The sequence below is a fragment of the Nocardia sp. NPDC050717 genome (assembly GCF_040654275.1).
Taxonomy (GTDB): Bacteria; Actinomycetota; Actinomycetes; order Mycobacteriales; family Mycobacteriaceae; genus Nocardia.
Genome location: NZ_JBFAHR010000008.1, coordinates 57672 through 171978 on the forward strand (window position 1 = coordinate 57672; position 114307 = coordinate 171978).

Below are 114307 nucleotides of genomic sequence, written 5' to 3' on the forward strand. Positions count from 1 at the left end.
CGATCTTGCCGAGCCCGCCGACGCCCTGGTCGACGAAGTCGGCCGACAGCTCCGACCACATCGACCGCACCCGCCCGCGCCCGTCGACCAGTTCGTCGTAGTAGCCCTGGGTCGGCCTGCCGCACTCGTCGAACCGCGCCACCGCCTTGCTCTCGGACCGGTACCGCGCGAACTGCTCGGCGGCGGCCGCCGCGGCGCGCCCGCCGCCGGTCTCGCGGCCCACTGTGTCCCGTCGGTCAGGCACCGTTGCTTGCTCCTACGCGGCGAGTGGTCGGGCGGTGGACATTGCTACCAGCTGTCGGGCACGCCCCACACCGTGCGCGCGCGACGTAGATCCAGGATGCCCGGTGCGCCGACATCGGTCGACTGTGCCGCGATCTTCGCACGGAGTTCGGCCGGGTCGAGCGGATTCACCGTATGCCCCGCGGCTTCGAAGCGGCGATTGCGACGCGACTGCGCCGCGACGGCGTTGACCGGGGCGTCGTCGAAGGCGCGGCCGCCGGGATGCACGACGTGATAGGTGCAGCCGCCGCGCGACAGGCCGGTGGCCGGGTCGATCAGGTCGAACACCAGCGGCGCGTCGACGGTGATCGACGGATGCAGCGAATTCGGCGGCTGCCAGGCCCGATACCGCACCCCGGCGACCTGGACGTCGGCCTTGTCGGTGGCCAGCAGCGGTACCGGCATGCCGTTGCAGGTGAGCACGTAGCGGTCGCGGTCGGCGCCGACCACCCGCACCTGCAGCCGTTCCACCGAGGAGTCGACATAGCGGGCGGTGCCCTGTCCGGTGGTCTGCTCGCCGAGGGTCAGCCACGGTTCGATCGCGCCGCGCAGTTCCACTTCCACATCGCCGATCACGGCGGTGCCGATGCGCGGGAACCGGAACTCGGTGAACGGATCGAGCCAGCTGGTGTCGAAGTCGATGCCGTGCGCGCGCAGGTCGGCGGCGACCTCGGCGATATCGCTCGTCAGGAAGTGCGGCAGCAGGTAGCGGCCGTGCAGGTTGTCACCGTGGCGCAGCAGCGGGGCGCGATAGGGCCGCTCCCAGAACATCGCGACCAGCCCGCGCACCAGCAGCGACTGCACCATCGCCATCTGGAAGTGCGGCGGCATCTCGAAGCCGCGCAGTTCCAGCAGCCCGAGCCTGCCGCGCGCGGAATCGGGGCTGTAGAGCTTGTCGATGCAGAATTCCGCGCGGTGGGTGTTGCCGGTGAGATCGGTGAGCAGGTGCCGCAGGGCACGGTCGATATGCCAAGGCGCCGACTGGATCTCGGCCGGTGTGCCGTCGGCGCTCGATGCGGCGGTGAGCCGCGCGATCTCGGCGAAGGCGATCTCGAGTTCGTAGAGCGCGCCCTCGCGGCCCTCGTCGGCGCGCGGCGCCTGCGAGGTCGGGCCGACGAAACGCCCGGCGAACAGGTACGACAGCGCCGGGTGCCGCTGCCAGTAGGTGAGCATCGAGACGAGCAGATCGGGACGGCGCAGCAGCGGTGACCGCGCCGGGCTGACGCCGCCCAGCGTGATGTGGTTGCCGCCGCCGGTGCCGCTGTGCGTGCCGTCCACGTCGAAGGATTCGGTGCTCAACCGGGCCAGCCTGGCCTGCTCGTACAGGGTCCCGAGCACCTCGGACTGCTCGGCGAACGAGCCGGTGGGCATGATGTTGACCTCGATGACGCCGGGATCGGGCGTCACCGAGAAGGTGTGCAGCCGTGCGTCGTTCGGCGGCGCGTAACCCTCCAGCACCACCGGCTGATCCAGCGCGACCGCCGCGGCCTCGACCCTGGCGACGAGGTCGAGGAAGTCGTCGAGCTCGGCCACCGGCGGCAGGAACACGTGCAGGCGGCCCGCCCGCACCTCGGCGACCAACGCGGTCGTCGGCGTGAAGTCCGCCGATTCGAGGACCGCCGACGGCTCCTCGCGCGGCAACCGCAGCGGTCCCTGGAAGAGCGGATCGGCGTCGGGGACCGGTGGCGGGGTGTGCCAGGACACCGAGTTCAGCGGAAGTCGAAGGCCCGCGGGCGAATCCCCGTCGGCGAGCACGATCCGGCCCGGCCCGTCGCCCTCGTGTCCACGCCGCAGCCGCCAATCCGCGCTGGCCCACCCTGCGCCGTCGGCACGGCGATGGATCGGCAGCACGTAGGCGGTCGGCACGGTGACGGCTTCGTCGAGCCGGCCGAGCAGCGTCCGGCGTGCCAGCGGCGAATCGTCGGCCGGATCGAGATCGGCCTCCGGCGGCTCCCCGTAGGGCGCCGTCACCGTCGCCACCAGCCGCGCCAGCGGATCCTCGAAGGCAGGCCGCACCTGCCCCTCGGGCAGCCCGAGCGATTCCGCGACCCGCGCGATCAGCTCACGCGCCGCATCGACATCAGCGGCCGCCACCCGAGCCCGAACCACCCCCGCGGTGTTCTGCTGCTGCACACGCGCGGGCTGCACCGCCGCCCCCGCAGCAGCCTTCCGCCCCAGCCCAACCATGGCCCACAGCCGCGACGACACAGTCTCGAACCACGTCGCCTTCGCAGCAGAATCGGCAGCCGGACTTTCCTGCGCCACGGCAGGTTCCGCAGCGCCTTCGTCAGCGAGCAGGGCGGACGACACTCCGCCGACCGGACCGACCCCCTCGGACACGATCGTTCCGGGGCGATCCGTGACCTCGGCACGCTGAGCGTCGGCAGGTTGGACATCGACAAGCTGCGCGGCAGCGGGTTGCGTATCGCCGGACGAGGGGTCGACAGGCGGAACGGCGGCTGGTTGTGCAGCGACAGACTGCGCGTCGGCGGATGCGGCGTCAACAGGCTGGGCATCGGTAGGCGGGGCCGCAGCGGGTTTCGCAGTGACGGACTGCGCGGCGGCAGGCGAACCGTCGGCAAACTGTGCGGCACAGGGTTGCGCAGCGACAGACGACGCGGATGCAGGCAGCGTGGCGGGTTGCGCAAGGTGGGCGGGTTCCGCAGCGGCGGGTGGGGCGGCGGGCTCGGCGAGTTCGGCATCCGCGGTAGGCGCGTCGCCGGTCGGGGCGGCAGCGGGCTCGCCGAGTTCAGCGGCCGAAGTAGGCGGATCGGCCGGCGGGGTGACAGCGGGGGCGTCGAGTTCGGTGCTCGGGGCAGGGCTGCTGCGATCTCGGCCGTCGACCTGGGGTGGGTGCGAGACCGGGGTCCAGGGGTCGGTGAGCAGGTCCTGTCTGGTCCAGACCGGTTCACCGTCGGCGCGCCAGGCGATGGCGATCTCCCAGCGGGGCAACGGCTCTCCGGGGTACCACTTGCCCTGGCGGTACTGCACGATGCCGGTGGGGGCGTAGATCGCGCGCAGCCGGTCGGCCAGGTCGACGGCGCGTTCGCGTTTGTGTGGGCCGTCGGCGTCGGTGGTCCACTGGGCGCTCATCTGGTCGTCGACGGAGACGAAGGTGGGTTCGCCGCCCATGGTGAGGCCGACATCGGCGGCGGCCATCCGCTTGTCGATGGCGGCGCCGGAGGCCGTGATCCGTTCCCACTGGGACTCGGTGTAGGGCAGGGTGACTCGCGGGTCCTCGTGCACCCGGCGCACCACATTGCTGAATTCGAGCGTCGCCTCGGTGATCCCGGTGGCGCCGGTGATGGGGGCGGCCGCGCCGGGATGCGGGGTCGCGGCCAGCGGAATGTGCCCCTCCCCCGCGAACAGTCCCGAGGTGGGGTCCATGCCGATCCAGCCGGCACCGGGGATGTACACCTCGGTCCAGGCGTGCAGGTCGGTGAAGTCGGCGCTCGGCCCGGACGGTCCGTCCAGCGACGGCGTGTCCGAGGTGAGCTGCACCAGATAGCCCGAGACGAACCGCGCGGCCAATCCGAGTTCACGCAGGACGCCGACGAGCAGCCAGGCCGAATCACGGCAGGACCCGAGCTTGGTCCGCAGCGTGTGGTCGGGCGTCTGCACCCCCGGCTCCATCCGCACCGTGTAGTCCACGGTGTTCCGCAGCGCGTAGTTGAGTTCGACCAGGTAGTCGATGACCCGAATCCGCCCCTTCGGACCGTGCACCCGCACCCAGTCCCGCAGCAACTCCCCCGGCCCCGAGCCGGGTTCGCCCTCGTCGACCGGTCGCAGATACGGCTCGAGATCGGTGGCCAGCGCCTCGGGATAGGCGAACGGGAAGTACTCGGCGTAGTCCTCGACGAAGAAGTCGAACGGATTGACCACCTCGAGGTCGGCGATCAACCCCACCGTGATCGACAGTTCCTCGGTCGGCTCCGGGAACACCAGGCGCGCAACGAAATTGCCGAACGCGTCCTGCTGCCAGTTCACAAAATGCGCGGCCGGGGTGACCTGGAGCGAGTAGGCCTCGATCGGGGTCCGCGAGTGCGGGGCAGGCCGCAGCCGTACCTCGTGCGGATGCACCTCGACGAGACGATCGAAGGAGTACGCGGTCCGGTGTTCGAGCGACACCTTGATGCCCATGCGACAAGTTGACCACAGCCCACCCGCCCCGGGCGTGCCGATGGAGCGGGCGTTTCCCGACGGGCATCATGTCGAAACCCGCAGGCAACACACCGTACGCTGGATCGGGTGAGCTACGACCACATCCTCTTGCCGTCCTGCGTCGCCAACTCCGTCAACGAGGTCGACGAGTACCTGGCGAGCCAGGAAGGTCTGCCCGCGTCGCCGGAGATCGAAGAGATCGCGGCGGCCCTCAACGCCCGCAACGCCGAACTGCCCGTCGACGACACGTTTCTCAGCGTCGAATCCGTCGGCGGCGCGAACGGGACCACCCTCTACGTCCCCTCGCCGTACGACGCGGTCGGGTTCGTCCGCAACCTGCTCTTCGAGCTCGCCACCCCGCGCGAGTACGCGCTCTACGATCCGCAGCTCACCTGGCTGATCGACCCGTGGAAGCACATCCCGGTCCGCGTCACCCATGGCGGCGCGGGCGAATTCCCCTATCTCACCCGGGAATTGGCGTACCGCTGGGTCGCCGGACTGGCCGAACCGAATCCGTACCTGATCGTCGAACGCGGCGAGCAGCGCTACATCCAGACCTATCGCGACCCCGACGGCGGCTACATCCTCGAGTATCGCGACGGGTCGCCCGAGCAGCACTTCGGCACCAGCAGCGACGATCCGCAGCAGGTCGCCCAGGTCATCTGGGACTGGGCGAGCGAGCGGCCCGACGCGGGCGCCGAGCTCACCTGGGACAGGGTCAAGCTCTAGAGCGCGCGGCGGCCGGACAGCGCGCGGCCGAGGGTCAGCTCGTCGGCGAACTCCAGGTCACCGCCCATCGGCAGGCCGGAGGCCAGCCGGGTGACGGTGAGCCCGGGGAAATCGCGCAGCATGCGCACCAGGTAGGTGGCCGTCGCCTCGCCCTCGGTGTTCGGGTCGGTCGCGATGATCACCTCGCTCACGTCGACGCCGTCGTCCTGGTTGCCGATGCGGGTCAGCAGTTCCCTGATCCGCAGCTGGTCGGGACCGACGCCGCTGAGCGGATCGAGCGCACCGCCGAGCACGTGGTAGCGACCACGGAACTCGCGGGTGCGCTCGATCGCCTGCACGTCCTTGGGTTCCTCGACCACACAGATCATGGTGCGGTCGCGGCGCGGGTCGGCACAGATCCGGCACAGTTCGCCGTCGGCGACGGTGCCGCACGAGACGCAGAACTGCACGCCGTCGCGCACCTTCTGCAGGGCCGCCTGCAACCGGTCGATCTCCGGCGGCTCCACCTGCAGCAGGTGGAAGGCGATGCGCTGCGCGCTCTTCGGACCGACACCGGGCAGCTTGCCCAGCTCGTCGATCAGATCCTGAACCGGCCCCTCATACATCAGAAATCGGGCAGACCGGGCATCGAGCCGCCGCCGAGGCCCTGCGAGAGCGGGCCGAGCCGCTCGGCGGCCAGCTTCTGCGCGTTGGCCATGGCGTCGTTGATCGCGCCGATCACCAGGTCCTGCAGCCCGTCGACATCGGACGGGTCGACGACCTTGGGATCGATGGTCAGCGACTGGACCTCGCCGCTCACCTTGATGGTGGCCTGGACCAGGCCGCCACCGGCCTGACCCTGCACTTCGGACTCGGCGAGCTCGGCCTGCGCCTGCATCACCGCTTGCTGCATCTGCTGAGCCTGGGCCAGCAGGGCCTGCATATCGAACTGACCGCCATCGGGTTGCACCAGCACGTCCTCTCAGAAGTTTCGTCCGCGTCAAGCGTAGTCCTCACGCGCCGCCGGGATACTCCCACACCCGGGTCGCCCGCGACGCGTACCGACCGGGCCGTTATCCATGATCTGCCTGGTAACAGCTTGATTGCTGACTCTCCGGCGCGGATCGCGCCGCGCGGGACACACCTAGGATCGGACGGGGTCGAACTGGGTACAGCAATCGTAGGGAGAACAGATGAAGGCCTTCCGCACTTCGCTCGCCGCTGCCTCGATAGTCGCGTCAGCCCTGGTTGTCCTGGCACCGGTGGCATCGGCCGAGCCCGTCACCGACTACGGCGGCGGCTGCGTGGTCGATCCGGGCAATTCGGCGGCGACCCTTGATTCGCTGCGGTTTCGCTGTGATGTCGCCCAGCAGGATCAGATCTATCGCGACGCGCAGGCGGGGGCGGTGCCGTCGGGGACCACGAACGGCTGGGTGACCCGGCCGCCGCAGTTCGCGCCGACGGCCTCGGCCCTGTGGATCGGCAAGGTGTTCCGCACCGGCGCCGACGGGGGCAGCCTGACCAACCGCGTCACGGGGGCGGGCATCGAGGCGTTCCCCGCCGACGTGTACCGCGCGCCCTCGATCCTCGACGGCGGGCCCGCCTGGGCGCTGAACTACGCGCCGTCGCCGACACCGCAGGTCTACGACGAGATCCGCGAGATCGCACCGGGCGTCTGGTTCGGCTACTCGTGGTGGCGCGAGAACGACTGGCCGCTGCTCGCGGCGTTCGTGCTGGCCCCGGCCTGAGTCAGAGCATCCCGATCACGCCGTCGAAGGCCGCCTCGGCGGCGCCGAGCAGCTTCGAGTCCGCGCCGAGGCGTGACTTCTCGATCCGCACGCCGCCGATCGCCCTGCTCACCATGCTGCGCCTGCGGACCTCGCCACCGACCGCTGCCACGGCGGCGTCGGGCAGCGCGGTGAACAGGTCACCGAGGACCAGCAGTTCCGGTCCGAGGATGTTGACGACATTGACCAGGCCGAGCGTCAGCCAGTCCAGGTATTCGGCGAGCGCCGGCCCGCCGTCGCCGGGCAGGGAACGCAACTCCGCGACGATGGCGCCGCGCGGTCCGTGCTCGGACCGGCCGAGCGCCCGGCACAGCGCGGCCTCGCCGACCTCGGTCTCCCAGCAGCCGGCGTTACCGCAGTGACAGGGCCTGCCGTCGGGTCGCACCGTCATGTGCCCGATCTCGCCGAGGTATCCGGCGGCGCCGCGCAGCAGCGTGCCCTGGGAGATGAGGCCGCCGCCGACGCCGACGTCGGCGGAGACGAAGACGGTGTCGCCTGCCCCGCGTCCGGCGCCGCGCGCGTATTCGGCGAGCGCGCCCAGCTCGGCGTCGTTGCCGACCACCACCGGGATGCCGAGCACGCCGGTCAGCCGTACGCCGAGCGCCACGTCGGTCCAGTCGAGGTTCGCGGCGTCGTGCACCAAACCGTCGGCACGGCGCACGACACCGGGTACCGACACCCCGGCGGCCACCGGACGCACGCCGAGGTCCGCGGCCAGCAGGGTGGCCGACTCGGCGATGTGGGTGATGACTTCGGCCGGTTGCCGTTGTCGCCCATGCAGATTCCAGCTGTTGCGGCCGAGGATCTGCCCGCCGAAGCCGACCAGCGCGATGCCCGCGTGCTCGACCTGCACGTCGACCGCCAGCACCACCGCGGCCTGCGGTTGCGGCAGGACGAGCAGCGACGGGCGGCCCGCCCCGCGCGCCAGCCGGGGCACCCGCTCCTCCACCAGTCCGCTCTCGGCCAGCGCGTCGACGAGCATCTTGATGGTGGAGCGGTTGAGCCCGAGTTCGGTGGCCAGTGCCGCGCGGGTGGCGGGGCCGCCGAGGTGCAGCAGGCGCAGGAGGCTCGACCGGTTGAAGCGGCGCACCTCGTCCGGTCGGGCGACGGTCATGGCCTCTTGAATACCACTGCGGCGCTCACCGTTGCGCCACCGCCGCGCGCCGCCGCGACAACGCGTCGACCGAGGCGGCCAGCAACAGCACCAGCCCGGTGACGATGGAGACCACCGCCGCCGGCTGTTCCAGCAGGCCCAGACCGTTGGAGACCACCGCGAGCACCGCGCCGCCGATCACCGCGTCGGCCACCCGGCCGCGGCCGCCGAACAGCGAGGTGCCGCCGATCACCGCCGCGCCCACCGCGAACAGCAGGGTGTTGAGCCCGCCCGCCTGCGGATCGACCGAGCCGACCTTCGACGAGTAGACGATCGCCCCGACGGCCGCGCACGCCGAGCAGATGACGAACACGCTCGCCCGCAGCTGGGTCACGTTGATCCCGGCCCGCCTGGCCGCCTCCGCGTTGCCGCCGACCGCGTAGATGTGGCGGCCGTAGGTCGTCCGGTTGAGGACGTAGGTGCCGACCACCAGCAACGCCAGCACGATCGGAACCACGTACGGCACCCCGGAGATCTCGACGAGGTCGTTCGGCGAGCGGTTCACCGTGAGCGCGGCCGTCACCACCGCGGCGAAGACGGTGAGCGCCACCACCTTCGCCAGCACCAGCGGCGTCGGCCCGGTGACCAGCCCGCGCCGCCGCCGCAGGAAGTGCCCGCCCAGGGTGACCGCCGCGTAGCCACCGGCGGCCACCACGAACAGCACCCAGCTGCCCACCGTCGACAGGTTGCCGTTGGCGACCTGGTCCAGCACCGGCGAGGAGCTGATGCCGAGCACCCCGCCCTCGCCGATGAGCTGCAGGATCACGCCCTGCCAGGCCAGGAACAACGCCAGCGTCACCACGAACGAGGGCATCCCGATCTTCGCGATGAGGAAGCCGGTGATGCAGCCGATGGCCGCGCCGACGCACACCGCGAGCAGCATCTCCACCCACGGATTCGCCTCGAACCCGATGACCGTGATCGCCACCCCGAGCAGCGACATGGCCACGCCGGGCCAGATCCGCAGCAGCGCCGCGAGTACCGCGCCGAGCACGAGCAGCGCGTTGAAGATGACGAAGACCGTGGATCCCATGCCCGCCATGAGGTTTCCGTCTTCGACGTAGTGCATGGCCAGCACCGCGCCCGCCACCCCCGACGCCGTGCCCGCCGACAGATCGATCTCGCCGATCAGCAGCACGTAGACGATGCCGATCGCGATGATCGTCTGCCCGGCGCCCTGCGCGAGCAGGTTGGCGATGTTGTTCAGCGAGAAGAACACGTCCGACAGCACCGAGAACAGCACGATCAGCGCGACCAGCCCCAGCAGCGCAGGCAGCGAACCGATCTCGCCCGCGCGCAGCCGCGCCACGTAGTCGCCGAGCGCCTCCCTGGTCGAGCGGGTCGTGGTGTCGATCCCGAAATCGGTGACGGCCGTTTCCCGCTTCTCCACCACCTCGCTCACAGAACCACCGCCTCGGGTCGCGCCAGCCCGAGATCACCCGAGCGACCGGCCGTGATCAGCTCGACGACCTGCCCGTGCGTCACGTCGGCGGTGCGCACCTGGGCGGCCATCCGGCCCAGGTACAGCACCGCGATCCGATCCGCGGCTTCGAACACGTCGGCCAGGTTGTGGCTGATCAGCACGACGCCGAGGCCCTGCTCGGCCAGGCGCCGGACCAGGTCGAGCACCTGCCTGGTCTGGGCGACGCCCAGCGCCGCGGTCGGCTCGTCGAGCAGCACCAGATTGCTGTTCCACAGCACCGCCTTGGCGATGGCGACGGTCTGCCGCTGCCCGCCCGAGAGCGCGGACACCGGGGTGCGCACCGACTTCACGGTCCGCACGCCCAGCGAGGCCAGGGTGCGCCGCGCCGCCTCCTCCATGCTCGCCTCGTCCAGCAACCACGGCTTGCCGCGTTCTCGGCCGAGGAACATGTTGCCGACGATGTCGAGATTGTCGGCCAGCGCCAGATCCTGGTAGACCACCTCGATGCCGAGTTCGGCGGCGTCCTTGGGTCCGCGCAGGTGCACCGGCTCGCCGCGGAAGCGCACCTCCCCGGAGTCCGAACCATGGATCCCGGCAACACATTTCACCAGCGTGCTCTTGCCCGCGCCGTTGTCGCCGACCAGCGCGGTGACCTCACCGGCGGGCACGGTGAGATCGACGTCGTGCAGCACGTGGACCGGCCCGAAGCTCTTGTTCAGCCCGGTGATCCGGAGTAGCGGCTCGCTCATGTCCTCGGCCCTCAGCTGATCCCGAGCTCGGTGCAGGCCGCCGCCAGGTCGCCGCCGCAGATGTCGGCGGCCTTGACGAATCCGGCGTCCACGACGACCTTGACGTCGGCGCGGGTCACGGTCTGCGGTTGCAGCAGTACCGATTTCACCTCGCGCTTGCCCTTGGGATCCTGGCTCACGTCCACCGCCAGCGCGTCCGCGGCCGCCTTGTCGCCCTTGGCCAGCGCGGCGGCGAGTTTCGCGGCGGTCTGCGCCTCGCCGAGGATGGGCTTGAACACGGTCATGTACTGGTCGCCGCGCAGCACGGCCTTGAGGCCCTCGGCGGTGGCGTCCTGGCCGGTGACCGGGACCTTGCCGTTGAGCCCGTTCTTCTTCAGCACGGTGATCACCGCGCCCGCCAGCCCGTCGTTGGCCGCGACCACGCCGTCGACCTTGCCGCCGTTGCCGGTGAGGATCTGCTCGAAGGTGGTGCCGCCCTTCTGGTTGTCCCAGCCGTCGATGGCCTGGGAGCGCACCAGTTTCAGCGTGCCGTTGTCGTAGAGCGGCTTCAGCACGTTCTGCTGGCCCTGGTGGAACAGGGTGGCGTTGTTGTCGGTGGGCGCGCCCTCGATCTCGACGACCTCGGCGCCCGGCTTGGTCTTCAGCGCGTCCGCGAGGGCCCGCCCCTGCAGCTCGCCGACCTTCACGTTGTCGAAGGACACGTAGTAGTCGGAGGATCCGCCCAGGTTGAGGCGGTCGTAGTCGATGGTCGGGATACCGGCCTTCTTCGCCTTGGCCGCGACCGCGCCGCCGACCTCGCTGTTGATCGCGGCGATGATGAGGACCTTCACGCCCTTGGCGATCATGCCGTCGGCGAGGGTGGTGAACTTCTGCACATCGCCCTGGGCGTTCTGCACGTCGGCGTCGAAGCCCTCGGCGCGCAGGGCCTGCTGCAGCATGGGCTTGTCGAAGGATTCCCAGCGGGCCGAGGTGGCGGTCTCGGGCAGGATCACGCCCACCGTCGGACCGCCGCTGCCACCCGAGGCCGGGTCGGCTTCGTCGCCGCCGCTGCTGTTCGATCCGCAGGCGGTGAGCGTCAGTGCGCCGGACAGTGCCAGCGCCACGGCGGCGTGCCCAAGGCGGAACTTCCGGTTGTTCGTCCTCATCACGGTGACCTTCCCGAACCGCGGTCCTGCCACTCAGAGCACTGTGACGTGGACCACTCTCGATATGTTGTGGTCAACAACATATGCGAATCGGCCCAGTAGAACGACGAAATCGGACAAACCGTTCGCCCCGACCTGCGCCGAGTGCCGTCCGGTCTCCTTGACAGCATCGCGGTGTTGACCCTCCCGCCACTGGAGGGTGTTGTCTTGTGCACATGACAGCGACCGTGGCGATCGGCGAGTTCGCCCGCCTCACCCATCTGAGCGTCAAGACCCTGCGCTACTACCACGAGATCGAGCTCCTGGAGCCGGTCGCGGTGGACGCGGGCACCGGCTACCGGCGCTACTCCACCGACCAGGTGGATCGGGCCCACCTGATCCGCCGCCTGCGCGACCTCGACATGCCGCTCCCCGACATCCGCACGGTCCTCGCCGCCGCCGACCCGGCCGACCGCGACGCCGCCCTGCGCGCGCATCTGACCAGGATGGAAGCGGAATTGCAGCGCACCCGCGACGTGGTCGCCTCGCTGCGCGCCCTGCTCACCACACCGGCGCCACCGCTGCGGGTCGACTATCGCGTCGAGCCCGCGTTCACCGCGCTCACGGTCACCGAGCGGGTGGACCACAGCGCGATCTCCGCCTGGTGCGGCCAGGCGTTCGAGCGCCTCTACACCGGCCTGCTCGCAGCCGGGGTGACACCGGGAGGCGTTGCGGGCGCGACCTATTCGACCGAATTCTTCACCGAGGACAGGGGCGAGGTCACGGCCTACGTGCCGCTGCCCCCCGGCGCGACGCTCACCCCGCCCGCCGGCCTCGCGATCACCGAATTCACCGCCCAGCGCTTCGCCATCGCGGTGCACACCGGCGCGTTCGAGGACTTCGACCGCACCTACGGCGCCCTGGGCAGCCATGTCGCCGAGCACGACACCGTCGCGCCCGGCCGACCGGTCCGCGAGCGCTATCTCGTCGGACCCGACATCACCAGCGATCCCACCCAGTACCGCACCGAAGTGTGCTGGCCACTCACCGAAGGAGAAAACCCATGAGTCTCACCATCGACAACATCACCTACGACTGCGCGAACGCGGGCGCGCTCGCGCAGTTCTACGCCCAGCTGCTGGAACGCACCGTCGACCCGGAGGCGTCGGAATTCTTCGCCACCGTCGGCCAGACCGAGGGCGCGGCGCCGGTGCTGATGTTCATCCAGGTCCCGGACAAGACGCCGGGCAAGAACGTCGTCCACCTCGACCTGCACGCGGCCGACTGGCGCGAGCACGTCGACCGCGCGATCGGCCTCGGCGCCAAGCACATCGGCGACTTCGACGAATACGGCCAGCAGTGGGCCACCCTCGCCGATCCCGAAGGAAACCTCTTCGACATCGGCAAGGAGTGAGGTCAGGCGAGCTCGCTCGCCAGGTTGCCCAGCACCTCGGCCTGGATCTTCTTCAGGCCGAGCGGGGCGAAGATGCCCTCGAAGATCCCGGAGATCCCACCCGCACCGGTCCAGGTGGTGCGCAGGGTGACCTGCGAACCGGCGCCGTCCGGGGTGACGGTCCAGGTGTTGACCATCGAGGAGTTCGTGTCGCGCTCGGTGAGGATCGAGTCCGACACGGTGACGTTCGCGCGCACGTTGCGCGAGCGCTTCTCGGTGGCCTGCAGGGTCCACTCCACGACGGTGCCCGCACCCTTGCCACCCTCGACGACCTTGTAGTCGCGGTAGTGCGAGGAGAGGATGCGCGGGCGGACCGTCTCGTAGTCACCGATCGCCTCGAGCGTGCGCTGCGGATCCGCGGCGACGGTGATCGAACTGCTTGCGCTGACCTGTCCCACTGTTGACTCCTTGTCGGGGGTGCGAAATCGACCGGGTTACATCCTGCCCTGCCCGGCTACGAGTCGCCCGACCAGGTTCGACGAGTGGGAAACAGCTGAGTGACATTTCCTCGCCGCGCGGACATATCCGGTGGCCGGACAGGCACGGTCGTACTAGCGTCGAACGTGTGGCACTGAGTCTTTTGGGTAGGGCTGGTCACGAACCGGCCGCACGCGAGTCCGGATATGCCGCGCACCGAGCGGGTGTGGAGCGATTGCTTGCCAGCTATCGCGCCATTCCACCCGGCGCCGTCGTCCGGCTGGCGAAGAAGACATCGAACCTGTTCCGGGCCAGGGCGGCGACCACCGCGCCCGGCCTCGACGTGTCCGGGCTCGGCCAGGTGATCGCCGTCGACCCGAAGGCGCGTACCGCCGACGTGGCAGGCATGACCACCTACGAGGACCTGGTCGCGGCGACCCTGCCCTACGGGCTGGCGCCACTCGTGGTGCCCCAGCTCAAGACCATCACCCTGGGCGGCGCGGTCACCGGCCTCGGCATCGAGTCGACCTCGTTCCGCAACGGCCTGCCGCACGAATCGGTGCTGGAGATGGACGTGCTGACCGGTTCCGGCGAGATCGTCACCGTCCGCCCGGACGACGACACCGCCGACCTGTTCCGCGGCTTCCCCAACTCCTACGGCACGCTCGGCTACACCGTCCGCCTGAAGATCGAGCTCGAGCCCGTCCAGCCCTACGTCGCGCTGCGGCACGTGCGCTTCCACGACCTGCGCGAACTGGAAGCCGAGCTGGAGCGCATCGTCACCGAGCGCAGCTACCAGGGCGAGCGGGTCGACTACCTCGACGGCGTGGTCTTCACCGCCACCGAGAGCTATCTCACCCTCGGTCGGCAGACCGACGAGCCGGGCCCCGTCAGCGACTACACCGGGATGGACATCTACTACCGGTCCATCCAGCACGCCGAGGGCGTCACGCGCGACCGGCTGACCATCCACGACTACCTGTGGCGGTGGGACACCGACTGGTTCTGGTGCTCACGGGCCTTCGGCACCCAGAACCCGAAGATCCGCCGCTTCTGGCCGAAGGCCTACCGGCGCAGCAGTTTCTACTGGAAGCTGGTCGCCCTCGATCGCAAGTACCACATCGGTGACCGGCTGGAAGCCCGCAAGGGCAACCCACCGCAGGAGCGCGTGGTCCAGGACATCGAGGTGCCGGTGCACCGCACCGCCGACTTCGTCGAGTGGTTCCTGCGGGAAATACCGATCGAGCCGATCTGGTTGTGCCCGTTGCGGTTGCGCGACACCGCGGACACTCCCGCGGGCGACCGCCCGTGGCCGCTGTACCCGCTCGAGCCGCGGCGCACCTACGTCAACGTCGGATTCTGGTCCGCCGTGCCCACCACGCCGGGTGAACCGGAGGGGGCGGCCAACCGCGCGATCGAGAAGATCGTGTCCGAATTCGACGGGCACAAGTCGCTGTACTCGGACTCGTACTACGCCGAGGACGAATTCGCCGTGCTCTACGGCGGCGAGACCTACACCGAACTGAAGAAACGTTACGACCCGGACCAACGACTGCTGAATCTGTATTCGAAGGCGGTGCAACGCAAGTGACGACATTCAAGGACCGATCCGAGGTCTTCGCCGAGCTGGGAACCCGGCTCAGCATTGCCGAGGTGTTCGAGACGCTCATCGACGGTGAGATCCCGATCCGCTTGCGGGCCTACGACGGCAGCGCGACCGGGCCGGAGAACTCGCCCTACACCCTCGACATCAAGAACCCGCGCGGGATCAACTATCTGGCCTCGGCGCCGGGCGATCTCGGCATGGCCCGCGCCTACATCGCCGGCGACATGGCGGCCGAGGGGGTGCACCCCGGCGACCCGTACGACATCTTGAAGGCCATGCAGGCCATGAAGTTCCATCGGCCCTCGGCGCTGTCGCTGGTCACCATCGCGCGCTCGCTCGGGTGGGAACGCCTCAAGCCGATCGCGCCGCCGCCGCAGGAGACACTGCCGCGCTGGCGCCGGATCGCGCTGGAAGGCCTGCGCCACTCCAAGACTCGCGACGCCGAGGCCATCCACCACCACTACGACGTCTCCAACACGTTCTACGAGTACGTGCTCGGCCCGTCGATGACCTACACCTGCGCGGTCTACGGCGACCCCGACTGGACCCTGGAACAGGCGCAGGAGAACAAGTACCGGCTGATCTTCGACAAGCTACGGCTGAAGGAGGGCGACCGGCTGCTCGACATCGGCTGTGGCTGGGGCGGCATGGTGCGCTACGCGGCCCGGCGCGGGGTCAAGGTGATCGGCGCGACGCTGTCGGCCGAGCAGGCCGCCTGGGCCCAGCAGAAGATCGCCGAGGAGGGGCTCGGCGAGCTCGCCGAAGTCAGGCACAGCGACTACCGCGACATCGTCGAGGGCGAATTCGACGCGGTGTCCTCGATCGGGCTCACCGAGCACATCGGTGTGCACAACTACCCGTTCTACTTCGGCTTCATCAAGGACAAGCTGCGCGACGGCGGCCTGTTCCTCAACCACTGCATCACCCGGCCGGACAACACCCGCACCACGAAGGCGGGCGATTTCATCGACCGCTACGTCTTCCCCGACGGCGAGCTGATCGGTTCGGGCCGCATCATCTCCGAGATCCAGAACATCGGGCTCGAGGTGCTGCACGAGGAGAACCTGCGCGAGCACTACGCGCTGACCCTGCACGAATGGTGCAAGAACCTCGTGGCGAACTGGGACGCGTGCGTCGAAGAGGTCGGCGAGGGCACCGCCAAGGTGTGGGGCCTGTACATGGCAGGCTGTCGACTCGGCTTCCAGCGCAACGTGGTTCAGCTGCACCACGTGCTCGGCGTGAAGCTGGGCGCCGACGGTGCCTGGCAGGTGCCGCTGCGCCCCTGGTGGCAGCCGTAGGCCGCGGCTGAGCTCGGGTCGGCCCGAGCTCAGCCGAGCAGTTCGTCGAGAAAGTGGGCGGGCACCTCGTTCAGGATGGGATGGGGTTGCCCGTCGTGGGCTTGCGTGCGCAGCACGTGCAGCAGGCCGACGACACCGGGCCCGGCGTCGAGCAGCGGCCTGGTCCAGCCGAGGTCGGCGCAGGTGCGCAGCACCGGCAGGACGAGCCCGGTCGCCTCGCCGACCCAGCCCGCCGCGGCCAGGCACTCGGCGAGCAGCAGGGTCGCGTCCATTTCCGCGCGGGGGCGTGACTGTTCGAGCAGCCGCGAGTACAGCACCCTGGCGTACCGGGCGGCCCGGTCGTCGGCGCGCAGGCGCTGTTCGGCGAGCAGTGCCCTGATCTGGGCGAACTCGCGAGCCTCCGCGATGAGCGCCGCAGCGCCGGAGCGATGACGTTTGCCGTTGCCGGACACCTCGGTGACGACGCGCTCGGCGCCGTCGCCATTGCTCAGGCCGAGCCGGGATCGTTCGGCGCGTACGTGCGCGTCGAGCCTGGCCAAGCCGTTCTCCGTCGCCACCCGGGCGCCCTCGTCGAGGCGCGCGGCCGCGGTGTACTGGTCGCCGAGCGCCGCCTTCACCCGCGCGCCGATCACGAAGGTCGCGATCTGGAAATCGACCGGCCCGACCCTGGTGAGCAGTTCGTGACTCTCGTCGAGGAGCCGGTCGGCCTCCGCGAGATCGCCACGCCGATAGGCCAGTTCGCCCAGCAGGGCGGCGGCCACGCGCACCGCGTCAGAACGCGGGCCGGAGCGCGCCCGCGCCGTTTCGTAGGCCAGCTCGAAACATTCGGTGGCGGTGGCGATGTCGAGCTGTTCATAGGCGGCGTCACCGCGCGCACACAGCCCGAAGACCGGACCGAGCGGGTCCTTGGAGCGCACGTGGTAGTCGGCGGCCCAGTCCTGCATCTCGGTCACGCCGTCGAAGTCGAAATCGCAGAGCCGGACGAACGACACCAGGTTGGCCGCGGTGGAGACGATCCAGGCGGGCAGCTCGTCGGGCGCGTCGAGGCAGGGGGTGAGGCGTTCGACGACCTCGGCGGTGTCGTCGTGGGCCACCCGGTCGGCCGCGTCGAGAACCGTCGCGGCGCAGCGCTGTTCGGCCAGTTCCGGCTCGCCGCCGCCGCGGGCGAGCAGGTTCGACAGCCTGCCCAGCGCGGTGCGCGCGGTGCCCGTCTGCTGCAGATTCATGTTCGCCCTGGCCACCGCCATCAACAGCTTCGAGCGCGAGGTCACCTGCTGCACCGGCAGTTTCGACACGCTGCCGAGCAGGGTGGCGAGCCGGGAACCGTCGATCAGGTCCATGCCGCCGCTCTCCAGCAGGTCGGCGGCGAGCTTGAGGTCGGTGGCGGCCAGCGCGTGATCGACCGACTTGCGCAGCAGTTGATGCTCGGCGTACCAGCGGGAGGCCTTGCGGTGCAGCACCTTCGATCGCCCCGGATGCACGCGCTCCAGCCGGGCACGCAGGTGCTCGGCGAACAGCGGCTGCATCCGGTACCACTCCGGGTCGTGCTCGATCCGGTGCAGGAACAGTTCGCGCTGCTCGGCCTGCTCCAGCAGGCCCGCGCCGTCGGGCACGTCGGCGAGGACCGCCGCGAGCGAGCCGCTCACCCGCTCGACGACCGAGATCGCCATCAGGAATTCGAGCAGGTCCGGTTCGATGCTGTCGAGCACGTTCTCGGCCAGGTACTCCCGCATGCCGTGCCCGCCCTCGGCGAGCTGACCGAGCAGCGCGGCCGGATCGGCCTTGCCCCGCAACGTCAGGCCGACGAGCTGGATGGCGGCGGGCCAGCCCTCCGTCGCCAGATGGATCTGCTCGACCTGCTCGTCGGTGAGTGCGAAACCGTTGCGCTCCACCAGGATCTGGCGCGTCTCGGCCTCGGTGAGGCGCAGCTCCGCCGCGCCGAGCTCCACCAGTTCGTCGCGCACCCGCAGCCTGCTGATCGGCAGCCCGGACTGGTCGCGGCTGGTCACCACGAAACGCACGTGGTGGCAGCCGTTGTCGAGCAACGTCGCCATGGCGCGGTGCACGCCGGAATCACGCACCCGATGCCAGTCGTCGACGATCACCACCACGCTGCGGTCGCTGGCGTGGATCTCGTCGATCAGGGTGGCGATCACGAAGGCGACGGCGTCGGCGGGACGTTCCTCGAGCACCTGCTCCAGGCCGTTGCCCACGTCGGGCCGCACCCGCCGGATGGCCTGGATGAGGTGGGCGAGGAACCAGATCTCGCTGTCGTCGTCCTGATCGACGCCGAGCCAGGCGACCGGGATCCGGCGCGCGACCAGATCCGCGCGCCACTGCGCCGCGATCGTGCTCTTGCCGAAGCCCGCGGGGGCGTGGATGAGCGCGAGCCTGCGGTTGCCGCCCGCGCGCAGTACGTCGAGCAGGCGCTGCCGGGGGAACGGCTCGCGAGCCGGGGTCGGCGGCCGGAACTTGGTGGCCGCGGTGGGCGGCAGGGTGCAGGAATTGCCGCCGCCACGCGGGCCGGAGGTCTCGGCGGGACGCAGCGTCAGCGGCCAGCTGTGCCGGGCGGTCACCGCTTTCAGCGACTCGGGGGCGTCGGCCTGGTCGAGCTCGGTGTCGAGCAGGGCCATCTCGTCGGGCATCTGGCCGTGCGCGCGCTGTACCGCGCGCAGGAGCTCGCCGAACTCGTAGGCCGAGGCGGGGCGTTCGGCCGGATCGGGCGACATCGCCTTCTCGATCGCGGCGGCCAGATCGGCGGGGATGTCCTGGGCGCGCAGGTCGGGCACCGGCTGGGTGGTGATGCGCAGGAACTGGGCGACCACCTTCTCCCCCGCCTGCCGCTCGAACGCGGCATGGCCCGTGAGCAGGGCGAACAGGGTGGCGCCGAGCCCATAGATATCGGACCGAACAGTCGGTTCGTGGCCTTTGAGCACCTCGGGCGCGGTGAACGCGGGCGAGCCGGTGATCATGCTGCTCGAGGTCTGGAATCCGCCGGGGATGCGGGCGATGCCGAAATCGGTGAGTTGCGGTTCGCCGTACCCGCTGATCAGCACGTTCGCCGGTTTCACGTCCCGGTGCAGAATGCCGGCCCGGTGCGCGGATTCGATCGCCGCGGCCAGTTTCACCCCGGCGCGCAAGGTGTCGGCCCAGGTCAGCGGGCCGCGGTCGTGGATGAGCCGCTCGAGCGAGCCGCGCGAGCAGTACGGCATGACGATCAGTGGCAGACCGGTCGCGGTGACGTCGACCTGCAGGATGTCGACGATGTTCGGGTGCCCGGACAGCCTGCCCATCGCCTGTTCCTCGCGCAGGAACCGCTCCCGGCTCTCCTGATCGATCTCCGAGGACAGCACCTTCACCGCCACCACCCGGTCCAGCGCGGGCTGCAGGCACCGGTACACCACACCGAAGCCGCCGCGCCCGATCTCCTTGGCCGCCGTGAGACCCATCGCGTCGAGTTCGGCGATCACCGCTTCGTCGACCTCGCCGGGCGCCAGCGCGCGCTGCGTGTGCGTACCTGCCGGTGACGACTCGCCCGGCCCGCGTTGCATGCGGGTCTCTTCCGGATCCATGTGACCACCCCTCGAAGCGAATCGGCGTCACCGGCGCAGGTGTACAACTCCAAGCTAGCGCGATCCGGCATCCATCGGGTGGAGATTCGGCGCTGTGGCGGCCTCGCGCGCCGACGTCGCTGGTCAGCGCAGGGCGAGGGCGATGAGCTGGGTGCGCTGTTCGGCGGCGAAGTTGTTGTCGGCGACCAGTACCAGCGTCTTCTCGCCGGTGCTCAGGCGCGGCCCCCAGGTCATGCCCTCGATGTTGTCGACGGCCTCGACACCGAGGTCGGTCAGGTCGGCGAGCAGTCGCTTGGTGACCGGACGGGCCCCGGCCAACGGCGCGTCGAGCACATTGCTCGCCCGGGTCACCTCGACCTCGAACAGCCGCACCCGATTGCCGACGCCCTTGGCGAAAGCCCGTTCCAGGACCAGGAATCGGGTGGGGTCGAACGGATCGGCGGCGAGAATCGCGGTGACGCCGTTGCTCGACTGGCCGGGCTCGGGCAGCGACTCGGCGAAGACCGGTTCCAGCGGGTACGCGTACTGCGCGAGCAGCGGGCCGAACCGGGTCTGCACCGTGATCCGGGTGGTGGCACCGGCGCTCGGGGTGGCCGTCGGTCCGTCGGTGAGCAACGGGCCTTCCAGCGCCGTGACGACCAGGGTGCCGCCCGCGGCGAAAGTCGCGGCCTCCAGCGCCTGATTCTGGCGAGGGCCCGAATCCGCCCGCATCCGTTCGTTTTCCGGGATCGGCAGCTCGGCGCCGAACGCGCCGTCGGGGCGCGCGATCCGGACCGACGGATCGGCGAGGACCGCGCCCGCCCGCTCGCCCTCCTGGGTCCAGAGGTAGTCGCCGGTCAGCGGGTCGAGCCGGATGTCCTCTGGGTCAACGGACTTCGGCGGATATGTCGAACCGTCCTGGCGGCGCAGCGGCATCGTGCCGGTGAACTCCACCGCGCCGATCCCGGCATCGCCCACCGGAATGCGGGCGGTGTAGAAGCGGGCCGGATTCTTCTCGGACCTGTCGTCGCTGAGCAGGACGAATTCGCCGGTGGCAGGCAGATAATCGATGCCGGACAGGCCACCGACGACAGTGCCGCCGAAGTCCAGGTCGTGGGGCACGACCTGCTCCCCCAGCACCCGCACCGCGCCCGGCTCCGCCACCCCGGCCGGCGCGCACACCCCGGCGAGAACCGCACCGAGAACCACCGCAGTCATCCGACGTCCCATGACCGGTCACGCTAACCATCCCGCTGTGCCCACGGGTGAACAGCATTCGAACACCGCAGTAAGGTCGATGGCACGAACTCGGGGGAGGTCAGAGTCCCCCGCGCCGACAGGGGGGCTTCACGATGACCTATCCGTCCGGAAACCAGGATCCACAGCAGTGGGGCCAGCCGATGGGCTATGGCCAGCCGCAGGAGATCCCACCCCTTGGTCAGCCGCCGAAGTCCAACGCGGGCTGGATCGTGTTGGCATCGATGCTGGTCCTCGCCCTGCTCGGCGGCGCGGGTTTGCTGGTGGTCGGCGCGAAGGACACGGTCGCCGGATCGGCGGTGGCGGCATCGGGCGCAACGCCGGTCTCCGACACCGTGCGCACGTCCACCGCGAAACCCACCACCACCAGCAAGAAGCCGCCGAAGGCGGACGCGAAGCTGAGCTACACCGAATACGAAGGCCCGTGGGACTTCAAGATGGGCGATGTGACGCTGCGCGCCGACTGGATCGAGGGCCGCGACCACGACACCTGCGCCCCGATCGAGAAGGACGGCAAACTCACCACCCTCGGCTGCCAGTACGCCGCCGAACTGGTCCTGTCCGCCGAGGCGGGCGCCCTGCGTTTCGCCCAGTTCATCCTGGTCATGCCCGACGCCGCGACCGCCAAGACCGCCGCCGCCGAGATCGATCAGAAGGCACTGAAACCCCGCGCGGGCACCACCATCGCCGACTTCGCCACCGGCAAGTGGAAGGCAGGCGCCCAGGACCAATTCGTCGTCGTCACCCTCGCCACCGCCACCTCAGCCGTCGACGAGCCCACCGTCCAGAAATACCTCGGCTACCGCCACGCCGACATCCTCGCCGCCCTCCTCTTCCGCTGAAACCGAGCAGACAGCCCCGGTTCGGAAACCGGGGCTGTCCTGGTTCGATCAGCGTGTTGCCGGGGTGCGGCGGAGGTTGAGGGCGTACATGAGGAGGGCGCCGAGGGTGGCGCCCACCGGCCAGGAGAGGGCGGTGATGTTGCCGGAGTCGGGGGCGAGGGCGACGATCACCGCGATCGGGCCCGCGATGGCCAGGGCGATCAGGGCCTTGGGGTTGAAGCCGCGGGTGTACCAGTAGCTACCGGTGGGGTCGTCGGTGTAGAGGTCGGCCAGGACGGTGCGCTGCTTGCGCACCAGGTAGTAGTCGACGACGAGGATGCCGAAGACCGGGCCCATCAGGGCGCCGACGCCGCCGAGGAAGTAGATGATGAAGTTCTGGTTCTCCCACAGCTTCCACGGCAGGACCACGATCGAGAGCAGCGCGGTGATCACGCCGCCGGTGCGGAACGAGATGTACTTCGGTGCCGCGTTGGAGATGTCGTAGGCGGGCGAGACGAAGTTCAGCACCACGTTGATGCCCACGGTGGCGGTGGCGAACAGCACCGCGGCGATCACCACGATCACGTCGCTGTCGATGTCGGCGACCAGGGCCACCGGATCGGCGAGCACCTTGCCGTACACCTTCAGCGTGGCCAGCGCGATGATGATCGAGAGCACCACGAACGCGGTCTCGTTGAACGGGATGCCCCAGGCGTTGCCGCGCAGCACCGCCTTACGGCTCGGCGAGAAGCGCGCGAAGTCGGCGTAGTTCACCAGCGGACCCGCCATGAACGCCACCATCAGGAACGCCACGCCGACGAAGGTCGCGACCGTCGCGCCACCGCTGAGCGGTTCCCCCGCACGGGCGTTGAAATCGATGCTCCAGTCGGCCTTGCCGAGAATCCAGATCGCCAGCGCGATCATCCCGATCCAGACCGCGGGCCCGGCGAAGTCGGAGGCCTTGCGCACCACCTCCATGCCGTAGTTGATGATCGCCAGCTGCACCGTCCACAACACCAGGAACGCGATCCAGCCCAGCGTGGACAGGCCGAGCACGTCGTTGCCGGTCAGCGATTCGAGGCCGGGCGCCACCCGCAACAGCAGGATCAACAGCGCGGTGGAGGCCAGGTAGGTCTGGATGCCGTACCAGAAGATAGCGACCAGGGCCCGCAGCAGCGCGGGGATGTTGGCGCCGAACACCCCGAACGCGCCGCGGGCGAAGACCGGGAACGGCACCCCGACCTTCTGCCCCGCGACGCCGATCAGATTGCTGCCCAGCCACAGCAGCAGCACACCGGCGAACAGCGCGAGCATCGTCTGCCAGCCGGTCATGCCGAGCGCGAGCATGCCGACGGCGAAGCCGTAGCTGGCGATGCTGTGCGCCGAGGTCATCCAGAGGCAGAAGATGTCCCAGGTACGCCAGGTCGCCGTCTCCTTGGTAGTGGGTGCCAAGTCGTCGTTGACCAGCGTGGAACTGCTCGGCGCGTCATCGGACGGCCGTACCCGAGTTTCTGTCATCGGATGTCCTTAGTGCTTCGATCGTGCTAACTGTTCCGCGGAAAACCGAGGTCGATGCCGCCGTGGCTCGGGTCGAGCCAGCGGGAGGTGATCGCCTTCTCCTGGGTGAAGAAGGCGAAACCGTTGGGGCCGTATGCTTTCGCGTCGCCGAACAGCGACGCCTTCCAGCCGCCGAAACTGTGGTAGGCCACCGGGACCGGGATCGGCACGTTCACGCCGATCATGCCCACGTTCACCTGCCGCTGGAAGCGCCGCGCGGCGCCGCCGTCGTTGGTGAAGATGGCGGTGCCATTGCCGTAGGGCGAGGCGTTGATCAGCTCGACGGCCTGTTCGAACCCCTCGACCCGCACCACCGACAGCACCGGTCCGAAGATCTCGTCGCGGTAGACCGCCGAGCTCACCGGCACCTTGTCGATCAGGGTCGGGCCGAGCCAGAAGCCGTTCGGGTCGCCGTCGAAGGTGGAATCACGCCCGTCGACCACCAGTTCCGCGGCATCGCTGACGGCGGTGTCGAGGTAGCCGGCCACCTTGTCGCGGTGCTCGCGGGTGATCAGCGGGCCCATGTCGCAGCCGCGGCGGCCGTCGCCGATGCGCAGGTCCTTCATCCGCTCGGCGATGCGCGTGACCAGTTCGTCGGCCACCGCCTCGGTGGCCAGCACCACGCTCACCGCCATGCACCGCTCGCCCGCCGAGCCGAAACCGGCGTTGACGGCGGCGTCGGCGGCCAGGTCGAGGTCGGCGTCGGGCAGCACCAGCATGTGGTTCTTCGCCCCGCCGAGCGCCTGCACGCGCTTGCCGTTGGCGCTCGCGGTCCGGTACACGTACTCGGCGATCGGGGTGGAGCCGACGAACGAGATGGCCCCGACCTCGGGATGGGTGAGCAGGGCGTCGACGGCTTCCTTGTCGCCGTGCACCACATTGAGCACCCCGGGCGGCAGGCCGGCCTCGGCAGCCACCTCCGCGAGCCAGTTCGCCGCCGAGGGGTCCTTCTCGCTCGGCTTGAGCACCACCGTGTTGCCCGCCGCGATGGCGATCGGGAAGAACCACAGCGGCACCATCGCCGGGAAATTGAACGGGCTGATGATGCCGACCACGCCCACCGGCTCGCGCACCGAGTACACGTCGACCCCGGTGGAGGCGTTCTGGCTGAACTCGCCCTTGAGCAGGTGCGGCATCGCGAGCGTGAACTCCACGACCTCGAGCCCGCGCGCGATCTCGCCCGCCGCGTCCGAGAGCACCTTGCCGTGTTCGGCGGTGAGGATCTCGGCCAGCGCGTCCTTGCGGGCGTTGAGCAGTTCGCGGAAGTTCAGCAGGAAGCGGTGTCTGGTCGCGATCGAGGAATCCCGCCACGCGGGCAACGCGGCCGCCGCGGCCTTGACGGCGGCGTCGACGTCGGTGGCCGTGGCCATCCGGACCGTGCGGCGCGGCACGCCGAGGGCGGGGTCGAACACCGGTGCGGTGCGGGTGGATTCACCGGTCCACGGCTTGCCGTCGACCCAGTGCTCGAGTGTGTCGGTGGGATGCGTCATCGGATCTCCAAAGTGTCGGCCAATACATCACTGAGCGCGGCGACGGCCTCGGCGACCTCGGCCTCGGTGACCACGCAGGGTGGAACGAAATGAATCCGGTTGTCGGCGCCGAACACCAGCACGCCCCTGGCGGCCAGGCCTGCCTTGACGCGCGCGATGGTCGCGGCGTCGACGGGTTCGCGGGTGACCCGATCGGCGACGAGTTCGATCGCCCAGAACACGCCCTCGCCGCGGACCTCGCCGACGATCGGATGCTCGGCGGCGAGCTTGTCCAGCGCGGGGCCGATCACCGTGCGCCCGATGCGCTCGGCGTTGTCGACGATGCCCTCCTCGGCCATCACGTCCAGCGCCGCCACGATGGAGGCCGCGGCCAGCGGATGGCCGCTGTAGGTCAGGCCACCGGGGAAGACGCGGTCGTCGAAGGTCGCGGCGATCTCGTCCGAGATCACGATGCCGCCCACCGGCACGTAGCCGGAGTTCACGCCCTTGGCGAAGGTGATCAGGTCGGGGGTCACGTCGTAGCCGTCGAAGGCGAACCACCGTCCGGTGCGGCCGAATCCGCACATCACCTCGTCGAGGATCAGCACGATGCCGTAGCGGTCGGCGATGGCGCGCACCCCGGCCAGATAGCCCGGCGGCGGCACCAGGATGCCCGCGGTGCCCGGCACGCTCTCCACCAGAATCGCCGCGATGGTCTGCGGCCCCTCCGCCTGCACCACCCGCTCCAGGTGCCGCAGCGCGCGCTCGCTCTCCTGTTCCGGCGTCTCCGCCCAGAATTCACTGCGATACAGGTACGGCCCGAAATAGTGGACGTGGCCGCGCGCGTACTCGTTCGGCATCCGGCGCCAGTCGCCGGTCGCGACCACCGCCGCGCCGGTGTTGCCGTGATAGGACCGGTAGGCCGAGAGCACCTTGTCGCGCCCGGTGTGCAGGCGCGCCATCCGCATCGCGTTCTCGTTGGCGTCGGCGCCGCCGTTGGTGAAGAACACCTTGTTCATGCCCTCGGGCGCGTGCGCGGTGATCCGCGCCGCCGCCTCGCCGCGCTGCAGATTCGCGACGGCCGGACCGATGGTGGTCAGCCGCGCTGCCTGCTCGGCGATCGCGGCGGTGACCACCGGATGCTGGTGCCCGATATTGACATTCACCATCTGACTGGCGAAGTCGAGGTACTCGCGGCCCGCGTGGTCCCACACCCTGCAGCCGCGGCCACCGGAGAGCACCATCGGATCCAGGCTGCCCTGCGCCGACCACGAGTGGAACACGTGGGCGCGGTCGAGTTCGTAGGCGCGCGCGTCCAGGTCGACGCCGACCGTCGCCCCGGTCATGCCGACGCCTTCGTCGCGGTGACGGCTTGGCGCAGCCGCGGGATCACCGTTTCGCCGTAGACACGCAAGGTCTCCTCCTTGTTGTCGTGTTGCAGATAGCCCGCGAACTGGTCGACGCCGAGATCGGCGAGCGCCCGCAGCTTCGCGATGTGTTCCTCCGGGGTGCCGAGCAGGCAGAACCGCTCCACGATCTCGTCGGAGACGAAGTCGGCGTGGGTGTTTCCGGCGCGGCCGTGCTGGTTGTAGTCGTAGCCCTTGCGGCCCTCGATGTAGTCGGTGAGTGCCTGCGGCACGCCGCCGCCGGTGCCGTAGCGCTCGACGATGTCGGCCACGTGGTTGCCGACCATGCCGCCGAACCAGCGGCACTGGTCGCGCATGTGCGCGCGATCGGTGCCGATGTACATGGGCGCGGCCACGCAGATCTTGATCGAGTCCGGGTCGCGGCCCGCCGCTGCCGCCGCCGCGCGCACGGTGCCGATCATCCACTCGGCGATGTCGAGATCGGCCAGCTGCAGGATGTATCCGTCGGCCACCTCGCCGGTCAGGGCCAGTGCCTTCGGCCCGTAGGCTGCCACCCAGACGTCGAGCGTCGAGCCGGCGCTCCACGGGAATTGCAAAGTGCTGCCGTTGTATTCGACCGGCCGCGAGTTCGCCAGCTCGCGGATCACATGGATCGATTCGCGCAGCGTCGCCAACGTGGTCGGTTTCCCGCCGCCCACCCGCACGGCCGAATCACCGCGCCCGATTCCGCAGATGGTGCGGTTGCCGTACATCTCGTTGAGCGTGGCGTACAGCGAGGCCGTGACCGTCCAGTCGCGGGTGGCCGGGTTGGTCACCATCGGCCCGACCGTGATCCGCTTGGTCTCGTGCAGGATCTGGCTGTAGAGCACATACGGCTCCTGCCACAGCAGGTGCGAATCGAAGGTCCACAGGTGGCTGAAGCCGTGCGCCTCGGCCAGTTTCGCCAGCTGCACGGTGCGCGCGGCGGGCGGGTCGCACTGAAGTACCGCTCCGAATTCCATGGCGTCTCCTCAGATCAGGTACTGGCACTGGTCGCGGCGCACGAACTTCCCGTCGCCCTTGCGCCCCCGGTACTCGCCGTCGGCGACCACGACCTTGCCGCGCGAGAGCACCACGTCGACGTGCCCGTCGATCTCGTAGCCCTCCCAGGCGGAGTGGTCCATGTTCATGTGGTGGGTCTTGCCCAGGCCGATGGAGGTGTGGCCGTTCGGGTCGTAGACCACGATGTCGGCGTCGGCGCCCGGCGCGAGCACGCCCTTGCGGCCGTAGAGGCCGAACATCCTGGCCGGGGTGGTCGAGGTGATCTCGACCCAGCGTTCCAGGGTGATCCGGCCGTCCACCACGCCCTGATACATCAGGTCCATCCGGTGCTCGACCGAGCCGATTCCGTTGGGAATCTTGGAGAAATCGCCGAGCCCCATGTCCTTCTGCCCCTTCATGCAGAACGGGCAGTGATCGGTGGACACCATCTGCAGATCGTTGGTGCGCAACGCCTGCCACACCTGGTTCTGGTGCTCTTCCTCCCGCGAGCGCAGCGGTGTCGAGCACACCCACTTCGCGCCCTCGAAGCCCGGCGCGCCCAGGTTGTCCTCGAGCGAGAGGTACAGATACTGCGGACAGGTCTCACCGAACACATTGCGGCCACGATCGCGGGCCGCGGCCAGCTGCGCCACCGCCTGTTTGGCCGACACGTGCACCACGTACAGCGGCGCGCCGGTGAGATCGGCGAGCATGATCGCGCGGTGGGTGGCCTCCTCCTCGAGCTGCCAGGCCCTGGCGACGCCGTGGTAGTACGGGTCGGTCTTGCCCTGGGCGAGCAGCTGTTCGACGAGCACGTCGATGGCCGGGCCGTTCTCGGCGTGCATCATCGTGAGCAGGCCCGTGTCGGCGCCGGTCTGCATGGCGCGCAGGATCTGCGCGTCGTCGCTGTAGAACACGCCGGGGTAGGCCATGAACAGCTTGTAGCTGGTGATGCCCTCGTCGGGCAGCCTGCGCAGCTCGGCCAGCGACTCCTTGTTCACCTCGCCGATGATCTGGTGGAACGAGTAGTCGACGGCGCACTGCCCGGCGGCCATGTCGTGCCAGGTCTGCAGGCTCTCCGGCACCCGCTCACCGAACTTCTGCACCGCGAAGTCGATGATCATGGTGGTGCCGCCCCAGGCGGCGGCCCTGGTGCCGGTCTCGAAATCGTCGGCGGCGGTGGTGCCGCCGAACGGCATCGACATGTGCGTGTGCGCGTCGATACCGCCGGGGATGACGTACTTGCCGCTCGCGTCGATGACGGTGTCGACGGTCTCGGCGAGGTTCGCGCCGAGCACCGTGCTGCCCGGCTCGAGCAGCGCGACGATGCGTTCACCGTCGACCAGCACGTCGGCCGCGCCGCGCCCCGTCGCCGAGACGACGGTGCCGCCGGTGATCAAAGTGGTTGCCATACAGGTCCTCCCGCGCTCAGGGCGCCACGATGGCGTCGTAGGAGTCCGGGCGGCGGTCGCGATAGAACTGCCAGTCGCTACGCACCTCGCGCACCAGATCCAGATCGATCTCGCGGATCACCAGTTCGTCGGTGTCGGTGGAGGCGACATCGCCGACGTAGTTGCCGCGCGGATCGACGAAATACGAACTGCCGTAGAAGGTCACCGCGTCGTCGCCGAATTCGGCCGTCTCCGTGCCGATCCGGTTGTTCGCGGCGATGAAGTACTGATTCGCCGCGGCGGCCGCGGGCTGCTCGAGTTCCCAGAGCCGGTTGGACAGACCGGGTTTGGTGGCCGAGGGGTTGAACACCAGCTCGGCGCCGCCGAGGCCGTAGGCGCGCCAGCCCTCCGGGAAGTGCCGGTCGTAGCAGATGTACACGCCGATCTTGCCGACCGCGGTGTCGAACACCGGATAGCCGAGATTGCCGGGGCGGAAGTAGAACTTCTCCCAGAAGCTCGGCAGGTGCGGGATGTGGTGCTTGCGGTATTTGCCCAGGTAGGTGCCGTCGGCGTCGATCACCGCTGCGGTGTTGTACAGCACGCCGGGCTGATCTTCCTCATACACCGGGAGCACGATCACCATCTGGTGCGCCCGCGCCAGTTCGGCGAAACGCTCGGTGGTCGGGCCGGGGACCGATTCGGCGTACTCGTAGTACTTCTTGTCCTGCACATTGCCGAAATACGGCCCGTAGAACAGTTCCTGGAAGCAGATGACCTGCACTCCAGCGGCCGCGGCTTCCTCGACGAATCCCTCGTGCTTGGTGAGCATCGATTTCTTGTCGCCGGTCCACGTTGCCTGGGTGATGGCTGCCTTGATTGTCGTCACCTGTCGATCTCCTACCGAAGTTGGTTATGTTATCTTCGACGGTAAACATTTCCTGAATATTTCAGTCAATGCCGGAAGTGTAAATCTCGCACCGCGATCGAGAAGTGGAAATGAACGACCGGATTCAGATCGATGACCCGACACCCGCCGGGATCGCCGGGGCCATCGCCCGCCTGATCACCAGCGGAGAGCTACGTCCGGGCGATCGGCTGCCGACCGTGCGGGAACTGTCAAGCCGCCTGGGCGTGAGCCCGGCGACCGTCAGCCACGGCTGGCGCGCGCTGGCCCAGGCCGGCCTGGTCGTCTCACGGGGACGCAGCGGGACCTTCGTCGCCGAGGGCGGCACCCGCCCCCGGCCCGCCTCCCGCACCGACGGCATGACCAAGGGCGCCACCTCGGCGCGGCTCGACCTCTCGCTGGGCACCCCCGACCCACTGCTGCTACCCGAGGTCGGCGCGATCCTGTCGCGGCTGGCCTTGGGCACCGAGACCACCGACTACCACCAGGCGCCGGTGGTGCCCGAACTCGGTCGCCTGCTGCAAGCCGACTGGCCGACGAAGTCGGGTGCGCTCACCGTGGTCGACGGTGCCATGGACGCCGTCGCCCGCAGCCTGCAGGCGGTCGTCCGCTTCGGCGACCGGGTGATCGTGGAAGACCCCACCTTCCCCTACATCCTCGACTACCTCGACTCCATCGGTGCCGAGACCGTCCCGGTCGGCATGGACGAAGAAGGCGTGCTGCCGAGCGAATTCGCGCGCGCCCTGGCCACCGGCGCCACCGCCGCCGTGCTGCAACCCCGCGCGCAGAACCCCACCGGGGCGTCGATGAGCGCCGAGCGGGCCGCCGAGCTGGCCGAGATCCTGCGTCGCGGCGACCACCGGTGCGTGGTCATCGAGGACGACCACTCCGGCCCGGTGGTGCCCGCCCCCGACGTGAGCCTCGGGCGCAGGCTGCCCGACCAGGTGCTGCACGTGCGCAGCTACTCCAAATCACACGGACCCGACCTGCGGATCGCGGCCCTGTCGGGCCCGGAGGAGGTCATCGACCGGATCGTGGCCACCCGGGTACTCGGCCCCGGCTGGACACCGCGCATCCTGCAGCGGCTGCTGTACGAGATGCTGCGCGACGAGACCGTCACCCGCACTGTCGAATTCGCGCGCGACCAATACCAGGCCCGCCGCCGGGCCCTGGTCGCCGCGCTCGGCGCGCGCGGGGTGCGGATCGCCGACGGGCAGGGCCTCAACGCGTGGCTGCCCGTCGCCGACGAGCGCAGCGCCCTGGTTCACCTGGCGGCCAACGGCATTCGGGTCGCGCCCGGCGGCCCGTTCTTCGCCGCCGACCGCGGACATCCCGAGGCGGTGCGCGTCACCATCGCACCGCTCACCGACGGCGTCGACGAGGTGGCGGCCGTGCTCGCCATGGCCGCGCGCCCCCGCCAGGCCGAATACTTCTCCCTCGGCGACGCGACCCCGAACGACGGAAGCCCGCCACCGAAACGGTGACGGGCTTCCGGACCGGCCGCGGCCGGGTACCGCTTACTTGCGCAGGGAGGCCGGAACCTCGAAGCGCGGGCCGAACTTCTTCGCCAGCTCGTCGGCGCGGGCCACGAAGGCCTCCTGGCCGCCCGGGTAGCCGACGATGAACTGGTGCGAGCCGCCCGTCCAGGCCGGGAAGCCGATGCCGAAGATCGAGCCGATGTTCGCGTCGGCGGTGCTGGTGAGCACGCCTTCGTCGAAGCACTTCTGGGTCTCGATGGCCTCGGCGAACATCATCCGGTCCTTGAGGTCCTGGAAGGTGACGCCCTCCGGGAGCTCACGGCTGGAGTTGTAGAGCGAGCGCAGCTCGTCCCACAGGCCGGTGGCCTTGCCGTCGACGTAGTCGTAGAAGCCGGCGCCGCCCGCCTTGCCCTTGCGGTCGTACTTGCCGACCAGGGTGTCGAGCACCTCGGCGGTCTTCGCGGAGGCGGCGTTGAGCTCGCCACCGGCCGCGACGATGGCCTCGGCGGTCTCCTTGTAGATCTTCTGCATGGTGGTGAAGTTCAGCTCGTCGCTGAGCTTCAGCGGCGCGGCCGGGTAGCCCGCCTGCAGACCGGCCTGCTCGACGGTGGCCGGGTCGACACCCTCGGCGACCATGGAGATGGCCTCGTTGATGAAGGTGCCGATCACGCGCGAGGTGAAGAAGCCACGGCTGTCGTTGACGACGATCGGGGTCTTCTTGATGGCGAGGGTGTAGTCGTACACCCGGGCCAGCGCCTCGTCGGAGGTCTTCTCGCCCTTGATGATCTCCACCAGCGGCATCTTGTCCACGGGGGAGAAGAAGTGGATACCGATGAAGTCCTCAGAGCGCTTCACACCGTTGGCCAGCAGGGTGATCGGCAGGGTCGAGGTGTTCGAGCCGAGCAGCGCGTCGGGGTCGACGATGTCCTCGATCTCCTGGAAGACCTTGTTCTTGAGCTCGGGGTTCTCGAACACGGCCTCGATCACGAAGTCGACACCGGCGAAGTCGGCCGCGTCGGCGGTCGGCTTGATGCGGGCCAGCAGCGCGTCGGACTTCTCCTGGGTGGTCTTGCCACGGGAGAGGGCCTTGGCCTCGATGGCCTCCGAGTACGCCTTGCCCTTCTCGGCGTTGGCGAGCTCGACGTCCTTGAGGACGACCTCGTAGCCGGCCTTGGCCGAGACGTAGGCGATGCCCGCGCCCATCATGCCCGCGCCGACGACGCCGATCTTCTTGATCTCGCGCTTGGGCACGTCCTTCGGACGCGAACCGCCGTTGTTGATGCTGTTCAGGTCGAAGAAGAACGCCTGGATCATGTTCTTGGCGACCGGGCCGGTCAGCAGATTGACGAAGTAGCGCGACTCGATCAGCGACGCGTTGTCGATGTCGACCTGCGCGCCCTCGACCGCGGCGGCCATGATCGCGCGCGGCGCGGGCATGTTGGCGCCCTTGATCTGTTTACGCAGGTTGGCCGGGAACGCGGGCAGGTTCGCCGCGAGCGCCGGGGTGGCCGGGGTGCCGCCGGGGATCTTGAAGCCCTTCTTGTCCCACGGCTGGGCCGCCTCCGGGTTGGCCGCGATCCACGCCTTGGCGGCGGGCAGCAGCTCCTCGACCGAGGAGACGACCTCGTCGATCAGGCCGATTTCCTTGGCCTTGGTGACCCGGTGGCGCTGGCCCTGCAGCAGCACCTGCATCAGCGCGCCCTGCAGGCCGAGCATGCGCACGGTGCGGGTGACGCCGCCGCCGGCGGGCAGCAGGCCGAGGCTCACCTCGGGCAGGCCGATGGCCGAGCCCTTGACGTCGGCGGCGACCCGGTAGTGGGTGGCCAGCGCGATCTCGAGGCCACCGCCGAGGGCGGCGCCGTTGATGGCGGCGACGACCGGCTTGCCGAGCTGCTCGAGGCGGCGCAGCGGGCCCTTGACGTCGTTGAGCATCTTCATGACCTCGGGCGCGTTGTCCGGGCCCACCTGCATCATGTTCTTCAGATCGCCGCCGGCGAAGAAGGTCTTCTTGCCGGAGGTGAGCACGACACCGGTGATGTCGTCCTTCTCGGCCTCCAGGCGGTCCACGGTCGCGGCCATCGAGGAGATGTACGCGTCGTTCATGGTGTTGGCACCCTGGCTGGGGTCGTCGATCGTGAGGACGACCACGCCGTCGGCGTCCTTCTCCCAGCCGATGATGTTGTCAGTCATAGTTTTTCGTTCTCTCCTATGAGAAGTGTCGGCCGGGGATCAGACGCGCTCGATGATGGTGGCGACACCCATGCCGCCGCCGATGCACAGGGTGACCAGGCCGTAGCGCGCGTTGCGGCGCTCCAGCTCGTCGACCACGGTGCCGGTGATCATCGCGCCGGTGGCGCCCAGCGGGTGGCCCATGGCGATCGCGCCGCCGTTGACGTTCAGCTTCTCGTCCGGGACGTTCAGGTCCTTCTGGAACTTCAGCACCACGGAGGCGAACGCCTCGTTGATCTCGACGAGGTCCATGTCCTCGATCGTCAGACCGGCGCGGTCCAGCGCCTTCTTCGCGGCCGGGGTCGGGCCGGTCAGCATGATGGTGGAGTCGGCGCCGGAGGTCGCGGTGGCGACGATGCGGGCCTTCGGGGTCAGACCCGAGTTCTTGCCCGCCTCCTCGGAGCCGATCAGCACCAGGGCGGCGCCGTCGACGATGCCCGAGCTGTTGCCACCGTGGTGGACGTGGTTGATCTTCTCGATGTAGGTGTACTTCTGCAGCGCGACGGCGTCGAAGCCACCCATCTCACCGATGCCGGCGAAGGAGGGGTTCAGCTTGCTCAGGTCGGCGGCGGTGGTGCCGGGACGCATGTGCTCGTCGTTGTCGAGCACGACGAGGCCGTTCTGGTCCTTGACCGGCACGATCGACTTGGCGAAGTAGCCGCCGGTGGTGGCCTTGGCGGCCAGCTCCTGCGAACGCACCGCGTAGGCGTCGACGTCATCGCGGGAGAAGCCCTCGATGGTGGCGATCAGGTCGGCCGAGATGCCCTGCGGCACGAAGTAGCCGTCGTAATTGGTGGCCGGGTCGAGCGCCCAGGCGCCGCCGTCGGAGCCCATCGGCACGCGCGACATGGACTCGACGCCACCGGCGATGACGAGGTCGTCGAAGCCGGAGCGCACCTTCTGCGCGGCCAGGTTCACGGCCTCGAGGCCGGAGGCACAGAAGCGGTTGAGCTGGAAGCCACCGACGGTGTCGGGCAGGCCGGCGATGGTGACCGCGGTGCGGGCGATGTCCATGCCCTGGTCACCGACCGGGGTGACGACGCCGAGGATCAGGTCCGAGATCTGGTCCTCGTCGAGGTTGGGGAAGCGGCCACGCAGCTCCTGGATCAGACCAACAGTCAGATCGATCGGCTTGACCGAGTGCAGCGAGCCGTTCTTCTTGCCGCGGCCGCGCGGAGTGCGGATGGCCTCGTAGATGTAGGCCTCTGTGGTCATATCGGAGTGTTTCCTTCCTTGGGGTGCGGTGGCCGCACGAACGCCACGACCTATCGTCTTCGACGCCGTACAAATCCGGCAGCACCAGCGGAGCATAGAGCCATGCCCCATCCGGCGATTCCGGCCACCCGTTCATACTACCGTGGTGTGCGAACTCCGGTTAACTTAACGTGGTCCGGCGGGTGGCTGTCAACCATCCAGACTCTTCGCTCCGAGCTCCGCGCGCAGCAACGCCAGAGCGACCTCATCAGGGTCCTGCCGGTCACCGGGAGCCACCGGCTCCGCGGCGGCGGCCAGCATCTCTTGCTCCTCCTCCGGCGTCGGCGGTGCCAAGGCGGCGTCACCACGCGCGGATTCCCCACCCGACCGGCCCGGATCGGACGGGTACCCCTCCTCGGGGCCGGGATCGTCCGGTAGGTCGGGGAAATCGGGCGGCGGGATGTCGTCGTCACCGACCTGCCTGGCCTGGCCCGCCGGATTGCCCTTCGCCTGGCTCGGGCGCGAGAACTTCGGCCGTCCCGCGGGCTTGGCCTCCCCCGGCCCCGCCCCGCGCGCCGCACCGCCCGCCGCCTTCGCGGCCGGAGCCGGCCTCGGCGCGGGCGTCCCCGTCTCCCAGCGCACATCCAGTTCCCGCCCGAGCACCGCCCGCACGGCCGAACGCACCGCGTCGATATTGCGCGGATCCGACAACCGCTGCGCCAACGGCGGACTCTGATGCGCGAAAACAATGGTGCTGCCCTCGGCCCGCGACACCGCCGCCCCCGACAACAACGCCTGCAGCGTAGGCCCGAACTCCCGCACCTTCCCCTTGATCTCCGCCCAGGCCCCCTCGACCACGGCGACGAGATCCTCGACGGGCTGCTGCCCGGGAGAAGGCCGCTGAGCTGCGGTTTCGTCGCCGGAGGCCACCGCACGACCTGACGATTCCCGCGGCGCGGATGCCGCCTGAGGTGCGGCACTCTGCTGCGCAGCCGCCCGAGGCCCGGCACCCTGCTGCGGTGCAGGTGGCTGAGCGGCGGCATCCTGCTGCGCAGCCGCCCGAGGTCCGGCACCCTGCTGCGGTGCAGGTGCCTGAGCGGCGGCACCCTGCTGCCAGGAACCCGCCCGAGGTCCGGCGGCCTCCTGCGGTGCAGGCGCCTGAGCGGCGCCCCCCTGCTGCGGGGAACCCGCCTGCGCTCCGGCGGCCTGTCGTGCTGCAGCCGCCTGAGATTCGGCGGGCTGCTGCGGGGCGGCATCCTGCTGCGAACCGGGTGCCGCGGCCTCGACCTCTTGTTCGCGCCCGACCGCGGGCTGTGAAGCGTCCTCCGCGGCGGCCCGCCGTGCGGCGTCCACCTGCTGCTGGGCGGCGGGATCCCGGTGCGAGGTGGCCTCGATCCGTGCGGCTTGCGCCTGCGGTTCATGGGGCGGCTGATGCGGGCCGGCCGCTTGGCGACCTGCGTCCTGGTGCGGCACGGGCGGCTGCGGGGTCGAATTGTTTTGCCGCGCAGGCGCTTCCGGTTCACGCGGGGTCGGGTCGCCTTGGGCGGGCTCAGCGGTCGCGCCACCTGCGAGAGCCGCAGGTGCGACACCTCGACCGGGCACGTCACCCGAAGAAGGTCGAGCGGGAACGCTTTCCGCTACAGATTCCGCACCGGTCAGACCACCGTCGTAGGCCTGACCGGCAGCATCGCCCCGGCCACCCGATCGCGGGTCCGCCTGCGCGCCATGCGCATTCCGGCCGTCGTCCTGCGGGCTACGCGAACCCGCCAGACCTTCCGGGCCGTGCGAAGTCGGCGGTGCGCTCGACGCGCCGACCTGCTGGTTCGGCTGAGCACCTGATGCGCTCGGCCCGTCAGACATTGCGCTCGCGGCGTCGGCCTGCTTATTCCGCTGAGCGGCCTGCCCGCCCGGCCCAGCGGTAGGCCCGCCGAGCTCCGGCTCGACAGACGGTGCGGTTGCAGCGCCAACCTGCGGGTTCGGCTGGGCGGCCTGCCCGTCCGCACCGGCGGCAGGCGCGCTCGGCGCGCGGAGTTGCCGGCTCGGCTCGGCAGGTGGGGCGCCCGCGGCGCCTGCCTGCCGGTTCGACTGGGACGTTGCCGGGTTCGCGGCTGCGGCCGACCCCGCGGGCGCCGCAGATCCGCTTGCGGCGGCTTCCTTTTCGGCGCGGGCGGCGGCCAGGAGTTCCGCGCCGCGGCGGCGGTTTCCGGAGCCGGCCGGCGGGGCGGCGGGGCGTTCGGCGGGCGGGGCTGCGTCGTCGGCCTGGGCGGGCGCGCGGTCGGCCGGGGGCGCGGCGGCGGGGCGGGCGCCTGAGGCCAAGCCGCGTTCCAGGCGTTCGAGGCGTTGCAGGGTCGCGGACTCGGTGTCGGAGACCGAGGGCAGGAGCATGCGGGCGCAGATGACCTCGAGGAGCAGGCGGGGGGCGGTGGCGCCGCGCATCTCGCCCAGGCCCTCGTGCAGGAGTTCGGCGTAGCGGGTGAGGGTGGCCGGGCCGATGCGTTCGGCCTGGTCGCGCATGCGTTCCAGGACGTCGCCGGGACCGGAGACCAGGCCGCGGTCGGCGGCGTCGGGGACCGCGCGCAGCAGGATCAGGTCGCGCAGGCGCTCGAGCAGGTCGACGGCGAAACGGCGCGGATCGTGGCCCGCCTCCATCACGCTGTCGATCGTGCCGAACAGGGCGGCGCCGTCGTCGGCGGCCAACGCGTCGATGGCGTCGTCGATCAGCGCCACATCCGTGACGCCGAGCAGCGAGACCGCGCGCTGGTAGGTGACGCCGTCGGGCCCCGCGCCGGCCAGCAGCTGGTCGAGCACGCTCAGGCTGTCACGCGGCGAACCGCCACCGGCCCGGATGACCAGCGGATACACCGCCTCCTCCACCGGCACGTGCTCCTGCTCGCAGATCTTGCCGAGCAGGCCGCGCATGGTGGCCGGGGGCAGCAGCCGGAACGGATAGTGGTGCGTGCGCGAGCGGATCGTCGGCAGCACCTTGTCCGGCTCGGTGGTGGCGAAGATGAAGATCAGGTGGGCAGGCGGTTCCTCGACGATCTTGAGCAGCGCGTTGAAGCCCGCCGTGGTGACCATGTGCGCCTCGTCGACGATGAACACGCGATAGCGCGACTCGGCGGGCGCGTAGAACGCGCGGTCGCGCAGTTCGCGGGTGTCGTCGACACCACCGTGGCTGGCGGCGTCGAGCTCGATGACGTCCAGATTCCCCGCGCCGCCCGGCCCGAGCGCCACGCAGGAGGGACAGACACCGCACGGCGTCGAAGTCGGGCCCTCCACGCAGTTGAGCGAGCGCGCGAGAATGCGTGCCGAGGAGGTCTTTCCGCAGCCGCGCGGCCCGGAGAACAGATACGCATGGCTGATCCGCCCGGTGTCCAGCGCCGTACTCAGCGGGTCGGTGACATGCTCCTGACCCACTACCTCAGCGAATGTCGCCGGTCGATACTTCCGGTACAGAGCCACGGCCCACAGGCTACCGGCGAGGTGTGACAGGCGGGTGTGCGGCTGACGCATCGCGGCCCGTCCCGAAGACCGCTCCACAAACGTGACATGAATCACAACTCTGGTCGAGGTCGGAACAATCCCGACAAAGCTAGGTGACCAGGTGCAACGGCCGAGCTATCAACTACTCCACACGCGGCGAATCCTGCCGTGAAAAGCCATCGATCCTGGTTGCTTCGAGAATGCGTACTCACTGCCTGATATGGCCCGACATTCTGGAAGTAACGAAACCATCAACCGTGGTGACAGCGTCGCAAGCCCCTGGCTACCGTGGATCTCGGCAACTTCGGTGGCCAAACCTTCATCAGGTTGGTGACCCCGGCCGGTCCCTCATCCCGACCGGGGCACAACCTTCGCGCACCGTATCGCTCCCCCACCGCCGACCGGAGGAACGTTTCACCGTGCTGTCGTGTGATGACATCGCAGCCGCTTGGCTCGCCCACACCGATTTCGCCGGCGACCACGCCGCGGTCGGCCTGCTGAGCCGGGCGATCAGCCCCCAGGACTTCGACATCAAACGCGATTCGCTGCCCGTCGCCGCGGCGGCGGACCCGGCGACCGCGGCCGCCATCCTGCAACTGCTCGAACGTGGGCAGGTGCCGACCATGGCCGCGATCCGCACCCTCACCGCGCAGAACGAGATGCGCCGCGAGGCCGAGCGGATCGAACGCCTCGGCAGGCGCGCGCAGCGCAGCATCGACGAGTTCGGCCGCATCCTGGCCAGGCTCGCCGCCGCGCACTGGACCGAACACGGCATCGGCCCCACCCGGCGCGACATCCTCGCCGACGCCGAGATCACCGAACTCATCGCCGAGCGGGTCGGCGAGATCGCGCCGTCGGCCGTGAAGCATCTGTGGCTGATCGAGCGCGCGCAGCGGGCGGGCTGGATCGCCTCGAACGCGAACCCGGGTTCGCTGTGTCCGGCCCGCCGCTGGCACACCACGAAATACGGCAATCGGGTGTCGCAGAAGCCGGTCAACATGGTCGGCAAGCTCGTCGCCGGATTCGTCGTCGACCACATCGCCGAGCGCGGCAGGCCACCGAGCTGGGCGGCACTGGCCCGCGACGTGCGCGACGACCGCGGCCGCCGCGTCTTCTTCGACGTCGCCGACGCGCACGCCCAGCGCCGCTGGCTGGTCACCGCCGAGTGGCTCGCCGACAGCGACGACGACCTCCCCGCACCGGGCAAGCGCGGCCGACGGGCGCTGGCGAAGGAAACCCGCAGCTAGTACCCGCCGCCACGACGCAACCAGGGCGGTCGTCGGGTAATTTCCTTCCACGCACTCACGCGTCGAAGAAGGAGTTTCCGTGCCCGCAACGATCGATCCTGCGGCCACCGCCTGGCTGTTAGCGGCTACCGCCATGGTGCTGTTGATGACGCCCGCGCTGGCCGTCTTCTACGGCGGGATGGTGCGCTCGACCGGCGTGCTGAACATGCTGATGATGAGCTTCATCGCGATCCCGCTGGTCACCGTGGTCTGGCTGGTCGCCGGCTACAGCCTCGCCTTCGGCGACGACGCGGGCGGCGGCCTCATCGGCAACCTGGACAAGGCGGGGCTGGCCGGGATCAATCCCGACTCGGTGCGCGGGACGATCCCGGAACTGCTGTTCGTCACCTTCCAGCTGACCTTCGCGATCCTCACCGCGGCGCTGGTCTCCGGCGCGATCGCCGACCGCGCGAAGTTCACCGGCTGGATGGCCTTCGTCCCGCTGTGGACGCTCGCGGTGTACGCGCCGATCGCGCACTGGGTGTGGGGTCCCGACGGCTGGCTGCTCGGTTTCGGCGCGCTCGACTACGCGGGCGGCCTGGTCGTCGAGATCGCTTCCGGCGCTTCGGCACTGGCCCTGGCGCTGGTGCTCGGCCCGCGCATCGGCTTCAACATCGACGCGATGCGACCCCACAATCTGCCGTTCGTGCTGCTCGGCGCCGGGCTGCTGTGGTTCGGCTGGTTCGGTTTCAACGCCGGATCGGCCCTGGGCGCGAGCGGTACCGCGGCGGCGGTCTTCCTCAACACGCTGGTGGCAGGCAGCCTCGGCATGCTCGGCTGGCTGCTCGTCGAGCAGGTCCGCGACGGGAGGCCGACGACCTTCGGCGCGGCCTCGGGCGCGGTGGCAGGTCTGGTCGCGATCACCCCGTCCTGCGGCGTGATCAACACCCTCGGTGCGGTGATCGTCGGCCTGGCCGCGGGCGTCGTGTGTTCGTTCGCCGTCGGCTGGAAGCACCGGGCGGGCTACGACGATTCGCTCGACGTGGTGGGCGTGCACTTCGTCGGCGGCATCGTCGGCACGATCCTGATCGGCCTGCTCGCCACCGAGGTGATGACGGGTGGGGTGAACGGTCTGTTCTACGGCGGCGGTTTCGCGCAGCTCGGCAAGCAGCTGGTGGCGGTGCTCGTGGTGGCCGCGTACGCGTTCGCGGTGTCGTTCGTCCTCGGCAAGGGCATCGACAAGATCATCGGCTTCCGCGTGAGCAAGGAGGACGAGACCGCGGGCATCGACTTCGCCCTGCACGCCGAGACCGCGTATGCCGAAGGCGTGCACGGCAGTTCGCCGCGCCGCTTCGGCGAAGGGCACTACGGCGGGCACTGACCGCTAGCTGACCTCGTCGGCCGGGGCCAGCCAGGTGTTGCACTCGAAGTTGCGGTTCTTGGTATAGCCGTGGTTGTACCAGTTGCCGTTGTGTTCGGGAGTACCGTGATCGCGGTGGCGGCCGTCGCCGTCACCGCGGTTGTAGTTGTGCTTCACCGCGGCGTAGCCCTCCTGCGAGGTCCACGAGCCGCCCGCCTCCGAGGAACCGATGTACATGCCGCCGAAGCAGCTGGCCTGCAACTCCATTCGGCGTGAGGTCTCCAGGCCGCCCGCCGACATGGTGCCCTGTTCCCGGCGCTGATTCGACGAGGCCTGCAGCAGGCCGGTGAGTCCCTGCACGTGGTGACCGTATTCGTGGGCGTACACCGACAGCGCCTCCATCGGCGGGTACGGGGTGTTGTGCAGCACCAGACCCGCCGTGGACATGTAGATCGTGCTCGACGCACTGCAATAGAAGGCATCGCTGCTCGCCCCACCGCAGGGCGAGGACAATTCCGACGGATTCACCGCGACGACCAGGCCCGGACTGCGGAACGGCAGGTTCGCCGCCGCGAGATTGGCCTTCCACATCTGGTCGAGGCAGACCTGCGCCGCGGCGAAGAACGCCTTGGCGACGGCGGCGTCGGTCGACCAGCGGGGCAGGTCGCAATCGAGATTGCCGAGGCCGGCATCGCCGTCACGAAACAGCGGATGCTGACCGAGCGCGATCACCGGTTGCGGCCCAGCGGGTTTCGTCGTGGTCGGCGCGGTGGTGCGGGCCGAGGTGCGCACGGTGGTCGCGCTGGTCGGCGCCGAACTCGTCGTCGGCACCGGCGAATTCGAGCTGTAGGTGTGGCTCGGCGGGGTCGTGGTCGCGGCCTGATTCGCCGAGGTCTGCTCCGACATCGCGACGGCTGCCACCACCAGCGCACCCACGATCCCGCACACGGTCAACACGGTGAGCAGGGAGCCGAACCAGCCGCTCTTGCGCGGCGGCGGTCGCCGATACCCGTGCGGCGCATAGCCGTACGGCGGCGGCAGCGGGCGGCCGTACGGTGGCGGCATGGGCTGCCCATACGGCTGCTGATACCCGTACGGCTGCTGGTGGTAGCCGTAGGGCTGCGGCGGCTGCCCGTACATCGGTCCGGGACGCGGCGGCATGCTCACAACGACAACTCCACACTCGACATCGAACGGCCCCCTCCGCGAACGTCGCGAGCTAGCTCACTTCGCTGGCGGACGCCGTGAAAGTGTTGCACTGAGCGGTGAGGTTGCGCTCGAGGCCCGCCTCGAACCACTGGCCACCGTGCTCGGAGGTGCCGTGGTCACGCATGTCACCGGGACCGTCGCCGCGGCCGTAGGAGTCCTTGGTGGCGAGGGTGACCTGGTTCGACGACAGCGAGCCGCCGCCCTTCGACGAGGCGATGAACATGCCGTCGAAGCAGTTGGCCTGCAACTCGACTCGGCGCGAGAGCTCGAGACCCTTGTCCGAGCGCACACCCGCGTCAACCCGTTCGCTGTTGGCCTTGCGCAGGATGCCGGACTGGGCCTGCACGTGGTGACCGTATTCATGCGCGAACACCGACAAGTAGATGACCCAGTTGTCGCGGAACTGCTCGGTCTGCAGCTGGCTGATCGGCATGTAGATGGTCTTGTTGGCCGCGCAGTAGAAGGCGGCGAAATTGCTCGTCGACCCGGTGCACGGGGTGGTGATGCCCGCCGTGGTCGCGGTGACGCTCAGCGTCGGCGATTCGAACGGCAGGTCGTTCGCGGCCATCACCGGCTTCCACGCCGCCTCGAGGCAGGTCGCGGCGGATTCGAAGAACGCGCGCGCCTTCTCCACCTGGGTGCCCCACGGCGCGTAGTCGCAGGCGGCGGGGACCAGGGTGCCGTCGGCGTCGGTGAGCAGCGGATTGTCGGCGGTCGCCGCGACCGCGGTGCCGGATTCGGGCTCGTAGGTGGTGCTCGGCTTCGGGCCGATCGCGCCGATCCCGACGTCGATTCCGGTGTTGACGGCGAACTTCACCAGGCCGCCGACGACCAGGAAGACGACCACGAGCAGCAGCGAGGTCAGCCCGCCGCGGCCCTTGCGCGGCGGCGGCGTCGGCCTGCCCGGCGGCCCGTAGGGCATCGGCGGCGGCCGGTAACCGGACGGCGGGCCGTAGCCCTGGCGCGGCGCGTAGCCCTGTGGATAACCCTGCGGCTGTGGATAACCCTGCGGACCGTAGCCCGGCTGCGGACGATATCCCGGTGGCGGCCCATACCCAGGGGGCGGCGGAACCGGTCGTCCACCTGGACCGACCGGGCCATAACCGTACGGTGGTTGGGTCACGTCCCCCGTACCCCCTCGTCTCGTGAGTCGCCGACAGCCGCTGACGCAGAATAGCAAGCTGTCTAGAGTAAGCAGCCATGCTGACTTTTCGGGGGGGCGCCGCAGGCGCGCTGCTGCTCGCTTCGGCGGGTCTGCTCGCGGCCGCGCCGGTAGCCCACACGGAGCCCGCGCCGACCGGTGTCACGATCACCGCCGACCTCACGCTGACCGAAGCCGGTGTGCTCGAGGTCACCGAGACGGTCGGTGTGCCCGCCGACGGCAACTTCACGATGTCACTGCCGTTGCGCCTGAAGGTCGGTGACGATGTCGAGCGCCGGTTCAAGGTCACCGATGTCAGCGCGACCGGCGCGGGCACCGCGACGACCGTCAACGATCAGTTCGTCGTCGAGGCGAAGCCCGGCGAATCCAAGTTCACCTATTCGGTGCACAACACGGTCTCGGATTCGCCTGGCACACAGGTGTTCCACTGGCTCGGCGTGGTGAGCGCCGACATCGCCGCGCTGGACGTGTCGGTGATCAGCCCGAGCTTCCAGATGGGCGTGGTGGACTGCAAACTCGGCCCGGCGGGCAACACCAAGCCCTGCGCCGACGTGCACGTCGAACCCGACGGCGTGCTGTATCTGAGCCAGCGCGACCTGCGCAAGGGCGACGCGATCGACCTCACCATGCAGATGCCGCCAGGCACCGTCGAGGCGAATGCCGATGTGCGCGGCGGTGATGCGAGCCCGTTCGCCCTGACCACGCCCGTGTTCGCCGCGTTCGGCACACTGCTGCTGGCGCTGGCCGGGATGCTCGCCTACGTCCTGCTCGCGCGCAAACGCGCGGCGGCGGCGATCGCGAGCAGCGACGCCTTCGATCCGCTCGTCCAGCGCAACGGCCGGGTGGAGTTCACCTCCCCCGACGGCGTGCTGCCGGGTGAGGCGGGGCTGCTGCTCGATGAGCACGCCGATCCGGTCGACATCGCCGCGACCGTCGTCGATCTCGCCGTCCGGCGCTACCTGTGGATCACGCCGGTGAACGCGCGCGGCGAGGACGACTGGCGGATCAGCCGGGTCAACGCCGCCGACGACCAGCTGCGCGACTACGAGCGCGTGGTCTACGACATGCTGCTCCCCGACGGCACCGACACCGTGGCCGTCCGCGAACTCCGCGCGCCCGGCCGGGTCGAGCTGGAGCCGATCCGCGCGGCCATGCGCGACGACGCGGTCGCCACCGGCGCATTCGCCGACCCGAAGCAGCGCGCGCTCCCCCGCTGGATCGGCATCGCGCTGATCGTCCTCGGCGCCGGTGCCACGGTCGCGCTGGCGCTCACCGCGGGCCACGCCCTGGTCGGCGTCGCGATCGCGCTGGCCGGTGTGGCCGCCGTGCTGCTGCCCACCTACCTGCCGACCCGCACCACCCTCGGCGACACGGTCGTCGGGCGGATCAGAGCGATGCAGCGCGGCCTCGACACCGTGACCCGCCAGCAGATTCCGCCGATCGATCAGGAGACGGTCTTCTCGCGCGCCCTGCCGTACACGGTGATCAGCGGTCGCGCCGACAACTGGGTCCGCGCCTTCCGCGACATGGACCCCTCGGCCGATTCCCAGCCCGGCCTGTACTGGTTCGCCGGCTACGACCGCGACCGCGACCTGCATCGCTTCGCCGCCCAATTCCCGTTCTTCATCACGGCATTGGAGGGCGCGTTCAACCCGCGGTAGCCGACCTCAGGGCCGCCGGGCGGGCAGTCCGCTCGGGTAGGCCCAGGCCAGCCTGGTCAACACCAGCGCGGCCGCCATCAAGCCGAAGTCGCGCAGCGCCACATCGCCGTACCCGCCGACGATCAGCAGGTTGACGATGATCCCGCCCAGCCACGCCGCGACGAGCGGCGCGCCGAGGCGCGGGAGCACGAGAACCGCGATCCCCGCGGCGATTTCGATCACGCCGACGATGGTCATGGCAGCCTGCGCGTCGCCGGGGATCAGGTCGTCGACGAACGGCGCGAGGTAGCGGGTCCAGTCATCGGTCGCGACGTTGACGAACTTGTCGAGGCCGAACATCACGGACAGGACGCCGAATCCGAGCCGCAGGGCCCAGAATGCCTGGTAGCCGGGGTCGGTGGTGATCGACGGGGTTCGATCGATGTGCGTAGTCATCTGTTTCTCCTCGGTGCTGGTCTGACCTGAACCGGTCACTCTGTTGGTGAGCGCGGCGGTGCGGGGTCTTACCGGCCGAGGCGCGCCGATTACGACGACCGGTCGGGATACAGCTCGAGCAGCTCGCGCAGGGTGCGCTCCTCCTCGGCGCAGGCGCCGCATCCGGCTAGGTGGACGCGCATGGCCGGGTCGTCGTAGCCGGGGTCGGCGACGCGCCGTTCGACGTATTCGTCGATCCGCGCGAAGCAATCGTCACAGGAGAGATAGGGACTGGTGTCGGCCAGCAGTCCGGCGATGATCTCGGCGCCGCGCGCCGGGTTCGATTCGGTCATGAGGCGCTCCGGTCGGGGCCTGCGTCGAGATGCCCGCGGGCGATCAGCGCGGCGCGCAACCGCTTGCGGGCATCGTGCAGCGTCTTGTAGAGGGCGTTGCGGGTGCTGCCCAACCGGTCGGCCAGCACGTCGATCGGCACCTGGTCGACCACCAGCGCCACCAGGATGCGGCGCTGGTGCGGCGTCAGATCACGGTCGATCGCGGCATCGATCGCGCGGGCGAGCTCGGCGGCGCCGACCACGACTTCCGGGCCCGGCGCCCGATCGGCGAGCGTGGCGCCGGTGTCCGGCAGCAGGATCTCGCGGTGCCGCCACGCCTGTTTGCGGACGGCGACGCCCGCGTGATGCACGCCGAACTTGAAGACCCAGGTGGTGAACCTGCTGCGTCCCTCGAAGGTCGACAGCCTGCCGAGCACGGAGAGCACCGCGTCGTCGGCGCACTGCTGGGCCAGGTCCTCGAGCTCGCCGGCGCCGGCACCCGGCAGGAGTCCGCGCAGCCGCCACACCTGATGGCGGGTGGCCCGCAGCAACACCTCGCGCAGGCGCCCCACGGCCTGTTGACCGGCGCGACCAGAATCGACCAGGTCGGCCAGCCACTGCTCGTCGGCGGGTGGACGCGCGACGCCGGAGGTCGCGGGATGCACGGTACTCACCGTAGCGCGTCCTCCGCCCGCGTCGGCGCCAGAATGCGCACGGCCAGCTCCGGCGCGCATCCGCGATCCACCAGCTGCAACAGTGCGTGCAAGTCGAAAGCGGGCTCGGCGACCACGGCCTCGGCCAGCGCCGCCGGGAAGCCCGACATCTCGAGCCATCGCCGCCGCCAAGCGCGGACGTCGTCGGCGGGCGGCGGGCCGGGCCGCCGGGTCGATGCAACGATCACGCGTTGTTGGTGTCGCCCGGCGGCGAGTTCTTACCCGCCGATGCGCCGGACCGCCGCGAGTGGGTCGGCGTAGAGGGCGCTGAGCGAGGTGACGACCGCGGCGAACTCCTGGACCTTGCCGCCGAACCCGCTGATCCGGATGTCGGTGGGCGGCAGCTGGGTGCTCTGCTGGAACGCCCTGGCCACGTGCGGCAGAGCGGGCCGGTAGCCGGTGAAGGCCTGGCCGCCGAGGACGACGCGGTCGGGGTTGAGCATGTCGCGGACCAGGGCGACGGTCTGGCCGAGCATGGTCGCCCGCTCGGCGAGCAGTTCCCGCGCGCCCGCCGAGCCGGATTCGGCGGCCCGGTACAGGTCGGCGATGGTGGTGCCGCCGGTGCCGTTGTGGGCCGGGATGATCCCGCGACCCACCGCGCGGGCCTGCAGGGCCCTGTCGCCGACGGTCACTTCCAGGCACCCGCGCCTGCCGCAGCCGCACTGCACGTCCGAGCCGGTGGGCAGGTGCGCGATGGAACCGGGACCGTTGCTCGGCGTGTGCACGCGACCGTCCAGGGTCACGGCGATGCCCGCGGTCTCGCGGACGTAGAAGTAGAGGCTGCTGCCGGGCTGGTCGCTCGGCAGATCCGCGGCGGGTTCGGGCCTGCGCGCGTCGAAGGTCGGCAGCAGCAGCTCCGAGGCGGCCATGGCCTCGACGTGCGGCGCGACCGACACCGGCAGCTCGAGCACATCGCCGAGCACCTGGCCGATCGGCGCGCCCTGCCATTCCAGCTTGGGATGGTCGACGACGCCCGTGTGCGGGTCGACCCGCCCGCCGATGGCGACGCCCGCCCACAGCGGGGTGCGCCGATGCCAGCGCTGCAGGAACGCCTTGGCGCTGCGGGCGACGGTGGTGACCGCGAATTCCTGGCCGGTCTGCGGAGTCGCGATGGCGAGCCCGCCGAGGATGCGGCCGCGCAGATCGGCCGCGACGATCTTGGTCGCGGCGGCGCCGACGTGGATGCCCAGCGTCAGATAGGCCTCGTGATCGATCTCGAACGGCACCCGCGGCCTGCCGACCGCGCCGGCGGCGGTCAGGTCGGGCCGCTCGCGCAGCAGACCCGCCGAAAGCAGCGCGGCCACTTGGCGATTCACGGTGGCGATGCTCAATCCCGTTGCCCTGGCTGCGTTGTCGCGCGACACGGGTCCGGTGACGGCGGTGCGCAGGACGGCGGCGGCGGGGTTGTCGCTGCGCCGCAGTTCAGGGGCGACGACCGGACGGGAAACCCGCGGACGCCCGGTAGCCGTCCGCGTGCCGGGACGTTCGATGATGGGAGTAGACATGTGAAGTTCCTTGCTGAAATCCCGTTGTCCCAACGAGATTGCCGACACGTGTAGCGTGGCAGCTCCGCGAGCCACACGGGCTCAGCTGCGGCATCAGGAACGACACAGTTCGCGCGTCAACGGCAAGCGCAGGCCCAGGGCAGCGGTCACGTAGGTGACTCGCTTCGCGCTGAGATGGTTGCCGGACATAACAATCAAGTTAACACCGAATCCGCTCCCCCAACAAGCCGAACCGGCGGATTGTGCCGTGCGGCACATCATTACCGCAGGTCAGCACAGTTGTCCAGGGGGCGCGAAAGCGCCCCACCCGGGGTACCGGGGTGGGGCGCTCGCGATCCCGCGGTGTTACTTGGCGGGCGGGGTGAACGGCTGGTTGATCGTGGTGAAGTACTGGATCGCGGCACCGATCGCGACCGGAGCGGTCACGAAGATCTGGCCGAGCAGCACGCCGAGTGCGCCGATCGTGGTGGCACCGACGACGCAACCCGCGATCGGGCCCGCACCGAACAGGGCCAGCAGGACACCGGTCGCGACCAGACCCGCGGCGGCACCCGCGATGCAGCCGATGGTGGCGCCGGCCAGACCGCCGGTCAGGGTGCCGATGGTGGCGCCCATGGAGATGGTGGAGGTCAGACGCGACCAGGCGGCCTGCTCACGCTCGTACTCGGTCTTCCAGGGGGCCTTGTCCTCATACGGCAGGGCGACGGGCTTGTAGACGGCCTTGGCCGGGTCCAGCTGCGGGGTCAGCACGGCGGTGTTGCCGGAGATCTCCGCGGCGATCGGGAGCTCGTAGTCGTCGAGGCGGAACGACAGCGGGGTGCCCGCGACGGTGGCGCCGTTGGCGGCCTTGATCTTGAACACGCCGTCTTCGACGACCAGCGAGCCGGCGTCGGTGGTGATGACGGACTTGGCGCCGTCGACGACCTCGGCCTTGTAGTTGATCGGGGCGGCCTCTTCGGGCGCCTGGGCGTGCACGGTACCGGCAGTCACGCCGGTAGCCACGGTCAACAGCGCCGCGACCACGGCGAACTTTCGCATCTTCATAAAACTGCCAATCCCTCATCTCGGTGAAGCTGATCCGAGACGAAAGCTTCGGGCAGATCGGCGCCGATGACGAGAGAAAAAAGCAGCCAGATCGTAACTAGGAATTCATCCGGCGGCCTTCGCCGCGGCCTTCGCCTGTTTCTTGAATTCCCTTACTTCGGACAGCGTTTCCGCGTCGACGACATCGGCGACCGAACGCCGTGACCCTTCGTCGCCGTAGGAACCGGCCGCCTTGCGCCACCCGTCTGGCTGCACGCCGCGCTGTTTTCCGAGCAGCGCGAGGAAGATCTTCGCCTTCTGCGCGCCGAATCCGGGCAGGTCCTGCAGCCTGCGCAGCACCTCTTTCCCGTCGGGATCGCCCCTCGTCCAGATCTCGGCAGGGACGCCGTCGTAGTGCTCGATGACGTATTGCGCCAGCGCCTGCGCCCGCCGCGCCATCGACCGCCCGTACCGATGGATGGCCGGTGGCGTGGCGGCGAGTTCTTCGAATTCGGCCGGGTCGGCCTCGGCGATCCGGCGCAGCTCGAAACCGCCCATGCGCTCGGCGAGTTTGCGCGGTCCGCGAAACGCGTGCTCCATCGGATACTGCTGATCGAGCAGCATGCCGAGCAGCAACGCGAAATCATCGGTGCTGAGGAGTTCGTCGGCCTCGGCGTCCTGTGCCAGACACAGCGTACGAGTCATACATTCATCGTGACACATTTCACCACTAGCCTCTGATTTCATGCCAAGCACAGAGGCCCCCACGATGGCGGTAAGTATGACCGACTACACCCCTCGCCCTGACCGCTTCGATCAAGCGGGCAAGGACCAACTGATCGACGCCCACGACCTGGAGGTCACTCAACCGGGAATGCGCAGGCTACGGGCCTGGAGCCACGACGCGCTCGGGCTGCGGCCCGGTGAGCGCGCGCTCGATGTGGGCTCGGGGACCGGATCGGAGGTGTTCGTCTTCGCCGACGCCGTCGGTCCGACCGGCACCGCCGTCGGCGTCGAACCCGACATGAACCTGCTCGCCTCGGCGCAGCGTAGGGCGCAGGAGCGCGGCTCGACCGCGACCTTCGCCACCGGTGACGCCTACGGCCTGCCCTTCGGCGCCGATTCCTTCGACGCGGTGCTGTGCGAACGCGTGTTCCAGCACCTGACCGCGCCCGCGCGCGCCGCGGCCGAGATCGCCAGGGTGTTGCGCCCGGGCGGCCGCGTGGTCGTCGTCGACAGCGACTGGGCGACCGCGATCGTGCACCCGGGCGATCCCCGGGTGGCAGGCGCCGTCGTCGACACGCTGATCTCCTCGACCACCAATCCGCTGGCGGGCCGCAAACTGGCCGGTCAGCTCAGTGCCGCCGGGCTCGTCGTCGACGAGATCGGCTCGCACGCGCTGGTGCAGGACCGCCGGGTGGGTGCCGGGGCGCTGGTCAGCCGGATCGCCGAGCTGGCCGTGCTGCGCGGGGTGATCACCGCGGGCGACCGCGATCAGCTCCTCGCGGACCTGCAGACGGGCGCCGACCGCGGTGACGTCCACATCTCCGTCACGATGTTCGGCGTCCTCGCGCACAAGCCGGAGTGATGCCGATAGACCCGACCACAACGCCCGACCCCTAGGGAGGGCAGGCCGACGCAGTCGGCCGTCGGCGGCCGTCCCGCCGGTCAGGTGCCGTGGCGTAGGCGACGAAGGAGCAAGCCACGGTGCCTGACCGGCGGGACACAAGGGGCCGCCGACTCGAGCACGCCAGCGCTCCGAGGACTACTGCTCGAGCAGCTTCTCGGTGGCGGCCAGCAGGACGCAGGTGGCCAGGCCGTCCATCGCCTTCTCCAGCTCCGGCAGCTGCGGGAAGGAGGGGGCGATGCGGATGTTCTTGTCCTCGGGGTCCTTGCTGTACGGGAAGGCCGAGCCCGCCGCGGTGAGCGCGATGCCCGCGTCCTTGGCCAGCGCGATCACCCGGGCCGCCGTGCCCTCGAGCACGTCGAGGCTGATGAAGTAGCCGCCCTTGGGCTCGGTCCACGACGCCACCTTCGAGGCGCCGAGGCGGTCCTCCAGGATCCGGCGCACCAGCGCGAACTTCGGCTCGAGCAGCCTGCGGTGCTTCTGCATGTGCTCGCGCACGCCCTCGGCGTCGGTGAAGAAGCGCAGGTGCCGCAGCTGGTTGAGCTTGTCGGGGCCGATCGACTTCTTCGACGCGTGCGAGAGGTACCAGTCCAGGTTCGCCGTCGACGCGCCGAAGAAGCTCACGCCCGCGCCGGCGAAGGTGATCTTGGAGGTGGAGGCGAAGACCAGCGGCCGGTTCGGGTTGCCCGCCGCGGCGGCCATGCCGAGCACGTCCAGCACCGGCGCCGCGGTGTCGGTGAGCGGGTGCACCGCGTAGGCGTTGTCCCAGAACAGGCGGAAGTCGGGCGCGGCGGCCGGCATCGAAACCAGCTCGCGGACAACCTCTTCGGAGAAGACAGCGCCGGTCGGGTTGGCGTAGTTGGGCACCGCCCACAGACCCTTGATCTGCGGATCGTTCGCCAGCAGCGCCGCGATGGCCCTGGTGTCGGGCCCGTCGTTGTTCATCGGGATGGTGATCATCTCGATGCCGAGCGCCTCGGTGATCGCGAAGTGCCGGTCGTAGCCGGGAGCCGGACACAGCCACTTGATCGTGTCCTCCGCCGCCCAGCGGCGCGGGGAATCCGGGGTGCCGTAGAGCATCGCGAACACGATGTTGTCGTGCATGAGCTCGAGGCTGGCGTTGTTGCCCGCAATCAGGTTCTCGACCGGGATGCCGAGCAGCTCACCGAAGATCGCGCGCAGCTCGGGCAGGCCGTTGAGGCCGCCGTAGTTGCGGCAGTCGGTGCCCGATCCGTCGCGGAAGTCGCCGTCACCGGGTAAGGACAGCAGGGCCGCGGACAGGTCGAGTTGTTCCGGCGAGGGCTTACCTCGGGTCAGATCCAGCGTGAGCTTCTCGGTCTTGAGCGTCGCGTAATTCGCGGTCTGGGACTCGTGCTCGGACACGAGTTCCGCGTGGCTCATCAAACCGATCTGCGTTTGCCGGGGCATCCTGGGCAGCCTTTCGAAGCAGCTAGGTGGGGGGTGCACGCTGCGCGTGCCGACACACGCCACGTTACCCGGCGGTTGCTCGGTATCGGTGGGGTATCCGGGGCCGGATGCGGCTCGCACACTGCGAAGGTGCGTAGGCGGATCGATCCGGCGGGGGTCCCAGAGAATTAAGGGGACCCCGCGCACCCGGCAGAGCCCGTTGACCCTTGCTGCCTTCCGGCCCTGGGGGAGTTCACAGGATGCGCGCCGCGCGGGATCCGTCGGCCAGTGTAGCGGCTACCGCGGCGACTGGCGATCGGGGGGCGCGAACAGCAGGTCGGCGGCCTTGGTGAGCACCTCGAGGCGGGTGCGGCCCTCGTGATCGGCGGCGAGGAAGTGCCCGCCGATCACCGCGCAGAACGCGAGCAGGCTGCGGGCCTCGACCTCGTCGGGGTCATCGCAGAATTCGCCGATCGTCTCGCGCAGCAACGCCATTCGGCGATTGTCGACGCGCCGCAGCCGCTCGGCGACCGCCTCGTCGCGGCGGGCCCAGGCCCGGATGGCGAGGTCGATGGGCAGCAGCCGGTTGCTGGAGAAGGTGAGCAGACCGGCCAGCCTGGCCTTGGTCTTGGGGTCCTGATCGAAGTGCTCGACCTGCGCGAGCACCTGATCGACGGCTTCGCTCTCCCAGGTGTCGAGCAGGGCGAGCAACAGCGCGTCACGATCGGCGAAATATCCGTAGAACCCGCCCTTGGTGACGCCGATCCGCTTGGCCAGCACCTCCACCCGCACGGCGTCGACACCGTCGGCGGCCAGCACCTGCAGGCCTTCCTCGATCCATCTCGCCCTGGGAGTCCGCGCGGCGCCCACCGTGTGTTCCACCCACTCTCGCTCGGCTGAGAACCCGACCGGCGGCCGGGGATCCAGTGTAGGCAGCGGGGCGGTCGGTGCCCGGGATCGCGGCGGGCTGGCTACGATCGGTGCAACAAAGACGCCAGGGGGAATCCCCACGACTCGGAAGTAGGGGTTTCCGCGCGTGACCGGTCCGAATACGCAGCCGCCCGGCGATGGTGTCCCGCCGTCCGATCCCACGGTGCAGTGGTGGGAACGCCCGAGTGCCGATGCCGCCCAGGCCCAGGCCGATCCGACCGTCCTGCGCGGCGACATCGGCGGCGGCTACACCGCGCCGCCCGGGCCGTATCCCTCTGACCCGTATCAGCAGGTCAACCCCTACGCCCAGACCGGTGGCACGCCGCCGCCGAACTACTACGCGCCGCCGCAACCACAGCCCCAGCCCTACGCGGCGATGCCGCCCCAGCAGCAGTGGGGTGCGCCGCCCCGGCCGCCGTCCTCGGGCAACAAGGTGGTGTGGTGGATCGTCGGCGGCTCGATCGCCGTGGTCGCGGTGCTGATCCTCGGTCTGGTCGCCCTGGTCAACAGCACCGACGACGAGTCCAACCCGTTCGGCCCCGATTCGTCGGAGTGGGCGGGCGACTACGCGTTCAAGGACGGCATCAACGCCTGCGACCTGGTGGACCTGACCGTCCTCAACCAGTGGTCGACCACCCGCGAGACCACCACGCACACCGAGCGTGGCCCGTCGGAGTACATCGGCGGCGGCTCCTACGACTGCGACGCCAAGAACAAGGAATCGGGCCGCTCCGGCAACGAGGCGAGCCTGTCGCTCGAGGTCGAGTTCAAGTCCAGCGGCACCGGCGAGTCCGACTACGCCCGCTGGAAGGGCTACGACACCAAGACCACCGGCAAGGGCTACGAGAACGGCGCGGTGACCGGCCTCGGCTCGGAGGCCTACTACGCGATCCAGCAGCAGACCTACAGCTCGCTGCCGAACGACTACTCCTACATCGTGGCCGCCCACGACAGCAACATCTCGGTGAAGGTGGAACTCGACGTCTCCAAGATGGGCAGCTTCGAGCGCGCCGCCATGCAGACCGTCTGCGAGAACCAGGTCCGCAAGGTCCTGGCCGCGCTGAAGAAGTAGCTGGTAGGGCGCTTGTCCAGGGGCCGGTTTGGCATCGGCCCCCTGCCACCCGCTATGCTGCTCCACGGAGGATTCGCCTAGTGGCCTATGGCGCTCGCCTGGAACGCGGGTTGGGTTAACGCCCTCAGGGGTTCAAATCCCCTATCCTCCGCCACAGCAGGGCCCTGATCGGTTCGCCGGTCGGGGCCCTGTTCTTGTGATCGGTGGATCTGTCGGTGGGCGTCCGTAGAGTGACCCACGACAGTGCGGGAGACCCCCACCGCTTCCACTCACCTGATGTCGCCGCTCGAGTGTGCGTGCCGACACAGTCGAGTGGGTACCCAGACCCAGTGCCCGTTCGTAAACGGACGGCGTGCGCCGGTCGATGTCTCGTCGACCGCGCCCCCAGAATTCAGAAAGAACACCGACAACGTGACTACATCACCTGACACGAGCATCGGTCGCGACGCGGCCGGCCCGATCCGGCTGATGCTGCGTGACCGCACGGCCACCACCGGCCCGATCGACGGCGCCTGGTGGCCGCGCACCGACCAGCCGATGACCGAACTGCACCAGCTCGTGCAAGCCGTCGCGCCGCGGATCGGCAAGCTCGCCCGGCTCGGATTCGATTGGAACGCCCTCGAATCCGGCGCGACCGGCCCCGCCTCGCAGATCATGCACCTGGTCGGCAGCAACGACGCCGCCCTCGCGCTGCTGGTGATCCCCGCGGCGACCGAGGCGGCCGCCGCCCGCAGCCAGATGCGCTGGGCCGCGGGCAAACCACGCATCCAGGACCCCGCGCCCGCCGACACCGCCGCCGACGGGCCACGCACCCTCGTCCAGACCTAGTTCACCGGTCGCTGGTGTAGGTCGGGTCGAAGTCGCGGGGAGTACCGCGACGGGCGATCAGACGGTCGAACCATTCACCGAGGACGACACCGGCGGCGAGCGCGCAACCCACACCGAAGGCACCGAGGATCTGCCCGAAGCCGAGCAGCGTCTCGTCCTCGAGCAGCGCGTACAGACCGCGGTACACCTTCAGACCGGGCAGCAGCGGCGTGATGCCCGCGACCGCGACGACCAGCGGTGGCGTGAGCGCGCGGCGTGCCATCAGACCACCGGCGAGGCCGACCAGCGTCGCCGCCATGCCGGAGGCGACGACCGGTCCGAACCCGATGTCCTGGGCGACGAGGAAGGCCACGGTGCCCGCGGCGCCGCTGAGACCGGCGGCGAACAGCGCCCTGCGCTCGGCGTAACACGCCATCGCGAAGGCGATCGCGGCCACGGCACCCGCGGCCACCTTGATCGCCAGATACTCGGTGTCGCGTCCGGCGCTGGCCGCGATCTCGGGCACCTTGATCCCGAGCATCGTCGAAACCCGCAGGGCCAGGCCGATACCCGCGACGATGCCGCCGGTCATCATCACCACTTCGAGCATGCGGGCCGCGGCGGTGATCGGCGCGCCGGTGATGGCGTCCTGGACCGAACCGACCAGCTGCTGCCCACTGAGCAACACGGTGATCCCGGCCGCGACGATCAGGGCGGCGTCGGCCTGCCAGTGTTCGTCGAACGCCGACAGCGCGATCGCGGGCGCGGCGGCGATCACCCCGCCGACCATGTGCTGGAAGAAGATCGGCAGACCGAGCTGGTGCAGGGCCCGGTTGACCACGTCGATCAGCGCCGTCGTGGCGAAGCTGATGATCGCCAGGACCGCACCGCCGCCGAGCAGCACCGCGATCGCCGCCGCCAGCAGCGACCAGCCCGCCGTCGACACCCAGCGCGGATACGGGTGGCGGGTGGAGACGATCTCGTCGAGGGCCGCGTGCGCCTGATCGACCGGGACGACGAAGGCGCGGATCAGGCGGGTGAGCCGGTCGACGGCGGCCAGCCGGGTGAAGTCGAGCGAGCGGTACTTCACGATCCGCATGTCGCTGGCGGGCGGCAGCAGCGTGCCGCGGTCGGCCGTGATACGGATCGCGTCGAAGGTGACGTCGATATCGCACTTGTCCAGGCCGTAGGTGGAGGCGATGAAGCGCACCTGCGCCTCGGTGTCGGTGACACCGGTGCCCGCGGCCAGCACGACCTCGCCGACTCGCACGGCCAGGTCGAGCACCTGCGATACCTCGGCGTCGTCGCTGAGGTCGATCGGCCGCAGCGGGGCCGGTGCCGCGGTGATGTTGTCGGCCGTGGCGCGCTGAGCGGGCAGAATGAAGAAGGGTCGGCGCAATCGCAACCGGTGCCACAGGCTGGGGCGCTCCTCGCCGTCCACCATCGCGTCCGTACTCATATGTCGACCGTAACGGCGTGCGGTGCGGATCATCCTTCTGCAACATGTTCGTCAACGTGTCGTCGTGTTGCGGCGCGTCGACACGTCAGATGTCTTCGATCAAACCGGTGCTGTAGGCCGTGGCGGCGAGGTGCTGCAGACAGCGCGGACCGCACCCGTCGTGCGCAGTCAGCACGAAACGGGCCTGCTGGAGCGAAGAGATGGGAGAATCGGCGACGCAGTCGGCATGTGCGCGGCGCCAGCACTCTTCGCGAGCCAGGATCGCGGCGCGCGATGACGGCGGGTCCGGGGTTGACGTGTCGAACAGGGTGTGACGGTAGGGGCCGGCGATGGAGGCGATAGCTGTATGAACACCGGGACGGGGAAGGTGATCCAGGAGCGGCGGCGGTTGCTCGGGCTGTCGCAGCCCGCGCTGGCCACCGCGATCGGGGTCAGTTCGCGCCAGATCACCAGGTACGAGTCGGAGGAACAGTCGCCGACGCTGCCGGTGGCGATCCGGTTGGCCGAGGCGCTGCAGATCTCGCTCGCCGAGCTGGCGGGCATCGTCGACAACCGCATCGACCTGGCGGGCCGGTGGTGGGCAGCCTGGCAGAAAGCGGCGCAGCACGGTGAGCAGGTCGAGGTGACGCCGGTGACGATCCGGCACGAGGGCGACCACCTGCTCATCGACGCCGACGCCGAACCCACTGCCGCGCACGACGATCCGGCCGCGAAGATGCGAGGCGAGATGCGGGTGTGGGACGGCGACGCGCTCACCGGGTGGGTCCGCGGCATGGACGTCTCCTGGCCGATCGGCAGCATCTACTACTCGCTGCACCCCCAGGGCGCTCATGCGGTCGGCTCGTGGACGACGAAATCCGGCGAGGACGGCGTCGTGCGCGGTTGGAGCGCGCTGGCACGCGAGCGCTCCGACGCCGAGGACCTGCTCTCCGAGCTGGTCCGCACCGACGGCGCGGTCGAGTCCTGGCCGCGCAGCCCGCGTTCGGCCTGAAGCCGCCGGTAGATCTCGCCCACCGTGGGACGGTCGTCGTCGGTGGGCGGGAGGAGTAGCAGGAAGCGGATCAACGCGCCGAATACGAACAGTCCCACACCAATCCACAGGTAGATGTCCATCTGTTCCCCTCCGAACCAGTCGATGCCTGCACGGGTGGCGCGTATGGTGGTGTCGAAGCCGCCGGAGAAAAGTATGGTCGCCGTCAAGACCTTTTGGACAGCAAAAAGCGTCTACAAACGTCTACAGTTCTCTACGATGGGTCCATGTCCAGTCGGGGCGAGCAGGGGAACGGCGCGACGACCGTCGTCGGTGCGCGATTGCGGCGACTGCGCGAAGAGGCCGGACTATCACTGACCGCGCTGGCCACCCGCGTCCCGTACAGCAGGGCGGCGCTCGGGCACTACGAAACCGGCACGCGCGCAGCACCTTCCGAGGTGATCGCCTGGTATGAGCGGATCCATGCGCAGACCGTGCCGGTGCTGCCAGCCACCCGGCGCCGCGATCCGCGCGCGGCCGACTCCGCGCTGGTGGAGGCGATCGCGAGCGGCCTCGGCGCCACCCGGCCGCTCATCGAGATCGGCCGCCCCCATCGCGGCGACACCGGCTACTTCTGCCCGTTCCGCATCGACGGCGTCGTGGAAGGCGAAGCGGCGGGCACCGATCCGGCGACGGCGCTGCATTCGGCGCTGCGCGCCATCGGCCGCGAGCTCGGCCGGGCCCGCGACTAGTGCGCCGCGACGACGTCGTCCAGCGCGGCGGCGAGCAGGGCCAGGTAGCGGTCCGGATCGGTCAGCACGGCCGCGTCGAAATGCACTGACAGCGTGATGGTCTCGCCGATGCCGTGCAGACCGTGGGTCAGGTGCATGACCGTGCCGAGGGCGGGGAAGCCACCGGTGAACAGCACGGGCGCGCCCGCGAGGGCGAGGTCGGCGGGGCCACGGTAGACGCTGGAGAGCACGGTGTTGCCGTCGATGGCCGCAGGCACCGCGTCCAGCTCGGCACGCGCGACATCGCGCGCGGTCAGCAGCGCCGGGACCGCTTCGGTGACCCAGCCCTGCACGGCCAGCAGCGGATTCAGCGCACGCGTGCGGCGGGTGGCGAGGTCGTCGGCAATCAGGGCGGCGCGGCGGACGAGGTCTGGTTCGTCGACGTGCAGGTCGATCGAGAGGCTGCGGTAGCTGTTCCGGGCCGCACCGTCGGCGGGCACGGCCATCGGCAGCGCGGCCCCGAGACGTGCCGGCGGCTCGCCGCGCTCGGCCAGATACGTGGCCATCGCTCGCGAGACAGCCGTCAGGGCAACGACAGTCACGGTGTGTCCGGGCACGCGCAACGCCGACCGGTCGAGGACGAGCAGGCGCACCCGGTGGGCGAGCACGCCGACCGGAGCCGAGGGGTTCAGCGGCGTGGGCGCGAAGCCCGGCGTCGGCGCGGGAATCTCGCCCGCCGCAGTGCGTTCGGCCAGTTCCCGCTGAGCCAGATAGGCGGCCCGGCCGCGTCGTGCCGTCGTCAGCACCTGCCAGGGAAGGCGAAGCACCCCAAGCAATCCACAGATCTGTCCCCAGTAATCCACAGGCCGCAGGCGAGTTTTCACAGGTCCGACCGGGCGATCTGCCGAGTTGTCCACAGGCATACCGGGAAGGCTGTGGACAACTTCGGCGTCGGCCGCGAACAATGACCGCGCGATGGCGGCGGCACGTGTGCCGTCGGCGAGGGCGTGGGAGAGCTGGAGCACCACGACGAGCGCGGGCCCGGCGGCGGTCGGCACGTCGCGCACCCCACGGAAAACATGGATACGCCAGGGAGATTCGGTGGCGTCGACGCCGGTGCCCAGAAGTTCGCCCACCCGGTTGAGCAAGGTGGGCCACCGCGCGTCGTCGGGGCGATGGACGACGAATTGCTGGGGCGTGAATTCGGCACGTTCCCACCGCGGGTAGCCGAGGTTGCCGGGAATCTCGCGCAGCCGGATCCGCAGATCCGGAATGGTCGCCGCCCGCGCGGCCACGAAGGCGCGGAGTTCGGCTGTGGTCGAGCCGGTTTCGGCGAAGCAGTAAAGCAGGAACATGTCGTTGGCGGTGCGGCGGGACAGCCAGAACATGGTCGCGTCGCGCGGCGCCATCGAGGTCATCCGGCCACGATAGGTCACCACAGAGAAGGCCCCGAGTCCTACCGACCCGGGGCCCGTGCTGCCTTCATGAGGCGCATCGTGCGGTTCAGCCGCGCGCGAACTCTCCCGCGGCAACATCCGCTAAGAAGGCCCGCCACTCCCCCGAACCGAAGGCGAGGATGGGGCCGCGGCCGCGGTCCTTGGTGTCGCGGACCGCGACATCGCCACCGGCGAGAAAGGCGACTTCGACGCAGTTCCCGTCGGGTCCGCTGTAGCTGCTCTTCCGCCACACAGCGTCCGTCACATCAACCTCCACGGCACTTACTCCTTTGCATGATCGAGAACGGGATTACTCCAGGAATCGTTGCCACATTCCGAAATCCGGCGCGATCGACGAGTTACTTCGTGACAGACACAGCACTGTCACACGGTGCGCGCAACCGACCGGCACGAACCAGCGCATCGAGGCTTTCCGCCTCCGGGGGCTGCCCCCGCGGAAGAAACACTAGCAGGTCTTCCGCAAGTTTGCGGATGAGAATTTGCTTTCTCATACAGGTTTGCCAAGCTTGCGAAGCTTCACGTTTGCGGAGACATTGCCGGAGCTCTATACCCATTCCATATCCGACTGACACATCAACAATTACTTCCATGTGATTAGTCCGTGATACGTCAATCTCTCACGCGTCCCAAGTGCACCGTGCGCACCACGGGCACGGCGTGTGGATCATGGAGGAATGATCTCCCGTGACCGCGATGCCGCAGGTCGTGCCCGCAACGACCGCCCCAGGGACCGACTCGGCAGGCCGCTGCCGCCCGGCAGTGCCGGAGTCGCCCGAATTCCGGACGATCTCGAGCTCGGCCCCCAGCAAACTCTCACCTTCGCTCAGCAACTGCTGGACGACGGATTGGCATTCAACGCCCATGAGGTATTGGAGGCGGCATGGAAGAACGGGCCGGTAGCCGAGCGGATGCTCTGGCAAGGGCTCGCGCAGTACGCGGTGGGCATCACGCACATCCAGCGGGGCAACACCAAGGGCGCGGGCACACTTCTGCGCCGCGCCTGCGAGCGACTCGGCGCCTATCCGGCGAATGCGCAGCAGCACGATGTCGACCGTGACGGCCTGATCGCCCACGCGCGGGACCTGCTCGCCGCGCTGGACGCGGGAGCTCCCATCCCCGACGACCAGCTGCGGCCCCGGCTGCGCCGGGAGCCCACCTAGGATGGTCCGGTGCCAACCAGCCCATCCACCGGCGCGGGCCGGTACGCCCCGAGCCCCTCGGGTGACCTGCACATCGGCAATCTGCGCACCGCGATCCTGGCCTGGCTCTTCGCCCGCACCACCGGGCGCGCGTTCGTGCTCCGCGTCGACGACCTCGACCGCGTCCGCCCCGGCGCCGCCGAACGCCAGCTCGACGACCTCGCCGCCATCGGCATCGATTGGGACGGCCCCGTGGTGTACCAGTCCACCCGGCTGCCGAGCTACGACGCCGCCGTCGCCCGGCTCACGGCCGCGGGGCGCACCTACGAGTGTTTCTGCACCAGGCGTGAGATCCAGCAGGCCGCCACGGCGCCGCACGCCCCGATGGGCGCCTACCCCGGAACCTGCCGCGACCTGACCGAGGCAGCGCGCGCCGAAAAGCGCGCGCAGGGTCGCCCCGCCGCGATCCGGCTGCGCGCCGACGTCGACGAGTACTCGATCACCGACCTGCTGCACGGCGAATATCGCGGAGCCGTCGACGATCTGGTGCTGCGCCGCGGTGACGGCGTGCCCGCCTACAACCTGACCGTCGTCGTCGACGACGCGGCACAGGGCGTCGACCAGGTGGTCCGCGGCGACGACCTGCTCGCCTCCACGCCCCGCCAGGCCTATCTCGCCGCCCTGCTCGGCCTGCCGACGCCCGTGTACGCGCACGTGCCGCTCGTACTCAACCGCGAGGGCAAGCGCCTGGCCAAGCGCGACGGCGCGGTGAGCCTCGCCGACCAGCGTGCCCTGGGCAACACGCCCGGGGATGTGGTTGCGGCGATCGCGAATTCGCTCGGCTACACCGCGCGCACAACAGCCGAGCTCCGCGAAGTGTTCGAGCCCGAGCACATCCCGGCGAAACCGTGGATACTCGAGCCCATCGGGTTGTTCCGACCAGAGGGATGTCCGTAACGTACGCAGCGACCGATCTACTGATCACGACGAGGACGAATTATGACCAGCGGTGGTTACGACCCCAATCAGTACCCGCAGGGCGGTCAGCCCGGCGGCTACGGCCAGGACCCCTACGGCCAGCAGCCCGGCTACGGGCAGCAGCCGGGTTACGGCCAGCAGCCGGGGTACGGGCAGCAGCAGCCGTACGGCCAGCCCCAGCCCGGCTACAACCAGGATCCCTACGGCCAGCAGCAGCAGCCGGTGTACGGGCAGGACCAGTACGGCCAGCCCTCCTACCCGCAGGATCCCTACGGCCAGCAGGGCTACAACGGCGTGCAGCCCGCCGATCTCGGCATCCGGATCGGCGCGCGCATCATCGACAACCTGATCGTCGGTATCCCGGTGGCGATCGTGGTCTACCTGATCTTCACCGGCACCACCGCGCAGATCGTCCAGGGCCTCGTCGGCTCGCTGGCGCTCTACGGCTACTTCATCGCGATGGAAGTCACCCAGGGCACGTCGCTGGGCAAGAAGATCCTCGGGCTGCGCGTCGTCGCTCCCGGCGGTGCGCCGAACCTGACCCCCGAGCAGTCGGCCAAGCGCAACCTGTTCCAGATCGTCGGCCTGATCCCGTGCGTCGGCAGCCTGGTGAGCCTCGGCCTGGCCATCTACATCATGGTGACCATCTCTCAGGACCCGAACAAGCAGGGCTGGCACGACAAGTTCGCCGGCGGCACGCAGGTCGTCAAGGGCTGATCGTCAGCTGACGAAAACGTCAGGGGCGCTTCCGGATTCGGAAGCGCCCCTGATTTCGTGTGTCGCGGTCAGTATGTCGAGGTGGACGAATCCAATCCGCCCGCTACGCCGAGCACGATGACGAACACCACATAGAGCAGGCCGAGGACGAGCGTGATCGCGCCGATCCAGATGCCGGCCAGCGCCATGCCGCGGCCCTCACCGCCGCGCTCCTTGATCTGGTTGAGCGCCATCACGCCGAGCACGATGCCCACGATCGAGCCGATGCAGGTGCACAGCCCCACCAGCGAGGACACCAGCGCGCCGATCGCCAGCCCGTTGGTCCCCTGCGGCTGCGGGTACGCGCCGTAGGGCTGGTAGCCCGGCGCCGGGGTGGCGCCGTAGACCGGCGGCTGCTGCGGGTACTGCGGCGCGGACGGCTGCTGGTAGTTCGGGTACTGCGGCTGCGACGGCGGCGGAGCAGGCTGCTGCGGGTACTGGGGGGCTGAGGGCTGCGACGGCTGTTGCTGCGGGTACTGCGGCACCGAACCCGGCGCGCCGGACTCCGGCGACACGCCGGAGCCGCCGTACTGCTTCCACCACTCGTCGGAATCGCCGGGATTCGTCATTCGTACAGCCTATTCCACAACCGCCGCCCGTGAGGTACCGCGACCTTGGTTGGATAGAGGCCGTGACTGACGCAAACTCGCTCGACAAACCCGCCGGATCTGGACACCCCGCGCCCGAACACGCGGCATTCGCCCAGGTCGCGCGGGGGTTCTATCCGGTTATCGTCGCCATTTTCACCGCGACACTGATCATCTCGAACATCTGCGCCACCAAGGGCGTCGAGTTCTTCGCCGATTCCTCGGTGATGCTCGGCCCGCTGCAGATCCTGCCGATCGCCACCGACGGCGCCTTCTTTCTCTTCCCGCTCGCCTACATCCTCGGTGACGTGCTCAGCGAGGTGTACGGCTTCCGCGCCACCCGCCACGCCATCTACACCGGCTTCGCCGCGCTGCTGCTGACCGTCGGCGCGTTCGCGATCGCCATCCGCCTGCCCGCCGCCGGTTTCTACGAGAACCAGGAGGCGTTCCGCACGGTCCTCGGGACCACGCCGCAGCTGGTACTCGCCGGGCTCGCCGGGTATTTCGTCGGACAGCTGCTGAACTCGGCCACGCTGGTGCTGATCAAGGAGCGCACCAAGGAGAAGCATCTGTGGGCCAGGCTGCTCGGCTCCACCGTCGTCGGCGAGTTCGCCGACACCCTGATCTTCTGCTCGATCGCGGCGACCGCCATCGGCATCGACAGCTGGCAGTCGTTCATCAACTACGTGATCGTCGGCTTCCTGTGGAAGACACTGGTCGAGATCATCGTCATGCCGGTCACCTACTGGGTGATCGCGTTCCTCAAGAAGACCGAACCGACCTACGCTCCGGCACCCGCCGACGCGCTGCACGACTGAATCCACGGTGCGGCGGGCCGGATTCCGGTCCGCCGCTTCGGGTCGCTAGGCGCCGGGCGCCTTGATCCGGCCCTGCCACTGACCGAGGAACTCGGTCTTGAACTCGTCGAAGTAGCCGCCATCGATGCTCGCCCTGATCCGGTCGACCAGGCGCACGGTGAACCGCTCGTTGTGGATGGTGCAGAGCGTGGCCGAGAGCATCTCCTTGGCCTTGAACAGATGGTGCAGGTAGGCGCGAGTGTAGTGCGCGCAGGTGTAGCAGTCGCAGTTCTCGTCGATCGGGGTGAAGTCGCGCCGGAAGCGGCTGGTGTTGATGTTGAAGCGGCCCTCGTCGACATAGATCGCCGCGTTGCGCGCGACCCGTGAGGGATTCACGCAGTCGAAGGTGTCTGCGCCGTTCTCGACGGCGACGAACATGTCCTCCGGCTCGCTGATGCCGAGCATGTGGCGCGGCTTGTGCTCGGGCAGTTCGTCACAGCACCAGCCGACGATGGTGCCGAGGTTGTGCTTCTCCAGCGCGCCGCCGATGCCGTAGCCGTCGAATTCCGTTCCGCCGGAACCGCGGATCGTCTCGAGATCGCGACAGGCCTTGCGGCGCAGGTCTTCGTACTGCGCCCCTTGAATCACCGCGAACAGCGCCTGGTAGGGGCGGTGACCGCGCTCTCCGGTGAGCTTCTCGTGCTCGTCGATGCAGCGCTGCGCCCACTCGTGCGTGCGCTGCAGCGACTTCTCCTGGTAGCCACGGGTGTTCAGCAGGGTGGTCAGCTCGTCGAAGGCGAACATGATGTCGGCGCCGAGCTGATGCTGGATGCCCATCGACACCTCGGGGGTGAAGCGGTGCTTGGACCCGTCGAGGTGGGAGCGGAAGGTGACGCCGTCGTCGTCGACGGTGGCGAGCCGTTCCTTGCCCTCGGCGATCACCTCGTCGGAGCGGATGTCGACGGCTTCCATGGCCAGCACCTTCTTGAACCCGACACCCAGCGACATCACCTGGAAGCCGCCGCTGTCGGTGAAGGTGGGCCCGTCCCAGTTCATGAACCGGCCCAGACCGCCTGCCTCGTCGACGATGTCGGCGCCCGGCTGCAGGTACAGGTGGTAGGCGTTGGCCAGCAGGGCCTGGGCGCCGAGGTCCTTCATGGTCTCGGGCAGCACCGCCTTCACCGAGGCCTTGGTGCCGACCGGGATGAAGGCGGGCGTGGCGATCTCGCCGTGCGGGGTACCGATGACGCCGGTACGGCCGTGCCGCCCGCCGTCGAGACGGGTGCCTACGGTGAAGGAGAACTCGCTGGGATCGGCCACCAGCCCATCGTGCCAGGGCCGGTGACCGCGGTATCCGGGGGCTCCGCGGTATCCGGGGCTACAGTTCCGCCGCCGCGAATTGGGCGTTGTAGAGCCGGTAGTACGCCCCGCGCTCCTCGAGCAGCCGCTCGTGGTCGCCGTGCTCGACGATGCGGCCCTTCTCCATCACCACGATCAGGTCGGCGTCGCGGATGGTGGAGAGGCGATGCGCGATCACGAAGCTGGTGCGGTCGCGGCGCAGGGCCGCGGTGGCCTGCTGGACCAGCAGTTCGGTGCGGGTGTCGACCGAGCTGGTCGCCTCGTCCAGGATCAGAATCGACGGCTTGGCCAGGAACGCGCGGGCGATCGTGATCAGCTGCTTCTCGCCCGCGCTGACTCCACCGCCCTCCTCGTCGATCACCGTGTCGTAGCCGTTGGGCAGCGAGTGCACGAACCGGTCGACGTAGGCGGCGCGGGCCGCGGCCTGGATGTCGTGCTCGGAGGCGTTCGGATTGCCGTAGGCGATGTTCTCCCGGATCGTGCCCTTGAACAGCCAGGTGTCCTGCAACACCATGCCGATCCGGGAGCGCAAGTGGTCGCGGGAGATGGTGGTGATGTCGACGTCGTCGATGCTGATGGTGCCCGCGTCGAGCTCGTAGAACCGCATCAGCAGATTGACCAGGGTCGTCTTGCCCGCACCGGTCGGGCCGACGATGGCGATCACGTGCCCCGGCTCGGCGACCAGCGAGAGCCGCTCGATGATCGGCACGTCCGGCTCGTAGCCGAACGAGACCGCCTCGAACTCCACCCGGCCGCGATCGACCGGCCGCGGGTTCTCCACCAGCGGGTCCGGGCTCTGCTCCTCGGCGTCGAGGATCTCGAAGATCCGCTCCGCCGAGGCGACGCCGGACTGCAGCAGGTTGGCCATCGCGCCGATCTGGGTGAGCGGCTGGCTGAACTGGCGCGAGTACTGGATGAAGGCCTGCACCTCGCCGAGCGAGAGATTGCCCGTGGCCACCCGCAGCCCGCCGACCAGCGCGATGAACACGAAGTTCACGTTCCCGAGGAACATGATCGCGGGCATGATCAGGCCGGAGATGAACTGCGCCTTGAAGCTCGCGTCGTAGAGCTTCTGATTGCGCTCGTCGAATTCCTTGCCCACTTCGCGGCTGCGGCCGAAGGCGGTGATGATCTCGTGGCCGGTGTAGGCCTCCTCGACCGAGGCGTTCACCGCGCCCGTGTACTTCCACTGGTCGACGAAGTGCGGCTTGGACCGCTTGGCGATCTGGGCCGTGACCACGATCGCGGCGGGCACGGTGAGCAGCGCGATCAGCGCCAGCAGCGGCGAGATCCAGAACATCATGATCAGGATGCCGATCACGGTGAACAGCGAGACCAGCAGCTGGCTCATCGTCTGCTGCAGGCTCTGCGAGACATTGTCGACGTCGTTGGTGACGCGGCTGAGCACGTCCCCGCGCGGGGAGGTGTCGAAGTAGCGCAGCGGCAGCCGGTGCAGCTTGTCCTCGACCTCGTCGCGCAGCCGCTTCACGGTCCGGTTGATGACGACGTTGAGCAGATAGCCCTGCAGCCAGCCGAACACCGAGGCCGCGACGTAGAGCGCGAGCACCAGCAGCAGCACCCTGGCCACCGCGTCGAAGTCGATGCCGGTGCCGGGCACGACGTCCATCGCCGAGAGCATGTCGGCGCGGGTGTTCTCGCCCCGGTCACGCAGCAGCGCGATGGTCTGTTCCTTGTCGAGGCGCGGATCGAGCTGCTTGCCGACGAACCCGTCGAAGACCAGGTTGGTCGCCTTGCCGAGCAGGTAGGGCCCGAGGGTGTTGAGCACCACCGAGACGATCACCAGCGCGATGATCACGCCGACGGTGAACCGCTCCGGCACGAGCCTGCCGAGCAGACGCTTGAGCGAGGGTCCGAACGATTTGGCCTTCGTACCCGGGGCGCCGGGGCCGGGAGCGCCTGGCCTCACCGAGCCTCCTCCACACTGAGCTGGGACTCGACGATCTCGCGGTACTCGGGGCACCGTTGCATCAACTGGTCGTGGGTGCCGATGCCTGCCATCGCGCCGTCCTCGAGGACGACGATCTGGTCGGCGTCGCGGATGGTCGCGATGCGCTGGGCGACGATGATCACCGACGCGTCGGCCGTCTCCGGCTTCAGCGCGGCCCGCAGCCTGGCGTCGGTGGCGACGTCGAGCGCGGAGAAGGAATCGTCGAACAGGTAGACGCGCGGCTTGCGCACCAGGGCGCGGGCGATGCACAGGCGCTGGCGCTGGCCGCCGGAGACGGTGGTGCCGCCCTGCGCGACCGGCGTCTCCAGCCCCTGCGGCATCTCGCGCACGAAATCGGCCGCCTGGGCGACCTCGAGCGCGCGCCACAGTTCCTCGTCGGTGGCGTCGGGCTTGCCGTAGCGCAGGTTGCTCGCCACGGTGCCGGAGAACAGGTACGCCTTCTGCGGGACGAGTCCGATGCCGCCGCGCAGGCTTTCGAGATCGAGGTGGCGCACGTCGGTGCCGCCGACGTACACGGCGCCGTCGGTGACGTCGATCAGCCGCGGGATCAGGTTGATCAGTGTGGTCTTGCCCGAACCGGTGGAGCCGACGATCGCGGTGGTGGTGCCCGGCGCGACCTGGAAGCGGATACCGCGCAGCACCGGTTTCTCGGCGCCGGGGAAGGCGAATTCGGCGAACTGCATGTCGACCAGGGCCGGGTCGGCCGCGAACGGCTGCGTCAGCCGCGGCGGGCGGACCGACGACTCGGTGTCGAGCACCCCGCCGATCCGGTCGGCCGAGACCGCGGCGCGCGGCGCCATCATGGCCAGAAACGAGGCCATCATCACGGCCATCAGGATCTGCATGATGTAGGACAGCATCGCGGTGAGCGAGCCGATCTGCATGCTCCCGTTGTCGACGTGGTGGCCGCCGAACCAGATCACCGCGACGGCGGTGACGTTGCTGATCAGCATGACCGTCGGGAACATCAGCGCCATCAGCCTGCCGACGGCGAGCGCGGTGTCGGTGAGCGCGGTGTTGGCCATTCCGAAACGCCAGATCTCCTGGCGTTCCCGGACGAAGGCCCGCACCACGCGGATGCCGGTGATCTGTTCGCGCAGGACCCGGTTCACGTCGTCGATGCGCGCCTGCATCTCGCGGAACCTCGGCACCATGCGGGCCACGATCGTGCCCATCGCCAGCGCGAGCGCCGGGACCGCGATGAGCAGCAGCCAGGACAGCCCGAAGTCTTCGCGCACCGCCATGATGATGCCGCCGATGCACATGATCGGGGCCATCACCAGAATGGTCACCGACATGACGATCAGCAGCTGCACCTGCTGGATGTCGTTGGTCGAGCGGGTGATCAGCGACGGCGCGCCGAACATGCCGACCTCGCGCGCCGAGAACGTCTCGACCCGGTGCAGCACCCCGCCGCGCATGTCCCGGCCCGCGCCCATCGCCGCCTGCGCGCCGAAGTACACCGAGGACGCCGAGGCCACGATCTGCACGCAGCTGACCGCGAGCATCCACAGGCCGGTGGTCCAGATGTAGCCGATATCGCCCTTGGTGACACCGTTGTCGATCAGATCGGCATTGAGGCTGGGCAGGTAGAGCATCGCGATGACCGACACCAGCTGGAGGACGATGACCCCGGCCAGCTGGGTGCGGTAGGGGGCCAGATAGGTCCGCAGCAGGGTGATCAACATGATGGGTCGAAGGCTACCCCGACCGAATGGCCAACGCCCCGGTGTTTTGCCCGCCTGTGGATGGTTTCAAACCTGTGGACAACTCACGGCGCGGCCGGCGTTCTCGGCTCCCGTCGTGCCCACGCGCCGGGGTCGGCGATCAGCTCGCCGACGAATCCGGGCAGCTGGTCGGCCGCGACATCGGCGATCGACACGTTCTCCAGAACCGCCCGGATATTGACCCGCAGCGCGATCCACACCCGCTGCAGGGGTTCGGCCGCGCCCGGATAGCGCACGTCCTCGGGCCGCTGGCCGCGCACCGAGGCCAGCGGGGATTCGACGGCGCGGATCACGTCGGCCACCGAGATCTCCGTCGCCGGGCGCCCGAGCCGGTAGCCACCGTCGGGCCCGCGCCTGCTGCGGACGAGCTCGGCCCGGCGCAGCTCGGCGAGCACGGACTCGAGCACCTTCGGTGGGATCTGCGCGGCCGCGGCGATCGCCTCGGCCTTGACGACTCCGTCGGCCGCGGCGAGCTCGAGCAGCGTTCGCACCGCGAAATCGACCCTGGCGGAGATATGCACGGCCTCGAACTTACGCGGTGCGCCGGGCTGCGGCGGCCTGCGGCCGCGCGCGGGCCCACCCCTCACGACGCATGGGCGCAGCCGGTCAGCACGCAGATCGCCGCATCGAGCAGGGTCTTCTCGACGAGCTCGTCGGGCGCGTCCGGGGCGAATTCGCTCGACAGCAGCGCCACCCCGAGCACCTCGATGGCCGCCGCGGCGCGCAGCAGCGACGCCGGGGTCGGGTCGGGGCCGGCGAGCCAGATCCGCATGCCCCTGGTGGGTTCCAGCAGGTCGGGGTAGCGATCGGCGATGGCGTGGACGATCGCGGCGGTGTCGCGTACACACAGCGCGCCGGCGTCGCGGTAGCGGATCATGCCGCGCAGGTAGCCGCGCAGCACGGCGCGGATGCCTTCGTCGTCGTAGGGGACCGCGTCGATGTCCTCGGTGACGCTGCGCAGGTGATCGATGATCGGGTCGATGATCGCGAGGAGCAGATCCAGCTTCGATGGGTAGTGGTAGTAGAGCGAGGCCTTTGTGATTCCCACCATATCGGCGACCTCACGCAGGCTCGACTGCTCGAATCCCTTGGCGGTGAAGAGCTGCACCGCGGCATCACGAATCGCCTTTTTAGTGCCTCCACCTGCGGTAACAGTGTCGGCGATCTCACGCGCTGCCATGCGGCAATCCTTCCATGACTCCGGGTAGCCTCTCGCGCAGCCCCGAAAACTGAGGTTGCCTCTCCACTTATTACCTCGGTAGTCTACCTACCGCACGGTAGGCAGAAAACGACGATGTGGAGGCGGGTCGTCAGGGGTGACCCGCGAGTGCTGTCTACGAGCCTGATCCCACCCGAGTTCTTCGCGCTAGGAGCACCCTCGTGTCCGTATACCTCTACCGATGGGGAAAGTTCGCTTTCCGCCGTAAATGGATCGTGCTACCGGTCTGGCTCTTGCTGTTCCTGCTGCTCGGAGGCGTCGGCGCCTCGCTCAGCAAGCCGATGACCAACGACTTCTCCATGCCGTCGCTCCCCTCGGAGCGCGCGAACCAGATCCTCGACAAGCACTTCCCCGGCATGTCCGAACAGTTCAAGTTCGACGCCGTGTCCGGCACCTACGTCATCGCCGCGCCCGAGGGCAGGCAGCTCACCGACCCGGCCAACCGCGCCGCGATCGATGCGCTGATCGCCAAGCTCAACGGCCTCGACATCGTCGATCACGACAAGCCGCTGATGAACCCGGTCGACCTGACCGAGAAGATGGGCTGCCTGACCACCCCGGACCCCTCGGTGTGTTCGGGTGCTCCGCTCAACGTGCTGAACGCGACCGAACCGAAGACCGTCGCGACCCTGAGCGTGCCGTTCACCATCTCCGGCGTCACCGAGGTGACCGACGAGGAGCGCGCGAAGGCCTACGACGTCGCCGACGAGGCCCGCAACGCCGGGCTCACCGTGGAGATGAGCGGCTCGATCGCCGCCAAGCAGGAGCAGCCGAGCGGTAAGTCCGAGATGATCGGCATGGGCGTCGCGCTGATCGTGATGGTGGTGGCCTTCGGCGCCATCGTCGCCGCGGTCGTGCCGATCGTCACCGCCATCGTCGGCCTCGGCGCCGCGACCTCGCTGATCATGCTCGGTACCTCGGTGATCGAGGTGCCCAGCTTCACCACCTTCCTGGCCTCGATGATCGGCATCGCGCTCTCGATCGACTACGCGCTGTTCATCGTGTCCAGGTACAAACACGAACTGGCCGTGCGGGAATCGGCCGAGGAGGCCGCGGGCACCGCGCTCGGCACCGCCGGTTCGGCCGTGGTGTTCGCCGGTCTGACCGTCATCATCGCGCTCGGCGCGCTCAGCATCGTCGGCGTGCAGTTCCTGACCTTCATGGGTCTGGGTGGCGCGATCGCCGCCGCGTTCGCGGTGCTCACCGCCATCACGCTGATGCCGGCGCTGATGGGCGCCTTCGGCAAGGCGCTGTTCAAGCCGAAGCTGCCGCTGGTCGCCCAGCACGATCCCGAGGACGAGAACTCGGTCACCCTCGGCCAGCGTTTCGGCCGTCTCATCGGCAAGGCGCCGTGGGTGGCGCTGATCCTGTCGGTGGTCGTGCTCGGCGCGCTCGCCGCGCCCGCGGCCGGGCTGAATCTCGGCCTGCCGGGCGAGGATTCAATGCCCAAGACCTCCACCGTGCGCAAGGCCTACGAGCTGCGCACCGAGGGCTTCGGTGAGGGCAGCAACGGTGTGCTCATGGTCGTCACCGATCTGAGCGCGGTGCCCGAGGGCCAGCGCGAGGCCGCCGTCGGCGCGCTGCGCGAGCGGCTCGCCTCCTACGAGGGCATGGACTACGTCACCGAGCCGCAGTGGAGTGAGAACAAGCAGGGCGCCATGCTCAACGGCGTGCCGAAGTCCGGGCCGAACAACCAGGCCACCAAGGATCTGGTCGCCGAGGCGCGCGGCGCCGAGCAGGACCTGAAGGCCCAGTACGGCATGGAGTACGGCATCACCGGCACCACCGCCATCTACGCCGATGTCGACCACGTGCTGCTCAGCAAGATCGTGCCGTACCTGGCCATCGTCGCCGGTGCCGCGTTCGTCCTGCTTATCCTGGTGTTCCGCTCGATCCTGGTTCCGCTCACCGCGGCGCTCGGCTTCCTGCTCTCGATGGCGGCCACCTTCGGCGCGACCGTGCTGATCTTCCAGGAGGGCTGGCTCGGCCTGATCGAGGATCCGCAACCGCTGGTCAGCTTCCTGCCGATCATGCTGATCGGCTTGGTGTTCGGCCTCGCGATGGACTACCAGGTGTTCCTGGTGACCCGCATGCGCGAGGAATTCGTGCACGGCAAGTCGCCCAAGGACGCGATGGTCGCCGGCTACCACCACGGCGCCCGCGTCGTGACCTCGGCGGCGATCATCATGATCTCGGTGTTCGGCTCGTTCATCCTGGAAACCGACGTCACGGCGAAGTCGTTCGGCTTCGCGCTGGCCGCTGGTGTCGCGATCGACGCCTTCATCGTCCGCATGGTCGTGGTGCCCGCGCTGCTGGTCATCATGGGCAAGTGGTCCTGGTGGATGCCGAAGTGGCTCGACCGTGTGATCCCCGATATCGACGTCGAGGGTTCGAAGCTCGAGCAGCTGCGCGCCCAGAACGCCGAGACGGTGAAGCAGCCGGTCGCCGTCGGCTGACCGGTCCCGCCTCGCACGACCCCGCAATCCCTGGTGGATTGCGGGGTCGTCGTTTTTTCCGAGAGTGGCTGGCAGACTCGGGACCAGCAAGACCCGGCTGTACCTCCCGATCCGCGCTTCGCATCGATCACCGAGGAGAAAACCGTGTCCGTCTATCTGTACCGGTGGGGCAAGCTGGCCTTCCGCCGCAAGTGGATCGTGCTCCCCGTCTGGTTACTGTGCTTCTTCGTGCTCGGCGGCCTCGGCGCCCAGCTGCAGAAACCGATGACCGACGACTTCAGCATGCCCAACCTGCCGTCGGAACGGGCGACCGAGATCCTCGACAAACACTTCCCCGGCATGTCGGAGGCCTTCGCCTTCGACGCCGTCACCGGCACCTATGTCGTCGGCGCGCCGGCCGGGCAGAAACTCACCGACCCCGCCAACCGCGAGGCGGTCGACGCGCTGATCGGGCGGCTCGAGCAGCTCGACATCGTCGACCACAGCAAGCCGATCCCGAATCCGCTCGCCCAGGCCGAGGAGATGGGTTGCCTCGGCGCCGAACGGGATCCGTCGACGTGCAGCGGCGCGCCGGTGAACGTGCTGAACAAGACCGCGCCGGACACGGTCGCCTACTTCAGCGTCCCGTTCACCATCAAGGATTTCGCCGACATCACCGCCGAGAACCGCGACGCCGCCTACGCCGTCGGTGACGCCGCCCGGCAGGCCGGACTCACCGTCGAGATCAGCGGCACCATCGCGATGGAACAGGAGATGCCGAGCGGCAAGTCCGAGATGATCGGTATGGCGGTGGCCCTGGTGGTGATGGTCGTGGCGTTCGGCGCGATCGTCGCGGCGTTCGTGCCGATCATCACCGCGATCGTCGGCCTCGGCGCGGCGACCTCGCTGATCTTCCTGTCCACCTCGGTGCTGTCGATCCCCAGCTTCACCACGTTCCTCGCCTCGATGATCGGCATCGCGCTCTCGATCGACTACGCGCTGTTCATCGTGTCCAGGTACAAACACGAACTGGCGGTGCAGGATTCGCCGGAGGAGGCGGCGGGCACCGCGCTCGGCACCGCGGGCTCGGCGGTGGTGTTCGCCGGTCTCACCGTGATCATCGCGCTGGCCGGGCTGAGCATCGTCGGCGTGCGGTTCCTGACCTTCATGGGTCTCGGCGGCGCGATCGCGGCGGCCTTCGCCGTGCTCACCGCCATCACCCTGATGCCCGCCCTGCTCGGCGCCTTCGGCAAGGCCCTGTTCAAACCGAAGCTGCCCGGCATCGCCAAGCATGACCCAGAGGACGACAGCGTCGTCACCAACGGCATGCGCGTCGCGAAGGTGATCGCGAAGGCGCCCGCGGTGACGATGATCCTGGCCATCGTGGTGCTCGGCCTGCTGGCCGCGCCCGCGCTGAACCTGAATCTCGGCCTGCCCGGCGAGGATTCGCTGCCCGAGTCGACCACCGTGCGCAAGGCCTACGACCTGCGCACCGAGGGCTTCGGCGAGGGCAGCAACGGTGTGCTGCAGATCGCGGTCGACCTCAGCGAGACCCCCGCCGACCAGCGCCCGGCCGCGCTCGCCGCGCTGCGCGAGCAGCTCGCCGCCAACCCGGACATGGAGCTGGTCACCGAGGCGCAGCTGAGCGAGGACGGCGCGGGCGCGCTGATCAACGGCATTCCGAACGCCGGACCGAACGCCCAGTCGACCAAGGATCTGGTGCAGTCGGCCCGCGACGCCGAACCCGCGCTGCACGAGCAGTACAAGATGTCGTACGGCATCACCGGCACCACGGCCATCTACGCCGACATCGACCACGTGCTGCTCAGCAAGATCGTCCCCTACATGGCGATCGTGGCCGGCGCGGCGTTCGTTCTGCTGATCCTGGTGTTCCGCTCGATCCTGGTTCCGCTCACGGCCGCGCTGGGCTTCCTGCTGTCCATGGCGGCCACCTTCGGCGCGACCGTGCTGATCTTCCAGGAGGGCAAGCTCGGGCTCATCCAGGACCCGCATCCACTGGTCAGCTTCCTGCCGATCATGTTGATCGGCTTGGTGTTCGGCCTGGCCATGGACTACCAGGTGTTCCTGGTGACCCGCATGCGCGAGGAGTACGTGCACGGCGCCTCCCCCACCGACGCGGTGGTCAAGGGCTATCACCACGGCGCGCGCGTGGTGACCTCCGCGGCGATCATCATGATCTCGGTGTTCGGCTCGTTCCTGCTCGAGACCGACGTGACGGCCAAGTCCATGGGCTTCGCGCTCGCGGCGGGCGTCGCGCTGGACGCCTTCGTCGTCCGCATGGTGCTCATCCCCGCGCTGCTGGTGCTGCTCGGCAAATGGGCATGGTGGATACCGGCCTGGCTCGACAAGATCGTTCCCGACATCGACGTCGAGGGCGCCCGGCTCCGCGAACTCCAGGATCAGCGCAAAACACCGGAACCCGCGCGTACCTGACCACTACCGGGTTTCCGGCCGCCTCGGAGCCGAGGGGCGAGACGTACCGCCGAAGGCGCAGTATCGCCCCTCGGCTCCGAGGCACAAGGGGCCGGAAACCCCGCGGCGCCAGCCGCCATGTCACTGACTGGGTTGCGGTACCTCGCACTCGCTGACCCGCGGGTTCAGGCCGATGTAGTTGGCCGGACCCGCGGCGGCGGTGACCGCGATCGTCGCCCAGGCCGAGCATTCCTTGGGCAGTGACGCGAAGTAGTGTCGCTGACCCGCGGCCAGCAGCCCCACGGCCACCCAGCCGAGGACGACGAGAACCATGAGCTTCCCCCCGAGCCCGATCCCGGACTTCGCGGGTGGCGGCTGTCGCCCGCGCATATGACATCGTTCCTTCCCGGATTTCGGTACTACCAGTCTATTACGTCCCGCCCCGGTGGGAAGGGCCGTACCGAGTGAACAGCCGACGAAAAAGAGCCCCTCACCTGGCATATCAGGTGAGGGGCTCCGTGGCGGTGGCGGAGGGATTTGAACCCTCGGACGGGGGTTACCCGTCACACGCTTTCGAGGCGTGCTCCTTAGGCCGCTCGGACACGCCACCGCCGCCTACGATACCGGAGTGGGTCCCCGATCGTTAAATCGGCTGGTCAGCGCTGGGTTCGGAAGAATTCGTCCAGCAGGGCGACGCACTCGGCTTCGAGGATTCCGCCCCGCACCTCGGGCCGGTGGTTGAGGCGACGGTCGCGAACCACGTCCCAGAGCGAGCCGACGGCGCCGGTCTTGGGCTCCCACGCGCCGAACACCACCTTGCCGACCCTGGCCAGCACCAGCGCGCCCGCGCACATGGTGCACGGCTCGAGCGTGACCGCCAGCGTCGCGCCCTCCAGCCGCCAGCCGTCACCGTGGACGGCGGCCGCGGCGCGCAGGGCGAGGACCTCGGCGTGCGCGGTCGGATCGCCCAGTGCCTCCCTGGCATTGGTCGCGCGCGCGAGCTCGCGCCCCTCGGCGTCGAAGACGACGGCGCCGACCGGCACATCGCGCGGGTCGGCGTCGGCGGCGGCCGCGATCGCGGCGCGCAGCATGTCCTCGTCGGTCACCGAGGCAGTTTGTCCAGGACCGCCGCGAATTCGGAGGCGAACCCGAGCCGCTGGGCGATCATGCCGAGCTGCTCGTCGGGGTAGAGGTCGGTCTCGGCCAGGATGACGCTGAGCACAGGCTCGGGCAGGCCGAGATCGGCGAGCACGCCGAGGTCGCCCTCTTCCCACGGTTCGATGTCGTCGAGCTCGTCGGGGTCGATGTCGGGAATCTCGACGTTGAGCGCGTCGAGGGCGTCGGCGGCGATGTCGTAGTCGATCGCGGCGGTCGCGTCCGAGATGAGCAGGCGGGTGCCGCTCGGCGCGGGGCGCACCACGATGAAGAATTCGTCATCGACGTCGAGCAGCCCGAATACCGCCCCGGAGCTGCGCAATGCCTTCAATTCGGTCTCGGCGACGGACAGGTCGACGAGGGCGTCGTGGCTCAGTGGACTGCATTGCCACGTACCTTCTTCGCGGACCACCGCGACGGCGAACCCCTCGACGTCGTAGTCGTCGTCCGACGTCGCCCTGTTCGAGCCCGAGCGCTGTGCTGCCATGGACCAAACGGTAGTCTGTCCCGCCCGCAATGATGAACTCGTGTGCCAATCTGTTCCGATGTCCCTCACCCAGCGTGCGCCTGTCTGCGTCCTCGGAACCGGTTTGATCGGCGGCTCACTGCTGCGCGCCGCCGTCGCGGCGGGGTATCCGGCGTTCGGCTACAACCGATCGGCCGCGGGTGCGGAGGCGGCGCGCCGCGACGGTTTCGACGTGTCGACCGAGCTCGGCGCGGTGCTGCGCCGGGCCGCGGCCGAGAATGCGTTGCTGGTGCTCGCGGTGCCGATGCCCGCGATCGCACCGATCCTGACCGAGATCGCCGCGCTGGCGCCGGAGTGCGCGCTGACCGATGTGGTGAGCATCAAGCGCCCGGTCCTGGACGCGGTGCGTGCGCAGGGGTTGGCGGCTCGCTTCGTCGGCGGCCATCCGATGGCAGGGACGTCCGAATCAGGATGGTCCGCAACCGATTCCGAGCTGTTCCGTGACGCGGTATGGGCGGTCGGCGTCGACGAGGGCACCGGCGTCGAGCCGTGGGAACGGGTGGTGCGACTGGCGCTTGACTGCGGGTCGGTGGTGGTTCCGGTGGTGGCCGGCGAGCACGACCAGGCCGTCGCCCGGATCTCGCATCTGCCGCACGTGCTGGCCGAAGCGCTGGCCGCGGCCGGCGCGGCCGGTGGTGACCTGGCGCTCGGGCTGGCCGCTGGTTCGTTCCGCGACGGAACCCGCGTCGCCGGTACCGCGCCGGACCTGGTGCGCGCCATCTGCGAACCGAACGCCGCCGCGCTCCTGCAGGTGCTCGACGAAACGATCGCCGCCCTGGTCACCGCGCGCGACGCGCTGGCGGCAGACGGCACCCTCGGCGAGGTTGTCGAGGCGGGTTACCGCGGGCGCACCGCGTACGAAGCGCGTACGCGCTGGGACATCACCGGCATCGCGCCGGGGGCCGAGGGATGGCTGGGCGAGTTGCACCGGGCCGGTCGGCAGGGCGGGGTCCTGCGCGCGTTGTGATCGGGCGCCGGCGGCCCTCGGCGAGGAACCGCCGCATCCCCGCGCTCGGCGTAGCAGGATCGGGCTCGGAGAAACCGCGAGCCGCTCCGCCGAGCCGTGCCGGCGGTGCGACCTGGTCGTGCCGGGCGACCCGAGATGCGGCGCATGTGCCGCCATCGGTGCGCGATAGAGCGTTGCGCACCAGCGGTTTCGGGCGTCAGACGCGTTCGGCGAGGCCGGGGTAGTCCAGCACGAATCCCTCGGGATCGACGGTCAGCGTCGCGCTCGAGACCGGCGAGAGCACGTTGATGCCGTCGGACGCGCTCGAGTAGGTGAGCTCGGCCTCCTGCACCAGCAGATCCGGTAGTCGCACGTACACGACCGGCACCTGCACGTCGCCGACCGCGTTCTGCAGGCCGAACCGGCGGATCGGCAGCGTATTGAAGAACGGGCTCAGCACCACGTCGACGTCGAGAGCGCCGGCGAAGGTGGAGCGCACGTGACTGCCGCCCGCGTCGACGAGCCAGTAGTTCTCCTCATCACGGGAGATGGAGGCGTGCCGCTCGCCCGCGGCCGTGGTGGTGCGCAGCGACAGCCGACGGGTGGCGCCCGCCTCGTCGGTGACCAGGTCGTACGACGCGCTGAAGGCCGGGTGCTCATCGCATCCGCTGCCGATCATTCGGCCCGCCGCCCTGATCCGGTTGCCGTTGAGCGTCACCCGGACCGATTCCATCCGCGTGTTGTCGTGGGAACGCCAGGTGAGCACCGTGGGCCACCGGGAGGCCGGTTTGATCTCGGTGGGGCCGTCGGCTGGGCCCGGGGCTGGGGTCGTCACCTCTCTACGGTAAGCGACACCAGCCCCGCTGCTGTACAACACGGTGGCATCAGACCAGCGAATCCCGCCACGCGGCGTGCAGGCCCGCGAAGCGGCCCTGCCCGGCGATCAATTCGTCCGGTGCGCCGTCCTCGACGACCCGTCCGGCGTCGAGCACCAGCACCCGGTCGGCGATGGCGACCGTCGAGAGCCGGTGCGCGATGATCACCGCGGTCCGCCCGCGCAGCAACGTCTCCAGCGCGTGCTGGACCAGCCGTTCGCCCGGGATGTCCAGACTCGAGGTGGCCTCGTCGAGCACGATCACCGCGGGGTCGGCCAGGAACACCCTGGCGAAGGCCACCAGCTGACGCTGCCCGGCCGAGAGCCTGCCGCCGCGCGTGCGGACGTCGGTGGCGTACCCGTCGGGCAGCGACCGCACGAACGCGTCCAGCCCCACGGCCCGTGCCGCCGCCGTCACCTCGGCATCGGTGGCGTCGGGCCTGCCCAGGCGGATGTTGTCGGCGATGGTGCCCGAGAACAGGTACGCCTCCTGGGTGACCATCACGATGTGCCTGCGCAACTCCGGATCGGCCAGCGCGCGCAGGTCGACGCCGTCCAGGGTGATCGCGCCGCCGCTCGGGTCGTAGAACCGGGTGAGCAGCTTGGCCAGCGTCGACTTGCCCGCGCCGGTCGCACCGACCAGCGCGACGACCTGTCCCGCCGGGATCTCCAGGTCGAACTCCGGCAGCACCGGCGCGTCGGCGTGATAGCCGAACCAGACCCGGTCCATCCGCACCAGACCGCTCGCCCGCTCCAGCGCGACCGGCTTCGCCGGCTCGGCGACCTCCGGCTCCTCCTCGAGCACGCCCGAGATCTTCTCCAGTGCCGCCGCGGCGGACTGATAGGAATTGAAGACCTGGGCCAGTTCGTCGAGCGGGCCGTAGAACTGGTCGAGGTAGAGCAGGTAGGCGGCGAGCACACCGATCGCGAGGTTGCCCTCCATCACCTGCCAGGCGCCTACCAGCAGCACGATCACCGTGGTCACCTTGCCGATGAAGTTGGACAGGCCGACGTAGTCGCCCATGCCGCGGATCGCGGTGGTGGTCGCCCGCTGGTACTCGCTGTCCTCGGCGCCGAGGACCTCCTGGTTGCGGTCCTCGCGCCGGAACGCCTGCACCGCGCGCATGCCGCTCATCGACTCGACGAACTGCACGACAACGCGCGCGATCGCTCCGCGCGTGCGCCGGTACCCGGCCCGCTGACGCCGCTGCGCCCACCGGGTGACCAGCACCAGCGGCACGAACCCGAGCAGCACGATGGAGGCGAGCAGCGGATCGAGCCAGACCAGCAGCACCGCGATGGTCAGCACCGAGAGCACCGCGCTGAACGCCTGGTTGAGCGCACCTTCCAGCAGTTCCTGGAGGGTCTCGATATCGCTGGTGAGCCGGGTGACGACCTTGCCCGAGGTGTACTTCTCATGGAACGACACGCTCAGCCGCTGCGTGTGCTGGAACGCGCGCACCCGCAGGTCGAACAGCACCTTCTGGCTCAGCGAGCCGGAGGCCCGCAGGAACAGGAAGGTGGTCAGGCCCGAGAGCAGCGTCACCGCGACGAACCCGGCCACCGTCGCGAGCATCGGCGTCCAATTGCCTTGGCGGCCTTGGCTGATGCCGTGGTCGAGGCCGTAGGCGATGAACAGCGGCAGCGACACCTTGGCCGCGTTGTCGAGCACGATCAGGACGAAGGTGAGGATCGCCTGCTTGCGGTAGGGCCGCACCAGGTCGAGCAGCAGCCGCCGGGAACGCCCGGCCAGCACCAGGTTTCCGGTGCCGGTGACGGCGTCGTCCTCCTTGGCGATGCCACGCCAGTCGGCCGCCTGTTCCGGCGCGGCCTTGGTCGCGGTGTCGGTGCTCATGATTCACCTCCCATCAGTTCGCGGTAGCGGCTGTTGGAGCGCAGCAGCTTCTCGTGTGTGCCCTCGGCGACGATGCGGCCGTCGGCGAGCAGGGCGACCCGGTCGGCCAGCGCGGCGGTGGACGGCCGGTGCGCGACCAGCAGGGTGGTGGCGCCGGAGAGCACGGTGCGCAGCCGATCCTGCACGCGCTCTTCGGTTTCCACGTCCAGCGCGGAGAGCGGATCGTCGAGCACCATGATCCGGCCGTGCTGAGCGGCCGTCTCGCCGGTGAGCACGGCCCTGGCCAGCGCGAGACGCTGTCGCTGGCCGCCCGACAGGCTCATGCCCTGCTCACCGATCCTGGTGTCCAGACCCCACGGCAGCGCGTCGACGAACTCGCTCGCCTGCGCGATGTCGAGCGCCTGGCGCACATCGGCGTCGGTGGCGCGCGGGTCGCCGAGTGCCACGTTCTCGCGGACGCTGGCCGAGAACAGCACCGGCTCCTCGAAGGCCACCGTCACGATCCGGCGCAGGTCGGCCAGGCGCAGCGTGGCGATGTCGATGCCGTCGATGGTGATGCGGCCGGAGTCCACGTCGTAGAGCCGGGGCACGAGTTCGAGCAGCGCGGTCTTGCCGCTGCCGGTCGCGCCGACCAGCGCCACCGTCTCGCCCGGCCGGATCCGCAGCGAGATGTCCTCCAGCACCGCCTTGTCCGCGCCGTCCTCCCCGGTCGGGTAGGCGAAGCGGACATGGTCGATGACCAGCTCACCGCGCGGCGCGGCGGGCAGGTCCACCGGCTGCGGCGGGTCGGTGATGTCGAGCGGGGTGTCGATGATCTCCCAGTAGCGGTCGGCCGCGGTGCGCGCCTCGAACAGTTCCGAGAGCAGGAAGCCCATCCAGATGATCGGCCACTGCAGAAAGGTCGCCAGCGTGATGCTCGCGACGAGCGTGCCCATCGTCATCGTGCCCTGCGCGACCGCGTGGCCACCCACCCCGAGCGACACCGCGATCGCGACCGTTGGCAGCGCGACCAGCGACGCCCACAGCGTGGCGTCCAGGCGCACCTTCTCCAGTTCGGTCCGCTGCAGTTCCCGCGAGAGCGCGGTGAAGCGCGCGCCGAAGAACGCGCCGCGCCCGAGCGCCTTGAGCACCCGCACACCCTGCGCCGATTCCTGCGCGATGGTCGCGAGGTCGCCCGCCTGGTCCTGCGAGCGGCGCGAGGCCACTTCGAAGCGGCGCACGAACCGCGCGCACACGACGGTGAGCGGCAGCGAGACCACCGTGAAGATCAGGCCCACTTGCCAATTCATCACGAACAGCGCGGCGAGGCCGATCGGCAGCAGCACTCCGTTGACGATCAGGAAGGGCCCGGCGAAGGCGACGAACCGGCGCAGCACGGCGAGATCGTCGATCGCGCGCGAGAGCAGCTGGCCCGACTGCCAGCCGTCGTGCCGCCCGATCGCCAAGGCCTGCAGCTGCGCGAAAAGCTTGGCGCGCATCCGGATCTCGAACAGCGTCGACGGCTTGGACACCAGCCACCGCCGCCCCCACATGCCGAACGATTCCATCGCGCCGAGCACGAAGATCAGCGCGACCGGCGCCAGCAGGGCGGCGAAATCCCGCCGCGCGATCGGGCCGTCGACCACCCGCGCGATCACCAGCGGGATCACGATGGCCGTGCTCGAGGTGACGATCGCCAGCACGTTGGCCGCGATCAACGGCGCCCGATAGGGCCGCAGGAAGGGCAGGAATCGCCGCAGCGATCGCAATCCCGCGCTGGACCGCGGCGCGGGCCGCCCCGATCTGTCGGCCTCCGCATCGGTGGCCGCCAGCTCCAAAGTGACAGACAAGACTCTCCCCCTTGGTGTCCGGTGGATGGTTGGTTTCCGGAACGGACGCCAGGTGATGTTCGCACCGGGGTCCGACAAGTCGGCATCTCCTACAGTCCCACCGAAGCACCCTCGCGAGCCACTGATTTTCCGGCGGACCCGGCGTCGCCGGTTCGCGGCGGGCCTGCTGATCAGCGGCCGATAGAATGCGCCGCAGGCGCGAGTAGCCGGACAGCATGTCCCCACGACACAGGAGGGCCGTTGACGCGGATGGTCGGGCTGTTCGCCGGAATCGGCGGACTCGAACTCGGCCTCGGCGCACACGGCTGGTCGACCGAGCTGCTGTGTGAGATCGATCCCGGCGCCCAGGGTGTGCTCGCCGCGCGCTTCCCCGGCACCGCGCTGCACGGCGACATCACCAAGTTGCGCTCGCTCCCGGGGGGCACCGAGCTGGTCGCCGCGGGCTTCCCGTGCCAGGACCTGTCCCAGGCGGGCCGCACCGCAGGCATCACCGGCCGCCGTTCCGGTTTGGTCGAAGAGGTGTTCCGGCTGGTCAAACGGCAACGCGGGCCGCGCTGGCTGCTGATCGAGAACGTCCCGTTCATGCTGCAGCTCGGTCGTGGCGAGGCCATGCGGCACATCACCGGCGCGCTGGAGGAGCTCGGATACCAGTGGGCCTATCGCGTCGTCGACGGGCGCGCGTTCGGCTTGCCGCAGCGGCGCCAGCGGGTGCTGATGCTGGCCTCGCGCACCGAGGATCCGCGCGAGGTGCTGTTCGGTGACGACGCGGGCCCACGCGAGTACGGCGATCCCGACCGCGATCCGTGCGGCTTCTATTGGACCGAGGGTGTGCGCGGCCTCGGCTGGGCGGTGAACGCGGTGCCGACCCTGAAGGGTGGTTCGGGTCTCGGGATCGCGAGTCCGCCCGCGGTCCGGCTGCCCGCCGGCGAGATCGTCACCCCCGGCATCGTCGACGGCGAGCGATTACAGGGCTTCGACGCGGACTGGACCGCACCCGCGCTGGATGTCCCCGGCGTCCGGCAGGGTCATCGCTGGAAGCTGGTCGGCAACGCGGTCAGTGTGCGGATGGCGGGATGGGTAGGCGAACGGCTGGTTGCCCCGTCGGCGCCGCTCACCGTGGGTGAACCGCTGCGGGCCGGATCACCGTGGCCGAGCGCGGCGTGGGGCAGGGCGGGCGTGGTGCATCGTGTGCCGCTGTCGACCTGGCCGGTGCACGAGCCGTACGAGGACCTGAAGAACTTCCTGACCGAGCCGCGTCTGCTCTCGCCGCGGGCCACGGCCGGTTTCCTGCGCCGCACGTCGATGGGCAATCTGCGCTTTCCGCCGGGCTTCCTCGACGATGTGCGTGATCACCTCGACCGCATGGGCGGCTGGGCGGCATGACAGCGCGGCGCGCCGACGACCGGGATCAGCCACCGGCGCTGCCCGCCGACCCGCCGCCGCCCGCCGCGAAACGCGGTGCGAAGGCGCTCGTGACCGATGCCGCGACCAGTGCGCGGATGTCGCGGCAACGCCGCGCGCACACCGATCCCGAACTGGCTCTGCGCCGCGAGTTGCATCGCGCGGGCCTGCGCTATTTCGTCGACCGCCCGCCGATCAAGGGCCAGCGCAGGCGCGCCGATGTGGTGTTTCCTAGGTTGCGGCTCGCCGTCTACGTGGACGGCTGCTTCTGGCATCGCTGCCCGGTCCACGCGACCGCGCCGAAGAACAATGCCGAGTGGTGGGCCGACAAGCTGGCGGGCAATGTGGCCAGGGACCGGGCCACCGATGCCGCGCTGCGGGAAGCGGGCTGGCAGGTCGTGCGGGTGTGGGAACACGAGGACCCGCGGACCGCCGCCGAGCGGATCGGCGCGCTGGTCGGTGAGCTCACCCGCCGCTCAGGGCGGGAAAAGCGGAGCTAGCGCGGGTCCGGCACGACGGCACGAACTCAGCGGCGCCGGTCGGCACGCACCCGAACGCGCACCAGTGACTTCGGCGCGTTGGCTGCGGCGAATCCGGAGACCGCCATCGCCAGGACCATGGCGAACCCTGCCAGTGCTATCGCGTAGCTCATCCAGACCTCCTGCTCGGTGACGAACACCAGACTGCCCGGTGAACCTGACAGCAACCTGTGCGCGCTGTGATGAAACCACGGACGGCCGCGCGACGCGCCCGATCCGGCGATGGACCGGACACCGCCCACCGCGCAGCACAATGGTCGATGTGCCAGCTCCCACCCGGAGAACCCGCGGTTACGCCCTGCTGATCGCCGTCGCGATCGCGGTCGCCGGCCTGTGCTACTCGTCGTGGGTCCTGGAGTTCGTGCTGCCGATCGACACCGACCCGGTCGACTCCTTCCTCAGCGAACTCACCGAAGGCGGCAAGCCGTACCACGCGGTGTTCGCCACGGCGGACAAGGTGGTCGGCCTGCTATTGATCCCCGCGGCCCTCGGCGGGCTGCTGTTGTTCCGGCGCAGGCGCCTCACCACGGTCGGCTGGATCGCGCTGGCCTGCTTCGGCGCCGCAACGATCGCCGACGCCATGTTCCCCTTGCGCGACTGCGGCGCGGCCGACAGCGGCTGCGGCACCGGCCTGATCCCGCAGCTGCGCCAGCCGCACGCGCTGACCAGCACGCTCGCCGTCACCGCCATCGCGGTGGCGGCGTTCGCCTTCAGCGCCGCCGCCTACCGCTATCACCGCTGGCGGATCCTGCGCGAGTTCGGTGTCGTCGTGCTCGTCACCGGATCGGCATCGACCATCTGGATGCTGGTCGCCGACAACCTGTCCGGGTCGTACGCGCTCGGCATCGCCCAGCGGGTGCAGGTCGGATCGATGTCGCTGTGGTTGCTCGCGCTGGCCGCCGCCGTGCTCGTGGAAACCCGCGAGTGGACTAGTTGACCGAGATCCGCACGGTGTAGCCGTCGACGGCGGCGGGCAGCTTGGTGGTGTCGACCGCCAGGATCTCCCCGGTGTCCTGCAGTCCGTTGGCCAGTGTCTTGGGCTTCAGCCCGAACGGCGGCTGCTCGCCCTGGCTCGCGGCCAGGCCGAAGTCGCTGTCGTTGGCGATGTAGATCGTCTTGCCGCCGTCGGTGGTGGCGATGCCCTCGATCTTGTCGTGGCCGAAGAATCGGCCCTTCGCGTCGAGCGCGACGAGCAGCGCGGACAGGTCGAGGTTGCCGTTCTTGGCGACGGGGGTGATGCCCGCCTTGGTCAGCGCGGCGACCGCGTCGGCCGTCGGGGTGACGCCGACGAACGTCTCCAGCGGCTTGCCCTCGATCTGCAGGCCGCCCTTCTCGGCGTCATAGGTGGCGCCGGGCACGCTCGACTGCGGGCCCACGTCGGTGGCACCCGCGATGTCGATGGTCCAGATCTTCTTGTTCGACTCGGGCGCGAGGTTGCCGTCGCGCTCGTCGACCAGGAAGGTGGTGGCGCTCAGCGCGGTGATCTCCGAGACAGCGACCTTGTTCTGCTTCGGGTTCTCCAGCGGGTAGAGGAACTCCTTCTGCGCCTTGGTCTTCAGATCGACGGTGACGATCCGCGCGAACGGCACCTCCTTGGCCGAGCCGCTCAGGCCGGGGGTGTTGAGCGCGCTCTGCACCATCCCGACCAGCGTGTTGCCGTCGGGCGTGATGGTGAGTCCCTCCATACCCTGGTTCGGCGAGCGCAGCGCGATCTCCTTCGGCAGGCCGTTGCCGGGCGAGAGACGCTCGAGCTCGGTGCCGTCGGCGGCGAAGTGCACCAGGAACGGGCCGTATTCGTCGGACACCCAGAAGGTGCCGTCGGCGAGCGCGACCAGCCCCTCCGGGTCGAGGCCGTGATCGGTCGGCGGCAGGACAGTGCCCTGCAGATCCTTGATGGTCTCGCCGGTGGAGGCCGAGATGTCGACCTGGCCGTTGAACGGCACGCCCGCCTTGGTGCGCAGCTCGATGCTCGACTGCAGCACCGCCCGGTTGTCGACGAGCTTGAAGCGCCCGATCTTGGGCACGAATGCCGGAGTGGGCGCGAGCTTTTCGTTCTTGGCCGGGCCGTCGACATTGGGGCCGCGGTCGGTGAGCCCGTAGAACTCGTCCGCGCTGCCCGGCACCGGTGTCCAGGCCGACCCGAAGCCGCTGCCCTGAACCGTGGTGCCGCCGTATTCGCCCAGCGCCGGGATGTCGGTGGTGTACAGCCGAACCGCGTCGGTGGTGGTGACCTTGAACTGGTCGAGCCCGCGGTAGCCGGCGACCGGGGTGTACTCGTAGGACCCGTCGAGGCGCCTGGTCAGGTTGCCGTGCTCGGGTTCCAGATCCACGCCGAGCACCGCGCTCTTACCCGTCTTGGCCACCAGGTCGTCGAGCGAGATGACCAGGGTCTGGTCCTTGCCGACGGTGAAGTCGGCGTCGGAGCCGGGCGTGGAGCAGCCCGCGGCGACGGCGGCCGCGCAGAGCACGGCGGTGAGCGGGAGCAGACGGATACCTGGACGTGCGTTCATCTGGCATGGGTACCGCGCCAAGCCGACCAGCAGCCGACCGGAATATGAATTGTCATCCACCACACGGTGGATCATTCTGGCTGCCATGACCACAACTCGGGTGAACATTTCCTCTGCCTCCGATTTCGAAGATGTCGTGGGGTATTCGCGCGCTGTGCGCGTCGGTGATCACGTCGTTGTCAGCGGGACGACGGCCGCCGTCCCCGGCGGCGGCGCGGTCGGCGGGGACGACATCGGTGCGCAGACCACCGAGGTCCTGGCCCGCATCGCCACCGCGCTCGAGCAGGCGGGCGCGAGCCTGCGGGATGTGGTGCGCACCCGCATCTTCGTCACCGATATCGCCCGCTGGCCCGAGGTCGCCGCCGCGCATTCCGCGGTGTTCGACAAGATCCGCCCCGCCGCCTCGATGTACGAGGTGACCGCCCTGATCGCGCCCGAGCTCCTGATCGAGATCGAAGCCGACGCGATCGTCGTGTGCTGAATCGTCACACACCGCCGGTCGCCCACCGGGGCGTCCGGCCCGAAATCTCCCCAGTTGTCCACAGGTTCGGGGTTATCCACAGGCGGCCGGCGACACCGTCCTGATCGCCTGTACCGGACAGGCTCGGCAACTACCCTCGATCCTGTGACCAGCGCAACGGCAACACCCACCGACCTGCTCGCCCAGGTCGCCGAGTCCACCGCCCGCTTCGACGCCTCGATCGGCGCGCTCACCGAGGCGGAGCTGGCCGCGCCGTCGCGGCTGCCCGGCTGGACCCGCGGGCACGTCATCGCGCACATGGCGCGCAATGCCGACAGCCTGCTGAACCTGCTGCTGTGGGCGCGCACCGGCATCGAGATCCCGCAGTACCCCAGCGTCGAACTGCGCGACGCCGACATCGAGGCGGGCGCAGGCCGACCCCTCGCCGTCCAGCAGGCCGATTTCACGGGCTCGGCCCACCGCTGGCAGGCCGTGGCCACCACGATGCCCGCCGCGGACTGGCAGGCCGTCGTCCGCAACCGGCAGGGCGGCGCGCTCACCGCCGATCTGGTCCCGTGGATGCGCTTGCGCGAGACCGAGATCCACCACGTCGACATCGGCGTCGACTACACCCCCGCCGACTGGCCCGCCCCCTTCGTCGCCCGGCTGCTGCCCGAGGCCATCTCCGACCTGTCGGCGAAACTCGTCCCGGACGCGACCCCCACCTTCGACATCCAGGCCACCGACACCGACTTCATCGCCACCGTCGGCCCCGGCCGCCCCCACCACACCGTCCTCGGCCCCGCCGCCGCCCTGCTCGCCTGGCTCCTCGGCCGCTCCCCCGGCGCCGACCTCACCGGCCCCCTCCCACCCCTGCCCGCCTGGAAGTAGCCCCAACGAAAAGAACCTCCGACCCGAACAGGTCGAAGGTTCTTTCCTTGTGCGCCCGAAGGGATTCGAACCCCTAACCTCTTGATCCGTAGTCAAGTGCTCTATCCGTTGAGCTACGGGCGCATGGTTCTTCAGTTGTTACCCGGCGAACCGGGTGTGGCGGAGGCGAGAGGATTTGAACCTCCGGTCCCCGTGAAGGGACAACTCATTAGCAGTGAGTCCCATTCGGCCGCTCTGGCACGCCTCCTGGAGCCTTCTCTTCGAGGGCACCGGTCCTTGTCGAACCGCCGGGAATGAAGATTACACGAGCAGTTCATGTAGTCCAAAACGCCTGGTCAATCAGCGTAAGTTGCTGTCGAACCAGTCGTAGATACGGGTCTGGGAGTCGATCCGGATGGCGTTGGCCGCGTCGTCGTCCGGATCGGGTCGGTCGGCGCGGTGGCTGAGGCCGGGATAGGTGATGGTGAGACTGGCCACATTCGCCCGTGCGGTCGCGTCGCGGAGGCGGTCGACGGCCTCGGGCGGGGTCGCCGGGTCGTCGGCGCCGAAGAGGCCGAGCCAGGGCGCCTGCAGATCGGCCGCGACATCGACCAGGGCGACGTCCTGGTCCGGCAGCGGCTCGGTGATGCCGGGCGCGGCCACGCTCACCGCGGCGCCGATGGGCCGGTTGGTGGCGACCAGGAACGCGGCGGTGCCCGCGGTGTCGAAACCGAGCACCCCGATGGTGTCGGGGAATACCCCGCGCTGGGTGAGCCAGTCGAAGCCGGCGTCGAAGTCGTCGAAGAGCTCCTCGCCGAACACCTCGCGCACCTGCTCGTCACCGATCCGGTCGAACAGGTGCGGCGCGACCACGATCCAGCCCTCCACCGACAGCGAGCGCATCAGCTCGAGCAGCTGGGGAGAGAACTCGCGCGACTCGTGCAGGAGCACGATGCCGCCGCGGGCGACGCGCTCGGGCTCGACCACGGTGATCGGCACCGAGGTCCGCGTCGCGATGGCTGCCGTCTCGGTGTCGCGCGCTTCGGTGAGCCGAAGTGGGGCGACGTCGTCGTAAGTGCCCGCCATAAACCCAGCGTAGGCGGCAGAACTGCGGTTGGGTAGGCCTTACCCGCCGCGCCGCGCGTCGGCCGCGGGGTTCGCCGTAGGGTGGAGGCGTGACCGCGCACATCCGTCCCGACCTCGCCACCATTCCGGCCTACGTTCCCGGCCGCAATCACCCCGACGCGGTGAAGCTCGCCTCGAACGAGACGACCTTCGGTCCGCTGCCGAGCGCGGCCAAGGCGATCGCGGAGTCGGCCGAGCAGTCCAACCGGTACCCGGACAACCAGGTCGCCGAGCTGCGGGCGGCGCTGGCGGATTTCCTCGGGGTGACCGTGGCCGATGTCGCCGTCGGCTGCGGCAGCGTGGCGCTGTGCCAGGAGCTCGTGCAGATCACCTGCGACGCGCCCACCGACGAGGTGGTCTTCGCGTGGCGCTCGTTCGAGGCGTACCCGATCGTCACCCAGGTGGGCAACGCCACCGCCGTGCCGGTGCCGCTGGCCGAGGGGCACCTGCACGATCTGGACGCGATGGCCGCGGCCGTCACCGAGCGCACCAAGCTGATCTTCGTCTGCAACCCGAACAACCCCACCGGCACCGCGCACGGCCGCGCCGAGCTGGAGCGCTTCCTGGATCGGGTGCCGCCGCACGTGCTGGTCGTGCTCGACGAGGCCTACTACGAGTATCTGCGCCTGACGCCCGACACCCGCCCCGACGGCGTGGCGATCGGCCGCACCCGCCCGAATGTGGTTGTGCTGCGCACCTTCTCCAAGGCCTACGGTCTGGCCGGGCTGCGCGTCGGCTACGCCGTCGGCGATCCCGAGGTGATCACCGCGCTGCTGAAGGTGCACATCCCGTTCAGCGTGAACCGGATCGCGCAGGCGGCGGCCATCGCCTCGCTGGAGGCGCGCGGCGAGCTGCTCGACCGCACCGATGTGCTTGTCGCGCAACGGCACCAGGTTCGCGACGCGCTGCTGGCCGCCGGGTACGAGGTGCCGCCGAGCGAGGCGAATTTCGTCTGGCTGCCGCTGGGCGAGCACAGCATGGCCTTCGCCGAGGCGAGTGCCGCCGCGGGCGTGCTGGTCCGGCCGTTCGCCGGCGACGGCGTGCGGGTGACCATCGGCGATCCGCACGAGAACGAGCAATTCCTCGCGTTCGCGACGGCGCCGGAGAATGCCGCGCGATTCCGTTAGCTCGGCGCAACGTCAGCATGGCTTGACATCGGTCGTCGTGCGATTAATCCCATTCGGAGCACACCGCCAGCACACCCGCCGTAGGCTGGCTCGCAACGAATTTCGGCGTTCGAACACCGAGGGCGCGCGCGGCGACAACCGGCCGCTGACCAGGTAGCCGCGCGCCACCGCGACGTTCGCTCCGGGGGCGAGCCTCTCGCGTCCGGGGGCACGCCACGCACGGCCAAGCTCACCCGCCCGACCGGAGATGTCCCGTGAACCAACGCTCGCGCCCCACCGTCTGCGAAAAGTCCACCGTCACAGCATCTTCGACCGATGCCGTCGGCACCGACCTCGACCGCAGGTTACGTGAGTGCGACGAGTTCTTCCGCCAGCCCGAACTGGGTCATCTGCCTGCCGGGCGCCGCGTCGACGCCCTCGCCGAACTGCGCGCGACCGGCACCTATCGGCACAGCGCCGAGGAGATCCTGATCGGCGCGAAACTGGCCTGGCGCAATCACGCGCGCTGCGTGGGGCGCAAGCATTGGCGGTCGCTGAAACTGCTCGACGCGCGGCTGGTTACTTCCGCGCGAGAGCTTTCCGAAGCGTGCTGGCAGCATTTGCGGCTGGCCACCAACGGCGGGGCGATCCAGTCGATGATCACGGTCGGTCCGCAGCGCGAACCTGGCCGCGAGTACCGGATCGTGAGTTCGCAGCTGATCCGCTACGCGGGCTATCCCAACGGCGACGGCACCGTCACCGGCGACCCGGCCAATATCGCCGCGACCGAGCAGGCGACAGCGCTGGGCTGGCGCGGTGCGCGCACCCCGTTCGATGTGCTGCCGGTGCTGATCAGCACGCCCGATGAGGGCCTGCGGTATTTCGATGTGCCACGCGAGCTGGTCCGCGAGGTGGACCTGAGCCATCCCGACTATCCGTGGTTTGCCACCCTCGGGCTGAAATGGCATGCGCTCCCGGCGGTTTCGAACATGGATCTGGAGATCGGCGGCATCACCTATCCGTTCGCGCCGTTCAACGGCTGGTATGTGGGCACCGAGATCGGCGCGCGCAATCTCAGCGACGTCGACCGCTACAACATGCTGCCGCTGATCGCCGACATGATGGGCCTCGACACCTCCTCGGTGCGCACCCTGTGGCGCGACAAGGCACTGATCGAGTTGAATCACGCTGTCCTGCACAGCTTCCGCAATTCGGGCGTGCACATGGTCGACCATCACACGGTCGCCAAGCAGTTCTGCGATCACGTCCAGCGCGAGGAGGCGGCGGGCCGCCGGTGCCCGACCGACTGGAGCTGGGTCAACCCACCGATCTCCGCCGTGCTGACCCCCACCTTCCACCGCTACTACGACGCGCCGGACCTCGACATCCGGCCGAACTTCGTCAAGCGCGCCGACACCTGACCCGACCGCTCCCGGACGCTCGGACGGTGCTGAGCGGAGTGATGCCGCCCCCGCGAGACGAAGAACCGGCAGCGGTGCCACCGATGCCGTGCTGACCGGGCGTTGTTTGTGTCCCGAAGGCTCGGGTATTTGCCTCGAGGTAGCTGATCCGGTTCGATCCCGGACGACTGCACTGACCGATCACCACAACCCAGCGGAGCCGTCATCCCGGACCCGATGTGGCCGGGATCGAGCGACCTCCGCACCAGGTAGGAGGATCATCATGGGCAGAGCGACACTGGACTCGCTGATCGGAGCCACCGCGTACGACGAGCGGGGCGAGAAGATCGGCAAGGTCAAGCAGATCTACATCGACAATTCCACCGGCTCCCCGACGTGGGCCGCCGTCTCGACCGGGCTGTTCAGCAGCGATTCGCTGGTGCCGCTGGCAGGCGCCGAGCACCGGGCCGACGACGACACCCTGAGCCTGCACGTCGACAAGGAGCAGGTGAAGTCGGCACCGCACCTCGACGACGGCGGGCGGATCAGCCCGCAGTCCGAGCAGGAGCTGTTCCAGCACTATCACGTCGACCCGCGGTCGGCGGGCTGGAACACCTACGGCCGCCAGCAGATCCGCCCCGGCGGTGACGAGCCGATGACCCACGGCAACCCGACGACCGCGGACAACTCGATGATCCGCTCGGAGGAACAGCTCCGGGTCGGCACCGAGAGCCAAGAGGTCGGCACCGCCCGGCTGCGCAAGTACGTGGTCACCGAGGAACAGAACGTGCGCGTCCCGGTGAGCCACGAGGAGGTCCGCGTCGAACGCGAGCCGATCACCGACCGGGAGACCGGCCGCAGGCCCCAGATCGGCGAGGACGAACGCGAGGTGACGCTGCACGCCGACCAGGTGCACGTCGACAAGGAGGCCGTTCCGGTGGAACGCGTCCGCATGGAGGTCGACGAGGTCTCCGAGGAACGGACCGTCTCCGACACCGTCCGCAAGGAACGGGTCGACACCGAAGGCATCGACGACGCTCGGCGCCGCGACCAGCGGTAACCGGCACGATCGACGGCGGCCGCCCACCTTCGGGTGGACGGCTGCCGTTACCGGCTCATCGCGCGTAAAGTCCTGCGTACGGGCCGAATCGCCCTGGTCCGGCTCGCTGACGACGAGCGAGGGAGACCCCGATGAGCACCGCATCCGGTTCCGGATTCGATGCCGAGGCACTGCGCCGCGGCATCGAGGGGCGAGACGCCAGGACCCTGCTGGATCTGTACGGCGAGGACGCCGAGATCCGCATGGTCGACCACCACGACCAACCCAGTCATCCCCGGGTACTGCACGGCCGCTCGGCCATCGGCGAGATGTTCACCGATGTCTGCGCCCGCGAGATGACCCACAAACTCGAGAGCATCCTGATGGACGGCGACCACGTCGCGTTCGTCGAATCCTGCCGCTATCCCGACGGCACCAGGGTCCTGGTCCATTCGATGGCCGACATCCGCGACGGCCGCATCGTCGACCAGACCTCCATCCAGGCCTGGGACGAGCAGTAGCCCGCCGGTGTGGCGGAGACGGAGGGATTTGAACCCCCGGTGGGTTTTACGCCACGCTCGCTTTCAAGGCGAGTGCATTCGGCCGCTCTGCCACGTCTCCTTCGCCTGGAATGGTAGCGGACGTGGCGGCGGGCGGGCGTGGTGCTGGGCGGCCGCGGGGCCTGCCGAGGCAGGATGGGGTCCATGCGCGCTGTCGAATTGAACGGGTTCGGTGGGCCCGAGGTGATGGAGTGGACCGAGACGGTCGATCCGGAGGTCCGGCCGGGCGAAGTGTTGATCGAGGTCATCGCGGCGGGGGTGAACCGGGCCGATGTGATGCAGCGGCGCGGGTTCTATCCGCCGCCCGCCGACGCCAGTTCGGTACCGGGACTGGAGTGTTCGGGGACGATCGTCGCGCTCGGTGACGGGGTGCGCGACTGGCGGGTCGGGGACCGGGTGTGCGCGCTGCTCTCGGGTGGCGGATACGCCGAGCGGGTCGCGGTGCCCGCGACCCAGGTGCTGCCGATCCCGGACGGTCTCGATCCCGTGGCGGCGGCCGGGCTGCCCGAGGTGGCGGTCACCGTGTGGTCGAACCTGGTGCTGACGGCGGGGCTGCGGGCGGGTCAGCTGGTGTTGATCCACGGTGGCGGCGGCGGGATCGGCACCTGCGCGATCCAGGTGGCCAAGCGGCTCGGGGCGCGGGTGGCGGTGACGGCGGGGTCGGACGAGAAGCTGACCAAGTGCGGCGAGCTGGGCGCCGACCTGCTGATCAACTACAAGACCCAGGACTTCGTCGCCGAGGTCGCCGCGCTCGACGGCGCCGACGTGATCCTCGACAACATGGGCGCCAAATACCTCGAGCGCAATGTGGAGGCGCTGGCCGCGCACGGTCAGCTGGTGGTGATCGGCATGCAGGGCGGCGTGTCCGGCACGCTGAATCTGGCCACGCTGCTCGGCAAATGGGGCACGGTGCACGCGACCAACGTGCGCAACCGGCCGCGCGCCGGGGCCGGGAGCAAGGCCGAGGTCGTCGCCGCGGTGCGCGAGCGGCTGTGGCCGATGGTGGCCGCGGGCGAGGTGGTGCCGGTGATCTCCGCCGAGTTGCCGGTCACCGAGGCCGGGCGCGCGCACGAACTGCTCGACTCGCCGGAGACCTTCGGCAAGGTCGTGCTGCGGATCCGCGACTGAGCGGCTATTCCAGCGCGCTCAGTGCGCGGCCGAGCTGGTCGATCTCGTAGCGCGTGGTGTACGGCGCCAAGCCGATGGTGACGGCGCCGCCCTCGTCGTTGACGCCGAGCGCGTCGAGCAGCCTGCTGCCGCCGTGCACCCCGCTGACCGTGCCGATCCGGTTGTCGGCCAGCTTGGCCGCCACCTTCTCCGCCTGCATCCCCGCCATCGTGAAGCTGACGGTGGGGATGCGGGTGGAGGCGCGGCCGATCACGGTGAGGTTCTCGACCTTGTCCAGCACCTGCATCAGATGATCGAACAGCTGGTCGTGGTAGTCCTGCAGCGAGGTGATCGACATCTCGAGCCGCTCGCGCCGGGTGCCCCTCGCCCGCTCGTCGAGCCCGGCGAGGAAGTCGATCGACTCGGTCAACCCGGCCAGCAGCGCGTACTGATGCCCGCCGACCTCGAGGCGTTCAGCACCCTTGGCATAGGGATTGAGCGACATGGACGGGATGCGGTCCAGGAACGCCGGATCTCGGAACACCAGGGCACCCACCTGCGGGCCACCCCAGGACGGCGCGCTCAGGGCGACCACGTCGGCGTTGAGCTCGTCGATATCGATCAGCGCGTAGGGCGCGGCGCCGAACGCGTCGGCGACCAGCAGGCCACCCACGTCGTGCACGCGGTCGGCGGCCACCCGGACCGCGGGCGCCGAGCCGACGATCGGGGACGCCGCGGTGAGCGCGACCAGGCGGGCGGTCGGACCGATGAGCTCCTCGAACTGCCAGGACGGCATCTCGCAGGTCTCGATCTCGACCTCGGCCCAGCGAACGTGCGCGCCGTACCGGTTGGCGATGCGCAGCCACGGCGCGACATTGGCCTCGTCGTCGAGCCGCGAGAGCACGATGCCGGTGCCGAGACCGAGCCGGGAACTCAGCGATTCCGCCAGCCAGGCCAGCAGTACCGCGCGATCGGGTCCGAGCACGACGCCGGCCGGATCTCCACCGACCAGGTCGGCGACCGCCGAGCGCGCGGCCTCGAGAATCGCGCCGCTGCGGGTCGCCGCACCGTGGCGGCCGATGTGGGAAAACGAGGAGGTGCGGAAACCCGTTGACACGGCACGCGATACCGAATCGGGAACGAGCATCCCCGCCTGCGGATCCAGATGAATCCAGCCGTCGCCCAGGGACGGTATCAGGCCCCGAACCCTCGCGACGTCATAAGTCATGCCCGCCACTTTAAGGGCAGCGGGCGTCCCGGTGTAACCGCGTCGGGGTTTTAGCGCGAACCCGACACACACGCAATGATGGGGATATGACGCACTCGGAGGATGTACCGGAATCCATCGTCGTGATCGGTCCCGACGGCCGTCCGCTCACCGTGCCCGCCGACCAGAACGGCGCCGCGGCGTTCACCGCGCAGGTCGTGCCCGACGACGAGAAGACCGACGACGACAAGGACAACGGCGAATCCCTGGCCGACATGGTCGAGCAGCCCGCCAAGGTGATGCGCATCGGCACCATGATCAAGCAGCTGCTCGAGGAGGTGCGGGCGGCTCCGCTCGACGACGCCAGCCGGTCCAGGCTCAAGGAGATCCACAAGTCCTCGGTGCGCGAGCTCGAGCAGGGTCTCGCGCCGGAACTGCGCGAGGAGCTGGAACGCCTCACGCTGCCCTTCACCGACGAGTCGGTGCCGTCGGACGCGGAGCTGCGGATCGCGCAGGCCCAGCTGGTGGGCTGGCTGGAGGGCCTGTTCCACGGCATCCAGACCGCGCTGTTCGCCCAGCAGATGGCGGCGCGCGCGCAGCTCGAGCAGATGCGTCAGGGGGCGTTGCCGCCCGGGATGCACGCGGGTGAGCCGAAGCAGGGCGGACACGTCGGCGGCGGGCAGTATCTGTAGCCCGCCCGCACCCCGTACCGGCCACCGGTCCACCCTGTAAGGTCGGGGACCGTGCCCGCAGCTGCCGCTCGTCCCGATTCGGTCTCCGACCGGAGCGACGCGCGTACCGAAGAGAGCCCCGTGCATTCTGACGACAACTCCACGGTGACCGAGGCCGAGCAGGCCGACGCCACCGAAGCCGAGCACCCCACCGATTCGCCCCTGCTCGTCGCGGAGCCGATGGTGTCGGATTCGCAGACGTTCCGGCGCGCGTTCAAGGACATGCGCGACGGCTTCCACCAGCGCGAGCTCTGGCTGTCGCTGGGTTGGCAGGACATCAAGCAGCGCTACCGGCGCTCGGTGCTCGGTCCGTTCTGGATCACCATCGCGACCGGTCTGCAGGCTCTGGCGATGGGTCTGCTGTATTCGACCCTGCTGGATCAGCCGATCAGCGAGTACCTGCCGTATGTGACGGTCGGCCTGATCATCTGGAACGTGATCAGCGCCTCGATCCTCGAGGGCTCCGATGTCTTCATCGCCAACGAGGGCCTGATCAAACAGCTGCCCTCGGCGCTGAGCGTGCACGTGTACCGGCTGGTGTGGCGGCAGTTCCTCTTCTTCATCCACAACGTGGCGATCTACGCGGTGCTGCTCGTGGCGTTCTCGCTCTGGCGCAACCTCGACGCCTCGGTACTGCTGGCGATCCCCGCGATCGTGCTGCTGTTCCTCAACGCCATGTGGGTGTCGATCGTGTTCGGCATCTTCAGCACCCGCTACCGCGACATCGCGCCGATCCTCGGCTCGATGACGCTGATGCTGTTCGTGCTCACCCCCGTCATGTGGTCGACGAAGGCGCTGGAGAACTCGGTCGGCGGGATGAGCGACCGGGCCAAGCTGATCGAGATCGTGCCCACCTTCCACTACCTCGAGATCGTGCGCGCACCGCTGCTCGGCGAGCCGTCGGAGTGGCATCACTGGGCGATCGTCGGTGCGATCACGGTGGTCGGCTGGATCGTCGCGATCCTGGCGCTCAAGCAGTACCGCGCCCGCGTCCCGTACTGGGTTTAGGAGCAGTGGAGTCGATGAGCCGTGTGAGTATCGAGACCCATCAGGCGTGGGTCGAGTTCCCCATCTTCGACGCCAAGTCGCGGTCGCTGAAGAAGGCCTTCCTCGGCAAGGCGGGCGGCGCGATCGGGCGCAACAGCTCCGATGTGGTCGTCGTCGAGGCGCTGCGTGACATCAACCTCTCGCTCAAGGAGGGCGACCGGGTCGGCCTGGTCGGCCACAACGGCGCCGGCAAGTCGACCCTGCTGCGGCTGCTCTCCGGCATCTACGAACCCTCGCGCGGCAGCGCGCGCATCCGGGGCCGGGTGGCGCCGGTGTTCGACCTCGGTGTCGGCATGGACCCGGAGATCTCCGGCTACGAGAACATCATCATCCGCGGGCTGTTCCTCGGGCAGACGCGCAAGCAGATGATGGCCAAGATCGACGAGATCGCCGACTTCACCGAACTCGGCGAGTACCTGTCGATGCCGCTGCGCACCTACTCCACCGGCATGCGGGTGCGGCTGGCGATGGGTGTGGTCACCTCGATCGACCCCGAGATCCTGCTGCTCGACGAGGGCATCGGCGCGGTCGACGCGGAGTTCATGAAGAAGGCGCGCACGCGGCTGCAGTCGCTGGTCGCGCGCTCGGGCATCCTCGTCTTCGCCAGCCACTCCAACGAATTCCTCGCCCAGCTGTGCGACACCGCCATGTGGGTCGACCACGGGCAGATCCGTCAGCACGGCGGCATCGAAGAAGTCGTACGCGCGTATGAGGGTCCCGACGCGGGTAATCACGTGGCACAGGTGCTGCGCGAGCTGGAGTCCGAGAAAGAACTGGAGCAGAACAAGGTATGAGCGGTGGACGTGACGAGGCTGCCCCGGCTGCCGTGCCGGGTGGGTTCAGCATGACCGACCGTCTCGAGGCGACTCCGGCGCCCGTCGAGCCCGCGGCGCCCACCCTCGACGCCGACCTGCCCGAAGGCGCCGAACCGGCCGACCTCACCACCGAGACCGGGCCGCAGGCACGGATCATCGGCGTCGTCGTCACGCACAAGCGCCGCGAGCTGCTCGCCGAATCGCTGAAAGTCCTCGCCTCGCAGTCGCGGCCGATCGACCATCTGATCGTCGTCGACAACGCCAACGAGGACGAGGTGGCCGAACTGGTCGCCCAGCAGCCGATCGAGGCCACCTACCTGGGTTCGCGCCACAACCTCGGCGGCGCGGGCGGTTTCGCGCTCGGCATGCTGCACGCGCTCACCATGGGCGCCGACTGGGTGTGGCTGGCCGACGACGACGGCCGCCCCGATGGTCCCGAAGTGCTTGCGACGCTGCTGGATTGCGCGGGCAGGCACAATCTCGTCGAGGTGTCGCCGGTGGTGTGCGACATCGACGAACCCGACCGGCTCGCCTTCCCGCTGCGCCGCGGCGTGGTGTGGCGGCGACTGCGTTCGGAGCTCGGCGACGAGGACTTCCTGCCCGGCATCGCGTCGCTGTTCAACGGCGCGCTGATCTCGGCCAAGGCGGTCGACCTGATCGGCGTGCCCGATCTGCGGCTGTTCGTGCGCGGTGACGAGGTGGAGGTGCACCGCCGCCTCGTCCGCTCCGGCCTGCCCTTCGGCACCTGTCTGCAGACCGCCTACCTGCACCCGAACGGGGCGGAGGAGTTCAAGCCGATCCTCGGCGGGCGGATGCACACCCAGTACCCGGACGATCCGGTGAAGCGCTACTTCACCTACCGCAATCGCGGCTACCTGATGTCGCAGCCGGGTATGCGCAAGCTGCTGCCGCAGGAATGGATCCGGTTCTCCTGGTTCTTCCTGGTGACCCGGCGCGATCCGGCCGGTCTGCGGGAGTGGTTCCGCTTGCGCTCGCTCGGCCGCAACGAGCAGTTCGGCAAGCCGGACTGAGCCGCGGCGGGCCGCCGGCGCGAAACCGGCGACCCGACACGTCAGCGGCGCGGCGCCGAGCCCCGGCCCGAGCTGTTCCCGACCTGGTCCCTGCCGGACTGGGTCGGGCCGGAGGACTCACAGGGCCGGTCTGTTCCGCAGGCGGCCCGGCCCGATTCCCCGCCCCCGCCGAGCGAGCCCGCCACGGCGACCGCGGTCCGGGCGGCCGGTTCCGCGGCCGCGACGCCTGCGCCGAGCAGGCCGATCGCGGCGATCAGGGTGGCGGCGATTGCTGTCTTCATGTGTTCCCCTCCGGGTTGTTCGACATGATCAGGGTGCGCGGCGGTGACTGCCGAAATCTTGTCGATCCCTTATGGTGTTCGGCCTTGTGCCCCACCATGTTTCGGCGTGGGTTCCGCAGGTCGCGAGATCGACGCCTGGAAATTCGGTTGCCGGGTTCGTGGATGTGGGGCAGAGTTCAGAGTGACGTTGGAGAGGAGGTGGATGTCCGTGAGTACACGCATGCGGATTGCCGTGCCCGGGGCGCGCGAGTACGCGGCCGCCCTGGCTGTTCCGGACATCACCTCTACTCGCTGAACCCTGGTCGGGTTCGGCGCCCGACGAAGGATCTCACTCATGGTCGACTACGACCGTCTCGTCCCTTACGGCTGGACCGAAGCCGTAGCTTCTGACTATCTCCCCGTTCTCACCGAGGGTTTGACTCCGGCACGCATCGTCCGGATGGATCGCAGCGAATGCGACGTGGTGACTCCCAGCGGGCCTGCACGCGCCGGCTGTCCACGGGAGATCACCGGGCTGTGCACCGGTGACTGGGTCGGCATCGACACCGAAGGCATGGTGCGGCAGCTGTTGCCGCGGCGTTCGGCGATCATGCGCTCCTCGGTGTCGGGGCGCTCGGTCGCCCAGGTGCTGGCGGCCAATGTCGACACCGTGCTGATCTGCACTGCGGCCGACGGCGACGTCGACCTGGGGCGGATCGAGCGGATGCTCGCGCTGGCCTGGGAGAGCAACGCGCAGCCGGTCGTCGTGCTCACCAAAGCCGATGCCGCGGTGGATATTCCGCTCGACGCGGTGCGTGCTGTCGCGCCGGGGGCGAGTGTGCTCGCGGTGAGCGCCTCGGCCGGGATCGGGCTGGACGTGCTCACGGCGATGCTCGACGGCACCGTCGCGTTGCTCGGACCCTCCGGTGCCGGCAAGTCGACCCTGGCCAACGCGCTGCTCGGCGCGGAGGTGTTCGCCACCAACGCGGTGCGCGCGGTGGACGGCAAGGGCAGGCACACGACGGTGCATCGCGAGTTGCGGCCGCTGCCCGGCGGCGGCACCCTCATCGACACCCCCGGCCTGCGCGGGATCGGCCTCTACGACGCGGCCGACGGCATCGGCAAGACGTTCAGCGACATCGAGTCACTGGCCGCCGAGTGCCGCTTCGCCGACTGCGTCCACCAGACCGAACCCGGCTGCGCGGTCCTGGCCGCGCTGGCCGACGGCACCCTCCCCGAACGCCGCCTCGCGAGCTACCGCAAGCTGGCCAAGGAGAACGAGTGGATGGCCGCCCGCACCGACAAACGCCTGGCCGCCGAGCGCGCCCAGGCCTGGCGATCCATCACCAAACAGCAGCGCCGCCTGAACCGCGAACGCGGCCGACGCTGAGGTCCTACCGCGGGGGTGCGCGAACCCGCACCCCCGTGTGTGGTGGTCGGTGCCGCAGGGGCCGATCACCGGCCGCCTGGCCACTCGGGCCGCCCCACACCGAACGCTCGTCGGTGGTGAACGGTGATCTTGTTTCGCGGCGGGGCGATCCGGGTATTTCGGGCGGAGCCGAACTCGGCGGGAGGCGAGGCCGATCGCGCGGTAGGGTTCGGGCGCACGGTTCGCTATCCGGAGGCTTGATGAGTAACCCCGGCGATTTTTCTCCGCCACCGCCCCAGCCCGCAGTCCCCGGTACCGGTGAATCAGGAAGTGCGCCAACGCCTTCCGAAACAGGATCGCACTCAGCCCCCAGCCTGCCCACCCGTGGCTCGCTGGGCACCCCGCCACCCGGCCTCGACCGCCCCGCCGCGGCCCCGAGTCCGCCGCCGCGACTCGACCAACCCTTCACCCCCGACTTCGGACAGCCACCGAGGGACCCGGGCAGCGCCCCCACCACACCGTCACCGGCCCTCAGCCAACCGCCCGCCAACGCCACACTCCGGTTCGGCGATTCACCTGCGGCCAACCGCCCGACACCAAGCATGGGCACATCGACGAGCACCCCCGCCCACGCCGGAGCCGACGCTCCAACTGCCGGTCAACCACCTGTGACGCCGGGTCCGGCGCCCAACTTCGGCACGCCACCGAACGATCCGGCCAGCGACCTCGCGGGAGACGGGGCTCCGGTCTTCGGACAGCCGCCTGCCGGGCCGGGCATCCCCGCACGCGGCTCGCTTCCAGAGCCTGAAGCGCCGGCGTTCGCCCCGCCACCCGGTCCGGGCGGCCCGCCTCCGGGATTCGGCCAACCGCCCGGGTCTGCCGCTCCCCCATCAGGATTCGCCCACCCTCCGATGCTTCCTGGTCACCCCACGCCACCCCCGCCCGGCGGAATGGTGCCTGGATTCGGCCAGCCGACTCCCAGCCCAGCCACACCGACTCCGAGGTCCGGACCTGCGGCCACCGCCTTCGGTCAACCACCGTCGGGGCCGGATCACCCGATCCCGGGATTCAATCAGCCACCCTCAGGACCGAACCACCCGATCGCCGGACCCGGTCAGCCGCCCTCATCGGTGAGCGGCACGGCTCCCGGGTTCGGGTCTGCGCCGGGCTTTGGGCCACCGTCAGGGCGGCCGAATCATCCGCTCGCCGGATTCGGCCAGCCGCCCGCACCCGCAAGCGGCACAGCTCCCGGATTCGGACAACCAGCTGATGCGCCTGGTACTCCAGCGCCCGGCCTCGGACTGCCACCGTCAGGGAATCCTCCGTCTGGCTTCGGGCACGCGCCCTCAGTGCCCGGCGGGCCGGTTCCCGGGTTCGGGCCGATGGCGCCGGGAACGCCCGCTTCCGGGTTCGGTCAGCCGCCTTCCGGACCTGGTGCTGGTTCCGCCGCGCTGAGCAGCCCGGGTATCGGGATCGTGCAGGCGGGGTCCGCCGGTGGGGGGCATGCGTCCGTGCCGGGTATCGGTCCCGCGCAGTCGTATTCGGGGCCGGGCGGTGCGCAGGCCTCTTCCCCCGGAATCGGGCAGGTGGCCGGGTCGAATCCGGCGCACGGGGGTGGGTTCGGGCCGCCGGGCAATCCGCTGGTCGGGCAGGCGCCGACGCCGCCGCCGGGGTACGGGCAGCCGCTGCGCAGTGCGCCGGGGTTTCCGGCGCGGCCGCCCGAGGTGGGGACGAAGTCGTTCGACGGGTTCGCTGCCGCGAACAGTGGGCCGCGGGCCGGGCAGCCTCCGGCCGGGCAGCAGGGGGCCAATCCGCCCGGAATCACGGTGGATTCGTCGTATCCGGCCGTCTCGTTCATGTTGTCGCTGGTGCAGCCGAAGATCTTCGTCAACGGACAGCCGGTGCCGCACGCGCGGTGGGGGCAGACACATGTGCCGGTCGGGCCGGGGCAGTACCACGTCCGCGTGGTGACGCCGTGGCTGACGGAGATGGGGCCCGCGGAGATCCAGGTCCCGGTCACGCCGGGGGCGGGGAGCAAGGTCTACTACAAGCCGCCCGCGGTCATCTTCTTGAAGGGCGCGATCGGGCAGGAACCGCAGAAGACGCCCGGCATGCTGTTCATGCTGCTGCCGTTCGCCGCCCTGGCACTGGTGTTCCTTCTGATGATCGTGCTCGCGGTGGCCGGTGCCTGACCGGACGGACGACATCGCCGAGCCGAACCGGGTCTGACGGTCACGACCCTCGACCGACGAAAAACACCGCACCGGAACGGATTCCGGTGCGGTGTGCGGTTTTCGAGCTCAGCTGGGGTCGATGCCGTACAGCCTGGCCCAGTTCTCCCGGCTGGTGAGCTCGGGGACGGCGGCGCGGTACTCGGCCTGCAGCGCGGGCAGTTCCTTGCGGAGCTTGCGCAGCGTGCGGTAGGTGCGGATGAGCAGCGCGCGGGCGCGAGCCTTGTCGCGGCGGCGTACACGCACACCGGACTGCGAGGCGTCGGTGACCACCACGTGGTCGAACAGGCCGACGTGCCACCAGTGCGCGTCCTCGCGGGTGACACCGATCAGCCCGTGCTGGGTGCGCCCGGTCCACTGCGTGATCGCGCGCTTGATCAGCACCAGGGTGATCCGGCTCGGCTCACCGCCTGCCCGGCGGACCTGGATGTCGGCGGAGTTCACCGGCGGGGTCGCGGCGGGGTGCTTGATGGTCTCCGGGTAGTCGCCACGGGTGCCGCGGGCGGCGGCGAGCGCGTCGATGCCGCCGTCGCGCAGCACCTTCGGGCCCTTCATGAAGTCCTCGATGCCCTGCAGGGTGGTGTGCACCAGGCCGTACTGCATGCCGACGAGGTGCTCGGCGATGTAGCGGAAGAAGTCCCTGGTGATCGCCTTGCCGTCGAGATCGGTGTGCAGCGCGCCGACGATGAGCGAGTTACGGGTGGAGAAGTAGCGCGCCCAGTCGTCGTAGTCCTTCCAGTAGAAGTCGGCGTGCCACACGGCCGCGTTGGGCAGCGTGACGGTGACGAACCCGTGCTCACGCGCGCGGATGCCGTACTCGACGTCGTCCCACTGGAAGAAGATCGGCACCGGCAGGCCGATCTTGGCGACCACCTCGGCCGGGATCAGGCAGGTCCACCAGGCGTTGTAGCCCGCGTCGACGCGGCGCTCCTGGTTCTTCTTGAGCATGGAGGTGTTGCGCAGCGCCTTGGGCACCTTCTGGCCGTGCTTGAGCTCGTGCAGCTTCACCTCCTCCGCGCCGACGTTGAGGTAGTCGGGGTTGAGCAGGAACAGCATCTGCGCGCCGACCAGGGTGGGCTCGACGGTCAGGTTCGCGAAGGCCTGCAACCGCAGCACGGTCTCGGGCTCGCAGAGGATGTCGTCGTCCATCAGGATGACGTCGGCGTGCTCGTTGGCCGCCGACACCTCGTACAGGCCGCGGGTGAAGCCGCCCGCGCCGCCGAGGTTGGGCTGGCGGATGTAGCGCAGCTTGTCGCCGAAGTCGGGACGCACCTGCTGGAACAGCGGCCGGTTCTCGACCAGGTCGGTGCCCTGGTCGACGACGTAGACGGCGTCGATCGCGCCGAGCACGGTCGGGTCGGAGGCCAGCGCGGCGACGGTGTGCGCGCAGTCCTCGGCGCGGTTGAAGGTGCAGATCGCGATCGCGACCGGGCGCACCTTCTCCGGCGCCTGCGCGGTCCAGGCGAGCTCGGCGATGTCGAGCTCGCCGCCGATCGCGTCGAACTCGAGCCACAGCGCGCCGCCGTCGACGTACTGGTCCAGCGGGGCCGTCAGGCTCACGTAGCCGCTGCTGGTGGCCACGAGCGAGGCGATGATGCGGCGGTGGCCCGCGATGTCGGAGGCGACGAGGCGCACGTTCGCCTTCGAGCCGACTCGCAGGTTCGCGGTGGCGGTCACCTCGGTGACGGTGGTCCAGCGTTGCCAGTAGCTGGCGGCGAAGCGACCGAAGTAGGTGTTGGTGTGCGCGGTGGCGCCCTTGGGCAGGTGCAGCGACAGGCGCTCACGCACCGCGGCGCCGCCCTTGACGACGGCGTACAGCTCGTCGCTCACCCGGGCCGACGGGCCGGTGAAGATGCCCCTCGCCAGTACCAACCGCTCGGGCGCAGCGTGTTCACCTCGCAGCGAGGCGGGCGCGGCGTCGTTCGATTCGGTCACGGCTTGGGTAGCCGACTGCTCCATGAAGTCCTCGAAATTCTCGGTATCGACTGCGCCGGCGCAAGCAGTCACGTGAAGAAGGCGGCGCGGCGGGCGGGGGTGAGAATATCAATCGCCCGGACACGTCGCGCTGTCAGTGAGGTGTCGCCGCACCCCGCGCGTGTTGCTCCTCGGTTGCGGAGGAGCCGGTGAAGACGAATTTGTCATAGGCCCAATAGCGGAACACGACGGCGACGATCTGGCCGATCAACGTGCCGGAAATGTTGTCCGAGAGCGGGCTGGACAGGTCGAGCACATAGCGGGAAAAGCCGAGGCAGCCCAGTTGCAGGCCGATCGCGACGACGTTGAACACCGCGTACAGAAGGTATTCGCGCCCCGGGTTGTCGGTCTTCTTGTGGGCGAAGGTCCACCACTTGTTCCCGAAGTAGGTGACCACCGTCGCGACCGCGATCGCGATGATCTTGGCGGGCAACGGCGCGTGATAGAGCACACCCTCGGAGAAGGAGAATCCGCCGCCCCAGAACACCAGCAGGTTGTAGGTGCCCGCGTCGACGAGGAACCCGATCGCGCCGACGACGAGGAACGCGGCGCCCTGCCGCAGCGCCGTCCAGACCTTCGACACAAAAGACCTCGGCTCACTCTGCTGCGACACGCCCCGACGGTAACCGACCCGCACATCCCGACCTCGAGGAGGGATCCGCCGCGCAGCGGCGGGTCGCGGCCGGGTCGCTGGTCAGTGCTCGAAGCGCAGGCGCCGCAGGCGCGAGTCTCGAGCGCTGGCCAGCGGCCCTTGGGGCCGCGACTCGAGCGCACCAGCGCTCCATGTATCCGGTACCCTCCCGGTGACCCAATTGCTGCCTACATCGAGGATTGACCCGGGTGGACTCCACCGAGCTTCGCATTGCCGCCGTGGTCCCCTGCCACAACGAAGAGGCCGCGGTCGCCAAGGTCGTCGCCGACCTGAAGGCCGCCGTGCCGGGGATCGTCGTCTACGTCTACGACAACCTGAGCACCGACCGCACCGCCGAACGCGCCCGCGAGGCCGGGGCGATCGTGCGCTACGAGAACACCAAGGGCAAGGGCAATGTGGTCCGCCGCGCCTTCGCCGACATCGAGGCCGACGTCTACCTGATGATCGACGGCGACGACACCTACGAGGCGTCGGCGGCCCCGCTGATGATCAAGACGCTGCTCGAGGGCCCCTACGACCACGTGCTCGGCGTGCGCAAGCAGGACGACAGCGACTCCAGCGCCTACCGCTCCGGCCACGAGACCGGCAACAAGGTGCTCAATGGTGTGGTCGGCAAGGTGTTCGGCGAGAACGTCGAGGACATGCTCAGCGGCTTCCGGGTGTTCTCGCGCCGGTTCGTGAAGAGCTTCCCCGCGGTCTCGCGCGAATTCGAGATCGAGACCGAGCTGACCGTCCACTCGCTGCACCTGCGGGTGCCGCAGACCGCCGTGCAGGTGGGCTTCCGCGACCGTCCGGCAGGCAGTGAGTCCAAGCTGCGCACCTACCGCGACGGCACCAAGATCCTGGCGCTGATCCTCGGCCTGGCCCGGCACGAACGCCCGGTGGCGTTCTACGGCCTGTTCGGCACGATCACCTGGCTGATCTCGATCATCCTGACCGTGCCGATCGTGATCGACTTCTACAACACCCACGAGGTGGCGCGGTTCCCCACGCTGTTCCTCGGGTTCACCCTGGTGCTGCTCGGCAGCCTGGCCTGGACCGCCGGACTCATCCTCGACGGCATCCGTCGCTCCCGTCACGAGGCCGCGCGGCTGATCTACCTGCGCTATTCGGCGGCCGGCGTCACCGAGGACATCGCCGCCGGAGACCGTAGGTGACGACTTCGACCGAGCCCGACACCGTGGTCGAGCCGAGCAAGACCGTTCCACCCGCGCCGAGCGCCAAGGATCGCGTGCTCGCCCCCGTGCGCGCGCTGAACCGCAGGCTGGGCGCGGCCACCGTCGCCTTCGCGGTGCTGGCCACCGTGTTCGGCGCCCTGTTCGCCGTGCTCACGCCGCCGTTCTGGGGGCACGACGAGCTGACCCAGTTCGGCCGCGCCTACCAGGTGGCGCACGGCGGGGTGTTCCCGCAGCGCATCGCCGACGACCGCGGTGTCGCCTACGGCGGCGACATCCCGGTCAGCGTGGACGCGCTGATGGGCTACGCCTTCCGCGACTACAACGACAACCCCGACGAACCCGACGCGATGGTCGCCGACCCCGGCGCCTACGACCGGCTCGGCGCCGCCGAGATCAGCTCGGCCACCAAGCCGATGTGGTTCACCAACACCGCCGCCTACTCGCCGGTGCCGTATGTGCCTGCCGCCGTGGGCATCCGGCTCGGCGAGGCGCTCGGTCTGAATGTCGGCGGGATGTACCTGCTGACCAGGCTGGCCGGCCTGGTGGCCTATCTGGCGGTGGTCGGCTTCGGCCTGTACGCACTGCGGGAACGGCGCAGCCAGTGGCTGGTGTTCACCGTGGCCGTGCTGCCGATCGCGCTGTTCCAGGCGGGCACCGTCACCGCGGACACGCTCACCAACGCGCTGGCGATCATGGTGTCGGCACTGCTGCTGAAGGCGCTGTTCCTCGGCGACCGGCTGCGGCCGGTGGAAACCGGCGCACTGCTGGCCGCGACGATCGCGCTGCCGCTGAGCAAGCCGACCTATGTGCTGCTGGCGATGCTCGTTGTCGTCGTGCCCGCCGACCGGCTCGGTTTCAGCGGCAAACTGAAATTGATCCCGTGGGTTTTCGCCGCGGTCGGTGGCACGCTTTTCCTGGCCTGGACCAAGATCGCGTCGGCGACCGGCGAGGGCATGGGCCTGATGCGGCCGCAGCACCAGTGGTACGAGGTGCGTCCCGGTGATCAGCTGAAGGGAATCCTCAGCGACCCCGTGCAATTCGTGCACACCTTCGGTGAGAGCATCGCGCTGCGCGATCACCGCTGGTTCAACCAGTTCTTCGGTGAACTCGGTTTCGCGTATGTGGACGTGCCCGCCATTTCGATGCTGGCGTGCCTGATCGCGTTCGCGGTGAGTTTCGGTATCGCCGATCGGATGAACAGCGCCACCGCCACCTTCAAACGCACCCTGATCGTGGCGCTGACGGTGCTGGCGAGCGTGGCGATGGTCTACGTGACGCTGTACATGTCGTTCACGCCCGTCGATTTCTACATCATCGACGGCGTGCAGGGCCGCTATTTCGTGCCGCTGGCGATCATGGGATTGGCCGTGATCGCGCGCTGGGTTCCGTTGCGGCTCACCGATTCCGCGGGCGTGATCCCCACCCGCGGCACGGCGATCACCGTCACCTGCGCATCGCTTTTCGCGCTGATCGCCGCGGCCGCGACGTATTACACCGTCGTCTGGGGCTGAGCCCCGGGCGACGGTGCGCCGACTACAGCGTCCGCTCGCCGGCGTCGGCGTAGGCGCGTTCGGTGGCGGCCTTCTTGGGCCGCCACCAGTCCTCGTTCTCGCGGTACCAGGTGATGGTGTCGACCAGCCCGGCCCGGAAGTCCGCGTAGCGCGGTGACCAGCCGAGTTCCGCGCGCAGCAGGCTCGCGTCGATGGCGTAGCGCTGGTCGTGGCCGGGGCGATCGGTGACGTGGTCGAAGTCGGCGGGGTCGCGGTCGAAGGCTTCCAGGATCATCCGCACGACACTGAGATTGTCGAGCTCGCCGTTCGCGCCGATGAGATAGGTCTGCCCGATCCGGCCGCGGTCGAGAATGTCCCACACCGCGCGATTGTGATCGTCGACGTGAATCCAGTCGCGCACCTGATGGCCCGCGCCGTAGAGCCGGGGCCGCACACCGTCGATCAGATTGGTGATCTGGCGCGGGATGAATTTCTCGACGTGCTGATACGGGCCGTAATTGTTGGAGCAGTTCGACAGCGTCGCCCGCACGCCGAACGAACGGGTCCAGGCACGCACGAGCAGGTCGCTGCCCGCCTTGGTGGCCGAATACGGGCTCGACGGGTTGTAGGCGGTCTGCTCGGTGAAGGCCGGGTCGTCCGGGGTGAGGTCGCCGTACACCTCGTCGGTGGAGACGTGGTGATAGCGCACGTCGTGGCGGCGCACTGCTTGCAGCAGCGAGTAGGTGCCGACGATATTGGTCTGGACGAACGGCCACGGCTCGGCGAGGGAGTTGTCGTTGTGCGATTCGGCGGCGAAATGCACGACCGCGTCGACACCGCTGACCAGATTGTCGACCAGGTCGAGATCGGCGATGTCACCGTGCACGAATTCGATGCGGTCGGCCACCGAATCCAGGGACGCCCGGTTTCCGGCATAGGTGAGCGCGTCGAGGACGGTCACCTGAACATCCGGGCGCGTGGCCACGGTCTGCTGGACGAAATTCGCACCGATGAACCCGGCCCCGCCGGTTACGAGCACTCGCACGACGCCAACGATACGTGCTCATCCGCCCCTTCCGTGTCGGCAGGCCGCGGAGTTCCGTTGCCGCAGCGCGCCACAACTGTGACGGTCTCGCGATCTACACTGTGACGTCCGTCACTAGCTACCACGCCAGGTTAAGACTAAGAGTTTGGTTTCCTGAGAAAAAGCCCGGTCAACGCTCAGGTTTCGTTCTCCGCACTGGGATCGGGGTATCTATGGTGAACGGAATTTGAATGAGCGGTCACAGGCGGTTCACCGGGCGTTAGCTGCGAGGGATTTTGATCTACGGGTCCCCTCCGAAAGCTCCAACATCGAGGTCTACCTGAAATGCTGATGAGGAAATTCGCCGCCACCTCGGCGCTGCTGATCGCTGCCATGGGCGTCACCGCCGGTACCGTGCACGCCCAGGCGCCCGAAGAGGCCGCCCCGATCAACTACAAGGCCGAGGTCGTCGACGGCGCCAAGTCCGTCATCACCACCGACGCCGGCTCCCTCGTCGTCGAAGACGGCGTGTTCAAGATCAAGGCCGCCAACGGCGCCACCGTCGCGGGCACCCCGCTGTCGTTCCGCCTCGACGACTACGAGCTCCCGATCGCCGCCGAGATCTCCGGCAACACCGCCGTGCTGACCCCGCAGCTGGACCCGGCCAAGGCCATCTACAAGCCCGTCGCCCTGCCGTATGAGGACAAGGCCCCCTGGAAGACCGAGTACGAGCGTGAGCAGGCCGCCTGGTCGCGTCTGACCTCCACCATCTCCATGGGCGCCACCATCGGCACCCTCGCCGGCGGCCTCGGTGGCGCGGCCATCGGCTGCATCGCCGGTGCCGCCGCCGGTCTGGTCGCGACCGGTGTCCTGCTGGCCCTCTTCGGTGCGGGCCCGATCGCGGGCTGCGTCGTCGGTGCCACCACCATCGGCGCCCTCGGCGTCATCCTGGGCCAGATCTTCGTGACCGCCCCGGTCGCGATCGCCGCCGCGGTCCAGTACTTCACCACGATCAACCAGCCCTTCACCCCGCCCGCCAAGTAATTCTCGGCAGCACGAAGGCAACGAACCCGCTCGGAGCATTCCGAGCGGGTTCGCTTCGTTTCCGGCCGAGCCGGTTCGGCCCTACGCGGTGTGCGCCCGCTGGGCGGGTTCCAGCGCCGCCCGCACGAACTTGGCGACCCGGCCGAGTACGGCACGGCTCTCCGGCATGCTCGGCAGGATGCTCATGAACGCGTGCACCTGACCGCGCCACAGCTCGAGCGTCACCGGGACGCCCGCCGCGGCGAGCCGATGCGCCATCAGCTCGCAGTCGTAGCGCAGGACCTCGTCCTCGGCGGCGATGAGCAGCACCGGCGGCAGCCCGGCGAGATCGGCGTTGACCGGCGACATCGCCGGATCGAGCGCGCCGAGGCAACCCATCCGCACCACCGCCGACAGGCCCTTGAGCGGGATGTAGGCGTCGCGGCCCGCGTTGACGTAGGCCTCCTTGGCCACGTGATCCAGATCGAGCAGCGGGCTCAGCCCGACGAGCGCGGCGGGCAGCGGCAGGCCGATCTCGCGGGCGCGCAAGGCGGTGGCGAAGGCGAGATAGCCGCCCGCGGAGTCACCGGCGAAGGTGATCCTGGCCGGATCGGCGCCGTGCCGCAGCAGCCAGCGGTAGGCGAGGACGCAGTCGTCGATCGCCGCGCTGATCGAGCCGGGCAGCTGCCGGTACTCGACATTGAGCACCGCGAGCCCCGTCCGCCTGGCGATGCCCGCGGCGATCGCGCGGTGCGAATGCAGCCCGCCGACGGCGAAGCCGCCGCCGTGCATGTACAGCACCGCGCCGTGGCGCAGCGCGCGCGAGCCGCCCGCGGGACGCACCATCTCCATCTTGAAGCCGTCCATGGTGATGCCCTCGCGCTCGATGCCGTGCGGTTCGGGCCGCAGGCGCGAGAGCAGGTCGACGGCGAGGGCGCCGACGGGAATGGTGGTGCGGTTGATCGGCACGGTCCGCAGCAGCGGGCCGACGACGCCGACGCACGCGCCCATCAGCACCCGCGCGGAGGTACTCGTTCGCCCCGAGTTGACGATGATGCCCTGATCGGGCCTGCTGACTGTCTTCTTCGCCGTGACAGCGGGGGTGATCGAGCCCACCACACCGGGTCCGGGGATCTTCGTCGCTCCCATCGCGCACCTACCTCACACTGGTGCGTCGACCGCGGACCGGCGCAGATCTCCGGGTCCGATGTCGGCGCTGACATCTAACACAGTGATGTTTCACACATCGACGTTCACCTAATCAGAAGAACGCCGTGCCTGTAGCTGTTATCGCCCGACACACCAGAACACGAAACCTTCGTGATCAATTCGTCGACGTGTCGGAACCTCCCCGACTCCGCGACGGCGGGAACTGGCAGACTTCCCCCATGCGCGGAATCATCCTGGCGGGCGGCACCGGTTCGCGGCTGCACCCCATCACGCGCGGGGTGAGCAAGCAGCTCGTCCCGGTCTACGACAAGCCCATGGTCTACTACCCGTTGTCCACCCTCATGCTGGCAGGGATCGACGACATTCTGGTGATCACCACGCCGGAGGATGCCGCGGCGTTCGGCAGATTGCTCGGTGACGGCAGCCAGTTCGGCGTCTCGATCAGCTACGTGGTGCAGCCCGAGCCCGACGGGCTCGCACGCGCCTTCGTCCTCGGCGCCGACCACATCGGCACCGAGCCCGCCGCCCTTGTGCTCGGCGACAACATCTTCCACGGCCCCGGCCTCGGCGCCAGCCTGGAGCGCTTCCACGACATCGACGGCGGCGCGGTCTTCGCGTACTGGGTCAGCGACCCGACCGCGTACGGCGTGGTGGAGTTCGAGCAGGGCAGGGCGGTCTCCATCGAGGAGAAGCCGAAGGTCCCGCGCTCGAACTACGCCATCCCCGGCCTCTACTTCTACGACAACGACGTGGTGGAGATCGCCCGCGAGCTGAAGCCGTCGGCGCGCGGTGAATACGAGATCACCGATATCAACCGGGCCTACCTCGAACAGGGCAGGCTCAGCGTCGACGTGCTCGCCCGCGGCACCGCCTGGCTCGACACCGGCACCTTCGACTCCCTGCTCGACGCCGCCAACTACGTGCGCACGATCGAGGAACGCCAGGGCCTCAAGATCGGCGTGCCGGAGGAGGTGGCCTGGCGCCGCGGGCTCATCACCGACGATCAGCTGTGCGAACTGGCCGAACCGATGGTGCGCTCCGGCTACGGCCGCTACCTGCTGGATCTGATCGCGCGCGGGAAAGACTGGTAGGCATGCAGATCCGTGAACTGGCCATCCCCGGCGCGTGGGAGGTGACGCCGCGGCTGCTCGGCGACGACCGCGGCATGTTCTGCGAATCGTTCAAGGCCTCGGAATTCGAGAAGGCCACCGGGCGCCCGTTCGAACTGCACCAGGTGAACACCTCCGTCTCGGCGGCCGGCGTGCTGCGCGGCATCCACTACACCGAGGACCCGCCCGGCCAGGCCAAGTACGTCACCTGTGTGCGCGGAGCGTTCCTCGACGTCGTCGTCGACCTGCGGCCCGGCTCACCGACCTACGGTCGCTGGGACAGCGTGCTGCTCGACGACGTGCACCGCCGCTCGGTGTTCCTGTCCGAGGGCCTCGGCCACGCCATCCTCTCCCTGGAGGACCGCTCCACGGTCACCTACCTGTGCTCGCTCGAGTACACCCCCGAATTCGACCGCGATCTGGACGCTTTCGATCCCCGGCTGGCCATCGAGTGGCCGACCGTCGGCCGCGACGGCAGCCCGCTCACCTACATCCGCTCCGCCAAAGACGAAGCGGCGCCGCGTCTTTAGCGGCTGGCGCCGCGGGTTTTCGGCCTCGTGACCTCGCCGCAAACATTTGTTGTCGCGTCGGATCGGCATGCGAACGGCACCACCCGCGCTGGGTGGTGCCGTTCGTTGCCTGGCTCGGATCAGCCGACCGGCTCGAGCTCCTTGGTGCCGTTCACCGGCACCTCGGTGACACCGGCCACCTCGTCGACCCGCGGACGGGTCAGGCGGGGCAGGAAGACCGTCAGTGCGACCAGCGCGCCGACGATCGTGACACCCGCCGCGAACACCAGGCCCGGCCGGTAGGTGTCGAGCATCTGCTGCGGGGTGGCGCCCGCGCCGTGCCCGCCGGAGGTGACGATCGCGGTGGTCACCGCGAGCACGATGGCCGCGCCGACCTGCATCGAGGTCTGTAGCACGCCGGCCGCCAGGCCCTGCTCGTCGTCATCGATGCCGCTGGTGGCCTGCACGTTGATGGCGGGGAAGCCGACCCAGCCGATGCCGATCAGCAGGATGGCGGGCAGCAGCACGGTCAGGTAGTCCGGCGCGGTGTCGACCCGCAGGAACAGCAGGTAGCCGACGGCCATCACGACCATGGTGACGGCGATGACCGGCCCGGTGCCGAAGCGGTCGATCAGCTTGTCGGAGAAGAACGCCGACCCGACGACGAGCACGCCCACCGGCAGCAGCGCCATGGCCAGCTTCAGCGGCGACCAGCCCAGCGAGTCCTGCATGTACAGGGTGACGATGAACTGCCAGCTGAAGTACGAACCGGCGACGGCGATGATGGCCAGGCTGGCCCGCACCAGCGACACCTTGCGCAGGATGCCCAGGCGCACCAGCGGGTGCTTCACCCGCTGCTCGGTGATCACGAACGCGGCGAACAGCGCGACGACCGCGACGAACGAGCCGATCGTGCGGGCCGAGGCCCAGCCCACTTCGGGCGCGGTGACCACGGTGTAGACGAGCAGCAGCATGCCCGCCGTCGAGAGCAGGGCGCCGAGCAGATCGTGTCCGCCCTCCTCGGCCTTGCCGTCCTTGGGCACCAGCACGAAGGCGGCGGCCAGCGCGGCCAGCGCGATCGGGACCGGCAGCAGGAAGGTCCAGCGCCAGCCGACGCCGGTCATCAGACCGCCGAACAGCAGACCCATGGAGTAGCCGCCCGCACCGAAGACGGTGTAGATGGACAGCGCCTTGTTGCGCGCCTTCCCCTCGGCGAAGGTCGTGGTGATGATCGACAGGCCGGTGGGCGCGGTGAACGCGGCCGCCAGGCCCTTGATGAAGCGGGTGACGATCAGCAGCGTCGGGTCGCTGACCAGGCCGCCGACCAGCGAGGCGAGCGCGAAGACCGCCAGCGCGATGAGGAAGACCTTGCGGCGCCCGAGCAGGTCGGCGGTGCGGCCGCCGAGCAGCAGCAGACCGCCGTAACCGAGGACGTAGCCGCTGACGAGCCACTGCAGGGTGGAGGTGGACAGATCGAGTTCGGCGCCGATGGACGGCAGCGCGACACCGATCATCGAAACGTCGAGACCGTCGAGGAACAGAACGATGCACAGGGTGATCAGCATGCCCCAGAGGCGTAGGGGCCACCTGGTGGTATCAGCCGCCTGATCTGCGGCCGAGAGTGTTGCCGGCGAAGTCATGCGGGGAACATTACATGCACACGCATTAAATGCCAACACATAAATTGCGGTTGCATGGACATGTGCGGACCACTAAGATGGGGCCATGTCGAACCCGGCCACCACAGCTCGGCGCAACGAAGCGCCCACCGAGCTGGTCGGCCAGTGGCGCGAACTGCTCGATCGGCACGCCGCCGTGAGCTGCGCACTGGAGAAGGCG

Annotated in this window: 101 protein-coding genes, 5 tRNA genes, 1 other RNA gene and 1 pseudogene (2 of these 108 only partly in view); 47 read left to right on the top strand and 61 right to left on the bottom strand. The window is 69.3% G+C overall.

All coding sequences use genetic code 11. The features are described 5' to 3' along the window. Together AB0H56_RS17625 and AB0H56_RS17630 are read right to left on the bottom strand one after the other, a co-directional pair. Window positions 1-244: the 5' end (the start) of a circularly permuted type 2 ATP-grasp protein gene (locus AB0H56_RS17625; protein WP_357163949.1), read on the bottom strand. Its footprint begins 3068 nt before the window's first position; the window shows 244 of its 3312 coding nt (coding positions 1-244); it begins with the start codon at window positions 242-244; the stop codon falls past the left edge of the window. Between the two features lie 44 nt (window positions 245-288). Continuing rightward, window positions 289-4422 (bottom strand): transglutaminase family protein, encoded by a 4134-nt coding sequence (locus AB0H56_RS17630; RefSeq protein ID WP_357163952.1) that lies wholly within the window; start codon window positions 4420-4422, stop codon window positions 289-291. 108 nt (window positions 4423-4530) lie between these two features. Between AB0H56_RS17630 and AB0H56_RS17635 the strand changes: the two genes are divergently transcribed. Next, window positions 4531-5172, top strand: coding sequence for a hypothetical protein (locus AB0H56_RS17635; RefSeq protein WP_357163955.1), 642 nt, complete (start codon window positions 4531-4533; stop codon window positions 5170-5172). Here AB0H56_RS17635 and recR read toward each other — a convergent pair. Together recR and AB0H56_RS17645 are read right to left on the bottom strand one after the other, a co-directional pair. Beyond that, window positions 5169-5777, bottom strand: a complete 609-nt coding sequence (gene recR / locus AB0H56_RS17640) for a recombination mediator RecR (protein ID WP_019044526.1) — start codon at window positions 5775-5777, stop codon at window positions 5169-5171. The genes AB0H56_RS17635 and recR overlap by 4 nt on opposite strands. Next, window positions 5777-6121, bottom strand: a complete 345-nt coding sequence (locus tag AB0H56_RS17645) for a YbaB/EbfC family nucleoid-associated protein (protein WP_280344329.1) — start codon at window positions 6119-6121, stop codon at window positions 5777-5779. Before AB0H56_RS17645 ends, recR begins: the two co-directional genes overlap by 1 nt. A 292-nt stretch (window positions 6122-6413) precedes the next feature. Between AB0H56_RS17645 and AB0H56_RS17650 the strand changes: the two genes are divergently transcribed. Continuing rightward, window positions 6414-6899 carry a hypothetical protein gene (locus AB0H56_RS17650; RefSeq protein WP_357163960.1) on the top strand — a complete coding sequence of 162 codons (486 nt, stop codon included), beginning with the start codon at window positions 6414-6416 and terminating at the stop codon, window positions 6897-6899. 1 nt (window position 6900) lies between these two features. On the opposite strand, the gene AB0H56_RS17655 is transcribed toward AB0H56_RS17650, so the two are convergent. Genes AB0H56_RS17655 through AB0H56_RS17670 form a run of 4 tightly spaced genes read right to left on the bottom strand, consistent with a single transcriptional unit; the run spans window position 6901 to window position 11408 of the window. Then, window positions 6901-8052: an ROK family protein gene (locus AB0H56_RS17655; RefSeq protein WP_357163963.1), complete on the bottom strand. Its 1152-nt coding sequence runs from the start codon at window positions 8050-8052 to the stop codon at window positions 6901-6903. 25 nt (window positions 8053-8077) lie between these two features. Beyond that, window positions 8078-9493: an ABC transporter permease gene (locus AB0H56_RS17660; RefSeq protein WP_357163966.1), complete on the bottom strand. Its 1416-nt coding sequence runs from the start codon at window positions 9491-9493 to the stop codon at window positions 8078-8080. Then, the gene (locus AB0H56_RS17665; RefSeq protein WP_357163969.1) at window positions 9490-10263 is read right to left on the bottom strand and encodes an ATP-binding cassette domain-containing protein; all 774 of its coding nucleotides are present in this window, start codon (window positions 10261-10263) and stop codon (window positions 9490-9492) included. Before AB0H56_RS17665 ends, AB0H56_RS17660 begins: the two co-directional genes overlap by 4 nt. An 11-nt stretch (window positions 10264-10274) precedes the next feature. Beyond that, complete coding sequence (locus AB0H56_RS17670) at window positions 10275-11408, bottom strand: substrate-binding domain-containing protein (RefSeq protein WP_357163971.1); 1134 nt, start codon at window positions 11406-11408, stop codon at window positions 10275-10277. Window positions 11409-11623: 215 nt separating this feature from the next. Here AB0H56_RS17670 and AB0H56_RS17675 point away from each other — a divergent pair, with 215 nt between their 5' ends. Then, a complete protein-coding gene (locus tag AB0H56_RS17675; protein ID WP_357163974.1) occupies window positions 11624-12454 on the top strand; it encodes a MerR family transcriptional regulator in 831 nt (276 codons plus the stop codon). Further along, a complete protein-coding gene (locus AB0H56_RS17680) occupies window positions 12451-12801 on the top strand; it encodes a VOC family protein (RefSeq protein ID WP_357163977.1) in 351 nt (116 codons plus the stop codon). Before AB0H56_RS17675 ends, AB0H56_RS17680 begins: the two co-directional genes overlap by 4 nt. A 2-nt stretch (window positions 12802-12803) precedes the next feature. Here AB0H56_RS17680 and AB0H56_RS17685 read toward each other — a convergent pair whose 3' ends face one another. Further along, the gene (locus tag AB0H56_RS17685; RefSeq protein ID WP_357163980.1) at window positions 12804-13238 is read right to left on the bottom strand and encodes an SRPBCC family protein; all 435 of its coding nucleotides are present in this window, start codon (window positions 13236-13238) and stop codon (window positions 12804-12806) included. A 173-nt stretch (window positions 13239-13411) separates the two neighbouring features. Between AB0H56_RS17685 and AB0H56_RS17690 the strand changes: the two genes are divergently transcribed. Together AB0H56_RS17690 and AB0H56_RS17695 are read left to right on the top strand one after the other, a co-directional pair. Next, window positions 13412-14848, top strand: a complete 1437-nt coding sequence (locus tag AB0H56_RS17690; protein ID WP_357164502.1) for an FAD-binding oxidoreductase — start codon at window positions 13412-13414, stop codon at window positions 14846-14848. Beyond that, window positions 14845-16161 carry a class I SAM-dependent methyltransferase gene (locus AB0H56_RS17695; RefSeq protein ID WP_357163983.1) on the top strand — a complete coding sequence of 439 codons (1317 nt, stop codon included), beginning with the start codon at window positions 14845-14847 and terminating at the stop codon, window positions 16159-16161. The genes AB0H56_RS17690 and AB0H56_RS17695 overlap by 4 nt, the downstream gene beginning before the upstream one ends. Before the next feature lie 29 nt (window positions 16162-16190). Here the strand turns inward: AB0H56_RS17695 and AB0H56_RS17700 are convergent, their stop codons facing one another. After that, window positions 16191-19733 (bottom strand): protein kinase, encoded by a 3543-nt coding sequence (locus AB0H56_RS17700; protein ID WP_357163986.1) that lies wholly within the window; start codon window positions 19731-19733, stop codon window positions 16191-16193. A 123-nt stretch (window positions 19734-19856) separates the two neighbouring features. Then, a complete protein-coding gene (locus AB0H56_RS17705) occupies window positions 19857-20930 on the bottom strand; it encodes an esterase-like activity of phytase family protein (protein WP_357163989.1) in 1074 nt (357 codons plus the stop codon). Between the two features lie 134 nt (window positions 20931-21064). On the opposite strand from AB0H56_RS17705, the gene AB0H56_RS17710 reads away from it, so the two are divergent. Continuing rightward, on the top strand, window positions 21065-21811 hold the full coding sequence (locus AB0H56_RS17710; protein WP_357163992.1) for a hypothetical protein: 747 nt from the start codon (window positions 21065-21067) through the stop codon (window positions 21809-21811). Window positions 21812-21859: 48 nt separating this feature from the next. Here the strand turns inward: AB0H56_RS17710 and AB0H56_RS17715 are convergent, their stop codons facing one another. The 6 genes from AB0H56_RS17715 to AB0H56_RS17740 are packed head-to-tail and all read right to left on the bottom strand — an operon-like array spanning window position 21860 to window position 29480. Then, entirely contained in the window at window positions 21860-23308 is a 1449-nt protein-coding gene (locus AB0H56_RS17715; protein ID WP_357163995.1) for an NCS1 family nucleobase:cation symporter-1, read from the bottom strand. Window positions 23309-23334: 26 nt separating this feature from the next. Beyond that, window positions 23335-24837, bottom strand: a complete 1503-nt coding sequence (locus AB0H56_RS17720) for a CoA-acylating methylmalonate-semialdehyde dehydrogenase (RefSeq protein ID WP_357163997.1) — start codon at window positions 24835-24837, stop codon at window positions 23335-23337. After that, window positions 24834-26162 (bottom strand): aspartate aminotransferase family protein, encoded by a 1329-nt coding sequence (locus AB0H56_RS17725; protein ID WP_357164000.1) that lies wholly within the window; start codon window positions 26160-26162, stop codon window positions 24834-24836. The genes AB0H56_RS17720 and AB0H56_RS17725 overlap by 4 nt, the downstream gene beginning before the upstream one ends. Beyond that, window positions 26159-27184 carry a TIGR03842 family LLM class F420-dependent oxidoreductase gene (locus AB0H56_RS17730; RefSeq protein ID WP_357164003.1) on the bottom strand — a complete coding sequence of 342 codons (1026 nt, stop codon included), beginning with the start codon at window positions 27182-27184 and terminating at the stop codon, window positions 26159-26161. The genes AB0H56_RS17725 and AB0H56_RS17730 overlap by 4 nt, the downstream gene beginning before the upstream one ends. Before the next feature lie 9 nt (window positions 27185-27193). Continuing rightward, a complete protein-coding gene (hydA, locus tag AB0H56_RS17735; protein WP_357164006.1) occupies window positions 27194-28615 on the bottom strand; it encodes a dihydropyrimidinase in 1422 nt (473 codons plus the stop codon). A 16-nt stretch (window positions 28616-28631) separates the two neighbouring features. Next, window positions 28632-29480, bottom strand: coding sequence for a nitrilase-related carbon-nitrogen hydrolase (locus tag AB0H56_RS17740; protein ID WP_232996122.1), 849 nt, complete (start codon window positions 29478-29480; stop codon window positions 28632-28634). A 110-nt stretch (window positions 29481-29590) separates the two neighbouring features. Between AB0H56_RS17740 and AB0H56_RS17745 the strand changes: the two genes are divergently transcribed. Then, window positions 29591-30982: an aminotransferase class I/II-fold pyridoxal phosphate-dependent enzyme gene (locus tag AB0H56_RS17745; protein ID WP_357164010.1), complete on the top strand. Its 1392-nt coding sequence runs from the start codon at window positions 29591-29593 to the stop codon at window positions 30980-30982. A 33-nt stretch (window positions 30983-31015) separates the two neighbouring features. On the opposite strand, the gene AB0H56_RS17750 is transcribed toward AB0H56_RS17745, so the two are convergent. From AB0H56_RS17750 to AB0H56_RS17760, 3 genes and pseudogenes are all read right to left on the bottom strand, one after another. Beyond that, a complete protein-coding gene (locus AB0H56_RS17750) occupies window positions 31016-33166 on the bottom strand; it encodes a 3-hydroxyacyl-CoA dehydrogenase NAD-binding domain-containing protein (protein WP_357164013.1) in 2151 nt (716 codons plus the stop codon). A gap of 39 nt (window positions 33167-33205) precedes the next feature. Continuing rightward, entirely contained in the window at window positions 33206-34420 is a 1215-nt protein-coding gene (locus AB0H56_RS17755) for an acetyl-CoA C-acetyltransferase (RefSeq protein WP_357164016.1), read from the bottom strand. Between the two features lie 1593 nt (window positions 34421-36013). Beyond that, window positions 36014-37861 (bottom strand): annotated as a pseudogene (locus AB0H56_RS17760) (DNA polymerase III subunit gamma and tau); the annotation flags it as partial. Between the two features lie 440 nt (window positions 37862-38301). Here AB0H56_RS17760 and AB0H56_RS17765 point away from each other — a divergent pair. Together AB0H56_RS17765 and AB0H56_RS17770 are read left to right on the top strand one after the other, a co-directional pair. Next, window positions 38302-39129 (top strand): hypothetical protein, encoded by an 828-nt coding sequence (locus tag AB0H56_RS17765; RefSeq protein ID WP_357164019.1) that lies wholly within the window; start codon window positions 38302-38304, stop codon window positions 39127-39129. Between the two features lie 79 nt (window positions 39130-39208). Next, complete coding sequence (locus tag AB0H56_RS17770; protein WP_357164022.1) at window positions 39209-40489, top strand: ammonium transporter; 1281 nt, start codon at window positions 39209-39211, stop codon at window positions 40487-40489. Between the two features lie 3 nt (window positions 40490-40492). On the opposite strand, the gene AB0H56_RS17775 is transcribed toward AB0H56_RS17770, so the two are convergent. Further along, complete coding sequence (locus AB0H56_RS17775) at window positions 40493-41629, bottom strand: neutral zinc metallopeptidase (RefSeq protein WP_357164505.1); 1137 nt, start codon at window positions 41627-41629, stop codon at window positions 40493-40495. Window positions 41630-41687: 58 nt separating this feature from the next. Further along, window positions 41688-42599: a neutral zinc metallopeptidase gene (locus tag AB0H56_RS17780; RefSeq protein ID WP_357164025.1), complete on the bottom strand. Its 912-nt coding sequence runs from the start codon at window positions 42597-42599 to the stop codon at window positions 41688-41690. 278 nt (window positions 42600-42877) lie between these two features. Here AB0H56_RS17780 and AB0H56_RS17785 point away from each other — a divergent pair, with 278 nt between their 5' ends. After that, entirely contained in the window at window positions 42878-44500 is a 1623-nt protein-coding gene (locus AB0H56_RS17785) for a DUF2207 domain-containing protein (protein ID WP_357164028.1), read from the top strand. A 6-nt stretch (window positions 44501-44506) separates the two neighbouring features. Here AB0H56_RS17785 and AB0H56_RS17790 read toward each other — a convergent pair whose 3' ends face one another. From AB0H56_RS17790 to AB0H56_RS17820, 7 genes are all read right to left on the bottom strand, one after another. Further along, window positions 44507-44935 (bottom strand): hypothetical protein, encoded by a 429-nt coding sequence (locus AB0H56_RS17790; RefSeq protein ID WP_357164031.1) that lies wholly within the window; start codon window positions 44933-44935, stop codon window positions 44507-44509. An 89-nt stretch (window positions 44936-45024) separates the two neighbouring features. Then, on the bottom strand, window positions 45025-45267 hold the full coding sequence (locus AB0H56_RS17795) for a hypothetical protein (protein WP_357164034.1): 243 nt from the start codon (window positions 45265-45267) through the stop codon (window positions 45025-45027). Beyond that, complete coding sequence (locus tag AB0H56_RS17800; RefSeq protein ID WP_357164037.1) at window positions 45264-45920, bottom strand: sigma-70 family RNA polymerase sigma factor; 657 nt, start codon at window positions 45918-45920, stop codon at window positions 45264-45266. Before AB0H56_RS17800 ends, AB0H56_RS17795 begins: the two co-directional genes overlap by 4 nt. Continuing rightward, window positions 45917-46147 (bottom strand): hypothetical protein, encoded by a 231-nt coding sequence (locus AB0H56_RS17805; protein ID WP_357164040.1) that lies wholly within the window; start codon window positions 46145-46147, stop codon window positions 45917-45919. Before AB0H56_RS17805 ends, AB0H56_RS17800 begins: the two co-directional genes overlap by 4 nt. 30 nt (window positions 46148-46177) lie before the next feature. Then, window positions 46178-47464 (bottom strand): ROK family protein, encoded by a 1287-nt coding sequence (locus AB0H56_RS17810; protein ID WP_357164043.1) that lies wholly within the window; start codon window positions 47462-47464, stop codon window positions 46178-46180. Window positions 47465-47809: 345 nt separating this feature from the next. Continuing rightward, window positions 47810-48508 carry a hypothetical protein gene (locus AB0H56_RS17815; protein WP_357164046.1) on the bottom strand — a complete coding sequence of 233 codons (699 nt, stop codon included), beginning with the start codon at window positions 48506-48508 and terminating at the stop codon, window positions 47810-47812. 105 nt (window positions 48509-48613) lie between these two features. After that, entirely contained in the window at window positions 48614-49192 is a 579-nt protein-coding gene (locus tag AB0H56_RS17820; protein ID WP_357164049.1) for an HhH-GPD-type base excision DNA repair protein, read from the bottom strand. A gap of 76 nt (window positions 49193-49268) precedes the next feature. On the opposite strand from AB0H56_RS17820, the gene AB0H56_RS17825 reads away from it, so the two are divergent. Next, entirely contained in the window at window positions 49269-50075 is an 807-nt protein-coding gene (locus tag AB0H56_RS17825; protein WP_357164508.1) for a methyltransferase domain-containing protein, read from the top strand. A 177-nt stretch (window positions 50076-50252) separates the two neighbouring features. Here the strand turns inward: AB0H56_RS17825 and AB0H56_RS17830 are convergent, their stop codons facing one another. From AB0H56_RS17830 to AB0H56_RS17840, 3 genes are all read right to left on the bottom strand, one after another. Then, window positions 50253-51542, bottom strand: coding sequence for an aminotransferase class I/II-fold pyridoxal phosphate-dependent enzyme (locus AB0H56_RS17830; protein ID WP_357164052.1), 1290 nt, complete (start codon window positions 51540-51542; stop codon window positions 50253-50255). A 167-nt stretch (window positions 51543-51709) separates the two neighbouring features. After that, window positions 51710-51804, bottom strand: an RNA gene (gene ffs, locus AB0H56_RS17835) — signal recognition particle sRNA small type. Between the two features lie 14 nt (window positions 51805-51818). Further along, window positions 51819-52403, bottom strand: coding sequence for a TetR/AcrR family transcriptional regulator (locus AB0H56_RS17840; RefSeq protein ID WP_357164055.1), 585 nt, complete (start codon window positions 52401-52403; stop codon window positions 51819-51821). A gap of 154 nt (window positions 52404-52557) precedes the next feature. Between AB0H56_RS17840 and AB0H56_RS17845 the strand changes: the two genes are divergently transcribed. The 3 genes from AB0H56_RS17845 to AB0H56_RS17855 all read left to right on the top strand — a co-directional run bounded on the left by AB0H56_RS17845 (window position 52558) and on the right by AB0H56_RS17855 (window position 54351). Beyond that, entirely contained in the window at window positions 52558-53523 is a 966-nt protein-coding gene (locus AB0H56_RS17845; protein WP_357164058.1) for a hypothetical protein, read from the top strand. A gap of 66 nt (window positions 53524-53589) precedes the next feature. Continuing rightward, window positions 53590-53677 (top strand) — tRNA-Ser (locus tag AB0H56_RS17850). A 257-nt stretch (window positions 53678-53934) separates the two neighbouring features. Further along, window positions 53935-54351: a DUF5994 family protein gene (locus AB0H56_RS17855; protein ID WP_357164061.1), complete on the top strand. Its 417-nt coding sequence runs from the start codon at window positions 53935-53937 to the stop codon at window positions 54349-54351. A gap of 1 nt (window position 54352) precedes the next feature. Here AB0H56_RS17855 and AB0H56_RS17860 read toward each other — a convergent pair whose 3' ends face one another. Further along, complete coding sequence (locus AB0H56_RS17860; RefSeq protein WP_357164064.1) at window positions 54353-55789, bottom strand: threonine/serine exporter family protein; 1437 nt, start codon at window positions 55787-55789, stop codon at window positions 54353-54355. 22 nt (window positions 55790-55811) lie between these two features. Here AB0H56_RS17860 and AB0H56_RS17865 point away from each other — a divergent pair, with 22 nt between their 5' ends. From AB0H56_RS17865 to AB0H56_RS17875, 3 genes are all read left to right on the top strand, one after another. Next, complete coding sequence (locus tag AB0H56_RS17865; protein WP_357164067.1) at window positions 55812-56066, top strand: hypothetical protein; 255 nt, start codon at window positions 55812-55814, stop codon at window positions 56064-56066. Window positions 56067-56135: 69 nt separating this feature from the next. Then, window positions 56136-56780: a helix-turn-helix transcriptional regulator gene (locus AB0H56_RS17870; RefSeq protein ID WP_110038149.1), complete on the top strand. Its 645-nt coding sequence runs from the start codon at window positions 56136-56138 to the stop codon at window positions 56778-56780. Window positions 56781-57046: 266 nt separating this feature from the next. Then, window positions 57047-57511: a helix-turn-helix transcriptional regulator gene (locus AB0H56_RS17875; RefSeq protein ID WP_357164071.1), complete on the top strand. Its 465-nt coding sequence runs from the start codon at window positions 57047-57049 to the stop codon at window positions 57509-57511. Here the strand turns inward: AB0H56_RS17875 and AB0H56_RS17880 are convergent. Both AB0H56_RS17880 and AB0H56_RS17885 read right to left on the bottom strand, forming a co-directional pair. Then, window positions 57508-59025 (bottom strand): wax ester/triacylglycerol synthase domain-containing protein, encoded by a 1518-nt coding sequence (locus AB0H56_RS17880; RefSeq protein WP_357164074.1) that lies wholly within the window; start codon window positions 59023-59025, stop codon window positions 57508-57510. The two genes, AB0H56_RS17875 and AB0H56_RS17880, sit on opposite strands and share 4 nt — an antisense overlap. Continuing rightward, entirely contained in the window at window positions 58994-59191 is a 198-nt protein-coding gene (locus AB0H56_RS17885; RefSeq protein ID WP_232996102.1) for a DUF397 domain-containing protein, read from the bottom strand. The genes AB0H56_RS17880 and AB0H56_RS17885 overlap by 32 nt, the downstream gene beginning before the upstream one ends. 430 nt (window positions 59192-59621) lie before the next feature. Between AB0H56_RS17885 and AB0H56_RS17890 the strand changes: the two genes are divergently transcribed. The 3 genes from AB0H56_RS17890 to AB0H56_RS17900 are packed head-to-tail and all read left to right on the top strand — an operon-like array spanning window position 59622 to window position 61781. After that, window positions 59622-60107, top strand: coding sequence for a DUF309 domain-containing protein (locus tag AB0H56_RS17890; protein WP_357164076.1), 486 nt, complete (start codon window positions 59622-59624; stop codon window positions 60105-60107). A gap of 9 nt (window positions 60108-60116) precedes the next feature. Beyond that, window positions 60117-61043 (top strand): tRNA glutamyl-Q(34) synthetase GluQRS, encoded by a 927-nt coding sequence (gene gluQRS, locus AB0H56_RS17895; protein ID WP_357164079.1) that lies wholly within the window; start codon window positions 60117-60119, stop codon window positions 61041-61043. A 42-nt stretch (window positions 61044-61085) separates the two neighbouring features. Then, on the top strand, window positions 61086-61781 hold the full coding sequence (locus AB0H56_RS17900; protein ID WP_357164081.1) for an RDD family protein: 696 nt from the start codon (window positions 61086-61088) through the stop codon (window positions 61779-61781). Between the two features lie 68 nt (window positions 61782-61849). Here AB0H56_RS17900 and AB0H56_RS17905 read toward each other — a convergent pair whose 3' ends face one another. After that, the gene (locus tag AB0H56_RS17905) at window positions 61850-62389 is read right to left on the bottom strand and encodes a DUF4190 domain-containing protein (protein ID WP_280300885.1); all 540 of its coding nucleotides are present in this window, start codon (window positions 62387-62389) and stop codon (window positions 61850-61852) included. Window positions 62390-62451: 62 nt separating this feature from the next. On the opposite strand from AB0H56_RS17905, the gene AB0H56_RS17910 reads away from it, so the two are divergent. Continuing rightward, window positions 62452-63225, top strand: a complete 774-nt coding sequence (locus AB0H56_RS17910) for a queuosine precursor transporter (RefSeq protein ID WP_357164084.1) — start codon at window positions 62452-62454, stop codon at window positions 63223-63225. Between the two features lie 45 nt (window positions 63226-63270). Here AB0H56_RS17910 and tgt read toward each other — a convergent pair whose 3' ends face one another. The 5 genes from tgt to AB0H56_RS17935 form a co-directional block, all read right to left on the bottom strand. Then, complete coding sequence (tgt, locus tag AB0H56_RS17915) at window positions 63271-64524, bottom strand: tRNA guanosine(34) transglycosylase Tgt (protein WP_357164087.1); 1254 nt, start codon at window positions 64522-64524, stop codon at window positions 63271-63273. A gap of 58 nt (window positions 64525-64582) precedes the next feature. Beyond that, the gene (locus AB0H56_RS17920; protein ID WP_357164090.1) at window positions 64583-66490 is read right to left on the bottom strand and encodes an ABC transporter ATP-binding protein; all 1908 of its coding nucleotides are present in this window, start codon (window positions 66488-66490) and stop codon (window positions 64583-64585) included. After that, the gene (locus tag AB0H56_RS17925; protein ID WP_357164093.1) at window positions 66487-68220 is read right to left on the bottom strand and encodes an ABC transporter ATP-binding protein; all 1734 of its coding nucleotides are present in this window, start codon (window positions 68218-68220) and stop codon (window positions 66487-66489) included. The genes AB0H56_RS17920 and AB0H56_RS17925 overlap by 4 nt, the downstream gene beginning before the upstream one ends. Before the next feature lie 83 nt (window positions 68221-68303). Beyond that, entirely contained in the window at window positions 68304-68780 is a 477-nt protein-coding gene (locus AB0H56_RS17930) for an Rrf2 family transcriptional regulator (RefSeq protein WP_357164096.1), read from the bottom strand. Between the two features lie 62 nt (window positions 68781-68842). Then, window positions 68843-69439 (bottom strand): TetR/AcrR family transcriptional regulator, encoded by a 597-nt coding sequence (locus AB0H56_RS17935; RefSeq protein ID WP_357164099.1) that lies wholly within the window; start codon window positions 69437-69439, stop codon window positions 68843-68845. A gap of 200 nt (window positions 69440-69639) precedes the next feature. Here AB0H56_RS17935 and AB0H56_RS17940 point away from each other — a divergent pair, with 200 nt between their 5' ends. Further along, window positions 69640-71934, top strand: a complete 2295-nt coding sequence (locus AB0H56_RS17940; RefSeq protein WP_357164102.1) for an MMPL family transporter — start codon at window positions 69640-69642, stop codon at window positions 71932-71934. Window positions 71935-72078: 144 nt separating this feature from the next. Further along, window positions 72079-74367: an MMPL family transporter gene (locus tag AB0H56_RS17945; RefSeq protein ID WP_357164105.1), complete on the top strand. Its 2289-nt coding sequence runs from the start codon at window positions 72079-72081 to the stop codon at window positions 74365-74367. Window positions 74368-74487: 120 nt separating this feature from the next. Here the strand turns inward: AB0H56_RS17945 and AB0H56_RS17950 are convergent, their stop codons facing one another. The 4 genes from AB0H56_RS17950 to AB0H56_RS17965 all read right to left on the bottom strand — a co-directional run bounded on the left by AB0H56_RS17950 (window position 74488) and on the right by AB0H56_RS17965 (window position 75988). Further along, a complete protein-coding gene (locus tag AB0H56_RS17950) occupies window positions 74488-74736 on the bottom strand; it encodes a hypothetical protein (protein ID WP_308633185.1) in 249 nt (82 codons plus the stop codon). 129 nt (window positions 74737-74865) lie between these two features. Beyond that, window positions 74866-74956 (bottom strand) — tRNA-Ser (locus AB0H56_RS17955). A 46-nt stretch (window positions 74957-75002) separates the two neighbouring features. After that, complete coding sequence (locus tag AB0H56_RS17960) at window positions 75003-75437, bottom strand: nucleoside deaminase (protein ID WP_233001638.1); 435 nt, start codon at window positions 75435-75437, stop codon at window positions 75003-75005. 11 nt (window positions 75438-75448) lie between these two features. Continuing rightward, window positions 75449-75988 (bottom strand): tRNA adenosine deaminase-associated protein, encoded by a 540-nt coding sequence (locus AB0H56_RS17965; RefSeq protein ID WP_110038132.1) that lies wholly within the window; start codon window positions 75986-75988, stop codon window positions 75449-75451. Window positions 75989-76046: 58 nt separating this feature from the next. Here AB0H56_RS17965 and AB0H56_RS17970 point away from each other — a divergent pair, with 58 nt between their 5' ends. Further along, window positions 76047-76994 carry a prephenate dehydrogenase gene (locus AB0H56_RS17970; RefSeq protein ID WP_357164109.1) on the top strand — a complete coding sequence of 316 codons (948 nt, stop codon included), beginning with the start codon at window positions 76047-76049 and terminating at the stop codon, window positions 76992-76994. Between the two features lie 196 nt (window positions 76995-77190). On the opposite strand, the gene AB0H56_RS17975 is transcribed toward AB0H56_RS17970, so the two are convergent. The 3 genes from AB0H56_RS17975 to AB0H56_RS17985 are packed head-to-tail and all read right to left on the bottom strand — an operon-like array spanning window position 77191 to window position 81531. Further along, complete coding sequence (locus AB0H56_RS17975; protein WP_357164112.1) at window positions 77191-77808, bottom strand: putative glycolipid-binding domain-containing protein; 618 nt, start codon at window positions 77806-77808, stop codon at window positions 77191-77193. A 49-nt stretch (window positions 77809-77857) separates the two neighbouring features. Beyond that, entirely contained in the window at window positions 77858-79702 is a 1845-nt protein-coding gene (locus tag AB0H56_RS17980; protein ID WP_357164114.1) for an ABC transporter ATP-binding protein, read from the bottom strand. Then, window positions 79699-81531 (bottom strand): ABC transporter ATP-binding protein, encoded by a 1833-nt coding sequence (locus AB0H56_RS17985; protein WP_357164117.1) that lies wholly within the window; start codon window positions 81529-81531, stop codon window positions 79699-79701. Before AB0H56_RS17985 ends, AB0H56_RS17980 begins: the two co-directional genes overlap by 4 nt. A gap of 249 nt (window positions 81532-81780) precedes the next feature. Here AB0H56_RS17985 and dcm point away from each other — a divergent pair, with 249 nt between their 5' ends. Continuing rightward, window positions 81781-82914 carry a DNA (cytosine-5-)-methyltransferase gene (dcm, locus tag AB0H56_RS17990; RefSeq protein ID WP_357164512.1) on the top strand — a complete coding sequence of 378 codons (1134 nt, stop codon included), beginning with the start codon at window positions 81781-81783 and terminating at the stop codon, window positions 82912-82914. After that, complete coding sequence (locus tag AB0H56_RS17995) at window positions 82911-83432, top strand: very short patch repair endonuclease (protein ID WP_357164120.1); 522 nt, start codon at window positions 82911-82913, stop codon at window positions 83430-83432. Before dcm ends, AB0H56_RS17995 begins: the two co-directional genes overlap by 4 nt. A 26-nt stretch (window positions 83433-83458) precedes the next feature. Here the strand turns inward: AB0H56_RS17995 and AB0H56_RS18000 are convergent, their stop codons facing one another. Next, window positions 83459-83584 carry a hypothetical protein gene (locus AB0H56_RS18000; RefSeq protein WP_357164123.1) on the bottom strand — a complete coding sequence of 42 codons (126 nt, stop codon included), beginning with the start codon at window positions 83582-83584 and terminating at the stop codon, window positions 83459-83461. Window positions 83585-83733: 149 nt separating this feature from the next. On the opposite strand from AB0H56_RS18000, the gene AB0H56_RS18005 reads away from it, so the two are divergent. Then, window positions 83734-84408 carry a DUF998 domain-containing protein gene (locus tag AB0H56_RS18005; RefSeq protein WP_357164126.1) on the top strand — a complete coding sequence of 225 codons (675 nt, stop codon included), beginning with the start codon at window positions 83734-83736 and terminating at the stop codon, window positions 84406-84408. On the opposite strand, the gene AB0H56_RS18010 is transcribed toward AB0H56_RS18005, so the two are convergent. After that, window positions 84401-85981: an esterase-like activity of phytase family protein gene (locus AB0H56_RS18010; protein WP_357164129.1), complete on the bottom strand. Its 1581-nt coding sequence runs from the start codon at window positions 85979-85981 to the stop codon at window positions 84401-84403. The two genes, AB0H56_RS18005 and AB0H56_RS18010, sit on opposite strands and share 8 nt — an antisense overlap. 85 nt (window positions 85982-86066) lie before the next feature. Between AB0H56_RS18010 and AB0H56_RS18015 the strand changes: the two genes are divergently transcribed. Both AB0H56_RS18015 and AB0H56_RS18020 read left to right on the top strand, forming a co-directional pair. Further along, window positions 86067-86462, top strand: a complete 396-nt coding sequence (locus AB0H56_RS18015; RefSeq protein WP_357164132.1) for a RidA family protein — start codon at window positions 86067-86069, stop codon at window positions 86460-86462. A gap of 144 nt (window positions 86463-86606) precedes the next feature. Then, window positions 86607-87332: a maleylpyruvate isomerase family mycothiol-dependent enzyme gene (locus AB0H56_RS18020; RefSeq protein ID WP_357164135.1), complete on the top strand. Its 726-nt coding sequence runs from the start codon at window positions 86607-86609 to the stop codon at window positions 87330-87332. A 50-nt stretch (window positions 87333-87382) separates the two neighbouring features. Here the strand turns inward: AB0H56_RS18020 and AB0H56_RS18025 are convergent. The 3 genes from AB0H56_RS18025 to AB0H56_RS18035 all read right to left on the bottom strand — a co-directional run bounded on the left by AB0H56_RS18025 (window position 87383) and on the right by AB0H56_RS18035 (window position 88397). Continuing rightward, window positions 87383-87455 (bottom strand) — tRNA-Arg (locus AB0H56_RS18025). Between the two features lie 34 nt (window positions 87456-87489). Beyond that, a tRNA-Ser gene (locus AB0H56_RS18030) sits at window positions 87490-87579 on the bottom strand. A gap of 92 nt (window positions 87580-87671) precedes the next feature. After that, window positions 87672-88397 carry a dienelactone hydrolase family protein gene (locus AB0H56_RS18035; protein ID WP_357164138.1) on the bottom strand — a complete coding sequence of 242 codons (726 nt, stop codon included), beginning with the start codon at window positions 88395-88397 and terminating at the stop codon, window positions 87672-87674. Window positions 88398-88486: 89 nt separating this feature from the next. Here AB0H56_RS18035 and hisC point away from each other — a divergent pair, with 89 nt between their 5' ends. The 4 genes from hisC (at window position 88487) to AB0H56_RS18055 (ending at window position 92502) form a co-directional block, all read left to right on the top strand. Beyond that, the gene (hisC, locus tag AB0H56_RS18040) at window positions 88487-89563 is read left to right on the top strand and encodes a histidinol-phosphate transaminase (RefSeq protein WP_357164141.1); all 1077 of its coding nucleotides are present in this window, start codon (window positions 88487-88489) and stop codon (window positions 89561-89563) included. 254 nt (window positions 89564-89817) lie between these two features. Next, on the top strand, window positions 89818-90963 hold the full coding sequence (locus AB0H56_RS18045; RefSeq protein ID WP_357164144.1) for a nitric oxide synthase oxygenase: 1146 nt from the start codon (window positions 89818-89820) through the stop codon (window positions 90961-90963). A gap of 262 nt (window positions 90964-91225) precedes the next feature. Beyond that, window positions 91226-92002 carry a PRC and DUF2382 domain-containing protein gene (locus tag AB0H56_RS18050; protein WP_357164147.1) on the top strand — a complete coding sequence of 259 codons (777 nt, stop codon included), beginning with the start codon at window positions 91226-91228 and terminating at the stop codon, window positions 92000-92002. A 131-nt stretch (window positions 92003-92133) separates the two neighbouring features. Next, the gene (locus AB0H56_RS18055; protein WP_110038118.1) at window positions 92134-92502 is read left to right on the top strand and encodes a nuclear transport factor 2 family protein; all 369 of its coding nucleotides are present in this window, start codon (window positions 92134-92136) and stop codon (window positions 92500-92502) included. Between the two features lie 10 nt (window positions 92503-92512). Here the strand turns inward: AB0H56_RS18055 and AB0H56_RS18060 are convergent. After that, window positions 92513-92602: transfer RNA gene (locus AB0H56_RS18060), tRNA-Ser, on the bottom strand. An 83-nt stretch (window positions 92603-92685) separates the two neighbouring features. Between AB0H56_RS18060 and AB0H56_RS18065 the strand changes: the two genes are divergently transcribed. Further along, window positions 92686-93669 (top strand): NAD(P)H-quinone oxidoreductase, encoded by a 984-nt coding sequence (locus AB0H56_RS18065; RefSeq protein WP_357164150.1) that lies wholly within the window; start codon window positions 92686-92688, stop codon window positions 93667-93669. Window positions 93670-93673: 4 nt separating this feature from the next. On the opposite strand, the gene AB0H56_RS18070 is transcribed toward AB0H56_RS18065, so the two are convergent. After that, the gene (locus AB0H56_RS18070; RefSeq protein WP_110038116.1) at window positions 93674-94876 is read right to left on the bottom strand and encodes a cysteine desulfurase-like protein; all 1203 of its coding nucleotides are present in this window, start codon (window positions 94874-94876) and stop codon (window positions 93674-93676) included. A gap of 86 nt (window positions 94877-94962) precedes the next feature. Between AB0H56_RS18070 and AB0H56_RS18075 the strand changes: the two genes are divergently transcribed. From AB0H56_RS18075 to AB0H56_RS18090, 4 genes are all read left to right on the top strand, one after another. Next, window positions 94963-95547, top strand: a complete 585-nt coding sequence (locus tag AB0H56_RS18075; RefSeq protein ID WP_357164154.1) for a bacterial proteasome activator family protein — start codon at window positions 94963-94965, stop codon at window positions 95545-95547. 219 nt (window positions 95548-95766) lie between these two features. Further along, the gene (locus AB0H56_RS18080) at window positions 95767-96594 is read left to right on the top strand and encodes an ABC transporter permease (protein WP_280339813.1); all 828 of its coding nucleotides are present in this window, start codon (window positions 95767-95769) and stop codon (window positions 96592-96594) included. 14 nt (window positions 96595-96608) lie between these two features. Continuing rightward, window positions 96609-97427, top strand: a complete 819-nt coding sequence (locus tag AB0H56_RS18085) for an ABC transporter ATP-binding protein (protein ID WP_357164156.1) — start codon at window positions 96609-96611, stop codon at window positions 97425-97427. Between the two features lie 50 nt (window positions 97428-97477). Beyond that, complete coding sequence (locus tag AB0H56_RS18090; RefSeq protein WP_357164159.1) at window positions 97478-98479, top strand: glycosyltransferase family 2 protein; 1002 nt, start codon at window positions 97478-97480, stop codon at window positions 98477-98479. A 41-nt stretch (window positions 98480-98520) separates the two neighbouring features. Here the strand turns inward: AB0H56_RS18090 and AB0H56_RS18095 are convergent, their stop codons facing one another. Next, window positions 98521-98760 (bottom strand): hypothetical protein, encoded by a 240-nt coding sequence (locus AB0H56_RS18095; protein ID WP_357164162.1) that lies wholly within the window; start codon window positions 98758-98760, stop codon window positions 98521-98523. 334 nt (window positions 98761-99094) lie between these two features. Here AB0H56_RS18095 and rsgA point away from each other — a divergent pair, with 334 nt between their 5' ends. Together rsgA and AB0H56_RS18105 are read left to right on the top strand one after the other, a co-directional pair. After that, window positions 99095-100129 (top strand): ribosome small subunit-dependent GTPase A, encoded by a 1035-nt coding sequence (gene rsgA / locus AB0H56_RS18100; protein WP_357164165.1) that lies wholly within the window; start codon window positions 99095-99097, stop codon window positions 100127-100129. Window positions 100130-101619: 1490 nt separating this feature from the next. Next, window positions 101620-102300 carry a hypothetical protein gene (locus tag AB0H56_RS18105; RefSeq protein WP_357164168.1) on the top strand — a complete coding sequence of 227 codons (681 nt, stop codon included), beginning with the start codon at window positions 101620-101622 and terminating at the stop codon, window positions 102298-102300. 108 nt (window positions 102301-102408) lie between these two features. On the opposite strand, the gene AB0H56_RS18110 is transcribed toward AB0H56_RS18105, so the two are convergent. Both AB0H56_RS18110 and AB0H56_RS18115 read right to left on the bottom strand, forming a co-directional pair. Continuing rightward, a complete protein-coding gene (locus AB0H56_RS18110; protein WP_357164171.1) occupies window positions 102409-104298 on the bottom strand; it encodes a glycosyltransferase in 1890 nt (629 codons plus the stop codon). 109 nt (window positions 104299-104407) lie between these two features. Beyond that, complete coding sequence (locus AB0H56_RS18115) at window positions 104408-104926, bottom strand: GtrA family protein (protein WP_357164174.1); 519 nt, start codon at window positions 104924-104926, stop codon at window positions 104408-104410. A 227-nt stretch (window positions 104927-105153) separates the two neighbouring features. Here AB0H56_RS18115 and AB0H56_RS18120 point away from each other — a divergent pair, with 227 nt between their 5' ends. Continuing rightward, the gene (locus AB0H56_RS18120) at window positions 105154-106122 is read left to right on the top strand and encodes a glycosyltransferase (RefSeq protein WP_357164177.1); all 969 of its coding nucleotides are present in this window, start codon (window positions 105154-105156) and stop codon (window positions 106120-106122) included. Next, on the top strand, window positions 106119-107654 hold the full coding sequence (locus AB0H56_RS18125) for a DUF2142 domain-containing protein (RefSeq protein WP_357164180.1): 1536 nt from the start codon (window positions 106119-106121) through the stop codon (window positions 107652-107654). Before AB0H56_RS18120 ends, AB0H56_RS18125 begins: the two co-directional genes overlap by 4 nt. 22 nt (window positions 107655-107676) lie before the next feature. On the opposite strand, the gene rfbB is transcribed toward AB0H56_RS18125, so the two are convergent. Next, a complete protein-coding gene (rfbB, locus tag AB0H56_RS18130) occupies window positions 107677-108678 on the bottom strand; it encodes a dTDP-glucose 4,6-dehydratase (RefSeq protein WP_357164183.1) in 1002 nt (333 codons plus the stop codon). Window positions 108679-109002: 324 nt separating this feature from the next. Between rfbB and AB0H56_RS18135 the strand changes: the two genes are divergently transcribed. Then, window positions 109003-109701, top strand: coding sequence for a hypothetical protein (locus AB0H56_RS18135; RefSeq protein WP_357164186.1), 699 nt, complete (start codon window positions 109003-109005; stop codon window positions 109699-109701). 81 nt (window positions 109702-109782) lie between these two features. On the opposite strand, the gene AB0H56_RS18140 is transcribed toward AB0H56_RS18135, so the two are convergent. Further along, window positions 109783-110829 carry an alpha/beta hydrolase gene (locus AB0H56_RS18140; RefSeq protein ID WP_357164189.1) on the bottom strand — a complete coding sequence of 349 codons (1047 nt, stop codon included), beginning with the start codon at window positions 110827-110829 and terminating at the stop codon, window positions 109783-109785. A gap of 239 nt (window positions 110830-111068) precedes the next feature. Between AB0H56_RS18140 and rfbA the strand changes: the two genes are divergently transcribed. Further along, window positions 111069-111941 (top strand): glucose-1-phosphate thymidylyltransferase RfbA, encoded by an 873-nt coding sequence (gene rfbA / locus AB0H56_RS18145; protein WP_357164192.1) that lies wholly within the window; start codon window positions 111069-111071, stop codon window positions 111939-111941. Between the two features lie 2 nt (window positions 111942-111943). Further along, on the top strand, window positions 111944-112489 hold the full coding sequence (rfbC, locus tag AB0H56_RS18150) for a dTDP-4-dehydrorhamnose 3,5-epimerase (RefSeq protein WP_357164195.1): 546 nt from the start codon (window positions 111944-111946) through the stop codon (window positions 112487-112489). A gap of 119 nt (window positions 112490-112608) precedes the next feature. On the opposite strand, the gene AB0H56_RS18155 is transcribed toward rfbC, so the two are convergent. Next, entirely contained in the window at window positions 112609-114033 is a 1425-nt protein-coding gene (locus AB0H56_RS18155; RefSeq protein WP_357164198.1) for an MFS transporter, read from the bottom strand. 160 nt (window positions 114034-114193) lie between these two features. Between AB0H56_RS18155 and AB0H56_RS18160 the strand changes: the two genes are divergently transcribed. Beyond that, on the top strand, window positions 114194-114307 hold the beginning of the coding sequence (locus tag AB0H56_RS18160) for a MarR family transcriptional regulator (protein ID WP_357164201.1). 285 nt of this gene lie beyond the right edge of the window; the window shows 114 of its 399 coding nt (coding positions 1-114); its start codon is at window positions 114194-114196; the stop codon falls past the right edge of the window.

Excerpts from the sequence above, each read along its gene's own strand:
- AB0H56_RS17630 (WP_357163952.1), bottom strand. The coding sequence starts at position 4,422 with ATGGGCATCAAGGTGTCGCTCGAACACCGGACCGCGTACTCCTTCGAT.
- recR (WP_019044526.1), bottom strand. The coding sequence starts at position 5,777 with ATGTATGAGGGGCCGGTTCAGGATCTGATCGACGAGCTGGGCAAGCTG.
- AB0H56_RS17655 (WP_357163963.1), bottom strand. The coding sequence starts at position 8,052 with ATGACCGTCGCCCGACCGGACGAGGTGCGCCGCTTCAACCGGTCGAGC.
- AB0H56_RS17665 (WP_357163969.1), bottom strand. The coding sequence starts at position 10,263 with ATGAGCGAGCCGCTACTCCGGATCACCGGGCTGAACAAGAGCTTCGGG.
- AB0H56_RS17670 (WP_357163971.1), bottom strand. The coding sequence starts at position 11,408 with ATGAGGACGAACAACCGGAAGTTCCGCCTTGGGCACGCCGCCGTGGCG.
- AB0H56_RS17675 (WP_357163974.1), top strand. The coding sequence starts at position 11,624 with ATGACAGCGACCGTGGCGATCGGCGAGTTCGCCCGCCTCACCCATCTG.
- AB0H56_RS17680 (WP_357163977.1), top strand. The coding sequence starts at position 12,451 with ATGAGTCTCACCATCGACAACATCACCTACGACTGCGCGAACGCGGGC.
- AB0H56_RS17700 (WP_357163986.1), bottom strand. The coding sequence starts at position 19,733 with ATGGATCCGGAAGAGACCCGCATGCAACGCGGGCCGGGCGAGTCGTCA.
- AB0H56_RS17705 (WP_357163989.1), bottom strand. The coding sequence starts at position 20,930 with ATGACTGCGGTGGTTCTCGGTGCGGTTCTCGCCGGGGTGTGCGCGCCG.
- AB0H56_RS17710 (WP_357163992.1), top strand. The coding sequence starts at position 21,065 with ATGACCTATCCGTCCGGAAACCAGGATCCACAGCAGTGGGGCCAGCCG.
- AB0H56_RS17715 (WP_357163995.1), bottom strand. The coding sequence starts at position 23,308 with ATGACAGAAACTCGGGTACGGCCGTCCGATGACGCGCCGAGCAGTTCC.
- AB0H56_RS17720 (WP_357163997.1), bottom strand. The coding sequence starts at position 24,837 with ATGACGCATCCCACCGACACACTCGAGCACTGGGTCGACGGCAAGCCG.
- AB0H56_RS17725 (WP_357164000.1), bottom strand. The coding sequence starts at position 26,162 with ATGACCGGGGCGACGGTCGGCGTCGACCTGGACGCGCGCGCCTACGAA.
- AB0H56_RS17730 (WP_357164003.1), bottom strand. The coding sequence starts at position 27,184 with ATGGAATTCGGAGCGGTACTTCAGTGCGACCCGCCCGCCGCGCGCACC.
- hydA (WP_357164006.1), bottom strand. The coding sequence starts at position 28,615 with ATGGCAACCACTTTGATCACCGGCGGCACCGTCGTCTCGGCGACGGGG.
- AB0H56_RS17745 (WP_357164010.1), top strand. The coding sequence starts at position 29,591 with ATGAACGACCGGATTCAGATCGATGACCCGACACCCGCCGGGATCGCC.
- AB0H56_RS17750 (WP_357164013.1), bottom strand. The coding sequence starts at position 33,166 with ATGACTGACAACATCATCGGCTGGGAGAAGGACGCCGACGGCGTGGTC.
- AB0H56_RS17755 (WP_357164016.1), bottom strand. The coding sequence starts at position 34,420 with ATGACCACAGAGGCCTACATCTACGAGGCCATCCGCACTCCGCGCGGC.
- AB0H56_RS17775 (WP_357164505.1), bottom strand. The coding sequence starts at position 41,629 with ATGCCGCCGCGTCCCGGACCGATGTACGGGCAGCCGCCGCAGCCCTAC.
- AB0H56_RS17780 (WP_357164025.1), bottom strand. The coding sequence starts at position 42,599 with ATGCCCTACGGGCCGCCGGGCAGGCCGACGCCGCCGCCGCGCAAGGGC.
- AB0H56_RS17785 (WP_357164028.1), top strand. The coding sequence starts at position 42,878 with ATGCTGACTTTTCGGGGGGGCGCCGCAGGCGCGCTGCTGCTCGCTTCG.
- AB0H56_RS17790 (WP_357164031.1), bottom strand. The coding sequence starts at position 44,935 with ATGACTACGCACATCGATCGAACCCCGTCGATCACCACCGACCCCGGC.
- AB0H56_RS17795 (WP_357164034.1), bottom strand. The coding sequence starts at position 45,267 with ATGACCGAATCGAACCCGGCGCGCGGCGCCGAGATCATCGCCGGACTG.
- AB0H56_RS17810 (WP_357164043.1), bottom strand. The coding sequence starts at position 47,464 with ATGTCTACTCCCATCATCGAACGTCCCGGCACGCGGACGGCTACCGGG.
- AB0H56_RS17815 (WP_357164046.1), bottom strand. The coding sequence starts at position 48,508 with ATGAAGATGCGAAAGTTCGCCGTGGTCGCGGCGCTGTTGACCGTGGCT.
- AB0H56_RS17820 (WP_357164049.1), bottom strand. The coding sequence starts at position 49,192 with ATGACTCGTACGCTGTGTCTGGCACAGGACGCCGAGGCCGACGAACTC.
- AB0H56_RS17825 (WP_357164508.1), top strand. The coding sequence starts at position 49,269 with ATGACCGACTACACCCCTCGCCCTGACCGCTTCGATCAAGCGGGCAAG.
- AB0H56_RS17830 (WP_357164052.1), bottom strand. The coding sequence starts at position 51,542 with ATGCCCCGGCAAACGCAGATCGGTTTGATGAGCCACGCGGAACTCGTG.
- AB0H56_RS17860 (WP_357164064.1), bottom strand. The coding sequence starts at position 55,789 with ATGAGTACGGACGCGATGGTGGACGGCGAGGAGCGCCCCAGCCTGTGG.
- AB0H56_RS17870 (WP_110038149.1), top strand. The coding sequence starts at position 56,136 with ATGAACACCGGGACGGGGAAGGTGATCCAGGAGCGGCGGCGGTTGCTC.
- AB0H56_RS17875 (WP_357164071.1), top strand. The coding sequence starts at position 57,047 with ATGTCCAGTCGGGGCGAGCAGGGGAACGGCGCGACGACCGTCGTCGGT.
- AB0H56_RS17880 (WP_357164074.1), bottom strand. The coding sequence starts at position 59,025 with ATGTTGCCGCGGGAGAGTTCGCGCGCGGCTGAACCGCACGATGCGCCT.
- AB0H56_RS17890 (WP_357164076.1), top strand. The coding sequence starts at position 59,622 with ATGATCTCCCGTGACCGCGATGCCGCAGGTCGTGCCCGCAACGACCGC.
- AB0H56_RS17900 (WP_357164081.1), top strand. The coding sequence starts at position 61,086 with ATGACCAGCGGTGGTTACGACCCCAATCAGTACCCGCAGGGCGGTCAG.
- AB0H56_RS17905 (WP_280300885.1), bottom strand. The coding sequence starts at position 62,389 with ATGACGAATCCCGGCGATTCCGACGAGTGGTGGAAGCAGTACGGCGGC.
- AB0H56_RS17925 (WP_357164093.1), bottom strand. The coding sequence starts at position 68,220 with ATGTTGATCACCCTGCTGCGGACCTATCTGGCCCCCTACCGCACCCAG.
- AB0H56_RS17935 (WP_357164099.1), bottom strand. The coding sequence starts at position 69,439 with ATGGCAGCGCGTGAGATCGCCGACACTGTTACCGCAGGTGGAGGCACT.
- AB0H56_RS17950 (WP_308633185.1), bottom strand. The coding sequence starts at position 74,736 with ATGCGCGGGCGACAGCCGCCACCCGCGAAGTCCGGGATCGGGCTCGGG.
- AB0H56_RS17960 (WP_233001638.1), bottom strand. The coding sequence starts at position 75,437 with ATGCTGCGCGCCGCGATCGCGGCCGCCGCCGACGCCGACCCGCGCGAT.
- AB0H56_RS17965 (WP_110038132.1), bottom strand. The coding sequence starts at position 75,988 with ATGGCAGCACAGCGCTCGGGCTCGAACAGGGCGACGTCGGACGACGAC.
- AB0H56_RS17970 (WP_357164109.1), top strand. The coding sequence starts at position 76,047 with ATGTCCCTCACCCAGCGTGCGCCTGTCTGCGTCCTCGGAACCGGTTTG.
- AB0H56_RS17980 (WP_357164114.1), bottom strand. The coding sequence starts at position 79,702 with ATGAGCACCGACACCGCGACCAAGGCCGCGCCGGAACAGGCGGCCGAC.
- dcm (WP_357164512.1), top strand. The coding sequence starts at position 81,781 with ATGGTCGGGCTGTTCGCCGGAATCGGCGGACTCGAACTCGGCCTCGGC.
- AB0H56_RS17995 (WP_357164120.1), top strand. The coding sequence starts at position 82,911 with ATGACAGCGCGGCGCGCCGACGACCGGGATCAGCCACCGGCGCTGCCC.
- AB0H56_RS18000 (WP_357164123.1), bottom strand. The coding sequence starts at position 83,584 with ATGAGCTACGCGATAGCACTGGCAGGGTTCGCCATGGTCCTGGCGATG.
- AB0H56_RS18010 (WP_357164129.1), bottom strand. The coding sequence starts at position 85,981 with ATGAACGCACGTCCAGGTATCCGTCTGCTCCCGCTCACCGCCGTGCTC.
- AB0H56_RS18015 (WP_357164132.1), top strand. The coding sequence starts at position 86,067 with ATGACCACAACTCGGGTGAACATTTCCTCTGCCTCCGATTTCGAAGAT.
- AB0H56_RS18035 (WP_357164138.1), bottom strand. The coding sequence starts at position 88,397 with ATGGCGGGCACTTACGACGACGTCGCCCCACTTCGGCTCACCGAAGCG.
- AB0H56_RS18050 (WP_357164147.1), top strand. The coding sequence starts at position 91,226 with ATGGGCAGAGCGACACTGGACTCGCTGATCGGAGCCACCGCGTACGAC.
- AB0H56_RS18055 (WP_110038118.1), top strand. The coding sequence starts at position 92,134 with ATGAGCACCGCATCCGGTTCCGGATTCGATGCCGAGGCACTGCGCCGC.
- AB0H56_RS18065 (WP_357164150.1), top strand. The coding sequence starts at position 92,686 with ATGCGCGCTGTCGAATTGAACGGGTTCGGTGGGCCCGAGGTGATGGAG.
- AB0H56_RS18070 (WP_110038116.1), bottom strand. The coding sequence starts at position 94,876 with ATGACTTATGACGTCGCGAGGGTTCGGGGCCTGATACCGTCCCTGGGC.
- AB0H56_RS18075 (WP_357164154.1), top strand. The coding sequence starts at position 94,963 with ATGACGCACTCGGAGGATGTACCGGAATCCATCGTCGTGATCGGTCCC.
- AB0H56_RS18080 (WP_280339813.1), top strand. The coding sequence starts at position 95,767 with ATGGTGTCGGATTCGCAGACGTTCCGGCGCGCGTTCAAGGACATGCGC.
- AB0H56_RS18085 (WP_357164156.1), top strand. The coding sequence starts at position 96,609 with ATGAGCCGTGTGAGTATCGAGACCCATCAGGCGTGGGTCGAGTTCCCC.
- AB0H56_RS18090 (WP_357164159.1), top strand. The coding sequence starts at position 97,478 with ATGACCGACCGTCTCGAGGCGACTCCGGCGCCCGTCGAGCCCGCGGCG.
- AB0H56_RS18095 (WP_357164162.1), bottom strand. The coding sequence starts at position 98,760 with ATGAAGACAGCAATCGCCGCCACCCTGATCGCCGCGATCGGCCTGCTC.
- rsgA (WP_357164165.1), top strand. The coding sequence starts at position 99,095 with ATGGTCGACTACGACCGTCTCGTCCCTTACGGCTGGACCGAAGCCGTA.
- AB0H56_RS18110 (WP_357164171.1), bottom strand. The coding sequence starts at position 104,298 with ATGGAGCAGTCGGCTACCCAAGCCGTGACCGAATCGAACGACGCCGCG.
- AB0H56_RS18135 (WP_357164186.1), top strand. The coding sequence starts at position 109,003 with ATGCTGATGAGGAAATTCGCCGCCACCTCGGCGCTGCTGATCGCTGCC.
- AB0H56_RS18140 (WP_357164189.1), bottom strand. The coding sequence starts at position 110,829 with ATGGGAGCGACGAAGATCCCCGGACCCGGTGTGGTGGGCTCGATCACC.
- rfbA (WP_357164192.1), top strand. The coding sequence starts at position 111,069 with ATGCGCGGAATCATCCTGGCGGGCGGCACCGGTTCGCGGCTGCACCCC.
- rfbC (WP_357164195.1), top strand. The coding sequence starts at position 111,944 with ATGCAGATCCGTGAACTGGCCATCCCCGGCGCGTGGGAGGTGACGCCG.
- AB0H56_RS18155 (WP_357164198.1), bottom strand. The coding sequence starts at position 114,033 with ATGCTGATCACCCTGTGCATCGTTCTGTTCCTCGACGGTCTCGACGTT.